Origin of the sequence: Paenibacillus sp. V4I3, assembly GCF_030817215.1 — a bacterium.
In the GTDB taxonomy this organism is placed as follows: Bacteria; Bacillota; Bacilli; order Paenibacillales; family NBRC-103111; genus Paenibacillus_E.
On sequence record NZ_JAUSZA010000001.1, the window covers coordinates 6990986 to 7106328 of the forward strand.

Below are 115343 nucleotides of genomic sequence, written 5' to 3' on the forward strand. Positions count from 1 at the left end.
ATTATCGTGGCTGTAGTTGTACTGGTAAACATTATCGATGCCGTAATAGTCAAAATCGAACGCCATGCCGTCCTGATTGCTCGCCGGCCCCCCGGTTACCTCATTAAACTGGAATACCGTATGATTGGCGTTCCATAACCAAATTCCAGCCACGGCCGTAGTGTATAAAGCTCTTGTTCCAAAACTGTTCAGCAAGTTATGCTCGACTATCGCATCCTTGGTTTCCCGCATGAGAATTCCGTCTCCGCCCATATCACTCATTGTATTGTAAGCAACGTACACGTTCGTGCTCCATTGATTGTTGTTCCGGACGCCATCCCTGAAACATGTATCCGTGCCGGGGCAGGTGAAAATGTTCAACTTCACCGGCTGGGTCGCTAGCCGGTCTACTTTGACGAAAGTGTTATTGACAATGCGAATGTCGTTAAATTTAGCAAGAGAAGCCGTGCTCGGCCCAATAATTTCACCCGATATGCCTGCCCCAGCCGCAGATCCGTTTTCGTTCCCATCCACATCATGGATGTAACAGTTTTGGATATAGATATGGTTAAAAACGTGGTTGTTACCACTAATATTTGCATCGATTTTATAGTAAATGCCCATTCTTACGTCCGTCGTGTTGTTGACGCTAAAGTTATCGTCGTTCGTGATTTCCAGATTGTTGATCTCCCAATACTCCTGATTCACCAGATAAACCGTTCCGGTGGTGTTTAATCCCCCGCCATTGATGACCGGTTTGCTACCGGTGCCGTACATATCTATCACGATTGGACTGCCGCCTACTCCGGATCCCTTTGGAGATAACTGACCGTTCCATATTCCCCCGGTTTTAAACAAGATTATGTCCCCTGGATTAAAAACAGTCGCATTTATTTTGCTAAGTGATTTCCACGCAACCGATGTGCTCGTACCTGAATTTGCATCATTGCCATTCACGGAATCCACATAGTATGTCGTTCCTGCAGCACTGGCTGGTGACGGTAAGCGCAGCGTCGTAATCATGCATAACGCTACAAAAAGAACGAACCATTTTTTCATGAACAATTTCTTCATTAAGATTCCCTCCCGAATAAAATGGTATTGTTAACGCTTACATCATTCTCCTTAAAATGCTCTTTTATTTTCCTGTTGATCCATTCCCGCTTCGATAATAGCCATGAGTCCTCGATCGGATAGCAATGGAATGAAATCGGTCGCTCAAGCCCCTCCTCTAGGGCAGCCAGAACGTACTCTCTGCCGAAAATTTCGTCCAGAAGCTGCAGCGCCCGTAAAAAATAACCGGAGACATTATACTTATAGAGCCGGACTCCCAAAATCCCGCTGAGCGTGGACGGCATATTAAAGAAACGGTTGGATACCGCTTTATACTGTACGCAGCAATAATAAGTCCATAAAGGTGACACCCCATGCTCAAGAAATGGCTCCATATGATCATTTGCCGGAGCCGGATTTTTCACAAGACCTTTCTCGTCATAATCATAATCAGACAAGGCATAAATAATCGGAAAGTCTTCAAAATATTCTCGAACCATTCGGCTTGCATTTCCATAAGATTCAAGATGATCGATATTGGGCTCATCTGAGATGTGAAAGAAGCTTTGTTTCGCGAGGCCATTTTCATGAATCCATTTCGTCAAGGACTGCAGCATTGTGTGAGAAACAATCTGATGCTTCTCCCGATGCATCTGTTTCCCAACCGAAAATTTGTTTCTACTCTCCTTTCTCCATTGCCATTATTGTGATTTCCAATTCAAAGGTCTCTCTCCCTAGCATCCCCCCCCCTCCTCAGATTCCAAGCAAATACCGATTATTTATAGACCTGGTTTCATCTTTCCTTCCAGCTCCACTGTTATCCAAACCGATCACCATTGCCCCGGAGGCACGCTTATCCCCTCCGTTTCAAATAATGGAAATAACGGATCAGGATATAAACCAGGTAAGACACGAAGCACATTATCGTCATGATCATGATAAGTCGGCAACTCCTAACGCATGACTCCGACGCTTCGAACCGAAATAAATGGGTCTATTGTGGATTCAATCTTAACGATTATCCCTTTCAGTATCCGCTCCGAGCGGAACGCTACTTGAAAGGAATAGGTTTCGTTCAGCAGCATGGATCCTTTCACATACGCTGCTTCCACTAATTCTTCATCAGAGAACTGGCTAATGAACTCAGTACAGAGTCTCGAATCTGTTGAGTTAATGTGCCATATCTTACTCTCTCTTTTGTCTTGTCGCGTACCGAAACGCCTCATAAATTCCTGTAAATGGACGATGTTCCCCTCGATTCGAGATTCCTCGGCTGCGAATGCCATGAGATGGCTTTGAACAGAACGGTATTGAACACGCTCCTCCCTTTTTCTATTAACTGTGATAAATCTATTTCTAAGTTAATTATGATATCGGATAAACACGCTTTCAATTTTGAGTTTTTTACATTCCCTTTCACTTTCTTTACTCATTTGTTACTCCGATATTCTTGGGGGGAGATGCCCTTCTTTCTCTTGAATTATGCTGGGAATCAAGTCTTTCAGTACTGGAGAGAACAATTGCCGGGATAGAATTCATGCAAGTTAAGATAAAGAAAGGGCAGGTTGAATGCAATCATTCGTCTGTCCTTTCTACAGTAGAATTAATCAATAAAATGTTTGGTTTGACAGCATAATCAAGCAACAATATGGAGAGCTATTTTTGATATATTAGTCGCACCAAAACTGCGTCCGTGCTGAGTGAACTAAAAAACGGAGCCACATTTGCGTTCAAATGCCGGACTCCGTTTTTTATTATATTAATTAATGAATTGTTCGTACTGCAGCAAACGCTTCAGCATAACCGCCGCTTCGGCACGGCTTGCTTTCGCGCTCGGTACGAAGGTCTGATTGGTCACGCCATTGATGATTCCCGCATTCACAGATTGCGTTACGGCATCCTTAGCCCATTCACTGATGGACCCGGCATCTGTGAATCCGGCTAAGCCCTTCACATCCACTGCTGCTTTCTTGCCAGCAAAGTTCATTGCGCGTGTGATCATCACAGCCATTTGCTCACGAGTAATGTTCGCATCTGGCTGAAATGTGCCGTTCTCAAAGCCATCCACTAACCCGGCTTTGCTTGCAGCTCCGATGGCTCCTGCAAACCAATCATTCGTTTTCACGTCTGTAAAATGCGCTGCGTTCGTTTCAGACAGCCCCAGGGAGCGTACGAGAAGCGTTGCGAATTGTGCACGTGTAATTTCGTTTTGTGGAGCGAAGCTGCTCTCTGTCATTCCATTAATAACAAGCTTAGACGCCAACAATTCAACGTCGGCTTGAGACCAATGACCTTTCAAGTCCTCAAAGGTTTTGACAGACTCTACAACCGTATAGATACTGTTACCCGGACGTTTTATGCTTGCTGTCGTCATTCCATCCGACGTCGAGAAGGTCGCAGGCACGAAGCTCATAGTACCTGTTACCGGGTTATATAGAACCACGGTTGTTTTCTTCGCATCTACCTCTTTTGTTATCTCAATCGTTCTGGAAACATAGGTTTTTCCGAAATCATTCAGTGATACCTTTTTCCCGTTAGCTTCCGCCGTTACGCTAAAGTCTATTGCCGAGGTTAAAGGTTTCAGACCTGCTTGTTTGGCTTTCGTTTCAATATCAACGGAAGTTGTACCACTGACTTTCTCGATAGCAATGCTGACTTTTACATCTTTCGTTGCGGACCCTAACGCTGTCGCAAAGCTAGATATGTCCACTACCTTCAACGGAAGGTCATAGGTTGCCCCGTTATTTTTCAAGGACAACACTGCTGCCGGTGCTTTGGATAATAGTTCCACCAAGGATGCGGCCGGAAGCTCGACCTTGCCAATGGTTTCACTGCCTTTGATTTCGATGTTAATTCGCTGATCTGCCGTTCCTGTCGATGCTTTGAGCAGCTCCATCACTTGAGCTAACGTAGCCTCTTCGACGGTTACTCTTGCGACCGATGTCCCGTCAGCGGTTTTGTCGCTTACCGGCTGGACATTAATTTGCACACCGTCTTTGGTCGGCACTACCGACGGGCCGGCTGTTGTAGTTGTAGAAGTACTGCTGCTACTACTATCATCGTTGTTGCTGCTGGAAAACGGAGTTGCAACAGTTTCCGTCGAATTCGCGCTCTCTCCACCTGCATTCGCAGCTGTCATAACATAGTAGTAAGTAATACCGTTGGTTAATCCGGTATCCATATACAAGGTTGTCGTCACATTCGATGCAATCGTCGTATACGGCCCACCGCTGCTCGTACTGCGCTTCACGTTATAGTACGTTGCGCCAGTGACTGTGCTCCATGTCAAGCTTACTTGAGCGTTGCCCTCTGTTGCATTCAGGTTGGTCGGTGGTGTCGGTGCTTGTACCGGAGTTAAAGGCGCTGCCGGAATCGCACTTGCTGCGTTAGAGTTTGTGCTCTCGCCTCCGGTGTTTGCCGCAGTTACTACATAGTAATAGGTTGTTCCGTTAACTAAGCCCGCATCCGAATAAGTTGCTCCTGTTACGTTGGCGGCAATCGTCGTATACTGCCCACCGCTGCTCATACTGCGCTTCACGTTGTAGTACGTTGCGCCGGTGACTGTGCTCCATGTCAAGCTTACTTGAGCGTTGCCCTCTGTTACTTTCAGGTTGGTTGGTGGTGTCGGTGCTTGTACCGGAGTTAATGGCACTGCCGGAGTCGCACTTGCTGCGATAGAGTTTGAACTCTCACCTCCGCTGTTTACCGCAGTTACTACATAGTAATAGCCTGTTCCGTTAGTTAGGCCCGAATCCGAATAAGTTGCTCCAGTTACGCTGGCGGCAATCGTCGTATACGGTCCGCCACTGGTCGAACTGCGCTTCACATTGTAGTATGTCGCATCCGTTACAGTCGACCACATCAGGTTCACTTGTGAATCAACCGGCGTAGCTGCCAGATGGGTCGGTTGAGCCGGAACCGGCACCGAATTATCTGGGGAATACAGATTTAGTTCTAAAACCGCAGGACTACTGCCTCCTGTTGCAGTCATTTCGAACTTAAACGCTGTCGCTTCTACCGGATCAAAGGTAGCTACCTTCGTGCTTGAATCTGCTGCCCATGTGCCCGGGTTGCCAGTACCGGTTGGGATTGCCGTGAAATTGACACCGTCCGTACTGACGTACAATTTATACGCTGTAACCGCGTATGCCCCTGAATAAGGTTTATAGTCGAATTTTGAAATGGTGCTCTTTTGGGCTAAAGTAAGGATTATATACTGAGGGCTCGCAGTTGTTGGACGACTAGATGGATACCAATAAGTCGAAGTACTTCCATCAATCGCCAATGCTGCAGCATACGAACTACTATAAATACTTGAAGCTGTAGCGGTCATAGATGATTGCGATATTTTCGTATAAAGCCCCGTTCCATTTGTTCCTGTACCGATTCCGACCTGTACTTCCGCAGCGGAAGTATGTCCCGATGAATGCACTGCTATAATTTTAATATAGGAAGCTGAAACGGACGGGAACACCGCTCTTTTCCGATAAGTATTGTTTGCCCACGTGCCGGTAGCAACTTTTGTAAAGCCTACGCCATCGGTACTTGTATACACCTGGTAATTTGTAATGACTCCGGCCGCATCATCTGCTGAAGGAACGTAGATGACACGATCGATGTTGTATGTTCCTCCCAAAGCTATCGTCAAGGTCGGATTCGATCCGTCTTCCGATTGCCAATAGGTTTGATCCTGACCGTCTACTGCACTCATATGGCTATGGCCTGTCGTGCTGCTTGTCGCAACGGCGCTCATCTGCTGCTGCGGTACATAGCGCAATGTCGAATTCGATGCGGAAGGAGTTCCCGTCAATTCCTGACCACCAATATCGGGACTTACGGCATTGATCATATTTCCATAAAAGTCCTTGATTCCTTGAGCATGCGGACTTTCGATACCGGCGTCAATAGCAGGTGAGTCCGTTTGCAACTGATACCCTTGCAGCGTATTAAGACCAATACTTCCCGAACCAGGATTCATAAACTTCGGATCATCCGTCATCCCATAAGGATCGAAAGGCTCCTGCTGTGTATGTTGTCCGCTGGCTTCGTAAAAAATGTTATGGCTGAACGTCAGCTGATCCCAGTTGCCATTTCCCCATTTCGTTGGTGTTGTCGTGCTCGTGTTATAAAAAATATTGTTATAGAAATGATAGCCTAATTTTGTTTCATCCTTGCTGTCTCCGTTAATCTTATGATTAGCGCCATCATAATAAAAGATATTGTTGTAGAGATACGCCGACGTCGTCTCATTATAAGCAAAATGGCGGAAAGCCAAGCCGTCGTTTTGGCTGATGTTGTAACGGAATATATCATTTTCATTCGCTCCCATAAGCAAAACAGTGCCCATCGGATTGTCATGACTATAGTTGTACTGGTATACAGTATCGATGCCGTAATAATCGAAGTCAAATGCGCAGCCGTCTTGGTTCGAAGCAGGGCCTCCGTATACTTCATTAAACTGGAATACGGTATGATTGGCATTCCACAACCATATTCCAGCTACAGCCGTGGTCGTTAACGCTCTTGTTCCAAAGCTAGACAACACGTTATGCTCGACGATCGCATCCTTCGTCTCCCGCATCAGAATCCCGTCTCCGCCTATATCATTCATGGTGTTATAAGCGACATAGACGCCCGTGCTCCATTGGTTGTTGTTGCGGACTCCGTCGCGGAAACAAGTATCGCCGGTACAAGTGAAGATGTTCAGCTTCACGGGCTGGATCGCCGTCCGGTCCACTTTCGTAAAGGTGTTATGTTCAATCCGGATGTCATCGAATCTCGCCGATGAAGCTGTGCTTGGCCCGACAATCTCGCCGGAGATCCCAGCACTGGAGGCAGAGCCGTTCTCGTTGCCATCGACATCGTGGATGTTACAATTTCGAATGTAGATGTGATGAAACACATGGTTGCTTCCCGATATATTGGCATCAATCTTATAATAGATGCCCATTCTAACGTCTGTCGTATCATTGGTGTTCAAGTTATCATCATTCGTAACTTCCAGATTGTTAATCTCCCAATATTCCTGATTTACCAAATAGACCGTCCCGGTGTTGTTCAACCCACCACCGTTAATGACAGGCTTGCTGCCGGTACCATACCTATCGATCACGATTGGACTGCCGTCTACTCCGGATCCCTTTGGAGATAGCTGTCCGTTCCATATTCCTCCGGTTTTAAACAAGATAGTGTCACCCGGATTAAAAACAGTTGCATTGATTTTGGTGAGCGATTTCCACGCAGCCGATGTGTCGGTACCGGAATTAGCATCATTGCCATTCACGGAATCAACATAGTATGTCGTTCCTGCTGCGCTGGCCGGTGACGGAATGCGCATAGTTGCAATCATGCATAGCATTACAAATAGAACGAACCATTTCTTCATAAACAACTTCTTCAGCATGATTCCCTCCCGAATAAAATGGTATTGTTAACGCTTACTTATTCTACTGTAAATGCTCTTTTATTTTCCTGTTGATCCATTCCCGCTTCGATAACAGCCATGTGGCCTCGACCGGATAGCAATGGAATGAAATCGGACGCTCAAGCCCGTCCTCCAAGGCATCCAGCACGTACTTCCTGCCATGAATCTCCTCCAGGAGCTGCAGCGCCCGTAAATCTTGTAACGCTTCTTGCAGTACTTCAAGACGAATCGATTCGATCGGCCCTTGTTCACCGGGATATACCAAGTAGGCATCTCCAGATGCAAAGGCATGATCTGCATCCGTTACGCGATACGGATCGACGGCCCGGCGTGAAAACTGCGAATACCAAAAATTGTAGCCCCAATGCAAAAAACCGGAAACATTGTACTTATAAAGCTGAATACCCAAGATCCTATTGCGCGCGGACGGCATATTATAGAAACGGTTTGAAACCGCTTTATACTGTACGCAGCAATAATAAGTCCATAAAGGAGACACCCCGTTCTCAAGAAACGACTCCATATGATCATTTGCCGGAACTGGATTTTTCACCAGGCCTTTCTCATAAAAATCGTAATCAGACAAGGCGTCAATGATCGGAAAGTCAATAAGGTGTTCTCGAACCATTCGGCTTGCGTTCCCATAAGATTCAAGATGATCGATAGTAGGCTCATCTGAAATGTGAAAGAAGCTTTTTTCCGCGATGCCATTTTCATGGATCCATTTCGTCAAGGACGGCAGCATTTGCGTGAGAAACAATCTGTACGCTTCTCCCGACGCATCTGTTTCCCAACCAAAAATTTGTTTCCACTCCCCTTGCTCCATTGCCATTATTTTCGGCGCATGTTTGGCTCCCCATTGCGTGAAGAGATGAGAAAACTCAAAGTATTCGACACCACGGCTTTGGCACATTTCAACCCATCTCTTCAAACGATCGAAGCCGAATTGATACGAATGCGGCGCGGTCACTTCAATATCGAGAAGTTGAACCGTTGGTCTTTCTCCGCCGACATCGGTATCAAGCGGCGGCGTGAACAAAGGCGTCAATATCATGTTAATACCGTGTTTAACCGCCGTTTGCACATAACAATCCATCAATTCCCAATGCTTCTCCGAGAAAATTTCCGTCTCGTACTGCGTCGCAAGACAGTCTGCATGCAACCATTCCGTATGAATCAGCCGCTGTTTGGGGAGAGAGGTGTTTATGATTTCCAATTCAAAGGACTCCCGCCCTAGCATCATCCCCTCCTCCGATTCCAAACAAATGCAGATGCTATATAGACCTGGCTCCACATTTCCTTCCAACTCCACTGTTATCCAAATCGACCGCCATTGCCCCGGAGGCGCGCTTATCCCCCACGTTTCAAATAATGGAAATAACGGATCAGGATATAAACCGGGTAAGACACGAAGCACTTTATCGTCATGGTCATGATAAGCCGGCAATTCCGAAGGTACGACTCCGACGCTTCGGACCGCAATATATTTCTCTATTGCTGATTCAATCTTAACGTTAATCCCTTTCAGAAGCCGCTCCGAGCGGAACGCTACTTGAAAGGAATAGGTTTCGTTCAGCAGCATGGATCCTTTCCCATACGCTGCTTCCACTAATTCTTCATCAGAGAACACTTTGGCTAATGAACTCAGAACACGAGTCTCAAATCTGTTGAGCGAATGTGTCATATCTCATCCCCTCTTTTGTCTTGTCGCGTACCGAAACGCTGCATAAACTCCTGTAAATGAACGGTATTACCCTCGATTCGGGACTCCTCAGCTGCGAATGCCGTAAGGTGGCTTTGGACAGAACGGTTGACCGAGGTTAACCCTTGAATACTGCCGTTTGTCCGAACCAGTTTCAGAAAATCCTGGATCAGCTTCACATCGCCCCCTCCATGGCCAACATGACCGCTCACATTCTCAAAATCGATCCGTTCGACTTTCCCGCTCCCAAAATGGAGAATCTCAATTTCATTCTTCTCCATGGCACCTCGGATCTCCCCGCGGGTTCCCATTAATTTAATCGTTCGGCTGACATCTCTCGTGAATGCGCTCATCGTGAATGACGCTGTAACCTCATTGGCAAATTCCAAATTAACGACCTGATGGTCTACAACGTCATTATCGCAATGGTAAACACATCTGCCGTAAGGCCCTTCAAGTAAGGCCTTGTAACGGGAACTATAGCTATTGTCATCGCTGATAGCGGAAGTCGGCCAATCGGTATCGTCTGTCAAATATTGCTTCGGCGCATAATAGAGACATTTATCCGAAACCGGGCAACCGTCCAAACAGCGGGCAGGGGCTCCTTTTGGTGCTTGACTAACCGTAAAATGACTAAGTGAACCGAACGAGGATACTCTGACGCAATCCGAGTTTGCCAGCCAGAGAAGAATATCAAGATCGTGGCAAGACTTTGCCAGAATCATCGGACTGGACTCGTCCTTGCGGCGCCAATTCCCACGCACATAGCTGTGCGCTTGGTGCCAGTAGCCCACATTCTCATTATGTTGGATCGACATTAGTTGGCCAATTGTATCCTTATCAAGCAATTCTTTCAGCGCCGTGAAAAACGGAGTATATCGAAGTACGTGGCAGATTGAAAACACCAAACCAGACTGGGAAGCCATTTCCCCCATCAGAATGCATTCTTCAGGGTCCGGCGATATCGGCTTCTCTAAAAGCACATGATAACCCGCCTTCAAAGCCTTCATGGCCGGCTCAAAATGCTGTTTATCCTGAGTGCATATCAAGACAGCATCAGCCAGCTTGGGAACAGCGAATAAATCATCCCAACTCTCAAAGCACTTCGAATCGGCAACACCGTGTCTGGCTTTAAAGCTCTCTCTCCGCTCTCGAACAGGTTCCGCAACCGCAACAACTTCAACTTCATGTGGATGCTGCAAAGCGTATTCCAGATAGTTAACTCCGCGTTGACCTGCACCGATTAATGCAACCTTAATTTTGCTCATCCTATATCTTCTCCAATAAAATTATTCTTTTACGCTTCCTACCGTCATTCCTTTGATAAAATACTTCTGCGAGAAGGGATACACAAGCATGATTGGCAGCGCCCCCATGAAAATTTGGGCTGCCCTAAGCGTTTTCTCGCTCATATTCCCCATCGCCTTGATCTGTTCAACCGAGAGCGATGCCATCTGAGAACTACTCGACATGATGAGTGAGGACAGATAGGTCTGAAGAGGATACTTGTCCGGGGAGTTCAAGTACAGAATGCCGTCGAACCATGAATTCCAGTGTCCCACAATCGTAAACAAACCAATAGTTGCGATCGACGGTAGTGAGACTGGCAAGTAAATTTGAAATAATATTCTCCAATGTCCTGCTCCGTCAATCGTTGCTGCCTCATCCAGTTCCTTCGGAATCGATCTAAAAAAATTCAGCATCAGGACCATGTTCCAAACACTGAGTGCTCCAGGCAAAATCAGAGCCCAAATGGAATTTATCAAGCCGGTGCTCAATACGATCATATAGGTTGGGATTAACCCGCCACCGAAGAACATCGTAATCGCAAAGAACCAAACATATTTGGTTCGGAGCCTAAATGCTTCAGTAGATTTTGATAACGGATAAGCCGTAATAAATACAAGAAACAAATTGATCGCTGTACCCAAAATTACCCTCTCAATGGACACCCATAGCGAACGAAAAAACTCAACCTTTTGAGCCAGATAGCTGTACGCATCCAGATTAAAACCGACCGGCCACAGCTTCACCTCGCCTGCAATTGCCGCTATGTTCGAACTAAGCGAGATCGAGAGCAAATGAAGGAACGGAAAAATGCCCAGTAAAGTGATAACCGTTAGAAGCAGTGAATTGAATAGTACGAAAAGCGTTCTTCCAATTGTTCGATTATGCATCTCTCCACCTCTATGTTAAAAAATTCTGTAATTGTTATATTTATAGGCCGCATAGTAGGTCAAAGACACGAGCACAAGGGAAATCACGGACTTGAACAATCCAACAGCGGCGGCGGGTCCGAATTGTTGACTAAACATCCCGAGCCGGTAAACGAATGTGTCGATTACATCCGCACCTGTGTAGACCGTCGGGTTATACAGAATCAGGATTTGCTCAAAGCCCGCATTGAGAATGCCTCCAAGGCTTAATACGCCCAGCAAAATCAGAATCGGCGCCATGCCCGGAAGCGTAATATGCAGCATTTGTTTCCATCTTCCGGCCCCATCCACTTCTGCTGCCTCATACAGAGTCGCATTGATTCCGGTAATAGCCGCTAGCATCACAATCATATTGTAGCCCATCCCTTTCCAGACATCGGAAGCGACGATAATCCCCCGAAACCACTGGTTGTCCAGCATAAACATGATTGGCTTTATTTGCAAGGCGGCGATCAGGCCGTTTATTGGGCCGTTCAGAGCGAATAATTCAATAATGACGCCGCCAAGTACGGTCCAGGACAAAAAGAACGGCAAAAAAATAGCAGATTGAATGATACGCGAGAACCATCTTTTGGTTACCTCGTTAAGAAGCAATGCCAGAATCAATGGAACAAGCAAGAACAGCATCATTTTAAAAACCGAGATGAGAATGGTGTTCCAGAGTACCTGTTTGAAATCGGGCAGTTCGAATACATACCTGAAATTATCTAATCCGATGAACTTGGAGTGAAAAAAACCGGATAGCGGCTCAAACTGCTGAAATGCCATCACAAGGCCGGCCATCGGGCCGTAGGCATAGATCAGCGTGACGATCAAACCGGGCACCAGCATCAAATGAAGCGGATATTCTGTTTTGAGAGTCCTCACCGACGGACCTCCTTTCGTTTGAAATGGGAGGGATTTGCCAATTGCTCGGGCCAAACCCTCCCGTTATTACTACAAATACAATTATTTTACAGCCAGCTTGCCGTACCAGTCGTTGACCTCATTGGTGATTTGTTCGCCGCCAAGGGATTTCCAACTGGATACAAATTTGTCGAAATCATCGAGAGATCCGCCCATAATAATCTTGGTGAAGCTCTCCGACATTAATTTATCCATCTGAGCTCCCTTTTCCGCTTGGGATTTCGTAGGAAGAGCGTAGAGCTCATTATAGACATAAGCTTTACTCTGTTTGATCTGGCGCGTAATTCCCCAGCCGCCGTCTTTAGCCGCACGGCTGAAATATTGTCCCCAGTTCACGCCTTTGGTCGCTTCCGAAGTATTCCCTGCAAGATATTGGTTTGTTGCTTTGAAGACATCCGCTACGTTCTTGTAATTTTCATCATCCAGCGTAACTTCATTTTGTTTCGCTTCCAGCGCTTTATTGACTTCGGTATAGATCGTTTCGATTTGAGCCGGATTGTAAATCCGGGGATAGAACCAATTGTACACGTAACCGTTCTCAGCTTTATTCTGATCTATATATTTCTTATTGCCCATTTCAATGTAGAAGTTGATCATCTTGATGGCCGCTTCCGGGTTTGCCGCATTTTTGTTCACGGCCATGAGTTTGTTTGCACGAAGCTTCGGAACGAGCGATTTCCCGGGTCCATTCAAGCCCGGAATTTGCAGTGCAATCCAGTCCGCCTTCGGATCCTTGTCCACATTCAGGTTCAAGGGCCAGTTCGGATACCACCATTCCCCATAGGAAATCCCTACTTTTCCTGCAGTAAGATCTTCAACCGCTTTGTTCTCATCCTTCAACGCAAATTCTTTATCCAAAATCCCTTCCTTGTACCAGGACTGCAGCTTCCCGAGCGCCATCTTCACCTCAGGCTGGATGAGCCCGGGAATCAACTTGCCGCTTCCATCCTTAATCCAGGCGGATTGGTTATTGCCGACCGACGGATAAGCGCCAAATCCGTTAAAGAACCCCCGGAGATCAAATCCCCAGTAGAACAGATTTTTTTGGGCTGCGATCCCATAGGTGTCATTTTTCCCATTCTGATCCGGGTCATTTTGTACAAAAGACAGTGCTACTTTTTCCAATTCATCCATTGTTTTAGGCGGCTGCAAATGTTGGGTGTCGAGCCAATCCTTTCGAATCCAGAGCAGTTGTGTGGACAAGAAAGGATCCTCAAAGCCCGGAAGTCCGAATAATTTCCCATCCTCGCTGAATGCCTTCAGCGCAAAGCCGCCATCGGACTCCATATATTTCTTAAGCGCCGGAGAGGCGTATTTATTATAGGCTTCAGTCAGATCGGCAAGCATTCCCGCTTTTTTCAATTTCTCATAATTTGTCTGATCCAGTTCCATAATATCCGGCAAGTCATTGGATGCAATGGCCAGTGAAAATTTTTGGTCGTATTGGTTTGTCGGAACTGTCCATTTATACTTCAGTTCAATATTCAGCATATCTTTGAGACTTTTAATATAAGCGTTCTGTTCCGGAGTGATTCCTTTGGGAATCCGCGGATCTTCCGGAGCAATGTAGCCAAGCACTTCCGTTACCGTTACCGTATTGGGATACTTGCCAAACGGATCATTTGACGCGTTACTCCCCTTATCCCCCCCATTGGTAGAGGTCTGAGGCGTTGAATTAGTTGTCTCTTTTCCTTGATTTGAGCATGCTGATAATACCGAAAGCGTCATCGTCGCAATCAAAATCATCTTCCATGTTGCAATCCGTTTCATATTGAACACGTTCCTCCCTTTTTCTATTAACTGTGATGAATCTATTTCTAAGTTAATTATGATACCAAGTGAACGTGCTTTCAATTTTGAGTTTTTTACATTCCCTTTCACTTTCTTTACTCATTTGTTTTGTTATTCCGATATTCTTGGGGGGAGATGCCCTTCTTTCTCTTGAAGAATGTCGTGAAATAGGAATGCGAATCAAACCCGACTCGTACAGCAATTTCATTTAACTTCAGGTTGGTATGTTCCATGAGGCGAATCGCCTCCTCCAGCCTCATCGTATGGATATATTCAAGTAAATTACTCCCTGTCATTTGTTTATAAAAGCGAGATAAGTACGACGGGTTAAAATGCACTTTCTCCGCAATGGAGGTCAGCGAGATATCTCCGGATAAATGCTCATGTATATACGTATGAATCTGGTCAATGACCAACGATTTTACGTCTTCCTGCCTCATCCCACCTCGCTCATATAAAGATTCCTCATCCATACTGGATCCTTCGAGGTCGATCATGACCATATTTTGGCCTGCTGACACCCTGTTTTTCAGCATGGACCGTAAGGATTCATATTGATCCCGGATTGTGTCCCATATGCATATAGGATTATCGGATATGCCGAATGATACGAAAACACCCAACCTTAGTTCACAATCATTTTGTACTTGTTCCAAAATGCCTTTCATATAGACTTTGACAGCATTCCACTGCGATTCAATCGCCGTTTCAGCGGCCTGAAAACGACTTAGCAGCACTTCTTCAGGCTGCAGAAGCCAGACAAGTAGATCATTACCTAAAATAGCCTGCTCTCTTGCAATTGTCGCGGGCAGGTAATTGTCAAATGTCCTTTGAACAGATTCAAGAATCCCCCTGGAAGTCACATCCTCCAAGCGGTCGATGCTTCCAATCAGAAAAAATGCTGGCTGATCAATCGAAATGCAAAAGTCCACATCTTCATAACGAGACTCGTTTCTCAGTGAACGCATAGGCTCGCCTTCCAGAACCCTTCTCACTAGCTCGTCTTTCAAAAAAGGCTCGACGATTTGAAAATGCATCCTAGCCTTCTCTTCTTGAATTCTACGGCGGTTCTCTTCATCGAGTTTTTTGGAAGCCTGCTTCACGGCTTCGAAAATGGGGCCAACTCCTTCTGTTTTCAGGATATAATCGTCCACATTTTTGCGCAGAGCTTCATGAATGTAATCAAAATCACTGTATCCGCTCAGAAATATGATGCGGCATAACGGCCAATAGAAGGTAATTTCATCAATGAGCTGAAGTCCGTTCTTTTGGGGCATACGTATATCGCTGAGTAGAATATCCAGCTTCTTTTTCTTGGCGATCTCGACAGCCTCTTTGGCGGAATAGGCTTTGCATACATCCAGTTCGAACTGAGTATTCTCCTGAAAAAGCTGAACTAGGCCATTTACGATGCCGGGCTCGTCGTCTACAATCAAAAGTCGGTACATAGTCAAGCCTCCTTATCCAAAGATTATAACTAAATCAACCTTTAATCCCCCATACGGACTGCGCGAGACGATGAGTCCGCTGCCCGATGCATACTTTAGCTGAAGCCGGTTATTCACGTTAATTAATCCCGTTTTTTCAATATGTTTCGAATCCATTGCGAGTTTTTTTCGCAATTGTTCCACATGTTCGTCGGTTAGCATGTTTCCGTTATCCTCAACCGTTACTTGCAATCTTCCTTCGTGATAATCCGTACTAATATAAACGATCCCTTCTTCTGTACCGTCTTCAAAGGCGTGTTCGAATACATTTTCGACAATAGGCTGAATAATGAGCCACGGCACGGGGATAAACTGCGGGATATTCGATATTTCTTGATATTCGTAAGCAATCCGGTTTGAGAAACGAATACATTGAATTTCACAATAATCGAGTGCATGGCGGTATTCTTTATAAAACGGAACCTCATCCGATCCGCTTCTTGTGATGTACTGGTAGTAGCTCCCTAGTTTCTGGGAAAGCGTAGCGGCTCCGTCCGTGTCCCCCACTTGGCACATCACATGAATATTGAAAAAGCAATTGTAAAGAAAATGCGGATTAATTTGAGATTGGAGCTGCTTGAACTGGGAGTGCTGCAACGCGATCTTCTGCTCATAGATTTCTTCAATCGATTTTTTCAGTTTGTGGGCCATGTTATTGAAGCCGTTGAAGACATAATGAAATTCATCATTTGACTTGGACTCGATGATGATATTGAGGCTATCGGCTTCAATCATATGGAAGGCTTTGACCAGCTTGGATATCGGTCTGTGGATCATCAAATGAACAGAAAATGAGTACAGCACCATAACGATAACAGCCATAAAGAATAGAGAATAGAACCATGAACTGAAATGGACTAAAGGACGCGTGATTTCATTCTGGTTTACGTACATCATTAAGGACAAGTGCATGGAACTGACCTCATCCCGGATGATAAAGTAGCTAATACCATTGAGCTTTCTTATCACCGACCCATTCGAGTCTTTAACGCTTGGCTCGCTTGTCAAGTTCAATATCTCGACTGAATCCTTGACTTCTTTCGCAGTCGTCAAGACAACACCAGATTCTTGATTTCCCAGAAAGACATTGGACTCCGGATACAAGTTTGTAATTTCTCTTAAAGCGTTTAGCAGCTTAGGTATCGAGATTTCGATATAGGACCAGATGCCGCCGTAATTTTCAACTTCAATGAAAAAGATCCTTTCCCCGATCTGATAAAACGAGGGCTTTGGCGTAATTGGGATAAGGGACTTAATCAATTCCATTTCCGGATTCGGTGTAACGGTAACGTCGTTTGTCGTGGAAATCGTTTTTCCGATGGCCTCAACATACACGCCGGCGTTCACCACATATTCACTGGATTCGGTAAGAGTCGCTAGTCGATCTATGACCCGATTAATGAGCTCGACCTTTTCATAATCCTCCAGTGTCCTGCCCCGGAAACTCAGCTTCTGCAGATTATCATCGTTTAGCAGTTGAAGCTGTAATTTTCGAATTAAATACAGTTCGTTATCCAACTGCTTTGAATAAAAGTCCGCACCAGCCACAGCGGAATTCAGAATTGTTTGTCTCGTTAGGGACATTCCTTTGTAATTCAACCAAATGTTCATGGAAATAAGAGGGAGAAAAAATAGGATGAAAACGATGATCATTTTCTGATAGACAAACCATTTCGATGTTTTCCTTGCAACCTGTAATTTCAATAATCTTCCTCCTTGAACTGATGTATTATAAGGTAAAGCTATATATCCGAAAAAAGGAACGGTTTCGGTGGATTTGTACCGATTTTCCAATATAACCAATTAATTGCAAATCGTTGGCAGCATTTTGGCTTGAAGCCCCGGGGTGGTATTGCACGCGTCATCATCACCATTTGTTTGAATTGCTATGTTGTTTGGAAGGGGAGGGAAAGCTTGAACTAAACCGTGAATCGGTCACATTGCAGGAAGGAGACTGGGTGCCGATCAAATCCGGTGTTCGACAACGACAGTATCTCTCCTTTAGCCGGGACTGTCAACTGCAGGCCCTGCGGATTCCAACGTTCAACGGTTCCTTGATATATGCCGTCCAGAAACACCTGGGCCCGATCATGAACATCTTGCAGGTATAAATTCTCGCAATCAGGGGACCCGTAACTTTAGTCGAATAGATGATAAATCCATAGCTCTGGCATAAAATCATTGTTACAATTGTCCATGAGTACAGTCCATTCCTACTCCGTACACTTGAGATTTTTTCACCATCTACTTCCTCCAAATATTTCAAGAACTTATGATATGCCTCATTCTGACGTTTGGTAATATCTTAATCCTATCAGATTGAAAATTCTTCTGGAAAAAATACGCTTTCATCTTTGCTGTCTGTATTAACGAATTCTGCCCGTTACTTCAATGAAAAACAGGGAGCAGCTGCCATAGCAGTCCACTCCCTGTTTAATCCACTTTTTTCTTCAATGTAGGTAGGCATGGATGGCCAATATTTCGTCATGTGTAAACAATGCAGGCCGGCCAATAATCGCTTATAAATTCTCCTTTTGGTCGGTAACGATGCGAAGATGGTTGCCTTATGAATGTCATTCAGCACTCCTGAATTTTCGAAACTAAAAATAATTCCCTCTGTATTTCAATATTGGTTTTATGGTGCGTCCGAACGTTCATTTTCTCAAGTCAGCTCATTTTTCGAAATTTTTCATTGAGTAACTCAAAGAAAATAAAACAAACCGGACCCCCTTATTTGGAGTTCCGGTCCTATAAACACTAAACAACTTCATTCAATCGCCCATCCCGAAACCGCACAATCCGTTTCGCCTGTTGCGCAATCAATAAGTCATGCGTAATCAAAATAATCGTCCGACCTTGTGCATTTAATCTCTTTAAAATGTTTAAAATCTCCACACCTGTCTTCGAATCTAACGCTCCCGTAGGTTCATCCGCCAAAATGATTGGAGGATCTCCTGCCAACGTTCGCGCTATAGCAACACGTTGCTGCTGTCCACCAGATAACTCTGATGGAAAGTGCCTCTTACGATCCAGCAAGTCCACCGATTCTAGAGCATGCAAAACGAGAGGCTCTCTTTCCTTTTTACTCATTCCCCGATAGATCAAAGGCAACTCCACATTCTCATAGGCACTTAATCTCGGCAGCAAGTTGAAGCTTTGAAAAACGAAACCAATCTTCTGATTACGAATCTCAGCAAGCCCAGAATCCTTTAGCAATTTTATTGCTTGACCATCCAGGTCATAGATACCTTTATCTACAACATCCAAACACCCGATGATGTTCATCAGTGTGGATTTGCCGGAACCTGATGGTCCCATGATTGCCACGAACTCTCCGTGATCAATATCTAACGAGACATCATCTAATGCTTTAATCGTTTCCTCGCCCATCGTGTAGTATTTACTGGCATTCTCGATATGGATTAACGTCATAACCTTCACCTCCATTACTTGCACAGGGTCCAAATAAATGAAGTATCCAATTCGTAACCTTACCGTTTCGCCTTATAAAACTCATGATAAAGCTTCATGAGCGCCCTTTTCTCTATCCTTGACACATACGACCGCGAAATCCCCAGCTCCTTCGCAATCTCCCGCTGCGTCCGCTCTTCTCCACCTAATTCCAACCCAAACCGTCCAACGACGACTTCCTTCTCGCGATCGTCCAAGATTTCCAAGTTCCGATATATTTTGCTCTTCTCTATCTTGAGCTGAACCTTATCTACGACATCATCGGCTTCTGTACCGAGAATGTCGATGAGCGTAATTTCATTCCCCTCTTTGTCCGTTCCGATGGGATCATGCAAAGACACATCCTTGCGTGTTTTCTTTAGCGAGCGAAGATGCATAAGTATCTCGTTCTCGATACAACGTGCTGCAAAAGTCGCCAGCTTCGTCCCTTTGTTGGGAGAGAACGACTCGATGGCTTTGATCAATCCGATCGTCCCGATCGAAATCAAATCCTCTAAATCTTCTCCTGTATTGTCGAATTTTTTGACTATATGCGCGACAAGTCTTAAATTATGTTCAATCAACTTATTTCTGGAATGGTCATTACCTTCAGCCATGAGCCTAAGATGTTTTTCTTCTTCTTCCTCGGTAAGAGGTTGTGGAAACGCATTGTTTTTGACATAGGATACAAGCAAAGTTAACTGTTTGATTAATAAAGCAATTGCACTAAACAATCCAGGCATTCCAGCCACCCCCTTCAGTGTAGCGGATCATAGCTGTTTAGGAAGCCTCCGCTTATAGATTAGTATTAGTCTATGTGGGTGTAAGCCTAGAAGTGCATGTACGCAAAAGATTACCACTGCTCCGATCGTTTGAATTCACTCAAGATACATGTGTTTATCTTATATCTTATTGAGGATAATCCATCTAAGTTTCTTTATGCTATAAACATAGCATATATATCGTATAATTTAATTAGCCTTTTAAGATTATAGCATTATACATCTATTTCTCGTCATAAAACAAAAAAAGCGCCTCTTTATGACCTTTCGGGTCTAAAAAGAGTTCGCTATATTATGCTTATCACTTTTTTAACGGTCCTGTCGATTTACCCACCACTAACTTCGGTTGAAGGATAATCTTATGATATTTACCATCACCTTCACCATCACTATCCAACAAGCCAATCAATACTTCAGCTGCTTGTCTGCCTATCTCTGCCTCGGATTGAGCCACATGTGTAAAGGCTCTTGTTTCACCTTCCCCCGAGGATGGGTCATCGAAGGTGAGAATAGAAAGCTCATCAGGAACACTAAGCTCTAATCGTTGTGCAATGGCAGCAATATGAAGACCAAGCTTAGCATTTAATGTTATATATGCCGTAGCCAATTTATTACGGATATATCTATACAAAGGATGCTGATCGTCGACGCCTTTATTATAATCAATTCTGAATTCAGTTAAAATGAACGCTGGATTGATCAAAGCATTTTTCTGCTTTAAAGCTTCCATATAACCAGCAATCCGCCCTTCAACTGTAGTTGTAGAAAGCGGAGAATCCGTTACGATGGCGATATCCCGATGACCCAGATCCCAAAGGTGAGAGACCGCTAGTTGGATGCCCATAAAATTATCCGAGCTTACCACATGTGTTTCTACGCCAGGTAAATTTCGATCAATCAATACAAACGGATAATTTCTTATCTTCATTGCGAGGATTTCTTCATTATAGGTTTCCGCATCAATTGGAAAAATAATCAAGCCCTCTGCGCCTTTATGGATGAGCTCCATAATCGCTTCTTTTTCTCTATCCTTGTTATCTTTCGTGAGTACAATAGCTAAATAATAACGGCTCTCATCCAATATCGAATTAATGCCTTGAATCAATCTTAGTGCAAAGTAATCCTCTAACGACGGAATTAAGAAGCCAATCATTCGGCGACGGTTCGTTGATAGTGGTTGATAGCTTTCCCCGGAAACCACATTAGATTCAAGCCCAATCACTTTAGGCTGATCCTGATATTGTACAACAGGTTGAGGCATAGACTTGCTTTGGACGAAGCTTCCTCTTCCTGGTATTCTGTAAATCCAACCATCCTTGGCTAGCTGAGTGAGGGCATTAGCAACCGTGATTCGGCTAACGTGAAACTCCTCCATCAATTCTTTCTCTGTTGGAATTTTGTCATCAGCTGCCAGCTGCCCTGTTGTAATCAAGCGCTTAAAATGCTCCTGAATCACCATATATAATGGTTGTCTTTCATTATTCATTGTTTTTGCCCCTATTTGCTAAATTCTCTTATATCAATTATAGCAAATTGACCTACTTAGTCAATCCCCCTCAACTGGCCGACTCGCTAAACCTAATTCGATCCCATATTCTTACCCTCACGGTATTCTGTAGGGGTTCGATTCGTAAGCGTTTTGAACACGCGATTGAAATGACGAATATTCGTAAAGCCCGTTGAATCCGAGATCACTTGAATTTTTTCATCCGAGTAGAGCAGCATCGTTTTCGCTTTTTCTATTCGCTTTTCCGTAAGAAAATCGATAAAAGACTGACCTTGCTTGCTTTTAAACAAGCTGCTTAAATAAGATGGATTCAGATAAACGATTTCCGCCATCATGTTTAGGGTGATCGATTCAGCATAGTGTTCTTCGACATATCGCACAACCAATTCAACTGGACTGGTTACAAACTTTTTCTTGCGGTTCGAAATGCAAACACTTAAATCACCTAACAGCTTCTGGCAGCGTTCGATCAATTCTTTACTGGACGAAATGGAGTAAATATCCATTAACACCTGCTTCACATCGGTAGCCTTCAGCCACTGTTTAACCACAGCCAAATTGACTGCCAGTTCGTAGAAGTGAAGCAGCATTTTGCAAATTTGCTGTTGAATGATTTCTGGGTCATGCCATTGTTGACAAAGCTTGGTTACAAATTGACTTGCCTGGTATTGTACATTAGTCAAATCGCCTTCTTGGACAAATTGATTGAGCAGGTTCCAATCGGAGGAATGCCATTCGAACTTCTCCATTTTCATCTCGGCTATGGTCTCACTAGAAAGCAAGCGGTCTCCGCCAATAACCAATCGGTACAATAAAGCTAATCCCGCTTCCTTGTAGGATTTAGAAATTGATTCCAAGTCCTTGGCAGGACTGCCTAGTCCAAACGTGATTGTAAAATTGGATTGCCCGCGGATTTCCTTGCGGATTCGGTTTGTTAATTTCTCAATTTCCGAATACGAGGATTCCCCTTCCTCATGATTGATTAAAGCGACAACCTCATTATCATGTAAAATAAAGACATGCCCAAGTAAGGATTTGTCGATGCTCTCCTGAATAAATTGCTGCATGTAGACGGAAAACAAAGATGGATTCAATTGGTAATATCTTTCATCCGTTACTGAATCTCGGTCTAGCTTAGCAACCAAACAGCTAGTATTAGGATGTGGAAATAGAATTCCTACATTCTCAAGCAGCTCTGTCTCCGCATGATGAATGCTCCCCGTTAGTAGACCGGCTAATATATGGTGACGCATTTGATTCTGTACTTGTCTATCTTTGGCATTTACTTTACTTTGCTGCTTTTCTAGCGCCAACTCTTCCTGCAGCTTGCCAAGCAAATCATATAACTCTTCTCTTTCGAATGGTTTCATTAAATAGTCTTTTGCCCCTAATCTTAGGGATTCACGAGCGTATTGGAAATCGTTATACCCGCTCATCACAACACATGCAATCTGCGGGTAGCGTTCCTTCACGATATACTGCAGCTGGATACCATCCATCCGTGGCATTTTGATATCTGTAATAATCAAATCGGGCTGTAGTTCCTCTATTTTTTCTAAGGCTTCCACGCCATCCATGGCTTCCCCAATAACAATCCATTCAGATTGCATCTCTGCAATCATTAGTCGAATGCCTTTACGAAAAATCGCTTCGTCATCTACGATTAGTATATTAGGCATCCCTTATACCCCCTTCAAGATTATCTTCTATGAGCGGTAAAGTAAGGAATATGATTGTTCCTTGTTGAAGGCTGCTCTCTATCTTAATGCCATACTGATTACCATAGCGCAAGGCTATTCTTCGATGTACATTCATTAAACCGTGACCGCCTGTGCCTTCCTCAGATGAGGCCAAATCGAATTTTTTATCAAGTAAATTTTGCAATTGCACCGCGCTCATACCTGCTCCATCATCTTGAATGGTGATCAGCATATTATCTTCCTGTTTCTTTCCTGTAAGGATAATGTTGCCATATCCATTCCCCTTATCAATTCCGTGCACAATACTATTCTCAATGATCGGCTGTAAAATAAACCGAATAACGGAATAGGAAAGCAGTTCAGGCTCAATATTTACATGGAATTGAATTTTTTCCTCAAAACGAATTTGCTGTATTGCCATATAGCCTTTTACATGCTCTAGTTCCATATTAAGCGGCACTTGGCTTTTGTGACTATTGATGCTGTAACGCAGCAGCTTGCTTAAATTATTGGTCATTTTAACCACTTCACGGTTGCCTTGTATTTCTGCGTACATGCTAATTGAACCTAATGTATTATATAAAAAATGAGGGTTAATTTGGCTTTGCAATGCAGATATTTGCGCATTCTTCTCTCTAATTTCCGATTCATAAAGACGATAACCTAAATCACTGAGCTTTGACACCATGATATTAAACGATTGACTAAGCTGCCCAATCTCATCACGGCTGCTGATGGGAATCGATACATGTAAGTCTCCGACAACAACCTTTTTCATTAAATTGCGCAATTCACTAATCGGATTCGTAATACGCAGGGCGAAAATAGTGAAAATGATGAACGCAAGGAGCAAACAAACAGCTCCGATCAGGATAATATAGTTCCTAACATAAACGGTGTCCTGAAGCAGAGTGGCAAGCGGTACCATTTCGATCATCGTCCAGCCCGTGAAGGGTGAAGTATAGTAGGATAAAAGCTCTGTATCATTGTTTTGCTTATAAACAACAGTCCCTGCACCTTTATATGGCAGTAATTTATCAGAATCAATCCCATATTCCATGCTTTTATAGATCATCGATCCCTCGTTATCGACGATCATAATGTTCTTCTTTTCGTTGGAAATAGCTTCAATTTTGTTACGAATCACATTCTTATCCACATCCAGCACTAGATAACCTAGAACCTTACCCGTATCTACACTGCGGATTTTTCTGGCAAAGGAATACACTTGGTTATTTGTGTCTAAGGCAGTTTTGTTGAAGGTACCGATATAAACGATTTTTCCTGTTTTGGATACTTTTTCATACCATGGTTCATCTTCTACACTTTTTATTGAATAATTGGCTTGCTCCTCCAACATGGCTGAGTAAGTACCGCCAGAAACTCGATAAAGGGTTACCCCTGAAATATCCAATCTTCCATTCGCAAATACACGCTTCGTGAAATCCTCAATCGTCACCCTTTCATTAAATGAAAGATTCGAAGCCGACTGCCCGCCCGCCTCCAAATATTTCAATATTTGCTGCGATTGGTAAGGCAACAGAGTTAACAAATTGAGTTCATTCATATAGGTATCAATATTAGCTGTTAATTCCTTCACGACGTCCATTTGATATTTGCCGGTGTTTTTTTGAATGGATGCTGAATAGCTCGTGTAAGTCAAATAGCTGGCAATCCCGAGCGGAACGGCAATAAGTATAAAGCTAATAACAATAAGCTTAACGGCAATAGGCAGGTTTTTAATCCACTGCAGCCTATTTTTGAGCTGTATTCTGCTGAATCTGAAGATTGGTATTAATAATCTTTTGCGCATTATGCAGCACCTCTTGTGGTGTTGACTGACCCACCATCATCTTTTCAAACTCACGCACAAGTTCATCATTAATCGTTCCCTGTCGCGGTTGACTTGGAAAATATTTCACATCATCCGCCGAGCTGGCATAGTCAGGGCGATATTTAAGCTGCTGAAACTCTTTCGATTCTACGGCTTTCTTAACAGCCGGAATATGTCCGGCTTTCGCCCAGCTTGCACCGTGAGCCGCAACCCAATTGGCAAATTTGATGGCTGCAATCTGCTTTTGCTTATCCGGCTTCTCATGATAGGGAAGAGAAAACGTGTGGGAGTCGCCCCAAACCGCTGGATGATCGTAGATCTGAGGTATTTTTGTAACACCAAAATTCAAATCTGCAGCTTTCTCAAAAGTACCTGTTGCCCAAACGCCTGTAATTAATATGGCTGCGTTGCCTTTAGCAAAGTTTTGAACCGTATCGTTAATATTAGGATGGATGAGCTTACTGGTATAAAGAGAGTTCACAAATTTCAAGGATTGCAGCGCAGAAGTATTATCAATGGCTGCCGCTTTTCCATCGTTGGTATAGAAACGTCCCCCATCCATGCTCATCTGATTATAGAAGGAATACCACAACCAGAAGGAGTCAATTCGCACATTAGGCTCAGCCAGAGGAGATATATGTTCCGGTACACTCGCGCGGATTTTTTGTAGAAATTGAATGAATCCTTCTTCACCATTGGATAAAATAGGCTTTTCTTTCTCATCTAGAAGGCCAGCTAGCTTCAGCCAAGTTTTGTTATAGTACATGACTTCTAGATGCGTATCTAGTGGAATTCCCAAATGCTTATCATCGGCAACCGTGCTTTTCAAAATCGTCGGATTAAAATCGTTCCAATTAACGCCGGCCTCGACAGCCAGTTCATTCAAATCTGTCAAGAAGCCCGCAGGCGCATATTGTGAATATTTGGCTGAGTGAACAATCGCGATATCAGGCGCTTCTTCTGTCACGATTGCCGTTGAGAGCTTTGGATAATAATCACTTGAATTATTGTTGATCTGTTCTATTTTAACGTGATCATTATTCTCGTTATTATATTGCTGGATTAATTCGGCCATAAATTGTCCATCGCCTCCACTAAACGGAGACCAAAAGGTGATTCTCAGCTTATTAGAGCTGGCTTCTTCTGTATGGGTATTCAGCTGTGGACTGCAGCTTATTGTGAAAGAACTCATTAGGATAAGGATTAATGTGGCGCTTAATCTTGATCGCTGCTTACCGCTCACTTGAATCCCCCGATTTAAGATATAGTATCTCTTAATTATACAAAGTAGGGCATGTGAATCCAATGACCTAATTACTCCAGTAATGGACATATTTTTAGGTTCGGTATTATTGGCAGATATTCGCACATTTAGCAGAAAACAAAATAAGGCTATCCCAAAAGGTCATAGACCTTGAGGACAACCTTGTTTTATCAAATTCTATTCACCGCTAGGTACAGCAATTGGAATCCCTTCCGCAATCGGAGTCCCAAAATTCGGCGATCCATCTTGATTCCACTTAAATGGCTGCATACGCACGTTGCGATTCCAGCCAGAGCCTTGGGTTTTCGCGCCATGATACAGAATCCAATCCTCTTTCCCATCTGGTGATTTCGCAAAAGAGTTATGACCGGGTCCGAATACTTGATCTGTTTTTGAAAATACGGCTTTATCATGTTTTTACCATGAGGCAGGATTCAACAAGTCACTTTTCATCTGTGCACTCAGCATCCCTAGACAATAGTCATCGGTCCAGCTGCCGCTTGCCGAATAAATAACAAAAATTTGATCCTTATGCATCAATACCTGTGGACCTTCATTAATGGTAGGATTCCCGACCAATTCCCAGTCATAGGTGGGTCTTGAGATTTCTACTGGTTTTCCGCTAATCGTATACGGATTACTCATCCGTGCAATGTACAAATGTTGACTTACATTCACCGTACCTTCCCAGCCCGACCAAATGAAATATAACGATCCATCCTCTTTTTGCAGCGTTGTTCCATCAATAGCCCATCTGCCAGAAGTGTCCATCATTCCCCTGTCTATATATTTCCCTAGAGGATCCTCTGTCTCCGATTCAAGCACAAACATCCGATGGTTCTCATTCTGACCGTCATCTGCTGCATAGTAGATATACCATTTTCCTTTGAGAAAATGTAATTCAGGTGCCCAAATGTTTGAAGTATTAGGTCCTGAAACAGGTGGAAACCAGACGTCCTTATATTCAGCATTTGAAAGCCCTGTTAACGTTTGCGACTTCCAAATTCGAATCGAATTTCCCGTTGTATGTGTATAATAATAGGTCCCATCCTTCGAAGTGACCCATGGATCGGCTCCGTTGTCTAGTATGGGATTCGTAAATGTTTTCGCTTCCTTTGATGGCGATACCGTACTATTGGTTTCCTTCACAGCTTCCTCTACAACCCCTTTCGAACATCCCGCCAATAGCAGGATACAACCTAATAAAGCAATCAACATGCGCATATGAAAAACCACCTTTGACAGCGTTCCTTTTTACTGTTTAACCCCTGTGGCTGTAATGGATTGAATGAATTGCTTCTGACCAATTAAAAATATAATTAATGTTGGGATCGTTGATAATGTAGCTAGAGCCATTAATTTACCATAGGATGCCGTAAAGCTTCCTGTTGCCATAACGGCAACTCCCGCTGTAAGGGTTCGCATTTCCAAATCAGTGACCGTGAAGAACGGCCATACGTAATCATTGAAAACACTCATAAATGTGAAAATAGCGAGTGTTGTAACAATTGAAACAGAAGAAGGCAGCAGTACGGACGTGAACACGTGCCATTTATTAGCCCCGTCGATTCTCGCAGCTTCAATAATTTCATGAGGAAAGGATTGGAAAAATTGTATTAACAAAAATACACCGAGAGCTCCGCCGGAATACGGTAAAATGAGTACATAATACGTATTAATTAAATTCAAATTACTGAAACTCAAATATTGAGGAAGGAATGAAATAATCCCTGGAACCATTAATGAGCCTATGAATAAAGCAAACAATGTTTTTTTGAAAGGAATGTCCAGCTTTGTTAATGCATAAGCGGCCATAGTATCCAGCAATAGAATCAGGACCGTTGCGGCAAAGCCCACAAAAAATGAATTGAATATCCAGCGAAAAATAGGAACCTCTACATCGCCACCCACAAAAATCGTATGGAAATTATCCCATGTAAATTCTTGAGGCAGCAAATGAAACACAGGCGCCATCACTTCAGCATCTGTTTTAAACGAATTTGAAAACATCCATAGCATTGGAAGGATAAAAATGATGCCTAGCAGCGAAGCCAACAGCACATAAAAAATCTTCGAAGGTTTCATCGTCCTCTACTCCTTTCTATTTGTGACTTTAAATTGAATAATAGAAACAATCATAATCATTAATCCCATTAAAATAGCCATGGCAGAAGCAGAACCAATTTCTCTGGCTGTGTAAGCCGTTTGCAGAATACCTATTAATAAAACCTTCGTCTCTTCAACCTTATCCCCCATCATTAAATTGGGCTGGGCGAAGACGTTATAGGATGCAATGGTCGAAGTAATGAGTACAAAGATAATTACAGGTCTAATAAACGGGACTGTGATGCTTTTAAGTCTATCCCAGCCATTCGCTCCATCTATTTTGGCTGCTTCATAAAGATCCTCAGGTACGCCATTAAGTGCATTCACAAAAATGATCATGTTAAAGCCAATAGTCCACCAAAGCGTAGCAATAACCAATGCGAACCATACGAAGGGGCTATCCAGCAGCCATGGAACCGGGTCGAACTCACGAATTCCCAGCTTTGCTATAAACATATTGATAAATCCGCCGGTAACATCGAACATTCGCTTCCAAATCACGGCCATGACCGTTGCTGAAACGGCATAGGGAATAAAATAAATCGACCGAAAAAGTGACCGAAGTTTTGCGGGAAGTGCATTTAGCAGCAAAGCAAAGCCTAAACCTACAATAACTAAAAATGGAACCGAAAAGACGACAAACTTCAAAGTCGCTTTCATCCCAATGAAGAAGAGGTCATTTGGTTGCGTACCCTTCGTAAAAATTTGCTTATAATTGTCTAATCCAACAAACGGATGTACAGGATCCAGTAAATTATATTGCTTTAAACTAATGATAAAGCCATAAATGATTGGAAAGAGCGTAAACAATAAAAAGGCTAGAAAATACGGCAATATGAATAAGCTTGAAGTCAGCTTTGATTTCCAATTTGATGTTGTTGACAACGGATTCCCTCCTATACTTAGAATTGAAGACGGGTAAACGATACCCGTCTTCCTTCCTTTCACTATGACTTACTTTTTCATCGCTTGTGTAGATTTGGCTGCTGCATCATCAAGCGCAGCTTTCGGATCCTTCTTACCTTGCAAAGCATTCGCTAACTCCGTCCAAATACTGTCGGAAATTGGACCCCAATTTAATACTTTAGGTGCAAATTGAACATAATCAAAAGACTTAGCAACTTCTGTTTGTTGCTGTGTCATGGCTTTAAATGCCGCGCTGTCACGTACGACTTTAGAAGCAACTGCTTGACCGGACTCTGCCCAATCAATCGAATTGGCAGATACGAATTTCAAGAAATCTCCGGCACCTGCAAGAACATTGGCATCTGTCGTTGATTTAGGAATGACAAAGTTGTGTGATCCGCCGAAAACAGCCTGTTTGACGGTTCCTAGTTGTGGAACGGGTGCAACACCATAGTTGATCTTGGCTTTATCGAAAGCATCCTTGGACCAAGGACCATTGAAGTGCATGGCACTTTTCCCTTGTTGGAACAAGTTGAAGTCACCATCTTGCGCAACTGTAGGAGGGGATACTTTCATCGTCGTTAAGCTTCTCATAAATGTAACGGCTTCTACACCAGCCGGTGAGTTATAAGCAATATTCCCTTTATCATCTAAAAAGCTTCCGCCATTTTGGAATAGGATGGTCGGGAACAAGAAATTTTGAATCCAGAAAGTTGGCATTGCCGCTCCCCAAACACCTTTGGAAGGATCGGTAAGCTTTTTCGCAGCATCTACAAATTCTTGACGATTGGTTGGAGGCGCTGTAATACCGGCAGCTTTGAACAAATCTTTATTGTAATACATGATTAATGGATGAACATCCAAAGGAATGCTGTACCATTTGCCATCTTTTGTAGAGTAATCTACCGTTGCAGCAGGGAAGTTGCTTTTTTCAACACCAACGGATTTTGCTACTTCGTCCAATGGCTGCAGCAAATCTTTAGCAATATACGTAGGCGTTTGGTCAAGATGCATGATCGCTACATCAGGAACTCCTTTTTTCGTTGCGATCGCTGTATCCAGCAGTTTATAGTAATCGGCATTTGGCTGAATCGTCATTTTCACGGTATATTTTTCTTGTGATTTATTGTAATTGTCGACGATTTTTTTCATAAATGGACCATCATTACCTGAGAATGGCGTCCAGAAGTTTACCGTAACTTTTTCCGCGCTTTTCGCAGGTTCTGGCGCTTTGGTAGCTGCCGCTGAAGCAGCTGGTGTTGCCGCAGCTGGAGACGAAGTCGCCGTTTTAGTTGAAGAACAACCTGATAGCACCATTGCCAAGGATAGCCCGGTTAAACCCAACATTTGAAAACTTTTCATCTTAACCATGTATATAATCTCCCTTCAATTTGAACACAGAATAATGGACTTGCTTCTCTAGCTCGATTTGTGTCAAAATTGTAGTGACGATTGAATTTCGCAAGAATTCAGTCTCACTACCGACGAGCGATCAAAAGGAAAACCCACGCCAATGGAGCCTTTTATCGCTCTTTTATTAACTCCCCGTACCATTAGAACATTTATTAACCTTACAATTCCTTATACCTCATCACCCCGTTGCTCTATTGTTTACCACAACCTAACTATAATGACTTTGAGAAAGCGTTACCATGACGATATTCAAGGACCATTGGACATATTTTCAGATAACATAGAAATTGCAACGCAACCTCAGCTCCGCCTGAGAGCGCCAAAAAGGCGCTTTCGGCACGCTTTTCGGCTCCTCAAACGCACAAAACATCAAAACTTACAGCTTTAAGCGCCGTTTCGGCGTCTCACGAGTATCATAATTCCCTATACAATAGCAAAGAAGCGAAAACCGCTCTTTCGGCTTCCGCTTCTTCTTTATTAATTATCTATATACAGCGCGGCAATTAAGGACCAATCAACACGCCCTGTATGAATTTCTCCAACACGGTAACATCGGTTATATTCTTGTTGCAAGCCTCGCTGTTCACACACATGTAATTGCCGATTGCTCTGTAGTAATCAGGCGTAGCGCTTGCCGGCTTCCATTTGGTCACCGCCATAAATAACGCAACCTCTTCATGCCGATTACACACAAAGCAAATGCCTTTCTTATTCGTCGGCGTATATTTCCCTTCAATTCCAACGAGCTTCCCGTTCAGATGATAAACGAGGAACAATTTATTCGTCGCGATATCGGACCAGCCGAGATACGTCACGTACCGATAGTCGATGGCCGTTAAATCGGGCACCTTTAATTTTTTGATTTTGGGAAAAAGCTTCTTCAGCTGATTTTCCGTCACTTGCGCAAATTCCGCCAAATAAGGCTCCAAAGAACGCAAATAGCGCTGAAACTCTTCTGCTGTTTGCAGCAGCGTTATATTCCCCAGTGCTTGCTTTTGCAGCTCATTTGCTTCCGGAAACACCTCGTTCAGTTTGTCTTGCGCGTTATATCGCACCGACTCTACCACTTTCCGATCGGAAACGGAATTACAGGTACTTTGCAGCAGACCGACCTGCTTCTTGATATCATTATATTGATGGTTTCTAATGAATGGTTGATTCATTGCTTTTCAGCCCCTTATTTTTGATAAAAATAAAATAAGTTGCAAAGCCCCATTATTAGAAACGATTTAAGCTTTCTCGGGCGATCACGACTTCCAAATCACCCCATGCAAAGATCGCCCTAATGAAAGGCTTTGCATGAGTCGTTACTTATTCCGGCAAATTGATTTGCCATATTTACCGCCTCCCTTGTAAGAACTATTATAAGGGAGGTCCTTCAATTGCTGCAAGCTATACACCGCTTGAGGCTTATCGGCGTGACACTCTACATATACCCAAGCAAAGGCTCAGCCAACCGAAACTTATACACCTGATGAAACTTCTCCCGCCGATCCGTCTGCACATAATCATCCACGTAATGCATAAGAATCATCTTCGCTTGAATGGATTCCGGCAGACTCAGCAGTTCATCGAGTGACGTATGCGACGGCAGCTGATCATCCTGCATATGACATTCGTGATAAATGGTTTGCACCTCATCGGCGATACTCCGAATGTAGCTTTCATCCATTCTGGTATCCCCGCTAAAGTAAAAATACGGATTGCATAGAAGACCGTAACTAAGCATGTCCGGCACATGCAAGGTAGGGACAAGTTCGAATTTCACACCCGCTACCGTAAACGCATTGTCCACACATTTGACGTCAAAATAGTCCTCAAGCACGCGCTTGCCCCGCGTTGTCAGCTCCAATCCGTGGCGCAAGATTTGCCACAAATCGTCTTTTAAACCGGTAGGTACATAAAGCTTCGGCTTCATTCTGTTCGGGTACACCCGGTGATACAAAGCCAGTTTCTGCAAGCCATTCACGTGATCCTCATGCAGATGAGTGATAAAAATATGCTCGATCTGATTGAGCTTCATTCCCAATTGATGCAGCCCAAGGTGATTAGACTCAGGGAAATCTATACATAAATTCGTATTTTCAAAGGTAAGAAGAGCACTATTATGCCCTTGCTCGATACTAAAACCGTCCCCGCAACCCAGAAATGTTACTTTCATAAAAACCTCCATTTTTCGTGTGTGATTCTATGTATTTTTATACTATGATAGTTGATAGATATGGCCATATTAGGAGGATAACATGAACAAACTACATAAACCGAAGCCAAAAATCCACCTGCGCTCTTCCATCTTTATCCTAATGATTTCCTTAATTATTGTACTACTTACGGATAGCGTATTCTACTATTATACCAAAAGGATGCTAACTTCCGAACTTGAAACCAAGCTGCAGCTTATCGCAGATAACGTCACCATCTCGATTAAACACTCCAAAACTGGTGAGAAATACGTAGAGAACCTAATCGGCCAAAATCTGCGTACAGCCTCGTTAGCAGCACAATACCGACTCGATCCCGACATTGAGAAAGTGACGAATGAAGAGCTTACTGTTCTAAGTAAGGAGTTAATGATCGATCATATTACACTAATGAAACGAAGCGGTGATGATATTATTGGCTACAAATCCTCCGAGCCCAAGGAGATTAACATGAGCACCAAAACATGGTCCAGAGATTGGTTTCAAGCGTTCAATCAGCTTTTAGACACCAAAGAAACTAATGTACAAAGCGGCCAAGCGCTGCCTCATTATTGGTCAGGACCCATGAATACATCTATGACAAACCCCCAGTTTGTTGACAAATGGGGCTATTACTATGATGGCCGCACGAATTATATTCTCGATCCCTACGTGCATGATACGTTCTTCCGAGATTATCAACGGGAAACGGGTGTGGATGCTGTTATTAATGAAATGATTCATGGCTACACCAACCATGGAGCCAAAGAAATTGCCGTTTACAATCCGCCGATCTTCCTGAAGCAGCAGGAACAGTATAAAAAGGAAGGCTACATCTGGTTCACAGATCGGGAAATATTGTTCGGATCCTATACGATGAAAGATAATCGGGATCAAGAGATGGTTCAAGCCGTCATGCAATCGAAGCAAACAAAGCAGCTTATCACCACGATCGACGGAAAAACCTATCTCAAAATGTTCATTCCGCTTCAACTGGATTCCCCTGTTGTTATCGGTTTGACAGCTGATTATGAAACCGTACAAAAATCAATTCAACAACAGCAAGTGAACCTGCTCATTTTGATCGGATCAACCGCACTTATCGCATTCATCCTAGTTATTCTGAGCATCCGCTTCATCAATCGGAATCGAGAAGCAACCGCGGAAAGCATCCAAGAAGTTTACGTTGATCATATCGGCTCACTGTTCCGTTCCATGAAAGAACAGCGTCATGATTTCAATAATCATGTTGCTACAATACATTCCCTCGTTCATTTGAAAGAATATACGGAATTAGATCGTTACACCACCGAGATTATTGGTGAAACGACAGCTTTGAATGACATTATTCAAATTAACGTGCCTGCTTTATGCGCGATTGTTCAGTCTAAGGCTATACAGGCCGTTGAGCGCAAAATTACATTCTTTCATGAAGTCAGTAATTTAAATCAGATCAACCTTGGTGCTGTCAAAGCGACAGATTTGGTTCGAATCATCAGCAATTTAATCGATAACGCATTTGATGCCGTTACTGTTTCCAAAAAGGCAGAGGACAAAGAAGTCAACTTAATTGGTGTTTTGGAAGGAAATTTACTTACATTCAAGGTGATCAACAACGGTGAACCTATCCCAAGCGATCGTCTAAAAAGTATATTCGATCCTGGCTTTTCTACGAAACAAGAATCCGGACTCCACGCCGGCTTAGGTTTGAGCATTGTCAAAAAACTAGTGGACAAGTATAACGGAACCGTTCATGTCAGCAGCTCAGAAGCCGAAACCAGCTTTACGATTTCCATTGTTGTATAAAGAAGATTACACGAACATTATCTAATTGACATCATTTAATGTTCGTATTATGATAGTCAAGTCGGTAAGTAATAGCCACATACGTATAAATCGTTCGTATATCCTTGAGGATTGGCTTAAGGGTCTCTAGAGGGAGCCATAACTTCCTAGCTACGACGGGTACTTGCTTTCGCATACCCGTGTGGCTGGGTTTTTTTGTGTCCAAAAATGAATAATCCAGAGGAGATTGCAATGAAAACATATGATTTTATCGTTGTTGGTGCAGGACCTGCCGGTATTTTTGCCTGTTATGAAATGACACTGCTTCACCCTAAAGCTAAAGTATTGCTCGTAGACAAAGGCCATGATATATACCATCGCAGTTGTCCGATCCTGGAAAGTAAAATCAAGCTATGTCCTCCCCCGGCAGGCAAAAAGGACTTCTCTGGCTGTCTTCCTGCTTGTTCCATTACGGCTGGCTTCGGAGGTGCGGGCGCTTATAGCGATGGCAAATTCAACATCACTACCGAATTCGGCGGCTGGATGACGGATTATTTGGCACCAACCAAAGTGATCGATCTGATTCGTTATGTGGATGGCATTAATCTACAGCATGGTGCAACCGAGAACATTACGGACCCTACGACTGAGGCCGTAAAAGATATTGAACAGCGCTCCTATGCTGCAGGTTTAAAGCTGCTTCGCGCTCAGGTTAGACATCTGGGAACCGAACAAAACTTAATGATTTTGAAATCCATCTATGAATATTTGAAAACACGTATCGATATGCAGTTCAAAGCTGAAGTTGAAGATATTCTAACTTTCAAACGGGAAGACAAGCATGTTATCCAAGGCATTCGTATGAAGGATGGTACAGATATTCATAGTAAACAAGTAATGTTAGGGCCGGGTAGAGACGGTTCTGCGTGGTTAACGCAAGTGCTCAAAAAGCGCCGACTCAAAATGTATAACAATCAAGTCGACGTAGGCGTCCGCGTAGAAACCTCGGATGTCGTTATGCGCGAAATCAACGAGCATCTTTATGAAGGTAAGTTTATTTATAATACATCAGTGGGGACACGAGTACGTACATTCTGTAGCAATCCATCCGGTCATGTTGTGGTCGAGAATCACAGCGGCGTCATGGCAGCGAACGGCCACTCTTACAAGGATCCAGCACTAGGTTCTAGTAATACGAACTTCGCCCTGCTCGTTTCTCATAAATTTACTGAGCCTTTCGATAAGCCGAATGAATATGCGCGTGAAATATGTAAACATGCGAATGACTTATCCAGCGGCGGTGTGATCGTGCAGAAATTTGGGGACATCATGCGTGGACGCAGGTCAACGGCTGATCGGATTCGCGAAGGCTTCCTTGAGGCGACTTTATCAGAAGCTGTTCCTGGTGATCTAGGACTTGTACTTCCCTACAATACAATGAAAAGTTTAATTGAAATGATTCATGCACTTGAAAAGGTAACGCCAGGTATAGCTTCAGAGCATACTCTTTTCTATGGGGTTGAAGCGAAATTCTATTCCGCTCGACCTAAACTTAGTGAAAGCTTCGAAACCGAGATACAAGGCTTGTTCTGTGGCGGTGACGGGGCTGGAATTACACGAGGCTTGGCTCAAGCTGGGGCTGCTGGTGTCTGGGTGGCGCGCAACGTAGTCGTCTAATTATTTCCGGGGAAATACGATTTCTTTCGTCAAAATCTGCTGTTAACTATTGGATCTAACTCATTATAGTTAGGTCCTTTGGTAATTTTACCTTTAAAACTACTTTAAATCTCTTTTAAAATATGGTAAGATGAAAACGTTCTCAATGTAAGCGTTATCATTTTAAAAGGGGGATTACAAAATGAATGTAGCGCTCGAAACAAGAAACACCTATGAGGAATTCGCACTGGAGAAGGATATTATGTACTTCCGAGTCGGAGAACATGGGCTAGTCTCTTTCCATGGGAAAAACTATCACATTAAAAAACGCATGACCACTGAGCAAATTCAAGAAATTACTACAAATAGCTCCTTTTTCAAGGTCAATACGGATTGCTATGTGAACACAAGAAAAATTCTACAGATTCAGGATGGCAAAGTATTTTTCGAAATCAAGGGTGCTGATTCCAAATTTGCATCGATTACGAAGCTTCGCCAATTCCGACTGAAAGAAATCGTGCAGCAGCACAAAACGGAAGCAGCTGCAGGTGAATCAGCAAAATAAAGAAACATTCCTTGAGGCGCAGTGTTATACCAATACCAAACTACAGCGGCCCACGAGGTTATACAGAAAAGGAGCTAACGAGAATCACGCTAGCTCCTTTTTGGTTGAATCCTATGAAATTTTTGCGAGTGTTTCTTGTTGATGCTCACGGATAAGAAAGCGTATGTAGTCGACTGTTGTATCTTTCACCTTTTTGGCTTCTTCCAAAGTCGCAAAGCTGTACTCAGCATGATCTGTGCTTTCGTACTTCTTCAGCTCTTCATAGTTCATTCCAAGTGTGGAGAAGTTATAAACCAGTTCGTAGGGTGTCTTAATATCCACATTTTTCACGAAAATATCTTTGGAAAAGAATGAGCCTTGTTTCTCCACTTTAAAAATCACACGAAACGGCTTGTCTTTATCCGACACAAAGCACTTGATAACAACGTCGATTTCCATCGTTTTATAATCCACAGCGTTCGTAGGTTCCTGCTTTGGTGTATGCATCCATTTTTTCAAAAAACCCAGCACAAGATTCCCTCCCCAATAACGACATGAATATAACTCATATTGTAGCGGATACACCAACAATTGACAATCCAAAAAATGGTTATTTTTGCAATAAAAAATAACATTCCCTCTCATTTATGATGCAGTTCCTATCTCCCCAAGAGATTTTTTAGCAGATTTCTTCCTATAATTCCAAATAATAATCAGACATAGCACACCAGTTAACACGCCACAACAGACAAAAGCCCCATTCGCACCATATCGATCAGCTACAAAACCAGCAAATATACTTCCTATCGGCGTGGAACCCGCAAATACAAGTGAATACACACTCATTACGCGTGCGCGATACTCCTCTTTAGCATGCATCTGAAGGGAAGAATTACTGTTCGTTGCAAATATGATGTTGAAAAATCCGGTTAAAGCTAACAATCCACCGCACACCCAAACGGAAGTGCTTAGTCCATTTAAAACCAAACAAACCGCAACTACCAAACTGGCTACAATACTTAATTTCATCATTGGCCCTTGCTTACTGCGAAATGACATCGTAAGAGCCCCCGCGAAAGAACCCACACCCAGACATGACATTAACGTGCCATACGTCGTTTCTCCCATATGCAGCACACTTTTAGTAAAAACCGGAATGAGTACATTAAAGTTAAAAGCAAGCGTGCCGATCACCGTTACGAGAAGCACAGTCTGTGCTAGCAAAGGATCTCTCGCAATGTAGACAATTCCATCTTTAATTTCCTTCATTATTCCATCGCGTGAGTTCTTCTTCCGAACATAGGGCGCGGCTTGAATATGAAACAATCCATACAGGACAGCCAGAAAGCTAACCCCATTGAGCAAGAAGCACCAGCCTGCACCTAGCCAAGCCATCATCACTGCACCAATCGCAGGACCAACGATTCTTGCCATGTTAAATGTCGTTGAATTGAGAGCTATGGCATTCATCAGATCTTCTTTTCCCACGATTTCTATATTAAACGATTGTCTCGTTGGCATATCCAGCGTGTTATTAAGCCCCAGCAGCAGCGCTAGCACAATGATATAGCTGTACTTTACCGTATCCGTCAGGACGAGTATAGCCAATGTAAAGGCTAGAATCATCGCGACCGTTTGCGTTACAAGCAGGATGTTCTTCTTTGGAAACTTATCGACGATAATGCCTGCAAACAAGGAAAATAAGAGAATTGGGAGGAACTGACATGCCGCAACAATCCCAAGTTTAAGAGGCGAGCCAGTGATCGTAAGAACGAGCCAAGACTGCCCAATATTTTGCATCCAAGTTCCAATAAGCGATACACACTGACCTAACCAAAGATACCGATAATTACGATGCGTTAATGCATGAAAATGCTTATCGATAAACAGCGAACTTGCAAGCTTCATATTCATGGCTCCACCTGCTCCTCTGCGAAACGGGACGCATTATCCCCCATCTTCTCCAAAATCGTCAAAGCCAGTTGTTTCTCCTCATCCGTTAAACCGAACGTTAGACGTTCTCGCCAGTCCGTCAGCACCTTCCGCACATCACCCTTAATCAGCAGCGCCTTCTCGGTCAGATGAACTTCGTTGCATCTCTTATCTTTTTTACTGACCGTGCGGGTTATGTAGCCTTGCTCTTCTAACTTTTTAAGCGCTTTAGCAGTCGTACCTTTATCAATCTTCAAATAATCCGCCAACTCTTCTTGCGTGAGACCATCTTCTTTATACAGCGCGTTAATGAAAATATGCTGCCCTCTGCCGATGTCGTATTTCTTCAAATGCTCACCAATATACATTTGCCCGTAACGGTAAATGAGTGAGACCCACCTTGGTATCGAATTCCTGTTTTCGATCATAAACATGTCTCCTCTGTTTGAGCAAAATAGTAGTGATCTTCCGAATCGTTGCACTTGCTACTATTTTAGTATATGCCTGATTAGTTGCATGTGCAACTAATTTTTGGTTTGTTACGGCTGCTTACTAAATTTGCTGCTATATCAGTGAGTATTGTTTGAGTAGGAGTTTTCGAGTCATTAAGCATGTTTTTCAGGAATTGGCAGGCTGAGAAGTCGATTTCCGAGCCTATCGTACTCGAAAACCTTAGCAAGTCAGGAATTGGCACTCTGCAAGCAGGACAAAAAAAGAGCGAACACCCAAACAGCTTACGCTGCATGGGTACTCGCTCTCTATGTCCTAAAGAAACTTGATGCAAACCGGTCGCGATACCGCTACCGTTTGCCCTGTTTCAAGCAGCATTCCAGTTTCCCCATCAATGCGGAATACTGTAATGCTGTTCGAGTCCTGGTTCGCCGCTAGGAGGAACTCCCCCTGCGGCGATAGGGCAAAGTTCCGCGGCGTCCGCCCGAGCGTCGACTGCCAACCGACGACCGAAAGCGTGCCGCTTTGTCGGTCAACCCCATAAACCGCGATACTATCGTGTCCGCGGTTGGATGCATACACATAGCGGCCATCCTCGGAGAGATGGATGTCCGCGCATGTGCTCTCGTCGCTGAAGCCTTCCGGCAGCGTCGAAATGCTCTGCAGCGCGGTCAGAACTCCCGCGTTTGCCTCATAGCCCAGCACGGTAACCGTGCTGTCCAGCTCATTGATCGCGTACACGTACCGACTGTCCGCGCTATAAACCAAATGCCGCGGGCCTGCGCCCGGCTTCATCGCCGCATCGCCATGCGGCAGAAGCAAGCCGCTCTCCGCGTCTATCTTGCTAACCACCAGCCGATCGAGGCCCAGATCGGCTGAAATCGCATACCGATTGTTCGGTGCCGGAACAATCGAATGCGCATGCGGAGCCTCTTGGCGATCCGCTCGCGGCCCCAATAGGCCTTCGTGCTTCACCAATTGCGTATGCTCGCCAAGCCGCCCGTCCGCTTCACCCGGATAAACGGTCACGCTGCCGCTTGAGTAATTCGCTACATACACCGTTCGGTTAGTATGGTCCAAGCTAATATAACAAGGAGCAGCTCCGTCCGTAGGCTGCTGATTCAACTTCTCCAGTCTCCCCGTGCCGGCTTCTATCGCATAAGCTGCCGCGGAGCCTCCAAAACGACCGTTGTACGTTTCTGTTTCACTCACCGCATACAAAATCGTCCGCGCATCATTCAGAGCAAGGAACGAAGCATTTGGCAAATCCGTATACGATTCCACCAACCTCATTTCTCCGTTCAAAGGATTGAACGCATACAATGAAATCCCATTTGCATTGCGCTCATCTGTATAGGAACCCACATAGACATACAATTCGTTCTGTTCTCCTACTGACATTGGCAACCAGCCTCCATGATAGCGATTTCTGCTATAAATAGTGTCTCATCAACTGAACTCATTTCCAATTTCATCTCATAAATCCTGTTTTCTCTCTCGTACTTAATCTCATAAACCTGCTCTCACATTTCCCTACTTAATCTCATAATCCTGCTTTCTTTACTTTACTTACTACCCACCCGCACTTTACGCCAAACCGCAGTAACAACCATAGCAATCACCGCTCCATACAGAGCAAGCTCCATATCGTGGTGCGTATCCCAGGGATCACCTTGTGTTCCGAGGAACAACGTTCCAATCTCAGGAGCCACAAGCAGCGCAACCCACATTTCAATAAGCTCATAAAAAGCCCCCATCGCCAAAACGATGACACAGGTAATCACATAAAGCCATTTTCTGCCTAGCCGCGTCCATGCGCTCATCGCTTCCCGAATCGGATAGGCGAGGAGCAATCCAAAGCTAAAATGTACCAAGCGATCATAATGATCACGTTCCGAGTGAAGAATTAGCTTCAACCAAACATCTACCCAATTCTCGTTATACGAATAGTGAGCCCCAAACGTATGCAGCACCAGGAATAAAGCAATCCATGCATAAGACAGATTTGTAAATGAAAAAAACTTATACGTACTTACAAGTCCAATTAGCGCTGCCCATATCAGCAGGTTTTCCAGTACCCAGTCATACCTGCTGTAAGGCTCCACCGCCAGCCAAATCCATATCCCTACGTACAGAATGATCATCATTTGCAAAAACCGATTTTTAGAGAATGAAATGGTCTGCATGGTTTAGTCCCCCTTGTTATTACCTATAAACTCAGGTTACCTCGCCATTATCTTTTCCAAAAGTACTAACTTCAACTAGTACCTTCTTAAGACGTATTGAACAAGTCATACTTCACTTCCGAGAAGTTATGTATCATTTGTTCCTCCGCTGCAGTCTTTCCTGTTCTTTTATCAATCACTTTGCGCCAAATCTCATTTTCACGATACTTCCGGCCATCTTTTTCAAGAAAACGGTGGTTTCTCTCTTCCATATGGTAGGCATGCGGTAAAAGCACGTCACAATGTACAGAGCCTTTCAAATGCTCATCAGTCAGCCACAACCGGAACTGGAAAGCATGCTGGGTAGGATTATAAATGCGCAGGTCTATATAATTGTAAAATACACTCGCTCCGCTCCCAAAAGGCAGAACCCGATGATCATCCGGAAATGGATCAAAGCTATGGTGATGCCGCTCCACGACTTGAAGTGGGGTATGCAAAGCCATCCAAAACAGTAAATTGCCCAACTGGCATATCCCGCCTCCGACACCTCGCTTCACACCGCCTTGCGATAATAGCAGACCTTCAATGTAGCCTTTAGCCGACGTTGTTTTCCCAACTAATTTCCAGAAGGAAAAGGTTTCACCCGGTCGAATCACAATGCCATCCATACGTCCAACGCTAATCCTTAGATTTGTAATTTTGTTTTCTTGTAAAATGGGATCGGAAGAACCGAGCTTTCTTCGCAGTAAGGATTGGTGTTTTTTGCAAGTATAGGGAAACGAATGGTCAACTCTATGCTTAGCATAAGTAATCGATGGATTCAAATTTAAGAAATGCCGTTTAAGTCTTAACTGAGCAATTCGCAAGCGATAAAGCACGGGAAACAAGCTAAGTAACTTTTGCTTCATCCCATTCACCTTCCTTTTTCAACCAAAAATAGGATCATCCTGCAAGCAAATAGATCACTAATTAAGATGTTCCATCCATCGATTTGGTTCAATGACTTTAGGTGTAATTTTTAAGGACGAAGCTCGTAAAAGATCGGCGTTACCCCACTACCCTGATATACACGCAAAATATGGTTCTTATATTCCTTCATATCAGATAACGTCGCGATCAAGAAAGTGTGAGGGGCAGTTCCTGTCTCATCTTCAATCCCCCCATCCCTCACCTGTTCCAAAGTAACATAAGCAAACCGCCCCCAAGGCGCCGCATCCAATCCCACAAGCGGATCAATCCAGTAACGAATCTGAAGACCATGAAACCAAGCCATCTTCAAGGCCTGCTCGGCAAAAGCCCCCGTTCCATAAAGATGAATAGCCACTAAGCCATCCTCTTTCACCCTTTGGATCGTCTCAAACAACATCACCTGGCTGCCGAACCCATCTTGAAGCCGCAAATAGAATTTATATAAATAATAAGGAAATCGTCTAGTCACAAGGCCCTGCGGCCAATTCGCATTCAAGATCGAGGGCCCATAGTTACAGCAATTCAAAAATGCTTCTGGCCCTTGCACGAACCATTCTTCCGCCACATCTTCACAAATCGGTGCAATGTACTCCGTACAGAAATTGTCCTGATGCGTCAAATCTCCCAACAATCTCGCTTCCTCGGGCCTCGGCATATCGAGAACACGGTGCAGCGGCTTGCTCCACTCTACTGGCTGTAAGGATGCGCGCTGCAATCGCCCCTCTTTTTGCTGCAGCAGATAGGCATAATAACTTTGGAACACCATTGCCCCTTCTTGACACGCTCGTTTCATCGCGTACTCTTCGTCAGAACGTTTCAGCTCTGCCGTAAACGGTCTGATTTGACCGAGCTCACCTTCAGCATAACGCAGCGTCGAACCGAAATCGCCCATCATGAGCTCCTCCAGAAAGGCAGGCGTCCTTGCGATACGTTTTCCCTCTTCACTTCCTCCGCTACCCGAGCGCAGCATACCACGTATATCCATACCACGCATGCTCAGCTCATCCAGCCGATTAGCACCAACAGCAAGCAAATGCGTCATTTGCGGCTTATGTCCCGCTAGGCTCACGATTTTTTCCAGTGATTTCTGAATGGTTCCATGAAAGCCAATATCGACCGTTACCAACCGTTCAGGCGAACCGAATTCTTGCTTCAAATAACTTACAAAAAGCTGCCTATGCCGCTGCACAGATGCCAAAATTTTATTTTGTATGGATGCACTTCGTAGAAAAGCCCCCACTTGATCATTGATTGAGCTTCCATTTTCACCTATTATATACTTGCAATTCTCAATTCTTTCCTCCAAAAATGCTTCAAAATGAACGCCTTCCTCGCTGATATCAAGCACCTCGAATAGCTCGCCTAATTTCAAACCGTGAATACCTAGCAAAGACGCTAGCTCTTCATCACCAAAGCTCTCCAATCCTGCCAAAAAAGTAGCTTGTCTGGAAACATAGATCGGCTTAATTTGGAGGTCAATACCTCGAATACGCGCAGCATTTTCAAGCATCGGAGCTAACAAATAGGCTTCTCTCATCAAAGGATGTACTGTCCGGATGCCTTCATCCACGCATTGATCAATGACCCATTCGCACAGGGCTTGCAAGAATGGTCCTATTACACTGGTACCCAAATTATAAAATACCCGGCCCAGCTCGCCCATTCCTACCGTCATATCCGAGGCTTCCGCTAACTTCCGCAAGGATTTCCATTCCGGCAGTACATGTCCATGTCTAACATATTCCCAGTGATGCAAGCTCTCGAAATATTCAGGAACGACATTGTAATGTACGCTCCTTATCCCTTCTTTGGAGGCACCTTCCACATCTGCGGCTATATTGTCACCAATATGCACAATAGCGTGACTCTCGATCTGTGGGTAAAGTTCCTTCAACCGAGCGAATAAATGTCCCGATGACTTCCCTTCATGCTCCTCCGAAGAAACAAGCAGCGTATCCACACTTGATAAATCTAGACCTGCTGATGCAAGAATCCAGCGCAGCTGCTCTGAGGATAAATACATATCCGATAGCAAGGCTATCGGGATCTGTTTGCTTTTACAAGCAGCTAACAATGACGCCACATGCGGGTTTACATAGCAAACTTCCGCTTCGATCTCGACTTCTATTTGAGCCATCTTATCCTTGATACAGATTCCTTCAGGCATCTCAGCATAAATGATTTCCAATGTGACCTCGCCAAAGCCCGTTAAAACAGATTGCCGATCTCGTGCATTGTTCTCAGCACGAATCCGCATCTCTTTGAAAGCAGCTGGCGATAAGGACGCTTTCAGGCAGCCAATACGGTGTGCTTTTTCAGCAACAAGAACAAAAACGTCTGAGGGACTCGCACATGTACGAAATAATAGCGTATCGAAAATATCCAAACTGAGCAGCGCAACGGCGTCGATATCACCAATCAAAGCGCTTAGAAAGCGATCTTTTTTCCATAAATGAAGATCGGTAAAGCTTATAATTGTATACGGTACTTCAAGCATTAGGAACCTCCTTAAAGTTTTCGAAGAAAACTGGCTTCGTAAGCGTAATCTTAATTATTCTTTATCACTTATATTTGAGAAGTACACCGAAATTGAGGTAAGCTTAAAATACCATAATTCGGAGGTGCGCTTTTTCATGTCCTATCAGCCATTAGTGTCCATCATTATCCCTACGTATAATCGCCAAATTGAACTCGCTGAGCTCGCAGAATCATTATACCGCCAAACGTATAAAAACCTGCAAATCATCATCGTTAACGATTGCGGCCCCTCTGTCGATTTCATTCAGGAATTATATCCGGAACTGGCTATTCAGATCGTCAATATGCCGCAAAACTTGAAGCACGTTCATGCGCGCAACCGCGGATTGCAAGAGGTGAAAGGCGATTACATCATGCTCTGTGATGATGATGATCTGCTGCTCCCGATCCATATCGAGCGCATGCTGCAAGAAATTGAAGGCTATGACCTCGTCTATCCAGACGTAGAAATTTTCGATTATGTTTATGAAAATAACGCCCGTTCCATCACAGATCGGTTCGTATTTGCTTATGAATTCGATGTGCCTGCGATGCGCAGGTTTTCCACCTTCTTCTCTTCCGGTTGTATATTTCGTCCCGAGGTTATCAAGGCTTTGGGCGCTTTTGACACGAACGTATTTCATTATTGGGACTGGGATTTCTTCTTACGGGCTGCCGAACAATTCCGCGTGAAACGTGCGCCAATAGCTAGTGTACTCTATGCATTCTCCCAGCAAGGCAGCAGCAATATGTCGGGTCAATTAGACAATATGCGTCCTTACTTGGACATGCTCTCAGCCAAGCATCAACTCGGTGAATTACCTACGAAGAACTTCTTCCTCCTGCTGGAAGAACCGGAAGTGAAAGCGCGCCAAGCGGTTACCGAACTCATTTGGGACGGGAAACCAATTCGTTCTCGCCTATCCAAATAAGCTTTTGGCATAGAAGCTTCGAAACTCGCTTGGCGTCATTCCTTCATGTTCTTGAAACCGCTGGTTGAAATAACTCGCGCTGGCATAACCTGACTCCTTGGCGATGTCTTTGATCGGCCAGTTCTCCTTTTCAATTAAACGCTGCTTAGCGAATTGAATACGGCAAAGAGTAATGAAGGAGAGCGGTGTCATCGACATGGCTTTACGAAACAATTTGCAGAAATAGTATGTGCTTACGCCTGTGAGCTCCGCCCACTCTTCCAAGATGAACGGTTCACAGGCTTTTTGCTGCATCGAGGGAAGTAAGGCGAGAATGCGATCCACAGATTCCATCCCGCGATTTCCCGTTAAAGGCGCCGCATAGCTCATGAATTCGCACAATATCTTATACGTCAGCGTCGAGAGATTCGTTGTCCGAAGAATGCTATTCGTCTCCGCCTCCAGCAGCAGTTCGTGAAACGCTACTTCAAGCTCATTCCATCGCTTTAACGTCCACAAGGTACGCAGAAATCCTCTTTCCAGCATAAACTCCTTGATATGATTTCCATCAAAATGAACCCATAGGACATCCCAAGGATCTTCCTTCGAGCTGTAGTATTTTTGTTCTTGGTACGGAAAATACAGAAAAGCATCCCCTTTTTGAATGGGATACTGTTCCCCCTCAATTTCGACGTACCCTTTACCTGAAACGATGAAATGCAAGCTAAAAGTCTCGCATAACCTTTCGGATCGATAGACAGAATGATTGGGAAGATCCCGATACCAGCCAACTGATTCTGGAAAAATGAAATGAGAAGATTGCTGCAGCCTTGGCAGCATGACATGCCTTTGCATCCTTAACGTCTCCTCTTCTAATGACAATATTCCGATACTAGGTGCAATATATTATCATATTCATTTTAAATAACTCGTTTTATAATAACAATATACCGTTATTATATATTTTATAAAAGGAGAAGTGCTGTAATGACAAAGCTTCGTTGGGGGATTTTAGGTTGCGCCAATATTGCCATTAAGGCTTGTATTCCTGGTATCAAGCAGTCTCAAACTGGTATTGTAAGCGCTATTGCCAGCCGCAATTTGCAGAAGTCACAGGAAACTGCTGCTAAGCTAGATATTCCTAAGGCTTACGGCAGTTATGAAGAATTGATCGAGGATCCGGATATTGATGCCTTATACATACCGCTTCCGAACCATCTGCACAAAGAGTGGACGATTCGTGCTGCCCAGGCTGGTAAGCATGTACTTTGCGAGAAGCCAGCTTCTCTTACGGCAGATGATGTTCAAGAAATGGTCACGGCTTGCGAACAAGCCGGGGTGCTGTTTGCTGAAGCCTTCATGTATAGACACCACCCGCGGTACGAGCGGATCAAAGCCATTATGGACTCGGGTGAAATCGGTGATATTCGCGGAATTCATGGTGTTTTTACCTTCTGTAATCCGGGTGATAGCAAAAATGTTCGCTTCGTACGCGAGTGGGGGGGCGGCGCGGTCTATGACGTAGGCTGTTACCCATTAAGTGCAGCAAGAATGCTGTTAGGCAGAGAACCTGAGGCTGTAACCACCCATGCTTTCTTCTCACCTGAGCATGATGATGTCGATATGATGATGTCCGGCTTAGTTGAATTTAGCGGCAATGTTGCGCTAACCTTTGATTGCGGGATGTGGGCCGCTTTCCGAAATAAAATTGAAGTGTTAGGTACGCTGGGACGCATTGAAATCCCTTCGGCTTTTATAACGCCAACTGAAGAATCTGGTCACTTTAAAGTATTTGTAGGAAATGATCAACGTGAAGAAGAGGTTCCCTTCCTGAACCAATATTCACTGCAAGCGGACGACATGGCTTATGCTGCTTGGGGTGAGAAAGCACCTCGCTTCCCAGCGAGTGATGCTATTAGCAACATGAAAGTGATTGATGCGTGTCTGAAGTCAGCTAGAGAGCGCTCGCGAATTGTGATTAATCAATAATCATTTAAAAAGAAAGCAGGGATGTTTTCATATGAAACACATTCAGATTAAAGGATTAAATAAACCCGTATCTAAACTGATCATGGGATCGGACTTTTTTAGACTGGACAATGGTCAAGAAGTCAGTGATATCCTTGGGCATTATCTGTCTATCGGCGGAAATACGATTGACACTGCGTTCATCTATTGTGGCGGCCAAAGCGAACAAGCTCTTGGGATTTGGCTGGATGAGATGGGCAATCGCGATGACATCAATATCTTTACCAAGGGCGCACATCATGATGCTAACGGGCCCCGAGTGAATCCGGAAGCGATTCGCAGTGACCTGTTCACTAGTCTTGAGAGACTGCGTACTGACTACATTGATCTTTATGCGCTTCATCGCGATGACCCGGCAACACCGGTCGGCGTAATTCTCGAAGCGCTGAATGAACATGTGGAAGCTGGAAGAATCCGCGCGTTTGGCGGGTCTAACTGGACACATGAACGTCTGCAAGAAGCAGCAGATTATGCTGAGCAGCATGGTCTAATTGGTTTCAGCTTTAGCAGCCCTAACCTTAGCCTCGCCAAAGCGAACGAGCCATTCTGGGCCGGCTGCGTCTCAACCGATGAAGGGGCGCTGCGCTGGCATGAAGCCAAGCAGTTTCCACTGCTGTCCTGGTCTTCGCAGGCACGCGGATTTTTCACTGGACGGTTCACACCGGAGAACCGCGAAAACGCCGACCTCGTCCGTGTCTTCTATAGCGACGAGAACTGGACGCGGCTGCGCCGCGCCGAACAGCTGGCGCAGGAAAAAGGCGTCAGCGCGATCCAAATCGCGCTCGCCTATGTACTGAGCCAGCCGTTCCCGGCATGCGCGCTCATTGGCCCGCGCAGCGAAGCCGAAATGCTCTCATGCCGTGACGGCGCGCAGCTTGTGCTGTCTGCGCAGGAGCTGGCATGGCTTGATTTAACCGCAGCGACGGTGTAGCAGCTGCGCAACCTTTGCGGCACCGTTTGTGTGCCGTTTGAAGCCCCCCGGCCGATATTGGGCCGGGGGGCTTTGTGTGTTTGCGGATAATCACCTGCCGGATTTTACTTTTCTAACACTTTCCACTCAAATAAGAGTCTCTGAAGACTCTTATTTGGCAGATTGAGCTTAAATTGGTTTAAATCTGAGCAGATAAGAGCCTCTAGAGACTGCTATTTTTGCTTTTCTGGCACTTTCCACTCAAATAAGAGTCTCTGAAGACTCTTATTTGGCAGATTGAGCTTAAATTGGATAAAATCTGAGCAGATAAGAGCCTCTAGAGACTGCTATTTTTGCTTTTCTGGCACTTTCCACTCAAATAAGAGTCTCTGAAGACTCTTATTTGGCAGATTGAGCTTAAATTGGTTTAAATCTGAGCAGATAAAGAGCCTCTAGAGACTGCTATTTTTGCTTTTCAGGTACTTTCCACTCAAATAGGAGTCTCTAGCAACCCTTATGTGACGGATCACGGCTCCGCACCTCCATTCTTCCGCGCCATCCGATGGACGGCTTATCCATTGAATGATAAGATATACGTAAGCGTTATCTACAGGAAGAATAAGGATCTGCTCTTAGGAGGTACCATGGGAAAGACAGACATTCGCCGCGATGCGATTATGCAAGCCATTAAAGATAAAGGCTCCATTGCCCTAAACGATATCGTTAAGCAGTTTGCTGTATCGGAAGCAACGGCTCGACGTGATCTAGAGATACTCGAACAAGAAAAGCGCTGCATCCGCACCTTCGGAGGCGCTGTGCTTGAAAGCTTGAAGGTCGAAGTCCCTTTTTTCAACAAAATGGACCTCTACACCGATGAGAAGAAAGAAATCGCCGACAAGGCGCTGCGCTACATCGAGGATGGCGATATTATCGGTTTAACCGGTGGTACAACGACGACATTTATCGCTAAAAAGCTTAACCAATTCAAGAACCTTACCGTAATCACGAATGCGGTTAATATCGCCTATGAACTGATCGGAACGCCGGGACTGCAGCTTATCCTTACTGGTGGGGTAATTCGCACCCAAACCTTCGAGCTGTCGGGACCACTCGCCAATGCAACGTTAGAAAATCTCAGCATTCGCAAAACATTCATGGGTGTGGACGGTGTCTCGTTATCTCGTGGCATGATGATTTATAATGAGCTGGAAGCCGAGACCAATCGACGCATGATGAAGCAGTCCATGGAAACTTACCTGGTTGCCGATCATTCTAAGTTCAGCCGAAGCTCCCTGTTTGTGATAGGGGAAGTCCAAGAAACCATCGGTATTATCAGCGATTCAGCCATAACACCGGAAATGAAGCATGCTTTCAAGGAAGCCGGAGCTCCATTTCTATAAAAAAATAAAAACGGAGCATCTCGGGTTCATTCCTCCCGTAATGCTCCGTTTCTCTTTAGCAGCAGCGATTAATTTTACCGCTTTCATAACGTTCATGAAGGGAAAGCATGTAAAACTCCTTTTCAGTCAAAGGTGTATCATTGGAATGATGCTCCTGTTGATGCTTTAAGTATCTTTCATAGTCAGGGATATTGAAAATAACCTTGATTGTCGCACTGACCTTGTTTGTAAAGCTTGTTATTTTTTTCATGGCATCAGGCTCCAAATGTGGATTGTACAAAAGGTGCTTCATTTAATCTAGGTTTTTGTTTTTGAATTATGATCGTATACCATACCCGTAAAGAGATGATAATCATCAGAATGACTACAATGCCGAAGAAGATCGTCAGCCCTGCATCGATATAATTATTCGTCACAATCTGGTGCATAACTTCCATATTTTTAGCAGGCGCGATGACTTGGCCTTTGTCAATTCCTGCTTGGTATTTCTTCGCTGCCGCTAAAAATCCAATAGCTGCATTATCGGAAAATGCTTTTTGGAAGCCGGCGGTCAATGTCGTCACGGAGAGGAACGCAAAGGGAAGGATACCTACCCATGCGTACCGGGCTTTGCCCATTTTTATCATAATCGTTACGGCTACGGCTAAGGCGATGGCAGCTAGCATTTGATTCGCGATTCCGAATAACGCCCATAAGGAATTGATACCTCCGAACGGATCGATCGCCCCTTGATACAAGAAGTATCCCCAAGCCGAGCAAACAAGCAGCGAAGCAATGAAATTGTATTTGAATACTTTCGTTTGGCCAAATGGCTTGTAGAAGTTTCCGATCAAATCCTGCAGCATAAAACGTCCAACGCGCGTCCCGGCATCCACAGCTGTTAAGATAAAGACAGCTTCAAACAATATGGCGAAATGGTACCAGAATGCCTTGGCTCCATTAAGGAACGTTGAAAAAATCTCGGCCATACCTACGGCAAGCGTCGGTGCCCCGCCAGTTCTCGAAAGGATCGTTTTTTCACCGATTGCTTTGGCTGTGCTTGTAATCTGATCAGGAGTCAGCGTGAAGCCCCATGATGAGATTTTGGCTGCGACGGCAGCTGAATCGGTTCCAATCACAGCCGGTGAAGAGTTCATCGCGAAGTAAATGCCGGGCTCTAAGGCGCATGCCGCGATCAATGCCATAACGGCGACGAAGGATTCTGCGGCCATACCGGCAAAGCCGATAAAAGGCGCATGACTTTCTCTATCAATCATTTTCGGAGTCGTACCGGAAGAAATCAAAGAATGAAATCCGGAAACCGCTCCACAAGCTATTGTAATGAATAAAAATGGGAATAAATTGCCGGAAAATACGGGACCTGTTCCATCAATAAATTTGGTCACAGCCGGCATTTTCAGCTCCGGTAAAAGGACCATGATGCCACCAGCAAGTAAGATGATAACACCGATTTTCAGAAAAGAACTCAAATAGTCACGCGGTGCAAGAAGGACCCAAACCGGCAAAATGGAAGCAATCAGGCCATAGACGACCATTAAGATAGCGATTTGCGGAGCGGTGAAGGTGAACATATGGGACAGCATCGGACTTTCCGCTACGTACTGTCCTGACCATAAAGCAATCATCAATAAGACGAAACCAATGATGGAGCCCTCGATCACTTTACCAGGTCGAATATAACGCATATAAAAGCCCATAAATATGGCAATCGGCATGGTCATGGCAATCGTAAACATGCCCCATGGTGATTCAGCTAACGCTTTCACTACGACGAGTCCAAGAACTGCGACGATAATAATGAGGATCGCTAATGTTGCAATGGACGCTAACGTACCGCTGAATCGACCGACTTCGTCTTTGGCCATTTGACCGAGTGACTTTCCATCCCGACGCATGGATCCGACAAGGGTCACAAAGTCTTGTACGCAGCCAGCAAGAACGGCCCCGATAATAATCCAGAGAATACTGGGCAAATACCCCATTTGCGCGGCTAATATCGGACCAACAAGCGGTCCTGCTCCGGCGATAGCCGCGAAATGATGGCCAAAAAGTACATATTTATTGGTCGGGACGTAGTCTTTGGAATCGTTATGCACATGGGCTGGGGTTGCTCGTTTGTCAGTTAACTCGTAAATTTTCTTAGCAATGAACCGACTGTAAAAACGGTAACCAAAAGCATACGTACAGATAGCGGCAATGATTAACCAAACTGCAGAAATTTTCTCGCCATTCGATAGCGCGAGCATAGCGAAACCAGCTGCACCTAACGCTGCAATCGCACCCCAGATCACATACGAAGTAAATTTGTTTTTCATAACTATCACTCCTAGTAAGTGTTTTTTTCTTCAATCGACTTGGTTGATAACGCTTACAAGGAGTATAACTTGTTTGATTTCCGAGCGAAACATCTGGAGCGCATCATGCCATACTGGAGCCTTATGATGTTAAATTTCGAGTTTCAAACGCAGCATCTTCACATAATTTCGGCTAACAGGTATGCTGCTTCGCAGCGCGTCATCCATCCGCAGATTGTAAGCTCCGTTGACCCAGGTCTTCATCTCAACAATGGATGCCAGGTTGACAAGATAGCTTTTGTGGCAGCGAAAAAAACCGAATGGCTCCAACTTTTGTTCCAGCTCTACTAATGTATAGGAAACGTTATAGGCTTTATCGTGAAGATGAACCTGTACATGTTTGACTTCTTTACTAATATACGTGATGTCTTTTGGGGGCACATAGATAATGCCATCATCCAATTCTAGAGCTAGTTTTGCACTGGTCATTCCAGAGGAAGGTTGGAACAAGGCACCCAGTCCGTTCTGCATTCGAATTTTACTCAGCTCTCGGAAGACGATAGCTATATCTTCTTCGTCGTACGGCTTGAGCATATAGTGAAAAGCACGAAGCTTAAATGCATGGACGGCATATTGATCGTACGCAGTGGAGAATACAATCTTCACTTGCGGATTGATCTCCCCTACGATTTCCGCCACTTGAAGCCCGTTAAGATCCGGCATGTCCATATCGAGAAATAAGACATCCGGCGCTTGTTCTTTTACCTTCTTAATTGCATCCATTCCGCTGGTCGCCGGTGTCACTCTGTCTACACATTTGAACTGCTCTAAGAGATATACTAATTCTTCCCTTGCTGGCGCTTCATCATCAGCAATCACGATATTCCAGCCCACCAACCATCACCTCACCCAAAAACTAATTGTTGTACCTTCGCCTGACTTACTCGCAATTTCGAGTGGATGCTCTCTTCCGTAATGGTAAATTAGCCGCTGTTCGATATTCCGCAAAGCCATACCGGCATGTTCCCCTTGACTGTGAAGCCGGGCGATTTCTAGGCCAACTCCATTGTCCTCGACAGTAATACGCGCATGCCGCTTTCCGTTGTCCAGTTCCTCCTTCACCATAAGCTTGATCACACCGATTCCCTTCCTATTTTTGATGCCATGAACAATAGCGTTCTCGACAAGAGGTTGAATCGTAAACGGAGGGATCTGATGATCCAGTAACCCTTCATCGATTTCTGCATAAAATTCCAATTGATCCCCAAGACGTGATTTAATCAAGCTAAGGTAAGACATGACCAATTCATATTCGTCACGTATCGTAATCATCCGCTGGTTACTATGGCTCATGTTTTTGCGCAAAAACTTAGACAAGTGCATCACCATCTGACGAGCCTCTTCCGGTTTAGTACGAATAAATGATTTGACTGTGTTCAGCACATTAAATAGGAAGTGAGGATTCATCTGCGCCTGCAGTGAACGAATCTCCGCATCGGCCAGCAGCTGCGATTGTCTCTCGGACTCGACAAACGCATACTGCTGAGAAAGCAGACCGGCAAGCGAGGACAACATTCGTCTACGAGATGGATTATCATCCTGCTCTCGTTCGAAATACAAGCGAAATTGTCCAATAGGACGCTGATTCGGAATATGAATAAACAGGTCGATCCAATGCTTTGTTTTTCTTCCCTCAGCTACCCATTCCGAGCCGTTCTTGCTGAAAAATGCACCAACGGCCTTCATTTCCTCATTCAAAACTTTCGCGATTTCACGTACCGCCTTCTCGAATTCCATTCGCCAAAGTGGCATCGTCATATCCGCGATTTGCAGTGCTTTATGAGCATGCTCTGCGCCGATGCGATCCTCTTCGCGCTCCATTGTGTTGTACAGCACGAAATAAAGGGCCACCCCGATGCTGTTAGCGAGAGTCTGAGGTAAACCAATGAGCGAAACCAGGTTTACAGCGTCCCCCCAGGGCTTGGCGAGCGCAAGAATGAGTGCCATTTGCAGAGCTTCAGCCATGAAGCCAACAAGAAAGGCGAGTTGAATGGATGACACCTTACGGAAGCGTTTCTTGAACGCTTTGCGGCAAAGTCCAGCCAAGACACCTTGTAGAATAGGCGCAATCATACAGGCTACGGCAACAAATCCACCCAAGCTATAACGATGCAGGCCGGCTGCGACACCAACGATGAGCCCGCTTTTCACACCGCCAAGCAACCCGGCAATGACGACGCCAACAGTTCGTGCATTGGCAATAGCCGCTGTTGGGGAAACTTCGCCGATCCATGGAGCCGGTCGATACGTATAGTCGGAAACCGTCACACCTGAGTAGGTGGCCAGAATCGCATAAGCAGTGAAAAAGAAAAGAAAACGCCATTGATAGGTCCTGTTACCTTGATAACTCATATAACTGCGCATCCAGCGGCTGCGAGAAAAGGCAAATGCAAGCGCTATCAAGAATCCAACCCTTTCAATCATATCGACGAACAAATGAAGCATCGTTCACACACCTTTTAATATCTTTTAGAATAATCCTAGCAGAAATCGAGTGTCCTTGCAGTAAAAAAACCATGGTTTCTACGTTTGTAGAAACCATGTTCTTATGTGCCCTCTCGATAATCGGGAGGGTTCGTACATCACTCACTACTCGGCTGCGGCCACAGTTTGCTTATATTTTAACGAAGGCACCATAATGAAGACCCCAACTAAAAATAAAGCAGCACTCACTAGATAAATGGTTTCAAGCGAGAAGGAAGCCTTGATACTTCCGGCCAAACTCATCGTGATGACCATAGCTCCCATAAACAATGGATTCAGAATACCGTTCACGCGACCCACGAACGATTCTTCCGTGTTGCCAAGTATCATTGTATTGATACCAATTTGGATTGCAGGCATGACGAGCCCTGACAGAAATTGCATCAAAAGTGCTACCCATAAGAGATGTGTCATGCCAATGACTGCAAACGCCACGACACTTACGGACATCCCGAGTATAAGCAGCGCTTGCGACGACATTTTTTTGGAAAAGCCCATCGTCACGCCTCCGCCAATAATCATCGCGACACCATTTGTGGCCATAAACCATTGCAAGTTCTCTTTAGGCAAGCCTAGATTTTCCGTAACAAGAAAGATACCAAGCGGACTGATTAGACCAATCGCAAGACCGGCAACGGCAAAGCAGCCTCCCAAAGTGACCAGCATTTTATTCTTGAGCACATACCGGAAACCTTCGCCCATCTCAGCAAAAATATGCGTGGATGGTCCTTCTGATCCTTTTTCAGCTTTACGGTCAGATGGTAGAAACGTTAGGACAAGAGCTGAAAGCACGAAGCAAATTCCCATGATCGCTATAGCGACTTCGATTCCAAAGGTATAGTACACGAAAGTCCCCATAATTGGTCCCAAAATCATAAAGATAGCCATCATCGATTGAAACAATGACATCCCCATTTGCATTTGGGATTCATGCACATGAACCTTGAACAGCTTCATCCCGGACGGTTGAGAGAATTGAGACAGGATGGACGACACTAATGTGGCAAAAAAGATCGCCTTCCATGAACCATAATACAGGGTAACCATAATGACAAACACTGATGCAGCGCTGAGAATATCGCACCAGACCATCGTGAGCTTAGGTCTCCATCGATCTGCAAAGGCACCGCCAATGAAAGAGAAAATAAATATCGGCGCAAACTCGGCAACGGAAATCAAGGAAACCGAGTAAGGATCGTTATTCGTCATGTCGGTTACGTAGAGGAGAATTGCGAAGTTACGAATCCAAATCCCGATTTGGAGAAAAAGACCCGATAACATAATAGACTGCACGAAACGATTTGCAAAAAAAGAACGCATCGTTGGCGCAGAATTAGATACGGTTTGAGACATAGAAAAAAAACACCCCTTCGACAATAGATTGGTCAATAAAACGTCAACTTCATTCCGACGTAATCGGAACCAAGAAAGTTTCATAAACCTCATTTAATGTATCGAAAAAGGTGCCTAACGTCTAGTGCAATTTGTCATATGACCAGTCATAAACTGAAATGACTCAGTGCCCATCCCTCGACATGAGCAGGGCGGCGCCTACAGCTCCTGCGGAGGATCCAAGAGCAGATGTTACGAACCGGACCGGGCTTAGAATCGAAGGCAGGCAGCGATCCTCGATGATCTCACGCATCGGTCCTAGGAGCGGCTCGCCGATGTGCGAAGCCCCCGCCGCCAAGAATGACCACCTGCGGATTGAGCAGGTGGAGGATGCTCACGAGCCCGATGCCGAGGGCTCGTCCCGCTTCACGCAGGATGCCGCTTGCTTCGGCATCCCCTTCCGCGGCTGCGGCCGCGACCAACCGCGCATCCACGCGGTCAGGGTCGCCTCCCGCGAGCCTCGTGAGGGCGCCGGCAGCGTCGCCGTCGCCTCCCGCAACGCGGCGTACATACTCGGCGCCGCGGCGGCCAATGGCGGTGCCTGACGCGTAGAGCTCCAGGCACCCCACATTCCCGCAGAGGCAGCGCGGCCCATTTCCATCAATGGAAATGTGGCCGAGCTCCCCTGCGTTATGGTTGACTCCGGCGATCAAGCGGCCGCCGGAGATGATGCCCCCGCCGATCCCCGTGGAGATCGTCACGAATATACAGTCCGGCGCGCCCTCGCCCGCGCCGGCCAGCCATTCGCCGACCGCTGCGGCGGTGGCGTCGTTTTCGAGCCGGACCTCGCAAGCGAAGCGGTCCGACAACACCGCGGCGACGGCAACGTCGCGCCAGCCGAGATTCGTGGCGAAGGTGACGACACCGTTCGCCGTATCGAGCGTGCCCGCGGTGGCGACGCCAATACCGCGGAGAGCACTGCGGCTGCCGGGCACAGCCGCGAGAATTCCCTCGATCAGGTTACCCAGCCGATCGAGCACAGCTACCTCCCCCTGCTGCGCAAGGGTGGGGATCTCTTCTCTTGCGATGATGCTGCCATCGTACGCAACCAAGGCGGCCAACATCTTCGTGCCTCCCAGATCTACCCCAACAAAATACTCCCGAACGAAGACATCTTGTTCCATGCTATTACCCTTTACAAAAACATCCTGCTTATTGTCTTGCTCCAATGTCATCTCTTTTTCCCCTTTCCCCATCAATCCAGCCTCCAACCTAGCGGATACTCCTCCGACAATGTCACAGGCAGCCTTCCAACCGCTTTCTCTTTCCCAAGCAGCACATTCGCAAGAGAAACCATCGCAAGCGGACGGTTTTCATAACAAGCATAATAAGTCTTTACCTCAGGAAATTCAAGTAAATCATAAGGATTTCTCCCGGCAGCCACGATAACATACGGCTCTTTCCTTTGAACTAATTCTTTAACCAACCTGGTTTGTCCTGCTGAGAATGTTGCATTATATGTGACAATGACAACTTGCTTGTTACCCTCACAAGCTTCCAGAACCGATGCTATCTCCGTATCCGAAGGATATAGCCCCAAGTAAACCTCCTTAATAGGCTTTCCGGCTATCTCAGATAAGACACTGCCCAGTGTCCCGCTCCGTTCCACAACTTCATCAATCTCAGTTCCCGTTTGTACTTCCGTCCAAATGACCAAGGTCGGCTCGTTCAGATCCAGCACTTTACCTACTTCATCCTTAACCCGTGTAATACTTTTACGGCTCAGTTCTTTGGCAAGCAGTTGATGCTCGGGTGTAGAGATAGGTACGGTCGGGATGGGTTCTAACGTATCATATCGAATCCCTCGCTTATATTTATAGGTCATAATCCGCAGCACGGACTCATCAATTCGCGACTCCGGAATCCGTCCACTTTCCACCGCAGCAATAACCGCTTCAATGGCAGACACTTGGCGATCCAGTGAATGACTAACCAGAATAAGATCCGATCCGGCCTCAATGGCCTGAACAGCACCTTCCGCCACACCAATCCCTTCTGAGATCGCCTTCATCTCCAGGCAGTCTGTTACAATTAACCCTTTGAAACGAAGCTTCTCACGAAGCAACTCCGTTAAAATGCGATACGACAACGTCGATGGAACGCCATTCTCTTCTAGTGCCGCAAATACGACATGCGCAGTCATAATAGCGTCTACACCGCCTTCAATCGCTTTAATGAAAGGGGCTAGCTCAAGCTCCATCAATCGCTCCATACTATGCGGAACAACGGGAAGGTCATGATGAGAATCCTCTGACGTATCACCGTGCCCTGGGAAATGCTTGACTGTGGCTATAACGCCCATATCCTGCAAACCTTTCACCGCATGTGTACCCATATCACCCACTAGCACAGCTGTTTCACCATAAGAGCGTACGCCGATAACAGGGTTTAATCGATTATTATTGATATCTAAACAAGGGGCGAAGTTCATGTTCACGCCCATTTGGCGTAGTTCTTTACCCATCACTTTTGAACTGGCATAAACACCTGCGGGGGCAAAAGCAGCCCCTAAAGCCATGTTCCCTGGCAGCAGAGTTGTTCCTTTTTCAATACGGGAAACCATACCTCCCTCTTGATCTACGGCAATGAATAACGGCTATCCGCCGCTGCGTTGACTCATCGCTTGCAATTCAGCCGACAAATGAGCCAATTGGTGAGCATCTATTACATTTCGACGAAAATAGATGACACCGCCAAGTCCGTAATCCTCAATTAATTGGGTAATGGACGCATTTGGTTCCAAAGATTCAAAGCCGCAAATAAACATTTGACCCACTTTTTGACGCAAAGTTAAAGGATGTTGGTTATTGCGCGATGAAGATGACATGAATACACGCTCCTTGAATGAGTAAGTTAAGATTTAATGCTTTCAATGATACGTTTCTGCAAAATAAAATAGATCAGCACGACTGGAATAACACTAAACATGATTGCCGCACATAGCGAACCGTAGTTCATATTCAATTGGTCGTAAAAGGCTACCATACTTACAGGAAGCGTCCTAAACTTTTCCTTCGTTAGAAACAGATTCGCCATCATAAACTCATTCCAATTACTGAGGAAATTAAGCATAAAAACTGTGACGAGCGAAGGTATCGTTATTGGAAGAATGACTCGCCACAAAAGTCCATAGATAGATAATCCATCCATGATTCCCGCTTCTTCTAACTCACTTGGTATAGATTTCAAAAAAGCACTAAAAATAAACACAGTCAAAGGTAAACCCATCGTTACATAGGGCAGGATCAAGGCTAGCGGCGTGTTGTATACGTGCATGCTGCGAAGCAGCATATATAAAGGAACAAGCAAGGAACCTGCGGGAACAAGCAATGCGAGCATCAATATACGCTTCAAGAACTTGCTTAATCGTGGAAATTCCATTCGTGTTAGTGCGTACGCCGTTGCCGTACCAAGAAACAGCGTTGCTATGGCAGATATCACAGAAATCACCAAACTGTTCGTAAAATAATGACTTACATGTGCTCCAGTCCAGGCATTCCAATAATTCGAAAACGAGAGTTGCTCCGGAAGGGACCATGGCGAGGCAATGATTTCTTTATTTGTTTTAAAAGAGGAGTTCAACACCCAAAGAAGAGGAAACAAAATCATGCCTATGTACAACATGAGTACAACATGCAGGAAGACACGGCGATAGGGAAATCCCTTCAATATCGCACCTCCTCCTGCTTCCTTGTGAACCAGCCAAACAAGGATGTTAACATACCGGTTAAAAGGAGAATAAGTACGGCAATTCCATTTGCATAGCCATATTCACCAATGCGATAAGCTTTTTTATACATATACGTGGCCATCACTTCTGTAATCCCATACGGATTGCCGCCAGTCATCACATAGACGATGTCTAAGGCCTTCATAGCTCCTGTAATCGATAGCAAAATCATGACCATGATGACGGGACGCAGCAGCGGAAGCGTAATCGACCAAGCCTCTCGCAGGCTTGTCGCCCCGTCTAACTCAGCCGCTTCCAAGATATTTTTGGGGATAGCATAGATCGCCGATAAAACCAGCACGACATAGAATCCAATCCATTGCCATGCGTTGGTAACAAGCACAGAGACCATCGCTGTCGCTTCCTCTGCTAACCAAACATGCTGCCAAGTCATTAACCCTACAGCTTCTAATGCTTGATTGAGCAGCCCCGCCTGCGGGTGATAGATGAACCCCCATAGTACACCAACCACAGCTGTAGAAAGAATAGTCGGGAGGAAAATCATCGTTTTGTAGAAGCTAGTCCATCGCCTAACTTTGCTTACCAAAAGCGCTAAACCGAGTATAAAGGGGATTTGCAATCCAACAGAAAAACTAATGAAATACAGGTTATTCCGCACAGCCATCCAGAAATATTTGTCCTGAAAAGCAGTAACGAAATTATCCAAACCATTAAATCTCGCCGTCGACACTCCGTTCCATTCCGTGAATCCGTAGCGCAGCGACATGATCATGGGATATAAGAAAAAGATCACGAATAGCAGTAGTGTCGGTAACGTAAAAAGCGCATAAGCAAATGGGTTTCTTCCTATCTTTTTCATGTCTCATCCTACTATTTGGTATGGGTTTCTTCCTCATTCGAAGCCTCTTGCTGCTTCTGTATGTCTGCCATTAAGGAGGCCGGATCTGTTCTTCCGCCTATTAATTCTTGCATACCGCGCTCCAATTTTTCTCGAACTTTCGTTTGAATGCGTGAGTCGAATGCGGGGAAAGCACCTTTACTCCTAGCAAATACATTCAAAATTTCCGTAATCAGCGGGTTTACATTGCTCGTATCCTGCAGCTTCATGGCAGGTGGCATACCTTCTTCGACGAGCTGTCTTTTTTGCATGGATTCGTTATACATTTGCCTGATAAACTCCTTAATAGCCACCAGCTGATTTGGCGTCACTTTTTTAGAGAATCCATAGGCATTAGACCATCCTCCATTGATATAACCATCTCCTAGCCCTCCCATAGCTGGGAAACTCATGAAGCCTACATCCTTTACGATGGATGACTTCTCAGGGTCAAGCAACGGCGTATTCGCCCAACTGCCATCGAACATGAAAGCCGCTTCGCCGCTGCTAAATTTATTTTGCTGCTCGGCATATGCCAGTGCTAAGCTGCCCTCCTGGAGATACCCCTTTTGAATCAACGTATGATATTTCTCAAAAGCATCCACAACATCCGGATCCGTCCATCGCTTGCTTCCATCCAAAAAGCCCATAACAGAATTTGGACCGGCCGTACGCACCCACATAGTATTGATCATCATGTTAATGACCCAGGAATCTTTAGCCGCCAATGCAAATGGCGTTATTTTCTGAGCCTTTAGTATCGCGGCAGCTGCGAGCAGTTCCTCCCACGTTTGAGGTGGTTTTATTTGATGATCCGCCAAAATCCTTTTGTTATAGTACAAGCCCTCGACGTACCCTGCCATTGGAATGCCATAAATGTTACCGTTAACCGTAAACTCCTCGAAGCTATAAAACTTATTGATTAATCCAAGCTCATTCAGTATGGGCGTAAGATCAAGCAGCCTACCCGCTTTGACGTAATCCTTCGTATCCGTTCCGCCAAACAAGTCGAATATTTCTGGTGGATTCCCAGCCGCCATCTCCGCTCTCAGCTTCTCGAAGCGATTGACCTTATCCTCCACCCCATCTAATGTAATCGATAAGCCAGGCACCTTCAACTCCGTTGCTTTCACTACATCCTGCAGCATCGCGAAGCGCTTCTTCTGCGTATCTTTCACTTGCGTATGACGAAGTGTCAGTAAGATCGGCTCTCCTTTTGTCCCCGCGGGGTCGGGAGTTTGTTCATTGTTCGAAGTTAAGCCGTTGCAAGCAGACACGATGAACGTCATAGCCGCTACCGCTGCTACCGAAATCAACGTTCCTTTTCTCATCTTGATTGATCTCCTTTATGCTTGCCATCTAAGTATAAAATAACGGTAGTTTGTCCTAAAGACCCACAAATTCCTTATAAAGGGGCAAAATCCTCTACTTCGCTTCTTTGCGCTTTTCGCGAAACTCTGATGGAATCTCGCCAGTAAACTTTTGAAATACTTTGGTAAAATATCGCCGTTCGATGTATCCCACTGATTTTCCGATGTCCGTAATACTTTTATCACTATGGAGCAGCATCGACTTCGCCAATTCCATCCGATGTTTCGTGACATATTCTACGAAGGTTTCTCCAAAATACTGCTTAAATAATAAACTAAAATAGCTGGAGCTTATGCCTAAAGAGCTCGATATATCCTCGATCCCGAAATCATTCGAATAGTGAGTTCTTATATATTCTTTCGCCGCTGTCATGAGGAGTTCGCTGTTTTTCTTCTTATTCGTCCCCTCCAGCCCAAGTGCTACAAGCTGTACCATAACCTGAAGCAAATGTTGAATGCTCTCGCTCTTATCCAGTTGACACCATATCTGTTCTTCCTCCTGAAAATCAAGGGAATTCATTTCTCGCAATTCGCGGAGCAAATGAAGAATGAGGAAATGCAGCATCTGATAGGCCCTGGCAAAGGAGCTGTCAGACAGACCTTCAAGCAATAATTTTAAGCGCTTTAAGGCATCCTCCGTTTTGAGACGGTTTAGCTGTTTAAGTCCTGTTACAATCTCCTCCACCAAATACCATAAGGAGCTGTTCGCATCAGCTGGCTCTTTGGACTCTTTATACAACAGCACGGATTCCTGCTTCCCCAGATTAAGCTGCATGAATCGCTGAAGCTTCCGATAGGCCTCAGAGAGCTGACGAAGTCCAACAGCTGCCGGAAAGATGCCTACACTAATGCCTAATTTAACCGATTGGGAAACGTTATGCTGAAGTTGAGCAGCTATTTCATTTAACTTCACCAATGCGGCGCTTTCGCCGGTTTCATCCCATTGTATGATTACACACCACTCGCCTTCGCGGATCTGGAGTACGGTGAACTTCAATTTCTCATCCGTTAACGAATCTTGAAATACATTTCGTACTGCGAAATTCCATAGTTTCCGCTCCTGCTCGGTCCAAGGCAGTGATTTCTGTGAGTAATCATCCACATCGATCATCGCAAATAAATAGGTCAACGTTTCAAGGTCCATTTCATCAATCGGAAGCAGCGTATTCGGCGTAATTTCCGTATAATTCATCAAAACGTCCTGCAAGATCTTCTCATAGGCCAAATTTCTCATTTTGCCCCACTTTTGCTGCTCTTCTTGCTCACTTCGCTTCTTAACCCTAATTTCTTTCGACAATTTGCTTATCGAATTCTCTAACTCTTCATAGTTAATAGGCTTCAATATGTAATCGCTCACGCCAACTCGCATCAACGAACGTACATATTCAAAATCCTGATAACCTGTCACCATAAGCACTGTGCAATCTTCATTAATATCACGCAGCTTCTGAACGAACGTAATGCCATCCATTAGCGGCATACGAATATCACTCATGACCAGATCCGGCACATGCTGGCAGCTAAGTTCCAGCGCCTCCACTCCGTTTTTGGCCGTTCCAACAATATCAATCCCCAGTTCATCCCAAGGAATAACCGCCTGCAAATTACGCAGAATGTTAGGCTCATCATCTGCCAATATCGCTTTTAGCCTCATAAGCCTTCCCCCTTATTTTTTGGGATTACGATCTTCATCGTCGTACCTTGACCTTCTTGACTGCAGATGAACATGCCATAGTGTGCGCCATATTGGATCCGTATCCGGTCAGCTACATTGCTGACACCAAGTCCTCTTCGTTCTTCATTCGCGCCCAATATTTCGTGAAATGGCGTCTCTAGCTCTGTTTTATAATGGAATTTAGCTAATTTCTCCGTACTTATACCGATGCCGTTATCCGTCACATAAAGAGCAATCCGTTCTCCTTCATCCACAACCTTTATGGCGATCATGCCCATATAATCAATGGGTTCAAAACCATGCTGCAAACTATTCTCTACCAATGGTTGGAGAGTAAGCTTGAGAATGCAATAATCCAAAAGCTCAGGCGGAGCTTGAATGTCATATTGAAATTGATCTTCAAATCGGAATTCCTGAATTTCGAGGTAGCTTTTCAGATGCTCGAGCTCTTGCTTTAGTGAAATCTCTTCTCTGTTTTCCATTCCAATGCGCAGCAGATTCCCAAGCCGATACACCATTTGGCTGACTTTCTTCCCTTGGTTTTGGATCGCTAGCACATTGATGGATTCTAGTGTATTAAAAAGAAAATGCGGCTTGATCTGGGCTTGCAGCAGCATTAGCTCGGCCTTATTTTTACGGTCCTGCTGACGTTTGACTTCTTCCAGAAGATCCTCTACACGCACAACCAAACTGTTGAATCCTCTAGCGAGAGCAGACGTTTCATCCTTACCGCTTTCCTCCATACGAGTCGTCAGATCACCGCGTTCAACCTTTTTCATTGAGGAAAGCATACGCAGAATCAACTGAACAATTCGTCTTACGAAAACCAGATTGTACACAAGGGCAAAAAATAAACAGACGAACGTAATCCCAGCGACCAGCTTCATAATCGTCTCAATTTCCCCGGCCACATACTTCCATGAGGTGATCGACACGACGCTCCAATCCTGAACCCCCATCTGATTAATATTTAAATGGTAGAGTGAAATTAAGCTTTTTTCATTCTGAAAATTCGCCTGGAAACTGTTATTGTTTAGCTGCAGATCCAATTTACCAGGCAACAGCTGCAGCACATTGGCACCTTCTAAATTTTGCTTATTATCATAAAAAATAAGTCCGCTTTTGTTGACGAGCAAATAACGCTTAGAGCTTTCCTCATTCGTATTGAATGATTTGAAAATTTGATCAAGCTCATTGAATTTGAACTTCAGCAGCATGAACCCCAAGTTGTCCATCGTCCAGAAGTCTTTGACCAATCTCGCTTGATAAAATTCCCCGCGCCCCGTCCCGAACTCCTTATATTCGGAAGGTCCAATCCAGAGTGGACTTCCGTTCAATTCCTGTATGTGCTGGAATGCGGTGCTTTGTGTCAGCGCTGTCCACGGCAAAGCGCTTCCACCCCCGCGCCCCGCACTAAACGATTTGCCGGTATTATTATAAATCGCGACGGATTGCACAGGTGAATAGGTCAATATGGAGCCGCGCAGCAAGGTATCAAAGGTATTCAAGTCATAAGACGAGAGCGTGTTTTCATTCGGCTTCACCTCATCGATCGTTCGATAGATACCCTGAATGCTCTCTTTTACCATCCAAAAGTCCGAAAAGTAATTGGCTTCCTTGAACATGTAATAAATATTACGGGAAATCGCCTGCAAAGTGACCTCGGTCAAATCGCCGTACTTCTTCTCAATTAGCTGCTGAGATACTGTATAAACAGCGGAGCCTAGTACGAACAAAGGAATAATAATGAACATTAAAAAACCGATAAACACTTTTTTGTTCAAATTCATCGACGATGGCAGACTCCTTCCAAACTGAATCACGCACCATCCTAGTGTTGGCGCCTTTGCACTGCTTACTTTTGATTATAAATGACCCACATTTTGTGATCCTAGGGATAGGTTTGGATGCTATAGGGATAAAATCGTCTACTCCTTCAATAGAAGGATGTCAGGTTCCACGATGACCTCAACATTCCCTTTTAATGCTTTACTGATCATACAAGTCTGTTCAGCACGATAGGCGGCTTTGCTTATTTTATCCGTTATCTCTTGTGAAGTATGAGCTGGGATACAGATTCGCGGCCGGTGAATGATTTTATCCACCTTCATCGCCGGACTGCTATGGACGAATATCTCTGAGTTCAGCTCGATCGATGCAATACCTAGACGCTTCAGCAGCATGCTGAGTGTGATTAAATAGCAGGTCGCTGCCGCGCCAAGCAGCATCTCCTCCGGATTCGTCCCTATGCCAGGACCATCTAATTGGCTTGGCACTGAAATCCCCGAGACTAGGTTACCTGCTCGGATATGACCTGTGCCGTCCAAGCCTCCGGACCACTCCGCTTTTAGTTCAAAACGATGCTCGCTCATAGGTTTTTCCGCCTCACTTTCATCTAATCCTTCGTGTCTGAGTTTATTGCCTTTGAAGAATTTTGCGCTTGCAAGACCTTCGATTGACCTTCGTCCCCACTGCTGCTTATATGTAGACCAATAACCCCTAAGATGATGAGAACAATGGAAACCACCTTCAGTGTGGAAACCGATTCATTGAACCACCATATGCCGATGATCGTGATGAGTGCTGTCCCTACTCCAGACCATATGGCGTAGGCCAAACTGACATCGAGCTGCTTTAAAGCCAGCGTCAGTAAGGTGAAGCATAGAATATAGCAGATACCCATAACAATAGCCGGACCTAATCTTGTAAAGCCTGACGACATCTTCATAGCCGTCGTTCCCACGGTTTCAAATATGATTGCCAGCAGTAAAAATGTCCAATTCATATTCCAAATCATAGCTACCATCCTTTACGTGTAAACTGTTAATTATAATTGTAAAGGAATGCGCTGGGTTTCACCAGTAAGCAAAAAATCGTTCTCACTCCTGGTGTCAGGGCGGGAACGATTTTGTTTTTTTGCAATAGAAAAAGGCCATCCTTATCCCTAAAATAGATAAAAACAGCCTTATACTTGCTATCATTGATATCTATGAAAATGCATAATTAATGTGTTGGAATCAAAACAATGAAAGCCCTACCTCTCTTCCATCCTTGCGGCTCCAATGACCGCGCCAGTACGAATTGCTTAACAAACACCTGCTGCCGAAACACTTGACGTTGCCTCGGGTTTACCATAAATGAGCTGATTTTTACTGCACATTGGGAGAAAAACAAACAAGGAGAGGGGGTTACTTTCTTCTCGCTAATCGTTCGTGTGGGGTAAATGAGGTTTGGTTTTAAGTGTTTATATGGTTCATTTCAATCAATTCATAAATTATATATGAAAATCAGTGAAATGTCAACATGTAAATATACTTGTTTTTCAACACTTTTTTCTTTTAGCATTCGTACACGTCTATCTATAACCCTACGCTTTTGATTAGCCCATACAAAACGTATAAACCTAACATCATCATTCATAATTTTCAAACCAACACACCCTTCAAAAAGCCAAACCTCACCATTCAGTATTTTCAAACCAAACACAATCTTTCAAAAACGTAAAAAGCCGAACATCAACATTCAAAAATTTTCAAACCAAACATACCTTTCAAAACGTTAAAGCAAACCTCACCATTCAGTTACGAGCCATCGTCAACGTGAATTCAAAGTTAGGGCTGCTATTATCTCTTTAAAGGTTCTTATGATATTATCTGTTAAAGACAGTAGACATTGAGCACATAGAACAAATGGCTGCACAAGACACATACTCTTACAAATAAACACTAAAATACGGCCGTGAAGCACACGCCGCTTTTCTGGTTCAGCAATTGCTGAACTAGAAAAGCGGCTTATTTATTTCTATGGGGAGGTCACGTAAATGAACAAACTTATGCACACTGAACATGATAATTACCTGTCTCAACATCTAGCTATTAGAAAAGGGGAACGATTACGAAGGCTGAAAGAAGGCCATGGCCATGCCGAAAAAACATTTCTTTATCAGGTTTGGTGGCCAGCATTCGGTAACTTTAACGACCTGCACCCTGAGTATGAAGTGAAAGACTTTCGCGACGGTACCCGCTTCCTAGACTTCGCTTTTCTACGTCATTCCCTCAAACTCGCCATCGAAATTGATGGTTACGGTACACATTCTTCCCAAGTAAGCCGCACTCAATTTGCCGATCAATGCAATCGCCAAAATCACCTCGTTATTGATGGATGGAAGATTTTACGCTTTTCCTATGATGATGTCAAAGATCGCCCTCGCATGTGTGAACAAACCCTGCAGCAGTTTATGGGGCGTTACCTTGGCGGGATGTATTTATCAGAATTTAAAATCGATTACATAGAGAAGGAAATAATTCGTTTGGCTTTGACGATTGGAAGAGCTCTTAAGCCAAGTAACGTAAGCCAGTTGCTTCATTTCAACTCAAGAAAAGCCAGCCGAATTCTTAAATCGATGTCTGAAAGATCACTCCTTAAGCCAGCTGGTGAGGGTATAAAATGCGTTAGAGGTTACAATATTCACAAGAATACACAGGCGATTTGGGAAGCTAATAACCAAGTTAAATATTAACTCTTAAACATTGTAATACTGTTCAAATCAAAAATCCTGCTGCTTTGCCTGCTCTCAGCAGCTGAGAAGTCTTTTTCAGACGTCTCGAACCACTTTCGCTCTATTTGGGCCTACGAGACAGCCTTTTCTGCCTTCTCAGGCCGCAAACCCGCTAACTTGCCTGATCTCAGCTGCTGAGAGGTCCTCTTCAGACGTCTCGCGCTACCTTCGCTCCATTCGAGCCTTCGAGACGCCCCTTTATGCCTTCTCAGGTCGTAAACCCGCTAACTCGCCTGCTCTCAGCAGCTGAGAGGTCTTCTTCAGACGTCTCGCGCCACTTTCGCTCCATTTGGGCCTCCGAGACAGCCTTTTCTGCCTTCTCAGGCCGCAAACCCGCTAACTTTCCTGCTCTCAGCAGCTGAGAAGTCTTTTTCAGACGTCTCGAATCACTTTCGCTCCATTCGAGCCTTCGAGACGCCCCTTTATGCCTTCTCAGGACGCAAACCTGCTAACTTGCCTGCTCTCAGCAGCTGAGAAGTCTTTCTCAGACGTCACGCACCACTTTCGCTCCATTCGAGCCTCCGAGACAGCCGGAGTTTCCGGACGGATACTCCGATTTTAAGCGTGTTTTTCTCACTATCAAGTCACTTCCCTGCGCTCCCGCACTTTAGCGATGAATACATCCGTTTCCGCGGCGGCCCAAACAAAAAAAACCGCAGGCAAACCGCCCGCGGTCATCACTCTACACTGTAAATTTCTGCAAAGAAATTTGTAATTCCTCAGCCAGTCCGGCCAAGGACTTGGCCGAATTCTCAATTTCCTCGGTCGTCGACATTTGCTGTTGACTGGCCGCCGATGTCTCTTGACTGACGCAAATCCCTGTTTCCGAAACAGCACTCACGATACCCATCACTTGTTCTATGCGTAAATTAGCATCAACAAGTTGGTGAATATTCAGGTTCACACTTTCCACTTTCGCATTTACTTTTTCAACGGATGATTCAATATGGACGAAGGATTCTTGCGCCTTCCCCGAAATCGATAATCCAACTTCCACTTTGCCTGCTCCCGCATGCATGGAGCTTACAGCGTGATTGATCTGTCTTTGAATCGTGGAAACAAGCTCCGTAATGTTGCGTGCCGACGAAGATGATTGCTCAGCAAGCTTACGCACTTCTCCTGCTACAACAGCAAATCCGCGACCCGCTTCTCCAGCACGAGCTGCTTCAATAGCAGCATTCAAAGAGAGAAGATTCGTTTGTGTGGAAATTTCATTGATGACATTGACAATCTCGCCAATTTTGTAAGCATTTTTACCTAATGCTTCAATCACATCGTTGACTTCACGAACAGCATCGGAGATTTCCGTCATTTGACCGGCAATCGACACCACGGATTGTTTGCCGTTTTGTGCTGCTTGGGTTGCTTGTTCTGCAAGTTCAGCAACCTCTTGGGCTGACACATCAATGAGCTTCGTACTTGTAAGCATTTGCTGAACAGCCTCGTTCGCTTGATTCACGCCAGCAAACTGCTTCTCGAAATCCTCGGATAGCTGCTGACTAGATGTCGCTACCTGTTTCGCAGCCATGGAACTTTGCTCCGAACTCGCCAGAAGTTCTTCCGAGCTCGCCGAGAGTGTCAACGCATTGTCTGCAATCTGTTTGACTAAGCTGCGCAAGCTTTCGGTCATGACATTAAAGGAGCCTGTCAATTTACCGACCTCATCCTCATAAGGATAGTCCCCTTTAACTGAGAGATCACCGCTAGCCGCTTTCTCCATATGCTCCTGCAATCTGCGAATTGGCGTCGTAATAATCATATTTAATGCTAGTGCATTTGCCGTCATTACGATGATTGCGATAACAATGGTAAGGATAATAACCCAGTGTGACGTTTTAGAATCTGCGCTGCTCGAACGCTCAAATTGTTCAGCAGCAAACTCTTTGAGCAGTACCAATTTATCAAGTGCTTCAATCGTTTTATCACCTTGAGGTGAAACCTCATTGTTATACACTTGGTAGGCTACTTGATTATTTTGGGTAGCATGGTCTATTGTTCTGACTATAACATCGCGGTACTTCAGATTCAGTTCCTCAAAGCTTTTAAAAGCGACAGTTTCCTCTTGATTTAAGGCAATTCCCTCTATTTTAGTAACCAGCTCTTTATTCTTGGCACTGTTTTCATCTAATTTAACTTTTAATTTGACCTTGTATTTCACATCAGTCGAAAGCATCATCTCTAGCAGATTGGCTTCAGTTTCATTAAAATTTGATTTCAATTGATTAATCCATTTGACAGATAGCAGACTTTCCTCGTACATTCTAGTAGAATTACTAGACATCTTATCCATATAATAATAACCCGTAATACCTACAATTAGTAGGAACAAAATAGCGATAGCGTTCATAAGCAGCAGTTTAAAACGTAGTTTAAGGTTTCGAAGGATGGACAGGTTAGCTCTCATATTTCTTACGTTCTTCAAGTTACTCACATTCAATTTCGTTTTGAATTTCAAAGTCTCCCGTTCTCCTCCCGAGTGATAGATCTTGTAGTCTTACTTTCTTGTCCAGTACACTACTAAAACCATTTCATTTGCTGATGTGATAAAACCTTACATGAAAGATTACTAATTAACCTACGGTTTATTCTACAAAACAGCGTTCACGATGTAAAGACAAAATTAGGTAAAAAGTAGACATAAATCAAGAAATTTTGTATACAATTTATTCCATTTTCATGATAGTTAGGAGGTAATAGAAATGAAGTTGATTGGAATTATCGTGAATCCTCTTTCGGGGGATGGTAGAGGAGCTAGCATTTGGAAAGAAATAGAGACTTATCTACAGTTAAACCATATCTCTTATATGGCAAAAATAACGACAAAGGCAGGAGAAGCCACTAAGTACGCCATCAGACTTGTTCAAGAGCACCGTATCGATAAGCTGATCGTGATCGGTGGGGATGGAACGATTCATGAGACTGCCGGAGGGTTATGGCAATTACAAAATACCGGATTAAACTGTCCACTTGCGGTCATTCCTGCAGGAACAGGTAACGATTTTGCCAAGGCCTATGGCATTCCAACCCATTCTATACAAGCCCTAGAAGCCGCGATATCGGAGACTAAGAAAGTCCAAATTGATCTTCTGTGTACAAGGAACGGAATTATTGCGGTGAATAGCATTGGGGCAGGTTTCGATGGTATGGTGGCCAAATTGACAAATGAGGCTAGTTACAAAAAATTACTCAATCGCATTGGACTCGGTAAGCTGTCCTACTTTATCTCGATCCTAAGAGTGTTCGCCACTTACCAACCGTGTACAGCATGGTTAGAAGTTGACGGCACGGTTCATGAATTGCCTAACATGTGGCTTACAGCTGTTGCCAATATCCCCTTTTACGGTGGCTCCATACAAATATGCCCTGCTGCCTCTCCTCACGACGGCGCAGCCGATGTTATCGTGATTCAAAGCAGAGGGCGATACCGATTGCTGCCCATTCTTTTCACCGTTTATCAAGGCAAGCATATTCATCATCCCGCTGTTTCTTTCTATAAAGGGACGTCGATTTCACTTCGTACACAAATTCCTTTACTCATCCAAGCGGACGGAGAATTTGCCGGATCAACACCGCTCCAAATCGAGATTGTACCTTCTGCGTTAACCGTTATCGGGTCATCTCTGAATGAAGGTTAACTTATACGACGATTTTCAAGCGTTGACGCTGTATAATCAGATATCCTACGAAGCCAGCGAGTATAACAGCAATTCCCGTGATCGAGATATCAGGTGATAATCCATCCTTGGATATTTGTGTATATATGCCTACACCTGCGAGCATCATTGAATTTTCAAGGAAATTTTGTACAGCAATTGTTTTGCCAGCCCCCACCATTCCCTGGCCTTTATCTTGAAGCACGGTATTCATCGGTACGATAAATACGCCGCCGCTGAAGCCAACTAGAAGCAGAAGACCTATGGTGACATATAAGTTAGTAATAAGAGGGAACAGTAATATACTGATAATCATTACAATCCCAAATACATAGGAATTATAATATTTGCGTGCCGGAACCAATTTGGGCGTCATGAGCGCTCCGACCATAATACCTATGCCCGTGACGGCAACAAGCATCGAAATCTGATCGACAGACTGTATGCCTAGATGCGCCGGCACCCATGCAATAATCGCAAGACGGACGACGGAGGAAGTCATCCAGAATGAGCCCGTACCTACTAGAGAAAAGCGAGTCGTACGATCTTTTAACAAGAGCTTCATATCCGTTAGGAATGCCTTGGCCTCTTTGACGTAGCGTATGCTCGAATTGCCTGAAATTCTAGGAATTTGCAGCGTTAAAAGTAATGAAATCAAGTATAGCGCGAAGCAAGCAACAATAGACCCGGTAAGCGAGATTTTCGCCAAAACACCGCCACACACAGAGCCAATGAGAATAGCCATAATCGTGTAGCCCTCAATACGTGCATTAGCTCTCAGCAGCTCGCTTTCCGAATGCGTAAGCGAAGGCAGGATGCCATATTTGGCCGGTGAATATACCGCGGCTCCTATCCCGACAATTCCGTAGCTGACAGCAGGATCAAGATGCAGGAACAGAGCTATAATACCAAAGGCTTTGATGGCGTTTCCGACGAGAAGGACCTGGGATTTCGCATTTTTATCTGCAAAGGCCCCAACGAATGGTGCGAAAATGACGAAGGCAATAAGAAAGCAGGCTTGCACAACGCCAATATAATAATCAGGGAATGCATTTTGTTTAATGATCGCCAAGGTAATGAAGAGAATCATATTATCGGCAAAAGCGGAAAGAAATTGCGTCACATACAGCGTCTGAAGTGGATTCATTTTCATAACATTTCGCTCCTTAGGTTTCATGATCATCCTTTAGCGCCGATCGTTTGAGCGTCACATAGTCTACTTTCCCGCTTCCTAGAAGCGGCAATTTTTCGGCATAACGAAGCTCCGAAGGCATATAGAAGGAGGGATGACCCTGCTGTTTCATCGACTCCCTGATTTGCTGAAGCTGGACACCGGGGATATTATGATAGACAACAATCCGCTCCCCTTTACGCATATCCGGCGCACTAACCGCTGCGCATATCGCCTGAGGCGGCAAGCTTGCAGTTACAAGCTCCTCCACCATCGGCAGTGACACTTTCTCCCCACCAATTTTGGCAAAAGACTGCAACCTTGCTTGAATCGAGATATACCCTTGATCATCCATCAGAACAACATCTCCGCAGCTATACCACTCCGGGCAAGGGACGAAGCCTTGACCATGAATGAGATAACCTTTCATCACATTCGGCCCCTTCACCAACAAGTTACCGCCAAGCTCAATTCCTTCCACCTTTTCCAAACGGTAATCCATACCTGGCAGCAATCGCCCCACAGTACCCTTCTTTGCATACATCGGTGTGTTAAGCGAAATGACGGGCGCTGTCTCCGTTGTGCCATACCCCTCCAGAATACGAATCCCGAATTTATCGGACCAGGTTTGCCGGACTTCCTCCTTCAACTTCTCAGCACCAGCCACGACATATTTGAGGGAGTGGGCAAAATCATACGGATGCGCTGTTCTCGCATAGGCCGAAAGAAAAGTTGAAGTCCCAAACAGAATCGTAATATTTCGATCGTAGACTAGCTCCGGAATGACTTTATAATGTAAGGGATTAGGGTAGAGCACCAGTTTCATACCGGAAAGTATGGGCAGCATCGTTCCCGCGGTCAATCCAAAGGAATGAAACATCGGCATCGTGCCCAGCACAATGTCCGATCCGTTAAAGGCAATTACAGCCTTTGCCTGCTGTATATTAGCAAATATATTACGGTGTGTAAGGACGACACCCTTCGGTTTACTCTCACTGCCTGATGTAAAAAGAACAACCTCGTTCTTTCCTGAGCCAACCGGTCCGTGAACTTTCCGTATATAGTGATAAATACCGGCACATTTATGTTTAAAAGTGATACTTTGTTTAACATCTTCTAGATAAACAATCTTGAAAGCGCCGCTAGCGGTATCGATAAAATCGGCAAGTCCTGCTTTATCGATGAACGCTTTGGACGTAATTACCGTCTTTACAGCGGCTGTTTCGCAAGCATCCAACATCGTCTGCTTTCCAGCAGAATAATTCAATACCGCCGGTGTTACTCCTAATCGGAATAATGAAAACAAGGTAACTACATGTGCCGCAGCATTAGGCAATAACACTGCAGTACGGTTCTGTTCCTTAAGAAGCTGCTTTAGAAGCCCCGCCATCGTATACGTTGTGAGCAGTAATTTGCGGTATGTTAATGCGGAATCACTTATGATATCTTCACAAATTAACGTAGATTTGCCATGAAGTTTGGCAGCTATTAGCAACTCGTTGAATAAATTAAACTCAGGCTTCATTCGGCTTTCCAGCAAATGATTCTGCATGCGGCTGCGAATGATATCCGTTGCCCGCTCCTTCTGAATTCGCCTCGAGATATGTTCACTCATGGGTACTTGAAAAGCTTCGCCAAACGTAATGCTTACTGCCGGAAACCAGATCTGCTTCAATTTGCCGCGAAGATATGATAATTTCGAATGCTCAAGTCCATTTATCGCAATTGGCAGCATGCGTGCCTGTGATCTCAGAGCAATGTAACCAATCCCGCCATACACCTTCATCATGCCCCCAGTTGTTGTGATTCGTCCTTCTGGAAAAACAACAAGCGGTGTTCCATTTTGCACGGTTTTCAGCATCTTTCGTACGGAGTAGGGGTTCAACGGATCTACCGAGATATGCGTCCGAAAAAGGAGCAGCCAAGCAAAACGCTTTGCAATCCTTGTGTTTACAACAAATGCTACTTCCTTCGGCAGTATCAGAGCTAAAAGCACTGCATCCAGCAAAGATACGTGATTAGGAATAAGCACCGTTTTCTCCGTCAAATCGAGCCGCTCCATCCCCCTGACTTTAACCTTAAAGCTTATCATCAAAACTGGACGCAATAGGGGAAGCAACAGCTTTAACAGAGCAACAAACAACCATTTGAACATTGGGACTCCTCCTAAGAGCTTTGCTTTAGCAAAGCTATCTTCGTAAGCAACGGCTGAGCTGAGCTTTGGCTAAACTGGATTCGTACACATAAGCTTTTGGGCTTCTCTTAATACCTGATCATAATTCCATTGTATGCATTTGCCTGGAATCTGATAGTACTAACTTTGCGTAGTACCCGCTCTTGGAGGAATTTTTTCTTTGACGCTAACGCCTTGAAAATAAGACGTTATTTGCTTATTTCCATGCAAACTTCTCTCTTGGAAGGAACGAAGGTTTTTCGTCCTTCATTCACCGCCGCTCCCGCATACTTTAAGCGCGGATTCCGCGCTTATCTTTACCACCTCAAGCCGAAAGCGCGAAATCCGAGCCTATTCGCCCACTCAGCTTCTCCCTCTTCAGCTGAGACCTCACAAATCGACCTCTCAGCTCACTTTCTCCAACTTCACCGCCGCTCCCGCATACTTTAAGCGCGGATTCCGCGCTTATCTTTACCACCTCTAGCCGAAAGCGCGAAATCTGAGCCTATTCGCCCACTCAGCTTCTCCCTCTTCAGCTGAGACCTCGAAAATCGGCTTCTCAGCTCACTTCCTCCAACCTCACCGCCGTTCCCGCATACTTTAAGCGCGGATTCCGCGCTTATCTTTATCACCTCTAGCCGAAAGCGCGAAATCTGAGCCTATTCGCCCACTCAGCTTCTCCTTCTTCAGCTGAGACCTCGAAAATCGACTTCTCAGCTCACTTTCTCCAACTTTACCGCCGCTCCCGCATACTTTAAGCGCGGATTCCGCCCTTATCTTTACCACCTCAAGCCGAAAGCGCGAAACCCGAGCCTATTCGCCCACTCAGCTTCTCCCTCTTCAGCTGAGACCTCGAAAATCGACCTCACAGCTCACTTTCTCCAACCTCACCGCCGCTCCCGCATACTTTAAGCGCGGATTCCGCCCTCATCGTCAAAAGGCATCGAAATAGCGAACACCAGTTCACTGACGGACGATCTTTATAAAAAAAGACCCATGCATCCAACTGCAAAGGTCTCTCTCTATTAACATTTTAATTTCCATTAGGGACTTCACTGGTAATCGCCAAGGTATTTCCCTCTGTATCCTGAAAGAAAGCCATCCAAATATCGAAGCTGCCCATATTGGCTACCACATGCGGCTCACTAATAAAAGACACTCCTCGTTCTAGAAAAGCCTCATAGACCTGCCTAATGTCCCCAACCTTATAATAAATGACAGAGCCAGGATGATTAAATTCAGGTTTTTCAGGAAGGCTTAGCATCAATCGAATGCCATTGCAATCAAAAAAAGCCATTTGAGGAGCTTGAAACAAAAACTTCATGCCTAATGTGTCGCGGTAAAAAGCAACGGCTCTAGGAATGTCAGCTGCATTTACTGAGATTTGCCCAATTTGAGTTAAACTGTTTTCGCTCATACGTCTCCCCTTCCAAACTGTGATACCCATATTCTACCATACTATAGGTTTATTAGCTCCCTTAGCCTAGCTGGGTAATCAGTAATTATTCCTGAAACACCGGAAGCAATCATCCTATGATAATCGGCCAAGTCATTTACCGTATAAGGATAAACAGCAAGCCCAGAGGATACTGCCGCTGCAACATCTCCTTGTTCAATGCATTGGTGATGAGGATGCAACGAAAACACATCTACACCCATTTGGCCTGTATAAGCAGTATGATCAATAAGGTTTGCAGCGTATAACAACCCTACCTTCGCCCCAGGCTCAGCCTGCTTAATTCGGCGAATCACCTTGTGATCGAAAGAAGAAATGACCACATCCTCCATTCGGCTGCTTTCACGTAAAAATGCTAGAAGCGCCTTCTCCATTCGTCCTTCATAAGCATGCTTCACTTCCACATTGATGAAGAACCCTCGCGGCAATAAATCGAATACTTCACGCAAAAGTGGTAACCGTTCCCCAGTGAACGCCTCTGAGAACCAAGACCCAGCATCCAACGACTTCAACTCACTCCATTTGTGTTCGCAAATAAATCCGGAACCATTCGTCGTTCGATCGAGCGTAGCATCATGACAGACGACAATCTCTCCGTCCTTCGTTATATGTACATCTAGTTCGATACCTTCTGCCCCTTGCTCCATAGCTAATGAAAAAGAAGCCAGCGTATTTTCCGGCGCTTCCCCAGCCGCTCCGCGATGTCCAATTACAATCGGTTGATGTTTGTTCATTGTTTGTCACTCCCAACTTGTAAGCTTCTACTATGCTCAAATTATAGATGAAACGGCTCGCTCTTGCCCAGTATTTATTCGTAAAGGTTACGTAAATAAGTTGGATAAATACACAATAAATTAATCTGTATTTAACATGGGTCAAATAAAGCATCGTTAAGCTAATAGCATAGTACTAGTCTAATAACGTTCGTGAAGGAGCAACGCATGAATACGATGGATAGAGATTTACCACTATCAACAACAACCAAAACAAACGTAAAAGCCGGGCAACCTCCCCGTGCGCTTATCAATCAGAAATTAGCGGAAACGCTGCTTGGTTATGTTTTCTTACTCCCTTCGCTTTTGCTGTTTGCTATCTTTCTTTTTTACCCCCTGCTTCAAACTTTTTATTTGAGCTTTCACGAGACTGATCCGCGAGGAAGGGTTGCTTCTTACGTTGGTTTCGATAACTTCATTGCTATCTTTACTTCCGAGCGATTTTATAAAAGTTTGGAAGTCACAGGTCTTTTTACACTTCTTACCGTGCCAACCGGCATTGCTCTTGCGCTTTTGCTCGCCGCACTTACACACAATCATTTGAAGGGCATGAGGATCTTCCAATTCATCTTCTCGCTGCCTGTTGTTCTGTCCGTAGGAACCTCTGCGGTGATCTGGATCATGCTATTTCACCCAAGTGTCGGAATGTTGAATTACTTGCTGAGCATTGTTGGCTTAGAGCCAGTGGCTTGGTTAACAGATCCAAGTTGGGCACTGTTTTCCGTTTCTATGATGACGGTCTGGATGAATCTTGGCTTTACTTACATCGTTCTTCTAAGTGGCCTACAAGGAATTCCAGAAGAGATCTATGATAGCGCCAAAATCGACGGATCAGGTCCATTCCGTACCTTTATCCAAATCATATTCCCCTTGCTTTCACCGACGGTGTTCTTCGTCACCATTGTGTCGATTATAGGTGCATTTCAGTCCTTCGGACAGATTCACATTTTGACCAAAGGCGGTCCTGTTAATTCCACAGATGTCCTTGTATACAGCTTGTATCAGGATGCTTTCATTAACTTCCGATTCGGGACGGGTAGTGCTCAAGCACTTGTCCTGTTCACTATCATCCTAATTTTCACCGTTGTGCAATTTAAAGTTTTTGAAAGGAATGTGCACTATCAATGACCCATCGATTACAAAATACCTTCGTTTATGTTCTGCTGATCATATCCGCTGCACTCGTGCTGTACCCTATTTTTTATACGTTTACTGCAGCATTCATGACACCTGAGGAAGCTTCTGCCTATCCGCCCCGCTTCTGGCCGAGCAGCTTTTATATCGGCAGTATAGTCGCCGTGTTCCAATTAGTCCCCATCGGCAAATTTATAGCCAACAGTTTGGTCGTCTCGATCATCATTACGGCTGGACAGCTCATTACTTCCAGTATGGCCGCTTACGCCTTTGCTAACATTCGATTCAAGGGTAAAGCCGCCATCTTCGCGATATTCATGGCCACCATGATGATTCCATGGGAAGTCACCATCATTCCCAACTATTTGACAGTCAAAAAATGGGACTGGCTCGATAGCATTCAGGGCTTAACCGTTCCATTCCTGGCGACTGCTTTCGGCACCTTCCTGTTGCGCCAATTTTTCTTACAGCTGCCTAAGGAGCTGTTTGAAGCAGCGCGGATTGATGGCTGTGGACACTTTCGCTGCTTTTTCCGAATTGTACTGCCCTTAGGTCGCCCAGCACTTGCAACGCTTGCCGTCTATGCGTTCCTTAGCTCGTGGAACATGTACTTATGGCCACTTCTCATCACGAACAGCGAGGCAATGCGAACGGTTCAAATTGGTATCGCCATGCTTCAATTCGAAGAATTAACTGTTTGGAACTTGGTCTTAGCAGGTGTAACTATCGTCTTGCTGCCTTCTCTATTGCTTTTAGTACTCGGATTGAAGCAGCTCGTTCGAGGACTTACGGCTGGTGCTGTAAAAGGTTAGTCCCATGCGAGATGGCTGCTCTGCTCAGCAATAAGCTGACCCAGATTTCCATAAATATAGAAATGATAAGGGAGAGAAACAAAAAAAATGAAGACATTGAAAATGAGAAGTTCTGCTATCGCAATAACAGCACTCATGGTGCTATTGACTAGCGCATGCGGCAAGGCTGAAACGACTACATCTGGCAGTACAGCAGATGTCAAATCATCCGCTTCTCCTGCTGCCGCAGAAACAAAAAAATCGGCTGAACCGGTTAAAGTTATCTGGTGGCACTCGATGAGCGGTGAGCTCGGCAAAGCTGTAGATAAACTTGTAACAGACTTCAACTCTTCCCAGAAAGATGTTCAAGTTGAAGCTGTTTTTCAAGGCACATACGATGAAAGCTTAAATAAAATGAAAGCTTCTATGGATAGCAAAAGCGGTCCTTCTCTTATTCAAGTATACGAAATCGGCTCCCGTTTCATGATCGACTCCAAAGCCATTACGCCAGTTCAAAAGTATGTCGATGCTGATCAATTCGATCTCTCCCAACTTGAAGATAATATTCTGAATTACTATAAATTCGATGGTAAACTGTATTCCATGCCTTTCAACACATCGAATCCAATCCTCTATTACAACAAAGACATGTTTAAAGCTGCCGGTCTTGATCCCGAAAAGCCGCCAACGACCTTTGAAGATGTCACCAAAGCTTCTCAAGCATTAAGCAAAGACGGTAAAGCAGGCGCATCCTTCGCTATCTATGGTTGGTTCATGGAGCAGTTCTTTGCTGGACAAGGTGCCGAATACCTTAACAATGGTAACGGTCGTACAGCCGCAGCTACGGAATCCATGGTCAATAGTGAATCAGGCGTGAAGACTTTGACGTGGTGGAAGCAAATGGTTGACAGCAAAACAGCTACTAACCTTGGTCGCAAAACGGATGATACGAAGAAAGCATTCTTGGCTGGCCAAGTCGCTATGACTTTAGATTCCACAGCCTCACTACGCGGGATCGTGAGCGGTGCTGACGGTAAATTCCAAGTCGGAACCAGCACCCTGCCTAAACCAGCTGATGCAAAAGATGGCGGTGTTGTTGTCGGTGGTGCAAGTCTCTACATCTTAAATAACAAATCCGAAGCTGAGCAAAAAGGCGCATGGGAGTTCATTAAATTCCTGGTAAAACCACAAACACAAGCTTGGTGGCACGTCAACACTGGCTACTTCCCAATTACGAAGAAAGCTTACGACGAGCAGTTGGTGAAGGATAACCTTGCTAAATACCCGCAATTCCAAACCGCAATTGATCAACTGCACAATACAAAAGCTAATAAAGCCACACAAGGTGCAGTAATGGGTGTATTCCCAGAAGCGCGTCAGCTTGTAGAAACCGCGATCGAAGAAGCTCTTACAGGTAAGAAGGCGCCGAAAGAAGCCCTGGACGCTGCTGCGAAGAACATCTCGGAGAAAATTGCCGCTTATAATAAGACAGTGAAGTAATTTGCAAACAACCAGCAGAAATAGCAATTAGGGAGATAACTGGCGTCGGTACTACCGACGCCAGTTTTCGCACAAAAAAAAGACCTAACTATTAACAGTTAGATCTTAGACACTTTTAGCACAAGTAATCACAGCTTGAACTTGAGGATCAAGTGCTTCAAACTTTCAGCCATACCAGACAAATGTGAGGCGGATGAGGAAATACCTTCCATGGAAACCAACTGCAGATCAGATGCGCTGGCTACTGACTGGGTATTATCATTAGCATTTCTGGCAATCGATGCAGTTGAGATAATAGATGCAGTGATTTGCTCGGATGAGGCGGCCATTTGCTCTGAGATCGCTGAAACCTCTTGAATTTCGTTGTTGATATGCTGAATAGAATCGAGTATGGAACCGAACTTTTCACTAGTCGTTTCAGCCACAGAGATACCTATCGTAACTTCACGAGTAACGGATTGTATCGCTTCTACAGCGTGCCTTGTTTCTGTTTGAATTTCATGGATTAACGCAGCAATTTCGTTAGCGGATGAACTGGATTGTGCAGATAATTTTTTCACTTCATTCGCGACAACCGCAAACCCTCTTCCTCCTGCACCCGCTCTTGCTGCTTCGATGGAGGCATTCAGTGCCAATAAGTTTGTCTGGGTTGCAATGTCAGATATCATCGATACAATCGCACCAATTTCCTCCGATCGCCGCCCCAGTCGCCCAACAAAGTCTGCCGTTGTAGTTGCTGAATCTTGGATTAATCCCATCTGAGCAACGACTTGACGGATAGCTTCATTTCCTTGCTCGGCCTGCGTTGAGGTTTCAACGGACTTTTCCGAAACGACGGATGACGTTTCTGCAATTCGTCCGATTCCTGTCGCCATTTCTTCCATCGCCTTCGCTGCTTCTTCCGTACTGATGAGCTGATCAGCAGCCCCTCCAGCAACTTCTTGTACGGCAGTAGCAACTTGTCTCGAAGAGGCGGCTGTTAGATTAGCACTTGCTGCAAGCTCTTCGGATAAAACAGCGACCTGAGCAGAAGTTGCTGCCGTTTGCTGCAGAGTTTCCCTCAAATGAACAACCATGTCGTTGGCTGCCTTGGCCAATTGCCCCAACTCGTCCTTGCTTCTTACTTTTAAAGGCTGGACATCTAGTTCCCCTTTGGCTACTTGAACGATATGGGAAGTAACCTTATGTAAGGTTTTGGAAACTAGAAGATGAACACTCACAATGACTGCTGCCGCTGTAAGCAAGCTAAAGATCAACAATAAGGTCAGACCCGTCTTGGCGGAAGAAAAAGCACCGATGGCTTCATTAGTCGCATGAACGGCCTCGCCTTTATTATATATTTTCATTTTGTCAAAAATGGCCTGGACGCTCACATTTAGCCCTTCTGCTTCTGCAAGCAATTGTGCAGCTTTGGCGCCATTCTTATTTTGACTTACTTCTAAAATCTGTTTGTTGATGTCTTTATATTCGTTCCATTTAAGTTTAAAATCATCGATATTTTTTCGATCTTCTTCCAAGACGGCCTTTTTATCATACTCGGTCATGGTTAGATCAATTTTTCGGTATACTTGAGCAATACTGCTTTCCTGTCTGTCTTTACCGGTCTTGAGCGTTTCTTCTAGATGCATCATTGTCAACCGCATGACATGCTCCACCTCGAAATTCAACTCATTGATTAACTCTACGCCGGGCAAAGAGACAGCCGTTATGGAATCAATTCGTTCCTTCATGATATTCATTCGATTGATTGAAAATAGAGCCATGATAAGCATTAACACAAAAATGATGGCAATCCCAAGCATGATTTTTTTTCCGACAGATAATCTCATATATCAACTACTTTCTATTAATAAAATGGCTGCTTACTCTATTCAAATTGAATCCATATCCCTGTCTTATCATCCGATACCTTGAAACGAGGGTAACGCAGGCAATCCTTATCATCTGATTCAAGATTGAACAACCAATCCGCATAACCGGCCAATGTGCTATTTGTAATAGAAGTGGTCAACTCCTGAATGACGTCAATCGGTTCGCCTCCGCGTTCCGTATGCGGGAAAAGACCGTCGGTAACAAGCAGCAATGACTTCAATTGAATGCGGTTGATTCTACCGTATTCGATGAATTCAGCCAGATGCGGTTCACCGCTCATAACAGAGTAGCCGGCCATCGTATTCATCTTCGATTTATTTTGTAAAATGATCGGTTTAACGAGTTCCCAAAGGTCCTCTCGCTTCACAATGCCATTCTCGATGCCTTGCTCCCAAATGTGTTTGGATTCAAGATCAATATGCGCGACCTGATCACGCGAAATCGTCCGAAGCGACCCGTCCTGATAAACTGCCACGATCATACAATCTCCAACCTGTGCATAATCGATATAGTTATCCTCAATTCGGATGAGAGCGAGCGAACTCGTCCATAAAGCAGCTTTATCCGATGTATGGATGCCGGCTGCTTCCATTTTCTCCCTTAATCGGATATTCGCCTGGACAACCAGTTGCTTGAGATCCAAATCAGCGACATCCTCCGCTTGAAGCGACTCCAAATACTGTCTGATCACTTGTGAGGCCAAGTACCCCCCCGTTTCTTTGTTAGGACCACGAAAGGGATGCAGAGAAGTTGCACCGTCCAGTACCCCAAATAAATGTAACTGTTCATTGTCAACGAGTGCATCTTCATTCCATTCACCGCTACCCGGTAAGGATATTTTTTCTACATGCATAGTTGTACGCCACCTTCATCTCATGTCTGTATATTCTTCGTCTATTTGCGAAGCCAAGTCTCGTATTCTTCCTCAAAATACTTTTCCTTCGCATGGTTTGTATCTTGCTCTAATTGCTCCAGCATGGATTGCGTGTAGCTCCACCGTTCGAAGTCCATCTTTGCGGGTTTCTTGGCCGAGAACATACGCACCGAATCAAGAATCATCTTTTGACTCGCATTCCACTGCCCTTCTTCTTGCAGCTTCAGTAGGACATCGGAACGCGAAGGAATTAAACCATTGCTGCGCCATAAAGCATTTTGCGTGGTATCACTGATCATATAGGAAATAAAGCTGTTAGCCGCTTTCACTTTGGTTGGTGTTGGATTTAAAACAATCATCCCATCGATACTCGGCACAATTCCCTGTTGTTCCAGGCCCGGTAACAACTGGGCATTATATTGGAACTTACCTCCAATATATCGTTCTACCGTCATCAGCTGTTCAGAAGTACTTAGGAATAAACCGATTTTTCCATTAATAAAATCACTCGCAGCCCGACGGTGAGTGATTGGCTTCATAATGTTCAAGTTATGAACCCACTCTCCCCACATCGATATCGCAGAGTTGAACTTACCATATTCCTCAGTTTCGCCATGGTTTTCCTTTACATTTAAGCTATCTAGATACCAAGGCAATTCCTTGTCGATGGCAATCCCCCAATGCCCCTTAATACCTCCGTCGTTCCCAACCAAGTTTGTTTCCATTGCAGCATTCGACACTTCACCCCATCCGGTAAACGAACCCTTTTGAGAGTTCTTGGGCAGTTCCTCCCGGTAATAAAGCATAGGTATGCTTCCACCGATCGGCACCGCCCAATCTAGGTCCGAATAATGGAAAGGCTCGGTAAACGTTGGCTGCAGCTTCTTCCATTCCGGTATGGATAAATTATCTACGGGAAGCACCGCTCCGGCATCCACTAGCTGGGCAATCCCATAAAAGCTTTTAATTTCAGCAAGCTGCGGCGCTGCATTAGCGGATATTGCCGCCATTAACTCCGTAAATAAATGATCACTCGAGCGGAAGTATCTCACATCCACATCAATATTCGGATACGTTTGATGAAACTCATTAATAGAGGTTTCCAAGCCTTCACTATATACCCAGATGGATAGAGCCGTTCCACGAACAGATTCTTCACTTGTAGTCGTCGATTTCTTATTATTAAACATAAATGAGGTAGCAATTATAAGGATCAGTTGTAACGCTATGGCCCAAATTATCCATCTATTTAGCTTCATGGTTCCTCCTGGTAAGCTCATCATGACAATCATTTTCATTGTAGCACGACAGGTTCCCGAAATCATGAGCCTTCATGAAAGACGCTTTTCACTCAAGCCGTTACAACTGCAGCCCCTTCTTGCTAAGCTTATTAGCTATGATCAAGGAAATTAACGTGGTGAGGGACAGGATTGATGCCAGCGCTGCACCTGTACCGTAGTTAGCGGTAAATACCTCACTGTAAATCGTCACGGTAATGGTTGCTGTCGCCCCGTAATAAAGAACAATCGTTGAACTTAATTCATTAATGGTCGTGACCCAGCTCAGAATCGCTCCGGACAAAACACCGGGTGCCATCAAACGTCCCGTTGTCTTGAAGAATGTCTTCATCGGTGGAACGCCAAGGCTGATCGAAGCTTCTTCTACGCTGCGATCCAATTGATACAAGATCGCCGTACTGGAACGAATCGTGTATGGCAGCTTGCGTACCACATAAGCAATGACCAGAATGACCCATGTCCCCGTTAGCACTACAGGAGGTTTATTAAAAGCAATGATCATGCTGATCCCCAGAACAGTTCCCGGCATGACATAAGGTATCATGATTAAGGAATCGAGCATCGCCGTTAACTTCGATTTCCTGCGCACCAACACGTAGGCTACGAGCATCCCCATCACGACCATGATCACGATGGATATTAAGGAGTAGGTGTACGTATTCAAAATCGCCTTTGGTACGCGGAATAAAATTTCTTTATAACTATCTAGACTAAATCCAGTTTGAAATACCGGTCCTTTTGTTTTGATGAAGGAGGTCACAATGACCGTCGCCTGAGGAATAATCGATACACATGCGACCAACAAAGCAAAGCCAGTAAACAGCCATTTCTTCAGCGGCGCCAGTATTTCTACTTTCGGTGTACGCATACCCGTCATCGTATAATTTTTGCGGGAGACAAAGTATCGTTGAAGAAACAAAATACTCGTAGAACAAATGATAAGGATCACGCTTAACGTACTAGCCATGGCGGGGTTTCCACCCATCTCACTGATGAACTGCTCATAGGCTAAGATTGGCAATACCTTGAAACCTTGGCCCAGCAGCATCGGCGTACCAAAATCTGCGAACGACGCCATGAACACCATTAATGCGCCAGCTGACAGTGTAGGAAAAATCAACGGAATTGTAACGGTACGAAGCCTGTGGAAGCTTGAACGTCCCAAGCTTTCTGCCGCTTCTTCGAGCGAAGTATCAATCGTTTTTAGTGCACCAGAAACATATAAATAAATATGCGGATAGAACTGAAGTGTAAAGACGAATACAATGCCCTTCCATCCATATATAGAGGAAAATGGAATCCCAATATCATGCAGGAAGCGTGTTAGAAAGCCGTTATTCCCTAACATCAAAATCCAAGAATACGCTCCGATAAAAGGAGGGGAAAGTAGGGACATAATTACAAGAATTTGAATAATGCCTTTAAATTTCACATTGTAGCGAGTCGTGATATACGCGAGAGGAACACCTATTAGGATAGAGAACACCGTTGTAAGTACGGATACCTTCAAACTGTTCCATAGCGCACTGTAATAATACTTCAGCTTGATGAAATTCGCGTAATTGGCTAATGAGAACATCCCTTGGTCATTAAAAAAGCTGTTGAACAGCAAGGAGAATAAAGGGTATACGATAAAAGCGAGTAGAAAGAGATACACAAACAATGTCACCCAAGACCAGAAGTCCCATTGTTTGAAGGAGAACCACCGGCTTCTCTTAACGGCTTGCACGGTAGACCGCCTCCTTGCCGCTTTCATCAAACATCGTTGCTTTATCTAGCTGTAAATTCACATATACAACCTGTTTCACTTTACGCAGCTGATGCGGTTCTACAGCATGCTCTTGAACGTCGATCACAAAGCCATTTGGAAGTTCAATTAAATAGCTTACTTTTTCACCAAGGAAAGTAACAGATTCGACAGTACCTCGAATCAAATTCTCGCCTGTGTTCTCGGATTCTAGCCGAATACGCTCGGGACGCAGCGAAAACAGCGATTTCCCTTCGTATGGCTTCAAGAGAGGCAGTAGGAAGGACGTTCCAAGCAGTTGAATCTCCGCTTCGCCTTGATCGCTTTTACTGCCGCGGCACTCAGCCTCGATAAAGTTCGATGTACCAATAAAGTTAGCTACAAATTGGTTAGCTGGATAGGCATAAATGTCCTCTGGAGGCGCAATTTGTTGAATGATACCTTCACTCATTACGGCAATGCGGTCGGAAACAGCCAAAGCTTCTTCCTGATCATGCGTTACATAAATCGTTGTAATGTTCAGTTCCTTTTGCAGCCTCCGGATGTCCGATCTCATCTTGATGCGTAATTTGGCGTCAAGGTTGGATAAAGGTTCGTCCATTAACAGCAAGCCTGGACGAATAACGATAGCTCGTGCCAAAGCAATCCGCTGCTGCTGACCGCCGCTCATATTAGAAGGAACACGATCTCGCAAGTGCTGCAGCTGAACCATCTCCAACGCTTCCATTACGCGCTGTTCCATTTCTTTCTTATTCACATTCCGAGCCTTTAATCCATAAGCCACATTTTCAAACACGGTCATATGTGGAAAAATCGCATAGTTTTGAAAAACCATCCCAATGTTTCTTTCATGTGTCGGCACATCATTAATCTTACGATCACCGAAGTAAATATCGCCTTCTTCTTGGCGGTAGAAGCCGGCAATTGTCCGCAGCAGCGTTGTTTTTCCGCATCCACTTGGTCCAAGTAAGGTGAAGAATTCCCCTTCTTGGATTGTTAAGTGAGCATCATTGACCGCCTTGGCGGTTCCGAAATATTTAGTCACGTGGTCAAAGACGATTTTTTGCATGTTATTTACCTCCGATGTCTAAAAAAAGGTGCCTAGACCGTTACAGTAAGGCACCGCTCATTTGATCAACTCTTTATTCTTGTCCAGATACAATTTTACCAAAACGTTTAATATTTTCGTCTTTCTTGCTGGAAGCCCAATCAAAATCATAGTCGACGAGCTTGATATCCTTGGCTTGTGCGATCCCTTGAATCACTTCCGCATCCTTACGAACGGAACGGCGTTTGAATTCCTTTTGAATGAGAGACTGCACGTCTTTACTTACTAGGAAATCGATAAATTTCTTCGCATCTTCCATATTTTTAGCACCTTTGATGATTGCAGCTCCATCAGGTACAGCCGAAGTTCCTTCGGATGGATAAATAATGCCAACTTTGGCGCCGCCTTCCACATAACGATAAGCTGCTTCCTCGAGCGTAACTCCAAGTGCAAACTCTTTGTCAGCTACTCCTTTATATACCTGGCCGGAGCCTGACAATACTTTACCATCCAGGTTGGTTACAAACTTCTTAATAAAACCCCAACCTTGGTCTTTCCCGTTTGCTGTCAGCATCGTGATTAATTGCGTATAGGAAGAACCGGACTTTGCAGGATCCGCATAGGCAATCTTCCCTTTCCATTTCGGATCCAGCAGATCCGTCCAGCCCTTAGGCTCTTCGCCTGCTTTAACCAGTTCTTTGTTGTACATGATAATCATTGGCAGTGCGGCAAATGGTGTCCACACATTGTTTTTGTCTACATATTGCGGAGAAATATTGTCGTATTCCTTTGTTTTATAAGGTTCAAAATATTTTTTATAGGCTTCAAGAGAATCAGCACCGCCAGCCCAAAATACATCGCCCAGCGGGTTGGTAGCCTCGGCTTGTACACGTTTCAAGAGATCACCTGTACCGCCGGAAATCAACTGTACCTCAATGCCTGTACGATCCTGAAACTCCTTAATTATCGGGTTATTAAGCTCAGCTGCATTCGGGGAATACAAGGTAAGCTTACCGCCTGTTTTTGGTGAGGGTTGACTAGTCGCAGGTTGTCCAGAAGATTCGGCCGGTTTCGCCGTTGGGGTCTCTTTTGCACCGCATCCGATCAGAGAACCGACAAGCAGTAGGGATAAAAGACTGGTTAGTGATTTTTTCATTTTGTTAACCCTCCATATGATTTGTGTCTTTATCTTTCTAGTTTTACTATACGTTCAGATGAAAGCACTCTCAATGTGACGAATTTTCGTATTTGTTGAAATTTTTGCTCAAAATAAAAACTCCACCAAGTCATGAAGTGGAGAATTCAATATTATGCCTATAGCGGAAGGCTCTCAATCCCGAGCCGTTTGCGAAACTCTGTAGGAGTTTCCCCCGTATATTTGCGAAATAGTTGGCTGAAATATCGCGGATCCTGGTAACCGACTTGTACGGAGACCTCATAAATTTTAAGACGGGGATTCGTCAGAAGCTCCTTTGCTTGTCGTACGCGAATCAAAGTCATGTATTCGAGAAAGCTGGTTCCAACCTGCTTTTTAAACAGTCTACTGAAGTAGCTTTCACTCATATGATAGCGCTCCGCGATACCTTGAAGTGAGATATCCTCAGCGTAATGCTCTCGGATAAACAGCTCGATCTCCTCGAACCCGCTCTTCTTTTGAGGATCGGACTGCTCCGCATATTGCCGATTCCACTCAAATAACGTATCGTTCAAGCGAATCAGCCATTGTTCAAGCGAGTCATCCACTCGTTCAGCTGAAGTTAGGAGAAACCCGCTATCGATGACGATGTTATGCAATTCGTTATCTCGCAGCAGGAGGGAATTTAACGTAACGATAAATTCGAAAAAGCTTCTTCTTGCCGTAAGTCCATCTGCATGGAGGTGTATGAGATGTGAATACCACAACCGAGTTTGGGCTTCGATGGACGAAGGACCTCCCCATTTGACCAATTCGATTAGTTCCCTCAGCACGGTATGATTTACACTTACCGTTTCTTGCTGCCGTTCGATATCTTCAAACCAAATCATTTGCTCGCCACCTAAAAAGACAGTTTGATACAAGGCACGCGTGGCTTGAATATAGGCAGCCGGAATCAAATCGATCGTTGAAAACGAATGGCTGACCGTTAGAACGCATCTTTGCGCAAAGGAAGATAATAACAGCATTAGGTTATCAAAAAAGATCGCCAGATCGCCTCGTTCGACTTGACGATTGGCCAAAAGCGCATATCGCGTCTCGTTTATTCGTACTAAAGTAAGGGTGGACAGCTCTTTGATTCGTTCCTTGATCCGATCCCGAAACTGGCTGCTATCCGCCCCCATGTCCTTAAGACCGTCCATTTGCAGCAATAAAACGCGATATGGAGGGATAACAACTCCGCCTTCTGTGTTTTCTATCCCCGTGCCAAACTCTACAAACCATTCTTTTTCAAGCGTCCCCGCATAATCCAGCATAAGATCATAGAGAACCTTTTCTTCAATCAGCGGCTGCTCCCATCCATACTTAAGCTTCAATCGCTCCTGCTGTGACTGCAATCGGCGTTCCTCATCAAGCTTTGATATAATACGTCCAATAACTTGGATAAGCTCATCTGGATTGGTAGGCTTCAGCACAAAATCAGCAGCCCCTAGCTTAACTGCCTTCTGGGCATATATAAAATCATCGAAACCGGTAAGAAATACTATTTTCACTTGTGGCAGCAGCTCCGCCACTTTCTCAGCAAGCTGAATACCGTCCATCGCAGGCATCCGAATATCCGTCAGTAGGATGTCTGGCGGGTTAGCTATAATTCCTTCTAAACCTGCTTGTCCATCTCTTGCTTCGCCTATCACGGTGCAGCGCATTTCTTCCCAAGGAATTGTCAGTTTCAGCCCCTGCAAGACGAGCCACTCATCCTCCACTATGAATAGTTTATACACGATGATCCTCTCCTGAGCGCATAATGGGAATTTCGATAAGAATAGTCGTTCCTTGCATGATCTCACTCTCGATTTCAAAGCGATAGTTCGAGCCGAAGTATAGCTGAAGCCGTTTGATCGAGTTTTCCAGTCCAATACCCGTATTCTGCTCACTATCCGATACGTATTTACCGCTAAGGATACGCTCCACCATATCTGATGTCATGCCTACACCGTTGTCTCGGATTTCGAAGCGTACACATTCCTGGGCCCGACATCCCCTAATGGAAAGCAGCCCTTTTCCCGGTTTGATCTCTAATCCATGTGTGATAGCATTTTCCACGATCGGCTGAATCAACAGCTTAAGCGTGTATAAGGATTCGATTTCTTCATCGATATGAATCTCGACTTCCAACTTATCCCCATAACGCATCTGTTGAATGAATAGAAAATTGCGGATTTGATGCATGTCTTCCTTCACTTTGATGAAGGGTTGTCCTTTGCGGATACTAAACCGCAGCAGCTCTCCGAGCGAAATAACCGTTTGACTAATATCCGTCATTTTATTAATACGTGCCATCCAATTGATCGAATCTAGTGCATTATAGAGGAAATGTGGGTTGAATTGGGCATGAATCGCCTTAATCTCCGCCTCTTTCAACATTAACTGCTTCTTGTAAACTTCATCAATCAACTGCTTGATCCGCTGTACCATTTTATTAAAACTGAGACCTAGCTGCCCGACTTCATCCCTATATTTGGAAGAAAATGCTACGTCCATGTTGCCGTTTTCTACCAGATACATCAGTGATTTCAGCTTCCGCAGCGGATTCGTAATCGTCACCGATAACACATAGGCGACCCAGCAGGACACAACACCGAACAAGATCATAATAAATAACATCAAATTACGGATGCTGCTGCTCTCCTTTGTCAAAACAGCAACCGGCACAATACTAACCAGCTTGAATCCCGTAATCTCAGAAGTATCGTAAACGACCATAACAGGCGCAGAATCTTTGCTGGCTGGTTCGAAAAACCCTTTGCTACCTGATAATACTTTATCTAAATAAGGTTCGTTTAACTTCGTGCCTACGATATGCTTGGATGGCGTACTCGAAATAACATACCCATTGCGATCCAACAGCAGCATTTGTCCACCAGGCAGTAAATGGGCCTTGTTATACTTGTCAGCCAAAGCGTTTTCCGTAATATCCACAATCATGAAACCAAGCGGTTTGTTCGTTTCAATCTTCTTCAGCAGCCTGCCACTGCTTAAAACAATGCCAAAATCCTCTGTCTTCTTCATGCTGTAATGCGTATCCCAGATGATATTGCCGCCTGCTATCCGCATTTTACGAAACAATCCCCAATTCAAGTTATAATCGTCGTACTGATTAGGAAGAAGGTTCCCTGTAAAATAACGATCCCCATTCTCCCCAAGCAGGTAAATGGCGATATTCCAGTTTTTGAATCCCAGGAAAGTATCGAGAATATCATTGACCCTTTTCTCATCCTGCTGCTTCTCCGCTAACGTTCTGCCCTGATCTTTAGACAGTACATCTTGTATTTCTCTGTTACTATAAATGTACATGGTCAACTGTTCGATATCTTTAACGAAATAATTCAAGCTGTAATTCACCTGAGACAAGCTTTCAAGAATCGTCTTGCTCACTTGCGTTTGTACGACCTGTGACGATTTGTAATAGGAGAAGGTTCCAAGAATGGATAAGGGGATTATAGCCAACGGAAGGAATAGGATAATGAGCTTTTTCTGAAGGCTTGTTCCAAGTAAATAGTTCTGTAGGCGATTTCGTAAATTGGACATAACCTCACTCCTTCCGTTTATGTCATTATCTTTATCCAATGAATTCTCTTCAATGACAAGAGTACAGGACAATAGTATGAACTTCAACCCCTGCATGAAAAACGGAACGTAAGGAAACTCTCCAAAAGGATTGACCTTTTCTGCGAATAGGCTTATACTTCTACTCAATATACATACCTGACCGTGCCTATGATGAGATTCCAACTCGGAGGCGTTTTCGCCAAGAACAACCCTTTGCGCTCAGCAAAGTCAGTCATTCTAAGTTAACCGGCACCGCCCGTTACCGCGGAACCAAGTGGAGAAGCATTCACCAGAATGTTTCTTAAATTGGGTGGCACCGCGAGCAAACGCTCCTCGTCCCAATCGGATGAGGGCGTTTTTTGTTATTTTCGGGGCCCCCGCAAAGTAATGTCTAAACCTCTTTCGATGTAATTCTAGGATGAATGACCGCTTTTATTGGAAGGTTTAGACGCCGATCGAGCCTCGCTCGAAGCGGAAGGAATAAACTTCGAAGGGTACACATCACTTTGTGGGGTAATTTTGTTCGTTTAACCACTTACATTCGGGAGGTAACTAAAATGACGAAACGACGGTACAATTTTAACCCAGGACCCGCTGCACTGCCTTTGGAGGTACTTGATGAGGCACAAGAGCAATTTGTGGATTATCAAGGGACAGGTATTTCACTGCTTGAAATGTCTCATCGAAGTCACACGGTTGAGGATCTGAATCAAGAAACCCAGCAGCTTCTTCTGAACTTGCTTAGCCTGCCTAGCGGGTATGAGGTGCTTTTTATGGGTGGAGGGGCAAGTACACAGTTCGCTCTCCTTCCATTAAACTTTTTAAATACGAATCAGACGGCCAACTATGCATTGACGGGGAGCTTTTCGGAAAAAGCTTATAAAGAAGCTTCTTATGTTGGGCGCACACATGTCGCGGCAAGCTCCAAAGATCAGCACTGGCGCAGTATCCCTGTGTTATCTGCAAACCAACTAGCACCTGATCCGGCATACATTCACATCACCATGAACAATACGATTGAAGGCTCACGTTACAATGGCATTCCAGAGGTAGGAAGCACGCCCCTAGTTGCCGATTTAACGAGTGAAATCCTAAGCAGAAAGCTGGATCTAGAGAGGTTTTCGATGATTTATGCCGGCGCTCAGAAAAATCTGGGACCAGCAGGTGTCACAGTTGCCATCATCCGCGAAGACTGGCTGGAGAAAGCATCCAAGAAGATCCCTGAGATCATGCGCTATGAAACATTCGCCAAAAACAAGTCACTGTTCAATACGCCGCCTGTTCACGCTATTTACATGATGAATTTAGTGCTAAAATGGGCAGTGAACAAAGGCGGCGTAGAGCAATTAGAACAACTTAATCGCATAAAGTCTGGCCTAATTTATGATGTTATTGATAATAGCGGCGGATTTTACAAGGGAATCATCGAAGTTAGCGATCGCTCGCATATGAATATCACTTGGCGTATGGCCAATGAAGAAATCGAGCGTCAGTTTATCAAAGAATCAGAGGCTAACGGCTTTGAAGGTTTGGCCGGCCATCGAAGCGTAGGCGGTCTGCGTGCGTCAGCATACAATGCAGTTCCATTAGAAGCCTGTCAGGCTTTAGCCGATTACATGGTAGATTTTGCTCGAAGAAATGGTTAGATCATTAATCGCGACTCTGGCTGGCAAACGGTCACCGATTTGCAGTTTGAAGGCGTGAGTCTGGTGTCCATTGATGAGACGTGGTCAGCTATGCGTTTCCGCCTGCAGGGTATCAATAATCCCAGATTCAAAGAATAAAAATGAGAAAACCCCTATCGAGGTCATTCAAAGATGAGCGACCGCGTTTAGAGGTAGGTTTTATCGCCAATAAGAAAGCTTTTTTTCGAGAACCGAAAACTTATACTTTCTTATGTGGAAAAAGAGTCCCGTAGAGCGGCTAATGCCAAACTCTCGGGACTTTTTATCTAAAGGTAAGGGAAACTAAAGGAATAAAGCTACTTATTTACCAAGTTGGTGAATCGGGTGACCAAGCGCACCTTCTGCGGCATCCATGATCATTTCTGTCAATGTTGGATGAGCATGAATGGTAAGTGCGATGTCCTCCAAGTTAGCGCCCATCTCAACCGCAAGAGCAAGCTCCCCAATCAAGTTGGATGCTTCTGGACCTACGATTTGACCACCAAGCAATTGGCCTGTTTCTTTGTCGCCGACTAGCTTCACAAAGCCTTGGCCAGCATTCAAAGAATTAGCGCGACCGTTAGCGGCATAAGGGAATTTACCAATCGTTACATTGATGCCTTGTGCTTTGGCTTCTGTTTCACTTAGACCTACTCCAGCAATTTCCGGATCAGAGAATACAACAGCAGGCATTGCTTTGTAATCTACGATGCTGGAGTGACCCGCGATCGCTTCAGCAGCCACTTTAGCTTCATAGGAAGCTTTGTGTGCCAATGAAAGACCAGGTACAACATCACCAATCGCGAAAATATGCGGAATGCTCGTTCTACCTTGGTTATCCACTTCGATCAAACCGCGGTCTGTCAGTTTCAAGTTGATGAGATCAAGACCAAGCTCGCCATCTGTGTTGGGACGACGACCAACGGTTACTAATACATAATCCGCTGTTACTTGCTTCTCTTCGCCTTTTACTGTGAACGTTACAGTAACGTCATTTTCTGTCTTTGTGCAGGATTGTGCAAGTGCTTCGGTATGAACCTCTACGCCGACTTTCTCCAGATTGCGCGCTACAAGCTTCGTCAATTCTTTCTCGAAGCCTGGAAGTACGTGATCGGAGCCTTCAAGCACAGTTACTTTTGTACCGAATTTCGCGTACGTTTGACCTAGCTCGATTCCGATGTAGCCGCCGCCGATAACGACCATGCTTTTCGGAATTTCAGGCAAGTTCAACGCTTCCGTGGAAGAAATGATTCTTCCGCCGTAAGGGAATGCTTTCAGCTCGATCGGACGGGAACCCGTCGCGATAATGCAGTGTTTGAAGCGGTAGCGAGGAGCTTCTGCATCATTGAACACACGTGCTTCATGCTCATTGATGAACATCACTTCGCCTTGGAACGTTTGGATCTTGTTGCCTTTGAGCAGCGCGCTAACGCCGCCCGTTTGTTTGGCAACAATGCTATTTTTCCATGCTTGTACTTTTGCAAAGTCCACTTTCACGTTCTGGGCAGAGATACCCATGCTGTCAGCGTGCTGTGCATGCTCATACGTGTGAGCTGCAGAAATCAAAGCTTTGGATGGGATACAGCCGCGGTTTAAGCACACGCCGCCCCATTCCGCTTTATCAACAATCAGAACGCTTTGCCCAAGCTGAGCAGCACGGATGGCAGCTACGTAACCGCCGGGACCTGCACCAATGACCAACAAATCAATATCTAAAGAAGCATCTCCTACTACCATGCTGTTACACCTCCAAGACGAGAAGCTCTGGATCAGCCAGAAGCTGTTTGATGTAGTTCAGGAAGCTTTGTGCTGTCGCTCCATCCACGATACGGTGGTCGAAGCTCAAGGAAAGCGCCATAACCGATGCTGCAACGATTTGTCCGTTTTTCACAACTGGTTTTTCTGTGATACGGCCTGCACCTAGGATTGCAACTTCAGGGAAGTTGATAACCGGTGTGAAGAACATACCGCCTACGGAACCAATGTTCGTAATGGAGATCGTGCCGCCTTTCATTTCGTTCGGAGCCAATTTGCCTTCGCGTCCGCGAACGGCAAGATCTTTAATCGAAGAAGCGATCGACCATATGTTTTTGCGGTCTGCATCATGGATAACAGGAACGAGCAATCCGTTGTCTGTATCTGTTGCAATCCCGATGTTGTAGTACTTTTTGTAGACGATTTCTTGTTTCTCTTCGTCGATCATCGCATTCAACGCTGGGAATTGACGGCAAGCCGCAACCAATGCTTTCACGATGAATGGCAGGTAAGTCAGCTTCACGCCTTTTTTCTCGGCGAGTGGCTTCGTGCGCTCACGCAGTGCGACTAGTGCCGATACGTCGATTTCGTCCATCAGTGTCACGTGCGGAGCCGTGTACACGGATTTCACCATAGCGTTCGCGATAATTTTACGGATTCCTTTGAACGGAACCCGCTCCTCAACGCGATCGCCCATGACAACCTGCTGCGCAGCAGCCGCAGGTGCTGCTGCACCAGCTGCTGCATCTGTAGCTGGTTCTGCTGCTTCCGGAGCCGCGGCAGCGCCCGCTCCGTTAAAGCCGAGCACGTCCTCGCGTGTTACGCGGCCGTGCTTACCTGTAGGCGTCACCTCTGCGAGTGTGATGCCTTGCTCTCTTGCCAGCTTCCGTACGCTAGGCGTCGCAAGCACTTCGCGGCCCGCGCCAGCGCTTGGCGCGGCTGCTACAGGAACTGATGACGCGGCAGGCGCTGCTGTAGGTACCGGTGCTGCCGCCGCTGGGGCCGCGGCAGCTGCAGGCGCAGCTTGGCTGTCGGTCTTGTGATGCATCGATTCAGCAGGCAGCTCGCCTGTCACTTCAATCGTCATAACAAGCTCGCCAATATTACAAACTTGTCCTTCTTTAACGGCAACAGCAACAACCTTACCTTCAACTGGACAAGGAACTTCAACGACCGCTTTATCGTTCTGTACTTCCATAAGAATCGTTTCGTCTGTCACGGTGTCACCCGCTTTAACCAACAGCTTTACGATCTCGCCTTCATGAATGCCTTCACCAAGCTCTGGGAACTTGTATTCAAACAAAGCCACGTGCACAACCTCCTATTACCTTCGACTGTGATTAGAATTCGAGTACTTGATTAATGCCTGCAATGACACTTGCTGGACTAGGCAACCAAGCGTCTTCGATTTGTGCGAACGGATAGATTGTATCTGGCGGAGCAATACGCAAAACAGGAGCTTCCAGATGCAGAATCGCTTTTTCATTAATCTGTGCTATTACTTCTGCGGCTACACCGGATGTTTTTTGCGCTTCTTGTACGATAATCGCACGGTTTGTTTTCTTAATTGAAGTTACAATAGTTTCGATATCAAGCGGAATTAAAGTACGAAGATCAATAACTTCAACTTTCACGCCTTGTGTTTTCTCGATCTCTTCAGCGGCTTTCACGGATGTGTGAACCATAGCCCCGTAAGTAATAATCGTCACATCGGAGCCTTCGCGAACAACGTTCGCTTTACCAAGCTCAATGGTGTATTCGCCTTCCGGTACTTCTGCACGGAATGCGCGGTATAAGTTCAGATGCTCCATGAAGAAGACAGGGTCATTATCGCGAATCGCGGAAATGAGCAGTCCCTTCGCATCATAAGGGTTGGAAGGAACAACAACTTTAATACCTGGCGTTTGAACAAGTAAACCTTCGAGGGCATCCGTGTGAAGCTCAGCTGCTTTTACACCGCCGCCAAATGGTGTACGGAATACGATTGGTGAGTTGTAACGGCCGCCGGAACGGTAACGCATACGAGCTGCTTGCACGCAAATTTGGTCAAGCGCTTCATAAATAAAGCCTACGAATTGAATTTCAGCGATCGGACGAAAGCCTTGAATACCAAGACCAACAGCAAGTCCGCCAATTGCAGATTCAGCAAGAGGCGTATCAAATACGCGATCTTCGCCGAATTCTTTTTGTAAACCTTCCGTAGCACGGAATACGCCACCAACATGGCCAACGTCTTCGCCGAACAAAATTACATTAGGATCTCTTTCCAGTTCAACGCGCATTGCGTCTTTTATCGCTTGAATCATCGTCATTTGTGCCATGACTTCTCCGTGCCTCCTAATTGTTTTCGTGAGAAAACTTGCTTCGTAAGCTTAAGCCTAATTTATTTAAACGCTTGCTTCTGTTCTTCGAGATGTGCCGGTGTTACTTCGAACATAGAGTCAATTAGGCCTGGAACCGTCATTTTCTCTGTTTCTTCCGCTTTTTTGATATGCTCAGCAACAGTTGCTTTCGCTTCTTCTTTCACTTGAGCTTCTTCTTCTTCACTCCAAAGACCTTTTTTAGTCAAGAACAGACGCATACGCGTAAGCGGATCCTTAGGCTCCCAGTCGCTCTCTTCATCTTTGGTCCGATATTTCGTCGTATCATCCGCCAAGGAATGCGGACGGTAACGATAGGTTAATGCTTCAATCAACGTAGCGCCTTCGCCTCTGCGTCCTCTTTCAGCAGCTTCGGTAACAGCTTGAACAACAGCTAATACGTCCATTCCATCAACTTGCACACCCTTGATACCTGCAGCAAGTGCTTTATGCGCAACAGAAAGTGCACCAGTTTGCTTCGAATAAGGAGTCGTAATTGCGTAACCGTTGTTTTGTACAAAATAAATGACAGGCAGCTTGAATGCTCCTGCAAAGTTCATGCCTTCGTAGAAATCGCCCTCAGAGCTTCCTCCGTCGCCTGTGTACGTAATCGCTACACGCGGTTGGTTGCGTTTCTTGAATGCCATAGCCACACCGGTAGCATGTAAAATTTGAGCCCCGATGATGATTTGCGGCATAAGTACGTGTACATCCTGCGGAATTTGTCCGCCATGCTGATGACCACGGGAATACAAAAATGCTTGATAGAGCGGAAGTCCGTGCCAAACGAGCTGCGGCATATCGCGGTAACCCGGGCAAATGAAATCGTCTTTATTTAATGCAAATTCACTACCGATCATCGAAGCTTCTTGTCCGGATACCGGAGCATAGAAACCAAGACGTCCTTGGCGACCGAGATTAACTGCTCTTTCGTCCCATACGCGGGTGAATACCATTCTTCTCATTAATTCTTTTAATTGGTCGTCACTAAGTTTAGGCATTTTGTCGGAATTAACAATTGTGCCGTCTGGAGCTAGAACCTGTAAAGGCTCAACCTTCTCTGTGGTCACTTCATAATTCGCTTGGCTGACAAGTGGCTTACTCATACCATTTCACCTCTTATATGATTTTGATGCCTGCTAGCTTCACTTCTGTTATAGTATTATTATAAACCTGTTTTTGTGAATTGTACACCAGCATCCCTGTGTTATATGACCTTTTTTCGCCAGAGTGAATAGTACAGTTACCGAAAATATATAATACAGTTAACACAAAATTCACAACTGCTATAATACACATTACCCTCTAAACGACAAGCTTACACTTGCTACACCAAATTAGGTCTAAAGAGAAAGTTAAAGGAGCACAACCATGTCGGATGACTCTCGCTTTTATAAAAGAACGATTGTGAAAGATGAACTCACCTCTGTCCTTCTCGGAGAAAATCGCTCCCTGCGAATTTATCTCCCTCCCGGTTACAATGAACTGCTCTCCTATCCGGTCATTTATTGCCAAGATGGTGAACAATTCTTTAATTTCGGCCGAATTGCGACGACGATCACTCGCTGTATTCTGGATGAAGGCTTAGAGCCCGCCATTGTTGTCGGTGTCGATGTGAATAACAGTAACCGCACTTCGGAATATGCGCCTGAGGGTGAACGCCATGATACGTACTGCCGTTTCTTTGCAGAGGAACTCCTCCCTTATGTAGAAAGCCGATATCCGATTCGATCCGAACGGAACGAACGCATTGTGGCGGGTGATTCCCTTGGTGGGACCGTGTCCTTGCATCTCGCCTTAGATTATCCTAGCCTTTTTTGCCGTGTTATATCCTTATCGGGCGCATTTTTCGACATTACCAGAGAACGTATCAAAGCGGAGGACGACTTGTCGTGGCTGGAGCTGTATATGTTAATTGGCTTGGATGAAACGGATGTAAAAACGGAACGAGGGACTTTTGATTTCGTAAGAGAAAACCGACTGGCCAAAGCTGAGATGGAAAATAAGAATGTTACCCTTCACTATATCGAGAAGCCCGGGAAACATTTATGGGGATTTTGGCAAGGAGAATTGGACGCGGCTCTGCATTATTTTCTAGCATGATGACGATGAGAAAAGCGGTCCACTTTCCGTCTTCTGACGCGAAGTTGGGCCGCTTTTATTCATTGTTTAATCGCATAACGCTGCTTCAAAAGCTCCATCATACCCTGTATCTCTTCTTCACTCGGATAGCCTGGGATATTCCTGGGACTCTGCACTTTCACACCTTTGGCGGCCATCACCTGAACGAAACTGTCTGTGAAACGCTTCGCACTTAACTCAATATGTAAGCATTCCGATAAACTCGCCATACTCCCTGGCGCCACTAACGGATAGTCGTTTGGCGATGCTGAACCCGCCGCGCGCTCGTAAAAGCCTCTGGCCAAAGATGCTTTTGCTTCACCTAGACCTTCCACGATAATGAACGCTTGAACCGATAAGGCAAGCTGTTGTCTTCGCTGTGCAATGCCGCAAAACTTACGCCCACCGACACTTAAATCGAATTCCCCTGGACAAAATGAACCCATCACCTCACCCTGATCGATACGGTTAGTAATTGTGCTCATAACATCTCTTATCAAGGCTACCATTAGATCGAAATCCTTGCGATGCTCCATGTCACCCGCGCTTTTTGGTAACAACAGGGATACATTTACGACACCCAAATCGAGAGGTACCGCTGCACCTCCAGAGTTTCTTACAGCCGTATCATAGCCTTGACTTAGCAACCATTCGTTAGCTTCGGCCGCTTTGGGGAGGCGACTATCTCTGAGTCCCATCACAAAGGCTCGTGGATGCCTCCATATGTGCAGAATCGGTGGTGCTGCTTTACCTATTGCTCGGCATAAAAGCTCTTCCAGAGCAAAAGCATATAAGATCGGTTGCATTGCGGTTTCACCGGATCGATCATGAATGACCATTGAAGAGGGTAGTTCTAAAGTCGTCATTTGCTTAATCTCCTGGGCCTACGATTTGTATCCATGTACAGAATTGTAAGCGATACAAGCCTAAGCTGCAATAAAGAGCATGCACAGGAGAGGAGTATTTCGCCTGAAAAATGGATATGCAGTAAGTTTCCGTCAGAACTTGTCAAAAAACATCAAAATTTTGGAAAGAAATCAAAGGAATTTCAAGTTTTCTGTCGAAATAAAAATAAACCCAAATTTTTAATTAAGTAGGCGAGATCCTTGAATGTAATTGACGACTTACTACTCAATATATTAGCTTTAACACTCCCCATCTTGCTTTGTCATATTTTAGTGCTGGATCGACCCGGTCCCTTCCGCTTTAATGTTTCAAACCAAGCATTTATTGGGCTCATTTGTTCACTAGCAGCCATATTCAGCATGTCTCATCCCTTTTTCACGACAACAGGCAACAATTTTGATCTGCGCACGATCCCTTTACTGATTGCTTTCCTTTATAGCGGCATACGTTCAGGACTTGTAGTCTCCGCAATTATTCTAGCGTATAGCTACTATGTCGACGGTTCCGATTTTTTATGGATTGTTACCTTGTCCGCTCTACTTGTGCCCTTCATCTTGGCTTTCATTGCGCTTAGCAATTGGAAGCACCTAACCCCCAAAGTGATGTTTCCAAGTCTTCTGGCTTTTATTAGCGCTCTAGCAACCTTCTGTATGACGATGCTTTATCGCATTGTTTCGAATGTCCCCGTGGATAGAAGCTTACTACTATATGGCTTATTGTTCTGTATGGTTCAAATGCTGACAATGTGGATGTTAACCTATTTAATTGTTCGTATCAGTGAAAATGTAGCGATGCGCCAAGAAGTCCAGCGTTCAGAGAAGCTTAATGTACTAAGCGAATTAGCTGCTTCTGTCGCCCATGAAATTCGCAACCCAATGACAGTTGCCCGCGGCTTTATGCAAATACTTAGCCAGTCTGAAGTGACAGAAGAGAAGAAACGCATCTATACGACCATGGTTATTGAAGAAATCGACCGAGCACAAAGCATTATTACGGATTACTTATCCTTCGCAAAACCGCAAGCCGAGAAGCTTGAAGAGGTGGATGTGTCCACCTTATCTCTCAAATTAAGCAATCTCATAAATCCTTATGCGTCAATGCGCGGTGTAGAAATTCTTATCGATATGGAGTCTTCTCTTCTGGTAAAAGCCAACAGCGAGAAAATGATTCAATGCTTAGTTAATTTAACGAAAAACGGCATCGAGGCTATGCCCAGCGGAGGCACTCTGCAAATAACTGGCTTCAAGAAAAGCGCTAAGGTTATTTTACAAATTAAAGATAACGGTATTGGCATGACTCCAGAGCAGGTTAACCGTCTCGGAACACCCTTTTACTCTACGAAAAATAAAGGCACCGGTCTTGGCATGATGGTCTCCTATAGAATCATCAAAACATTTGGCGGACTCATTGAAGTAACAAGCCAGCCAGACCAGGGAACTTGCTTCACGATTTCATTACCTACCGTCTGAATCACTTGCTAAAATATCCATAATCCCTTTGAACAACGGAATGGACTTATTGCTCTCGGTTGGATCCATGTTCTTAATAACAACAGAAACGGCATATTTCGGTGAATCAACAGGTCCATAACCAATAAACCACTGATTCACCTTTTCTTGCTTACCGGTCTCGATTTGTGCCGTACCGGATTTCCCAGCCAGCTTCCACTTGGCATCCTTTAAGCCTTGTCCCGTTCCATCGGTTACCACTTCTCTCATCCAGTTTACTAATGTGTGACTGGTCGCCGCAGAAACCCTCCCCGCCTCAGAATCTAATAATTGAACAGGAAACTTCTCCATCACACGATCCGTCTGATACCGAATTTCTTGAACAACTCTTGGTGAATAACCCTTTCCATTATGCAGCAAGGTAACAATCATATTAGACGCCTGCAAAGGGGTCATCCTGACATCTCTTTGACCAATGGCCGTTTGCATAAGCACTCCTTCATCATTATGCGGGGTATGGGCTCCAAATAGCTGTCCGGTCTCTTCTGCATCCAGTTGACGGAGCATTTGCTCACTGTCCGTCTTCCCCCTCCAACCCACTTCATCCAATACACCAAGCTTATGTGCATAGCTTTCCAACTCAGCAGGTGTCAACCGCTGCATTACTCTGGCAAACACAATATTACAGGATTGCGCATAGCCCTGTTCTAAAGTTAATGGCCCGTGTCCATCTCTTCTCCAGCACGTAAAGCCATATTTCCCAAGGGCACCTTCACAATTGAAAGTTTCTTTGGGATCAACGATCCCTTTATCCAATGCGGCTGCAGCTACGATTGTTTTGAAAATCGAGCCAGGCGCCGTCGCCTTGAGCGCATAATTGCTCCAGTTATTACTAGCTAGATCGACTTCTGTCTGATCAAAGTTGGGTCTGCTCGCCATCGCAACGATATCGCCTTGTGCCACTTCCTGAACAACAGCCGCACCTTCGCGAATATTTAGCTTATCCATAAGGATTTCAATTCGCTGCTGCACGCTTAAATCCAGAGTCGTCACTAGTTTGACTGGATAGAAGGTATTGTCTGGTGCAATCATTCGGGCATCTAAGCCAGCTAACGGTCTTTTTCCTGCGTCTGTAAAATAAGAGATTGACGTCTCACCAACACCCCGAAGCCACAGATCGAAGGTTTTCTCCAGTCCAGCACCTCCAATTCTCGAAGTTAGCGTAACCTTTCCTTTCTCTAAATCAGCACCATAGATACTCATCACTCTATCCGGATTTTGCCCAATAAACCCGATCAATTGACGCGCTGTCATGCCTGACGGATAGCGATCCTCCATCTTCACAACTTTCAAAAAGGGTAAACCGAGGGCATTAATTTGCTCCTCCTGTTGATCGCTTAACATTACCGGTTTCCCACCCTCAGCAGTGCGCCAAACTTGCGGCTCTTTCAAATCCCGATAGAAAGCAAGCCACTGATCTTTATTCGTCAACAAAATGCGAGCCAACTGATTCACTTGTTGAGGCTCACCTTGGTATTCGCTATTAATCGGAAATGCTACTAAGGCTTTAATGATTTTTCCCGTCATCGGCTTTAGATCACGATCTAAGATTTCCCCACGTCCGCTTTCCAGCACAAGGGCACGCTGCCTCTGTACGACTGAATTTTTGACCAAATTAACTCCTCGTGATGAGTAGCTTTCCGTTGTCGCAATTTGTATCCAAAAAAGCTTACCAACGATCCCTATAAACAAAAGTAAGATCGTGAGGAGAACAAGAAAGATTCGACGTTTTTCAAAAGACGATAATTGTTTAATCCTCATGACTACTGACTCCTTTTAACTAACAATGACTGCTGTTGCTTTCAGTATCGTCATTCCTGATCTTGTACAAACTTTCAGATCACGTTAAAGCTCAATAAAACAAAAAAATCCACCCTCCAAAATGGAGAGTGGACAGCGTATTCTATGATACTAAACTTCGAATTTGGATAAAGTGTCGTTAAGCGATTTGGACAGCTGATCCAGCTTGTCCGACAGTTTAACTAAACCATCGCTAATGCTAAGCTGTTCTGAGCTCAACGAAGCAACTTCCTCCGATGTAGCTAGGGATTCCTCAGCTACCGCGCTGACATTCGTCATTGCATCGGAAAGTACAACTTGTGATTGCTCCAGTGTAGAGATCGAATCACTTACCGTGCTTAGCTGTGTAATGAATCCACCCATATGATTCGTTACTTGTTTGAAGATGGTGTCGGCTTCTTTAACAGCTAATATTTGTTCTTGGAAAATTGGTGTTGCCGTCGAAAGCACTTTCACCGTCTCATCGATTTCTTTCGTAATGGTTTCTGTAATTTGACCTACAACATCAATGGATTGTCTGGATTGATCCGCTAGTTTACGAATCTCATCTGCAACCACCATAAAGCCTTTGCCGGCTGCGCCAGCACGTGCGGCTTCAATTGTCGCATTCAAAGACAAAATGTTCGTTTGCTTCGTCATATTATTAAGAACATCCAGGATCTTACGGATAGAACGGGTACTGTCTTTCAAATTATCGACTTTATCAACCATCGAGCGGATCATTTCCTCTGTCAGGTTCGTTTTCGAAATAAGTTCAGTCATATACTTCGTACCTTGTTCACTGGAACTTTGAACATCCGCAGCAGCCGTCCCCATCTCGAGGTTGGCTACAATTACCTGCTTCATTTGCTCGCCAATATGATAAGTCAACTCATTGCCTCTCTCAGACTCCGTCGCCAATCCTCCGGCACCATTGGAAATCTCATCCGTCGCCACAGCAATTTCTCTTGCAGCTGTTGCCGTTACCTTCGAGGAATTCGTTAACTCTTGTGCTGTTTCAAAAACGGCTTGAGCAGAAGTGCTTGTTTGTTGTACCAAGGTTGTAATCTGCTGCATCATCACATCAAAGCTGGCGCCTAGCTGTCCTATTTCATCTTGCGTTTTGTAGTTCGCACGCACGGTAAGTTTCCCTTTAGCACCTTGCTGCATCAAATTACGTAGATTAATCAGGGGACGTCCGATCATTCTAGCTACGAATAATCCGATTAGTACGGCAGCAATAGCCGCGAACAAGGCAATTAGAAGCGTATAATTAAAGATTTTCTTAGCATCCTTCACAAGGGCGCTAACAGGTATATCACCAACGAGATTCCAACCGGATATGGACGACTTATAATAGGCTACCAAATGATCATCGCTCGTTATAAAAGAACCGTGTTCTTCTTCTAATTGTTCTTTCGTCAATTTGACGGCAGAATCTTTTTCTAATTCCGAGATTTCTTTATTAGCTATGTATTTGTTCTCTGTATTCGTAATGACAACCTTACTATCATCACCTAATGACATCCCAGTAATCTCTTTAGTGAGTAAATCTGTATTAAGCTCTATCAGCAGAATGGCTGATGTGGTATTCGTAAGTGTATTTCTCATCACTCGACCAATGGCAAATGTATTGGACGAGCCGCTGGAATACCCTTTGACTTTACTATCTAACCAAGCCACTTTTCCACCGTTCTCAACTGTCTTCTTAAACCAATCATTCTCGCTTGAATTTTCGCTAAATGATGTACCACCCGAACCTGTAATGACAATCAGTTTACCATCCGGTCTGTAAAGATGAAGCGTTTTAATTGCTTTGTTCGAGAAAGTCACGACATTCAATTTGTCTGTCAATTGGCGAGTAACATCAAGAGCTTCATAAGAGGATGGATCTAATGTGGGGATTGACGCAAGCAAATCCTGCAGATCCTTGTTAAGCATAATTTGTAGAGATACTTCATCAAAAGTTTGATAAAGGAAATCTAGTTTTTGTCCGGCCTGTGTTACGGTTTGAAGACTGGATTCAGACACTTTGTTCTTAATCACATTTTTCGATACCGTGTAAGAAATCAGACCCACAGTGAGGACGAAAAAAAGAATACTTACAAAAAACATTAAAAACAGCTTCATGCCTACCGATTTTACTGGGTTTTCTACCTTGACTTGCTTCATTTCTTTAAAAGCGGTCGAACCCATTTGCTTAGATTTCTTGCTGGCCACGCCTACTATACGCCCCCATGGAACATTACGAATTGCTTGAACTGCTTTGTCTAAAATACTTTGAAGTTTCTCTTTCATTTTGTTCACCGCCATTAGTTTCTACTTCCTACAAATACCATACTTTTGAACTAGAATGTAAAGGGTTCACTTTACGTTTTTTAATAATTTCGACATAGTTTACCATTATCCTTCAAAATCCGATCTAAAATAATAAAAAAAGAAACTTTCTCCAATATACTCGAGTTTGGAGAAAGTTTCCATGGTTTTATTTTCCTGTTTTCTTACGCATCATATCCCATTTTTTTACAGGTTTGTCCGTTTGTAATTTGATCATTTGAAGTGGATGTCTGGCTGCATCTAATTCTAGGCCATCTTCATTTCGTATAGTACCAACCTTTTGCTTAAAATGCGTACCATCCGGCCCGAAAAATTCAATTTCTTGGCCAGGCTTGAAATGATTTCTTTGCTGTATGAGTGCTGTTCCCGATTCAGCATCATACCCCATAACCAGACCAACAAAATCAAATCCAACGACTTTATCTTCTGGCTCAAAAATATGATCCTCATGCCCAGGCGCTTCATAGAAGAAACCGGAGTTCAAAGGTCGGTTTGCCGCTTTATATATTTCATCTTGCCACACAGGGTTGACTTCAAAATGCTCAGGATCAGCAAAGTAGGAATCAATAGCTTGGCGGTAAGCATTAACAACCGTAGCTACATAATGAATGCTCTTCATCCTGCCCTCAATCTTGAAGCTGTCTACGCCAGATTCGATCATCTCCGCAATATGTTCAATCATGCTCAGATCCTTCGAACCCATCGTGAAAGCATCGTCTTCCTCGCCAAACATAGGCAAATCCGTGGCCAATGGAGCAGAAAGAGGTTGATCCTTGGCAAATAAATCGTACTTCCAACGGCATGATTGCGAGCAGCCGCCACGATTGGAATCTCGATCAGTGAAATGATTAGAAAGCACGCATCGGCCAGAGTACGAGCTGCACATTGCCCCATGTATAAAGGCTTCAATTTCTACATCGACATGAGCTTTAATCTCATCGATTTCTTCCATGCTGACTTCACGGGCAAGAACAACTCGCTCAATACCCTGGTCTTTCCAAAACTTCACGGTTTGCCAGTTCATAACGGATTGCTGAGTACTCACATGAACTTCCAGCTTAGGGGCTACTCTTCTGCACGTCTCCATAATAATTGGATCAGCTGCAATAATAGCAGAAATCCCAACCTCTTGAAGTCCTCTCAAATAATCATCAAGACCTTCTATATCTTCATTATGAGCATAAATATTCGTTGCAACGAATACTTTAGCCCCATATTGATTGGCAAACTCTACGGCTTCGCGCATTTCCTCCAGCGAAAAGTTATCCGCGTTGGATCGGAGACCATACTTCTGACCACCGATGTAAACCGCATCCGCTCCGTAATGGATCGCAAATTTCAGCTTCTCTAAACTACCTGCCGGAGCTAGTAATTCCGGCTTGTTAAGCCTAACACGCTTTCCCCTTGCTCGGGCTTCTATGGCTGTCGTCGTCACGATAACGCACCTTCTTTCATCTATCAATATACCTGTTCTTTGTAGAAAAACCCATATGACAATTCACGTTCAGGATCTTGCAGCTTAACTATCGCATCCAACCACTCCTGTTGAAAGCTATATCCTTCAGGATCAGCTGCATAAGCATCGATTACAGCCCGATAGCTTCTCACAACCGTCTCGTTATACAGAGAAGATTTCAAAAGACCTTCGATTTTCAAGCTATCTATTTGACCGTCCATAAGCTCTGGTAAATTTTCCAACATACATATATCTTCGGAACTCATAATGTGCGTGCCATTACTATCTTCATATACAGGGTATCGCTGATCACGGCGTTCATGTTCAATGAGGAATAGCCCTCGCTCAATGGAACGATCCTGGTCTGCTGCATCTTTCCCTTGGTGCTCAATATAATTCTTCACTAGCTCACGCTTAGAGTGATAAATATTGGTGATGCCATGTACTTGTACTTCAACAGCCAACTCCGCGTGCTCTTTAAAAGCCAAAACCTGCTCCATATTCAGTTCTCTAGCCAGGACCACACGGGTAGCTCCTTGTTTAGCCCAATAGTTCGCAGTCGCATAATTGGTTGAGGTCATCTCTGCATTCCAGTGCAGCGCTAGCGGCTTAGGTAAACTACGTGCATTCATGAGTACAGCTGGATCACCGAAAATGATTGCATCTACACCGTATTCCTGTAATTTAGCTAAATAATCAAACAGCCCTTCAAGGGCATTATTGTCAAAAATATTGTTTACTGCAACATATACACTGGCCTTCTGTTCATGTGCCCAGGACACAGCTTCCTGCATCTCATCCAGTTTCACTTCTCCCGGCAGACGCATGCCGTAGCGCGCTTCACCAATAATAACCGCATCTGCGCCTGCTTCGATCAACCTTTTCAGTTCTGCCACAGTGCTGCAGCTTACTACTAACTCTGGTTTTTTCAATTGCTTACCCTACCTTCTGTCAGCTTCCTATCATAAGTTCGTATTACTAATTCGCAGCCTTCTTGCTTTCTGTAATATTCTTCTTATGCTCTTCAAAAGTTTCTGCGAATAAATGCCCTTTGGTCCCATCCTTCTTAGTTACGTAGAATAAATACTTCGTCTCTTCCGGATAAATAGCTGCTTTCATCGAAGCAAGGCTCGGACTCGCGATCGGTCCCGGAGGTAAACCTGTGTTTAAATACGTATTATAAGGACTTTGTATTTGAAGATCCTTCTCCAGCAATCTCTCTTTGGACTTATCAAATAAATATTGCACGGTTGCATCAATTTGCAGGGGCATATTCTTCTTCAACCGGTTCTGGATAACGCCGGATACAAGTGCACGCTCTTCATTTACAACCACTTCACGTTCAATTAAAGAGGCAATCGTCAACATCTGGTGAACGTTAAGTCCGCGATCCTTGAGCTTGTCCTTCCAGTCTGGGGGAAGTGTCGCCAGCTTCTTATCCAGCTGCTGCAGGGTTCGCTCAATGAAATCTTGTTCCGTGGAGTCCTTCTTAAACTCATACGTTTCTGGGAACAGATACCCTTCGAGACGGTGTTTGATGCTTTTATTATCAGGAATCGTTGCGATCGTTTCCCCCTTGAACCCAGCAGGCGTATCCGCCATCTGTAGAAAAACTTCCTTTTTCCAAGGAGTCTGCTCACTTAATTTGGCTGCAATCTGATCAATGGTATAGCCCTCAGGGATCGTAATACGGATGACTTCTTCCTTCACGGTCTCCCCTTTATTCAGCTTATTAATCATTTCTTCGAAAGTCATGCCCGGCTTCATACTGTACTCGCCTGCTTGAAGTCTGGAGCCCTGTTTCTTCATCTTTAAATAATACGTAAAAATCGAAGAATTTTTAATAAGTCCCTTCGTTTCAAGCTCCTTGGCGATTTGCAAAGACCCGGCGCCTTGTGGAATTGAAACTCTTACTTCTTGATCTGAAGCCTCTACAGGCTGGAGCGCATTCGCGATATACAATCCGATGCCGCCTGCAGTTCCAATGATAATGAGCAGCAATAGTCCAACAATAAGAAGGATGAGCTTAAGCTTACTTCTTCTAGGCTTATTCTGTTCATTCTCTTGTCCAAGCATGTTGTTCACAATAATCCTCCTAAAAGTTTTGCTTTAGCAAAACTGACTTCGTAAGCATTGGCTTTAGAGTTTTCGTAAGAAAACTGGCTTCGTAAGCATTTGTATACCCCAAAGCAAACAAAAAAGAGCGGATGTGCTCCGCTCGGTTGTATGCTTCTTACGATTCATCCTGTTCTGGAAATACCATCTCGTCGTAGAGCTCTGAAACGGTTTCCCATTCCTCGTCATCCTCGATGGTTTCCAATTCATACTGTCCGTCGCTATCTGTCGTCACTCGGAAAACAGCAACCTCGTCTTCCTTCTTGAGTTCATCGGATTGCAGAACAGCATACGTATAACTTCCATAAACGAATTCTTTAAGAAGATGATACACCGTTGATTCATTTTGCTCATCAAACAAAATAATATCATCCCCGTAAGTTTTGCGCAATACGTCAGAAGGCGTCGTACTCATGCTTCTTCTTCCTCATCGAATTCTGCCATTAATGTATTGAATGTTTCTTCAACAATATTCCATTCTTCTTCATCCTCGATGGTGAACAGCTTCAAATCCTCGCCGTCATCATCCTCTTCATAGCGAAATGCGTACACTTCATCGGATTCTTCATCTCCGCCGTCTGTAGGAACTACCATCATGTACTTCTTGTCTGAACCGTCCACTTCGAATTTCATGATAACCTCGAACTCTTCTTCGTTGCCTTCATCGTCCGGGATGTAAATGATTTCTGGTTGTTCTTCATGCAATTCTTCTTTGGACATATTCGTTCACCTCTTCATATTAGCATCCATGTACCCTTGCAGAATGAGTTGTGCGGCCATTTTATCAATAACCAACTTGCGTTTCTTCCGACTCACATCAGCTTCTAGCAGTGTGCGTGTCGCAGCTACGGTCGTTAACCGCTCATCCCACAGGTTTACAGGTACACTTAGTTTTTGCTCTAATTCTTGCGAAAATGCGATTGCAAGCTCGCCGCGCGGCCCTATTGTATTGTTCATATTCTTGGGTAAGCCTACAACGATTTGAGTAACACCATACTCTTTGACAATGGCCTCCAGCCGAGCGATGTCTTCCCCAGGCTTACGACGATGTATGACTTCAAGCCCTTGAGCCGTCCAACCAAGCTCATCGCTCATCGCTACACCAATCGTTTTGTCCCCATAATCCAAGCCTATCCATCTCATGCCGGTTCTCTTTTCCTTCTATTTGTGTTGACCCAGATAAGCACGAACTAATTCTTCAATGAGTTCGTCCCGTTCCCGTTTACGAATGAGGCTCCGAGCATTATTATGCCGTGGAATATAGGCAGGATCTCCGGAAAGCAAGTACCCGACAATCTGGTTGATCGGATTATACCCTTTTTCCTGAAGAGCATCATACACCGCTAATAACACATCTTTGGGCGATGTCTCTATTTCTTCTGCCTTTACGTTGAACTTCATCGTTTTATCCATGGAACTCATCAGGAGCACCTCACTTTCCTTGTGATACCTTTGTAAAATATTTGAAAATCAATCCATGTATACTGGTTATATTCTCTATGGGTTTAAAAATTCCTGTCCCACAGAAAAATAATTATGCAAATTGGGAAAGAAGTCCTTCAACTCCGTACAAAGCAGCTTGTAATTTGGATGCATCCTTGCCGCCTGCTTGCGCCATATCCGGGCGACCGCCTCCGCTACCGCCAACAGCCTGAGCCACTTCTTTAATGATTTTACCTGCATGGAAGCCTTTAGCCACAAGATCTGGCGTGACAGCAGCAACCAAATTGACTTTGTCATCTGCAACTGCGCCGAGTACGATAACTGCGGAACCTAGCTTTGTCTTCATCTCATCCACAATATTGCGAAGTGAATCCATATCCGCTGCATTGACTTGTGCAGCCAGCACTGAAACCCCCGCTATTTGCTTCACTTGGTCTGTAAGAGAACCCGCTTCGATTCGCCCAAGCTTGCTGCGCAGCGACTCGTTTTCACGTGTCAGTTCCTTCACTTGCTGAAGCGCAGCTTCAACACGTTTGGGTACATCTTGAACATTTGATTTGAGCAAGCCCGCGGATTCTTTCAGTAATTGTAACTGCTGATCAAGGTATTCATACGCACTGCGGCCAGACACCGCTTCGATCCGACGAACACCTGAACCGATACCGGACTCGCTGACAATTTTGAATAAGCCAATTTGACCCGTATTCTGAACATGGCAACCGCCGCACAGCTCTAAGCTGTAATCGCCAACTTGCACAACGCGCACGATATCACCGTACTTCTCGCCGAACAAAGCCATAGCTCCCATTGCTTTCGCGTCAGCGATTGCTTTGAGTGAAATATCCACATTCGTGTTATTCCAGATTTGACGGTTCACACGCTGTTCTACGTCCTGCAGCTCTTCGCTGCTAATGCTTCCGAAATGCGAGAAGTCAAACCGTAAACGGTCAGGTTCAACCAAAGAACCCGCTTGGTTAACATGTGTTCCTAGTACTTCTTTAAGCGCCTTGTGCAGCAAATGTGTAGCTGTATGGTTCTTAATGATATCCCCACGCTCTGCAGCAGCAACAATAGCTTCTACCGAATCACCATTGCGAAGAACACCCGACACAACAAGTACTTTGTGAACGTGCTGGCCATGAGGCGCTTTGATAACATCTTCAACCTTCAATGACACTTGGTTACTTCGAATTATACCATAGTCACTTACCTGACCGCCGCTTTCAGCGTAGAAAGGAGTTCGATCCAATACGACCTGACAGGTCTCACCAACTCCGACGAGGTCAACGAGTTCATTCTCATGAACGATCGCCACGATACTTGCAGTAACTACCAATTCATTATATCCAACAAATTCGCTTTTAATCGTTAATTCAGACAGCGGTCCACCTTGTACCTTCATACCGCCTTCTTTATGACTGGCCGCTCTAGCACGGTCGCGCTGTTCCTGCATGGAAGTATCAAATCCTTCACGGTCAACCGTTAAGCCCTTCTCAGAAGCGAAATCTTCGGTCAAATCGAAAGGGAAGCCATACGTATCATACAGCTTAAAAGCATCCGGTCCGCTAATCTGCTTCGTCCCCGCTTGACGTGTCTTTTCTACCATTTCGGCTAAAATGATCAAGCCATCGCTTAACGTTTCATGGAAACGTTCCTCTTCGGTTCGGATGACCTTCTCGATAAATTCTCGTTTATCTACAACTTCCGTGTAGTAAACGCCCATTATCTCACCAACTGTTGGTACGAGCTTATGAAGGAATGGCTTATCAAGTCCAAGTACTTTGCCGTATCGTACAGCGCGGCGCAGCAATCGCCGGATAACATAACCGCGTCCTTCATTAGAAGGCAGAACGCCATCACCAACGGAGAAAGCAACGGTGCGTATGTGGTCAGCGATGACTTTGAGTGCAACATCATGCTCTCCGTTCACGTGATATTTCACACCCGTAAGCTCACATGTTTTATCAATAATCGGCTTAAACAAATCCGTGTCAAAGTTTGAGTCCACATCTTGCAGAATCGAAGCAAAACGTTCTAATCCTGCCCCGGTATCAATATTTTTGTTAGGGAGCGGTGTATAGCTGCCGTCTTTATTATGGTTGAATTGCGTAAACACGAGGTTCCAAACTTCTAGGAAACGCTCATTTTCCCCACCTGGCCAGCATTCTGGATCAGACAAATCACCGTATTTATCGCCGCGATCATAGAAAATCTCTGTACAAGGACCACATGGACCCTCGCCAATATCCCAGAAATTATCTTCTTTGAGCTTATAAATACGCTCTTCGGGTATACCAATTTGTTTGTTCCAAATTTCAAAAGCTTCCTCATCATCTTCATGCACAGTGACAGAAATACGATTCGGATCAAAGCCGATCCATTGCGGATCAGTCAAAAACTCCCAAGCCCAAGGAATGACTTCTTTTTTAAAGTAGTCTCCGATGGAGAAATTCCCCAGCATCTCAAAGAACGTATGATGTCGGCGTGTTTTACCCACATTTTCAATATCATTCGTACGAATACATTTCTGGGCATTCGTAATCCGCGGATTCTCAGGAATTTCGCGTCCATCCAAATACGGCTTTAAAGGAGCAATTCCCGCATTTATCCACAAGAGTGAAGGGTCATTATGTGGGACGAGTGATGAGCTTGGCTCTACCTTATGCCCTTTACTTGCAAAGAACTGCAACCACTTGGAACGTATTTCACTTGCTTTCATCTTTTTCAAGCCTCCATATTTATCAATTGTTCGAAAAACAAACAAAAAACGCCCCTGTAACATACAGGGACGAATAATCGCGGTACCACCCTGGTTATTGTGTTCGGCTCACCCTTGTATATAGCAAGAGGAAACAAACGCAATCTCCTTGTGCGGATCTGTAACGGGTCCAACCGGTGGAGTTCATCCACACTCCGAAACGAGCTTTGGGCCATCCTAGCACCGAAAGGTTCTCACAGCCGCTACTGGCAGTAATACTGCTCTAGCGGAACCTTCTCTCTGACGATGGACTATGGCTTACTAAAGTTTCATCAACGCTTTCAATTCAGATATAGATAAGGCAAATTATAACTATATGCTAGTACCCTGTCAATATTCATGTAAAGCTTTGGGCTCTACTTCCATTCAATGTAACAAATGTTAATGAAACCAAACCTTTAAGGGGATCGTATGCAAACTCGGATCCAATTTCAAGAACAAAAAGAGCAAAAAGAAGAAAAGGACGACAAAGGGGACGACATAGATAAAAATTTAAAAAATCACGGTTGACAATCATTCTCAATGAACGTATACTA

At 44.7% G+C, this 115343-nt stretch carries 88 protein-coding genes, 1 pseudogene and 1 riboswitch (1 of these 90 cut by a window edge); of the genes and pseudogenes, 16 read left to right on the forward strand and 73 right to left on the reverse strand.

Annotated features, from left to right (window positions below; genetic code table 11):
- From QFZ77_RS32085 to QFZ77_RS32130, 10 genes are all read right to left on the reverse strand, one after another.
- Positions 1-1053, reverse strand: the 5' portion of a protein-coding gene (locus QFZ77_RS32085) for a right-handed parallel beta-helix repeat-containing protein (RefSeq protein WP_307446225.1). The gene continues 540 nt to the left of window position 1, outside the view; the window shows 1053 of its 1593 coding nt (coding positions 1-1053); the start codon lies at positions 1051-1053; the stop codon falls past the left edge of the window.
- Entirely contained in the window at positions 1053-1685 is a 633-nt protein-coding gene (locus tag QFZ77_RS32090) for a glycoside hydrolase domain-containing protein (RefSeq protein ID WP_307446228.1), read from the reverse strand. Before QFZ77_RS32090 ends, QFZ77_RS32085 begins: the two co-directional genes overlap by 1 nt.
- A gap of 1106 nt (positions 1686-2791) precedes the next feature.
- A complete protein-coding gene (locus QFZ77_RS32095) occupies positions 2792-7435 on the reverse strand; it encodes a discoidin domain-containing protein (protein ID WP_307446231.1) in 4644 nt (1547 codons plus the stop codon).
- Positions 7436-7478: 43 nt separating this feature from the next.
- The gene (locus QFZ77_RS32100) at positions 7479-9140 is read right to left on the reverse strand and encodes a DUF4091 domain-containing protein (protein ID WP_307446234.1); all 1662 of its coding nucleotides are present in this window, start codon (positions 9138-9140) and stop codon (positions 7479-7481) included.
- Positions 9137-10426, reverse strand: a complete 1290-nt coding sequence (locus tag QFZ77_RS32105; protein WP_307446236.1) for a Gfo/Idh/MocA family protein — start codon at positions 10424-10426, stop codon at positions 9137-9139. Before QFZ77_RS32105 ends, QFZ77_RS32100 begins: the two co-directional genes overlap by 4 nt.
- A 21-nt stretch (positions 10427-10447) precedes the next feature.
- The gene (locus QFZ77_RS32110) at positions 10448-11335 is read right to left on the reverse strand and encodes a carbohydrate ABC transporter permease (RefSeq protein WP_307446239.1); all 888 of its coding nucleotides are present in this window, start codon (positions 11333-11335) and stop codon (positions 10448-10450) included.
- Positions 11336-11350: 15 nt separating this feature from the next.
- Positions 11351-12241: an ABC transporter permease gene (locus QFZ77_RS32115; RefSeq protein WP_307446242.1), complete on the reverse strand. Its 891-nt coding sequence runs from the start codon at positions 12239-12241 to the stop codon at positions 11351-11353.
- Between the two features lie 81 nt (positions 12242-12322).
- A complete protein-coding gene (locus QFZ77_RS32120) occupies positions 12323-14050 on the reverse strand; it encodes an extracellular solute-binding protein (protein WP_307446248.1) in 1728 nt (575 codons plus the stop codon).
- 116 nt (positions 14051-14166) lie between these two features.
- Complete coding sequence (locus QFZ77_RS32125; RefSeq protein WP_307446251.1) at positions 14167-15519, reverse strand: response regulator transcription factor; 1353 nt, start codon at positions 15517-15519, stop codon at positions 14167-14169.
- Between the two features lie 12 nt (positions 15520-15531).
- On the reverse strand, positions 15532-17262 hold the full coding sequence (locus QFZ77_RS32130; RefSeq protein WP_307446254.1) for a sensor histidine kinase: 1731 nt from the start codon (positions 17260-17262) through the stop codon (positions 15532-15534).
- 113 nt (positions 17263-17375) lie between these two features.
- Here QFZ77_RS32130 and QFZ77_RS38065 point away from each other — a divergent pair, with 113 nt between their 5' ends.
- A complete protein-coding gene (locus QFZ77_RS38065) occupies positions 17376-17669 on the forward strand; it encodes a cupin domain-containing protein (RefSeq protein WP_373462695.1) in 294 nt (97 codons plus the stop codon).
- Between the two features lie 646 nt (positions 17670-18315).
- Here the strand turns inward: QFZ77_RS38065 and QFZ77_RS32135 are convergent.
- From QFZ77_RS32135 to QFZ77_RS32190, 12 genes and pseudogenes are all read right to left on the reverse strand, one after another.
- Positions 18316-18990 (reverse strand): ABC transporter ATP-binding protein, encoded by a 675-nt coding sequence (locus QFZ77_RS32135; protein ID WP_307446257.1) that lies wholly within the window; start codon positions 18988-18990, stop codon positions 18316-18318.
- Positions 18991-19049: 59 nt separating this feature from the next.
- Entirely contained in the window at positions 19050-19751 is a 702-nt protein-coding gene (gene sigK, locus QFZ77_RS32140; RefSeq protein WP_047676202.1) for an RNA polymerase sporulation sigma factor SigK, read from the reverse strand.
- A 340-nt stretch (positions 19752-20091) separates the two neighbouring features.
- A complete protein-coding gene (locus tag QFZ77_RS32145; protein WP_307446260.1) occupies positions 20092-21276 on the reverse strand; it encodes a GntR family transcriptional regulator in 1185 nt (394 codons plus the stop codon).
- 92 nt (positions 21277-21368) lie between these two features.
- Entirely contained in the window at positions 21369-22976 is a 1608-nt protein-coding gene (locus QFZ77_RS32150) for a response regulator (protein WP_307446263.1), read from the reverse strand.
- Positions 22969-24810, reverse strand: coding sequence for a cache domain-containing sensor histidine kinase (locus QFZ77_RS32155; protein ID WP_307446266.1), 1842 nt, complete (start codon positions 24808-24810; stop codon positions 22969-22971). Before QFZ77_RS32155 ends, QFZ77_RS32150 begins: the two co-directional genes overlap by 8 nt.
- On the reverse strand, positions 24752-26074 hold the full coding sequence (locus QFZ77_RS32160) for an ABC transporter substrate-binding protein (RefSeq protein WP_307446269.1): 1323 nt from the start codon (positions 26072-26074) through the stop codon (positions 24752-24754). Before QFZ77_RS32160 ends, QFZ77_RS32155 begins: the two co-directional genes overlap by 59 nt.
- Before the next feature lie 198 nt (positions 26075-26272).
- Positions 26273-27319: pseudogene (locus tag QFZ77_RS32165) on the reverse strand (glycoside hydrolase family 43 protein).
- Between the two features lie 30 nt (positions 27320-27349).
- On the reverse strand, positions 27350-28180 hold the full coding sequence (locus QFZ77_RS32170; RefSeq protein WP_307446271.1) for a carbohydrate ABC transporter permease: 831 nt from the start codon (positions 28178-28180) through the stop codon (positions 27350-27352).
- A 6-nt stretch (positions 28181-28186) separates the two neighbouring features.
- A complete protein-coding gene (locus QFZ77_RS32175; protein WP_307446275.1) occupies positions 28187-29086 on the reverse strand; it encodes a carbohydrate ABC transporter permease in 900 nt (299 codons plus the stop codon).
- A gap of 69 nt (positions 29087-29155) precedes the next feature.
- Positions 29156-30478 (reverse strand): ABC transporter substrate-binding protein, encoded by a 1323-nt coding sequence (locus QFZ77_RS32180; RefSeq protein ID WP_307446279.1) that lies wholly within the window; start codon positions 30476-30478, stop codon positions 29156-29158.
- Positions 30479-31023: 545 nt separating this feature from the next.
- Positions 31024-31683 carry a FusB/FusC family EF-G-binding protein gene (locus QFZ77_RS32185; RefSeq protein ID WP_307446282.1) on the reverse strand — a complete coding sequence of 220 codons (660 nt, stop codon included), beginning with the start codon at positions 31681-31683 and terminating at the stop codon, positions 31024-31026.
- Positions 31684-31946: 263 nt separating this feature from the next.
- The gene (locus tag QFZ77_RS32190) at positions 31947-32681 is read right to left on the reverse strand and encodes an MBL fold metallo-hydrolase (protein ID WP_307446285.1); all 735 of its coding nucleotides are present in this window, start codon (positions 32679-32681) and stop codon (positions 31947-31949) included.
- A gap of 82 nt (positions 32682-32763) precedes the next feature.
- On the opposite strand from QFZ77_RS32190, the gene QFZ77_RS32195 reads away from it, so the two are divergent.
- The 3 genes from QFZ77_RS32195 to QFZ77_RS32205 all read left to right on the forward strand — a co-directional run bounded on the left by QFZ77_RS32195 (position 32764) and on the right by QFZ77_RS32205 (position 36706).
- Positions 32764-34506 carry a sensor histidine kinase gene (locus tag QFZ77_RS32195; protein WP_307446287.1) on the forward strand — a complete coding sequence of 581 codons (1743 nt, stop codon included), beginning with the start codon at positions 32764-32766 and terminating at the stop codon, positions 34504-34506.
- Between the two features lie 74 nt (positions 34507-34580).
- Positions 34581-34679, forward strand: a riboswitch (purine riboswitch).
- 58 nt (positions 34680-34737) lie between these two features.
- Entirely contained in the window at positions 34738-36162 is a 1425-nt protein-coding gene (locus tag QFZ77_RS32200; protein WP_307446290.1) for an NAD(P)/FAD-dependent oxidoreductase, read from the forward strand.
- A 181-nt stretch (positions 36163-36343) separates the two neighbouring features.
- The gene (locus QFZ77_RS32205; RefSeq protein ID WP_307446293.1) at positions 36344-36706 is read left to right on the forward strand and encodes a LytTR family transcriptional regulator DNA-binding domain-containing protein; all 363 of its coding nucleotides are present in this window, start codon (positions 36344-36346) and stop codon (positions 36704-36706) included.
- A 111-nt stretch (positions 36707-36817) separates the two neighbouring features.
- Here the strand turns inward: QFZ77_RS32205 and QFZ77_RS32210 are convergent, their stop codons facing one another.
- The 7 genes from QFZ77_RS32210 to QFZ77_RS32240 form a co-directional block, all read right to left on the reverse strand.
- Entirely contained in the window at positions 36818-37216 is a 399-nt protein-coding gene (locus tag QFZ77_RS32210; RefSeq protein ID WP_056836124.1) for a hypothetical protein, read from the reverse strand.
- A gap of 114 nt (positions 37217-37330) precedes the next feature.
- Positions 37331-38599, reverse strand: a complete 1269-nt coding sequence (locus tag QFZ77_RS32215) for an MFS transporter (RefSeq protein WP_307446298.1) — start codon at positions 38597-38599, stop codon at positions 37331-37333.
- Entirely contained in the window at positions 38596-39045 is a 450-nt protein-coding gene (locus QFZ77_RS32220) for a MarR family winged helix-turn-helix transcriptional regulator (RefSeq protein ID WP_307446301.1), read from the reverse strand. The genes QFZ77_RS32215 and QFZ77_RS32220 overlap by 4 nt, the downstream gene beginning before the upstream one ends.
- A 337-nt stretch (positions 39046-39382) precedes the next feature.
- Complete coding sequence (locus tag QFZ77_RS32225; protein ID WP_307446303.1) at positions 39383-40468, reverse strand: lactonase family protein; 1086 nt, start codon at positions 40466-40468, stop codon at positions 39383-39385.
- A gap of 164 nt (positions 40469-40632) precedes the next feature.
- Positions 40633-41253: a DUF2238 domain-containing protein gene (locus tag QFZ77_RS32230; RefSeq protein WP_307446305.1), complete on the reverse strand. Its 621-nt coding sequence runs from the start codon at positions 41251-41253 to the stop codon at positions 40633-40635.
- An 86-nt stretch (positions 41254-41339) separates the two neighbouring features.
- A complete protein-coding gene (locus QFZ77_RS32235; RefSeq protein ID WP_307446307.1) occupies positions 41340-42143 on the reverse strand; it encodes a VanW family protein in 804 nt (267 codons plus the stop codon).
- Between the two features lie 110 nt (positions 42144-42253).
- Positions 42254-44701 (reverse strand): HAD family hydrolase, encoded by a 2448-nt coding sequence (locus QFZ77_RS32240; RefSeq protein ID WP_307446310.1) that lies wholly within the window; start codon positions 44699-44701, stop codon positions 42254-42256.
- Positions 44702-44837: 136 nt separating this feature from the next.
- On the opposite strand from QFZ77_RS32240, the gene QFZ77_RS32245 reads away from it, so the two are divergent.
- Complete coding sequence (locus QFZ77_RS32245) at positions 44838-45653, forward strand: glycosyltransferase family 2 protein (RefSeq protein WP_307446313.1); 816 nt, start codon at positions 44838-44840, stop codon at positions 45651-45653.
- On the opposite strand, the gene QFZ77_RS32250 is transcribed toward QFZ77_RS32245, so the two are convergent.
- Complete coding sequence (locus tag QFZ77_RS32250) at positions 45642-46487, reverse strand: AraC family transcriptional regulator (RefSeq protein WP_307446317.1); 846 nt, start codon at positions 46485-46487, stop codon at positions 45642-45644. The two genes, QFZ77_RS32245 and QFZ77_RS32250, sit on opposite strands and share 12 nt — an antisense overlap.
- Positions 46488-46619: 132 nt before the next feature.
- Here QFZ77_RS32250 and QFZ77_RS32255 point away from each other — a divergent pair, with 132 nt between their 5' ends.
- The 3 genes from QFZ77_RS32255 to QFZ77_RS32265 all read left to right on the forward strand — a co-directional run bounded on the left by QFZ77_RS32255 (position 46620) and on the right by QFZ77_RS32265 (position 49970).
- A complete protein-coding gene (locus tag QFZ77_RS32255) occupies positions 46620-47621 on the forward strand; it encodes a Gfo/Idh/MocA family protein (protein WP_307446320.1) in 1002 nt (333 codons plus the stop codon).
- 31 nt (positions 47622-47652) lie between these two features.
- Positions 47653-48591 (forward strand): aldo/keto reductase, encoded by a 939-nt coding sequence (locus QFZ77_RS32260; protein ID WP_307446323.1) that lies wholly within the window; start codon positions 47653-47655, stop codon positions 48589-48591.
- 623 nt (positions 48592-49214) lie between these two features.
- On the forward strand, positions 49215-49970 hold the full coding sequence (locus QFZ77_RS32265; RefSeq protein ID WP_307446328.1) for a DeoR/GlpR family DNA-binding transcription regulator: 756 nt from the start codon (positions 49215-49217) through the stop codon (positions 49968-49970).
- A gap of 55 nt (positions 49971-50025) precedes the next feature.
- Here QFZ77_RS32265 and QFZ77_RS32270 read toward each other — a convergent pair whose 3' ends face one another.
- The 15 genes from QFZ77_RS32270 to QFZ77_RS32340 form a co-directional block, all read right to left on the reverse strand.
- On the reverse strand, positions 50026-50220 hold the full coding sequence (locus QFZ77_RS32270; RefSeq protein WP_307446331.1) for a CstA-like transporter-associated (seleno)protein: 195 nt from the start codon (positions 50218-50220) through the stop codon (positions 50026-50028).
- Positions 50221-50224: 4 nt separating this feature from the next.
- Positions 50225-52285, reverse strand: a complete 2061-nt coding sequence (locus QFZ77_RS32275; protein WP_307446335.1) for a carbon starvation CstA family protein — start codon at positions 52283-52285, stop codon at positions 50225-50227.
- A gap of 129 nt (positions 52286-52414) precedes the next feature.
- Positions 52415-53158, reverse strand: a complete 744-nt coding sequence (locus QFZ77_RS32280; protein ID WP_307450018.1) for a LytR/AlgR family response regulator transcription factor — start codon at positions 53156-53158, stop codon at positions 52415-52417.
- A gap of 6 nt (positions 53159-53164) precedes the next feature.
- The gene (locus QFZ77_RS32285; protein WP_307446338.1) at positions 53165-54769 is read right to left on the reverse strand and encodes a LytS/YhcK type 5TM receptor domain-containing protein; all 1605 of its coding nucleotides are present in this window, start codon (positions 54767-54769) and stop codon (positions 53165-53167) included.
- A gap of 144 nt (positions 54770-54913) precedes the next feature.
- Positions 54914-56161 carry an MFS transporter gene (locus tag QFZ77_RS32290; RefSeq protein WP_307446341.1) on the reverse strand — a complete coding sequence of 416 codons (1248 nt, stop codon included), beginning with the start codon at positions 56159-56161 and terminating at the stop codon, positions 54914-54916.
- A 284-nt stretch (positions 56162-56445) separates the two neighbouring features.
- Positions 56446-57396: an ROK family protein gene (locus QFZ77_RS32295; RefSeq protein WP_307446344.1), complete on the reverse strand. Its 951-nt coding sequence runs from the start codon at positions 57394-57396 to the stop codon at positions 56446-56448.
- On the reverse strand, positions 57396-58787 hold the full coding sequence (locus tag QFZ77_RS32300; RefSeq protein WP_307450021.1) for a glycoside hydrolase family 3 protein: 1392 nt from the start codon (positions 58785-58787) through the stop codon (positions 57396-57398). The genes QFZ77_RS32295 and QFZ77_RS32300 overlap by 1 nt, the downstream gene beginning before the upstream one ends.
- A gap of 9 nt (positions 58788-58796) precedes the next feature.
- A complete protein-coding gene (locus QFZ77_RS32305; protein WP_307446347.1) occupies positions 58797-59027 on the reverse strand; it encodes a hypothetical protein in 231 nt (76 codons plus the stop codon).
- Positions 59028-59053: 26 nt separating this feature from the next.
- Complete coding sequence (locus QFZ77_RS32310) at positions 59054-59869, reverse strand: carbohydrate ABC transporter permease (protein WP_307446351.1); 816 nt, start codon at positions 59867-59869, stop codon at positions 59054-59056.
- Positions 59866-60750: a carbohydrate ABC transporter permease gene (locus tag QFZ77_RS32315; RefSeq protein ID WP_307446353.1), complete on the reverse strand. Its 885-nt coding sequence runs from the start codon at positions 60748-60750 to the stop codon at positions 59866-59868. Before QFZ77_RS32315 ends, QFZ77_RS32310 begins: the two co-directional genes overlap by 4 nt.
- Before the next feature lie 11 nt (positions 60751-60761).
- Positions 60762-62099: an extracellular solute-binding protein gene (locus QFZ77_RS32320; RefSeq protein ID WP_307446355.1), complete on the reverse strand. Its 1338-nt coding sequence runs from the start codon at positions 62097-62099 to the stop codon at positions 60762-60764.
- A 94-nt stretch (positions 62100-62193) separates the two neighbouring features.
- Complete coding sequence (locus tag QFZ77_RS32325; protein ID WP_307446358.1) at positions 62194-63792, reverse strand: response regulator; 1599 nt, start codon at positions 63790-63792, stop codon at positions 62194-62196.
- Positions 63789-65603, reverse strand: coding sequence for a sensor histidine kinase (locus QFZ77_RS32330; protein ID WP_307446361.1), 1815 nt, complete (start codon positions 65601-65603; stop codon positions 63789-63791). The genes QFZ77_RS32325 and QFZ77_RS32330 overlap by 4 nt, the downstream gene beginning before the upstream one ends.
- Before the next feature lie 138 nt (positions 65604-65741).
- On the reverse strand, positions 65742-66185 hold the full coding sequence (locus QFZ77_RS32335) for an OsmC family protein (protein ID WP_307446364.1): 444 nt from the start codon (positions 66183-66185) through the stop codon (positions 65742-65744).
- A 23-nt stretch (positions 66186-66208) separates the two neighbouring features.
- Positions 66209-66610, reverse strand: coding sequence for a DMT family transporter (locus tag QFZ77_RS32340; protein WP_307446366.1), 402 nt, complete (start codon positions 66608-66610; stop codon positions 66209-66211).
- Positions 66611-67633: 1023 nt separating this feature from the next.
- On the opposite strand from QFZ77_RS32340, the gene QFZ77_RS32345 reads away from it, so the two are divergent.
- A complete protein-coding gene (locus tag QFZ77_RS32345; RefSeq protein ID WP_307446369.1) occupies positions 67634-68332 on the forward strand; it encodes a DUF559 domain-containing protein in 699 nt (232 codons plus the stop codon).
- A 721-nt stretch (positions 68333-69053) separates the two neighbouring features.
- On the opposite strand, the gene QFZ77_RS32350 is transcribed toward QFZ77_RS32345, so the two are convergent.
- On the reverse strand, positions 69054-70826 hold the full coding sequence (locus QFZ77_RS32350; RefSeq protein WP_307446372.1) for a methyl-accepting chemotaxis protein: 1773 nt from the start codon (positions 70824-70826) through the stop codon (positions 69054-69056).
- A 244-nt stretch (positions 70827-71070) separates the two neighbouring features.
- On the opposite strand from QFZ77_RS32350, the gene QFZ77_RS32355 reads away from it, so the two are divergent.
- Entirely contained in the window at positions 71071-72006 is a 936-nt protein-coding gene (locus QFZ77_RS32355; RefSeq protein WP_307446374.1) for a diacylglycerol/lipid kinase family protein, read from the forward strand.
- 1 nt (position 72007) lies between these two features.
- Here the strand turns inward: QFZ77_RS32355 and lplT are convergent, their stop codons facing one another.
- From lplT to QFZ77_RS32375, 4 genes are all read right to left on the reverse strand, one after another.
- On the reverse strand, positions 72008-73177 hold the full coding sequence (lplT, locus tag QFZ77_RS32360; protein ID WP_307446377.1) for a lysophospholipid transporter LplT: 1170 nt from the start codon (positions 73175-73177) through the stop codon (positions 72008-72010).
- A gap of 13 nt (positions 73178-73190) precedes the next feature.
- Positions 73191-75350 carry an AMP-binding protein gene (locus QFZ77_RS32365; RefSeq protein WP_307446379.1) on the reverse strand — a complete coding sequence of 720 codons (2160 nt, stop codon included), beginning with the start codon at positions 75348-75350 and terminating at the stop codon, positions 73191-73193.
- A gap of 1051 nt (positions 75351-76401) precedes the next feature.
- Positions 76402-76785: a VOC family protein gene (locus tag QFZ77_RS32370; protein ID WP_307446381.1), complete on the reverse strand. Its 384-nt coding sequence runs from the start codon at positions 76783-76785 to the stop codon at positions 76402-76404.
- 41 nt (positions 76786-76826) lie between these two features.
- Positions 76827-77558, reverse strand: a complete 732-nt coding sequence (locus tag QFZ77_RS32375) for a glycerophosphodiester phosphodiesterase (protein WP_307446384.1) — start codon at positions 77556-77558, stop codon at positions 76827-76829.
- 207 nt (positions 77559-77765) lie between these two features.
- On the opposite strand from QFZ77_RS32375, the gene QFZ77_RS32380 reads away from it, so the two are divergent.
- The 3 genes from QFZ77_RS32380 (at position 77766) to QFZ77_RS32390 (ending at position 81022) form a co-directional block, all read left to right on the forward strand.
- The gene (locus QFZ77_RS32380) at positions 77766-78725 is read left to right on the forward strand and encodes a carbohydrate ABC transporter permease (RefSeq protein ID WP_307446387.1); all 960 of its coding nucleotides are present in this window, start codon (positions 77766-77768) and stop codon (positions 78723-78725) included.
- Positions 78722-79543 carry a carbohydrate ABC transporter permease gene (locus QFZ77_RS32385; RefSeq protein ID WP_307446390.1) on the forward strand — a complete coding sequence of 274 codons (822 nt, stop codon included), beginning with the start codon at positions 78722-78724 and terminating at the stop codon, positions 79541-79543. The genes QFZ77_RS32380 and QFZ77_RS32385 overlap by 4 nt, the downstream gene beginning before the upstream one ends.
- A gap of 87 nt (positions 79544-79630) precedes the next feature.
- Positions 79631-81022: an ABC transporter substrate-binding protein gene (locus QFZ77_RS32390; protein WP_307446392.1), complete on the forward strand. Its 1392-nt coding sequence runs from the start codon at positions 79631-79633 to the stop codon at positions 81020-81022.
- Between the two features lie 128 nt (positions 81023-81150).
- On the opposite strand, the gene QFZ77_RS32395 is transcribed toward QFZ77_RS32390, so the two are convergent.
- The 8 genes from QFZ77_RS32395 to QFZ77_RS32430 form a co-directional block, all read right to left on the reverse strand.
- A complete protein-coding gene (locus tag QFZ77_RS32395; protein WP_307446395.1) occupies positions 81151-82851 on the reverse strand; it encodes a methyl-accepting chemotaxis protein in 1701 nt (566 codons plus the stop codon).
- 38 nt (positions 82852-82889) lie between these two features.
- Entirely contained in the window at positions 82890-83747 is an 858-nt protein-coding gene (locus QFZ77_RS32400; protein WP_307446398.1) for a protein phosphatase 2C domain-containing protein, read from the reverse strand.
- A 41-nt stretch (positions 83748-83788) separates the two neighbouring features.
- Entirely contained in the window at positions 83789-85027 is a 1239-nt protein-coding gene (locus tag QFZ77_RS32405) for an extracellular solute-binding protein (RefSeq protein WP_307446400.1), read from the reverse strand.
- A 100-nt stretch (positions 85028-85127) separates the two neighbouring features.
- A complete protein-coding gene (locus tag QFZ77_RS32410) occupies positions 85128-86795 on the reverse strand; it encodes an ABC transporter permease (protein ID WP_307446403.1) in 1668 nt (555 codons plus the stop codon).
- Positions 86782-87882 carry an ABC transporter ATP-binding protein gene (locus tag QFZ77_RS32415; RefSeq protein WP_307446406.1) on the reverse strand — a complete coding sequence of 367 codons (1101 nt, stop codon included), beginning with the start codon at positions 87880-87882 and terminating at the stop codon, positions 86782-86784. The genes QFZ77_RS32410 and QFZ77_RS32415 overlap by 14 nt, the downstream gene beginning before the upstream one ends.
- Positions 87883-87955: 73 nt before the next feature.
- Entirely contained in the window at positions 87956-89017 is a 1062-nt protein-coding gene (locus QFZ77_RS32420; RefSeq protein WP_307446409.1) for an ABC transporter substrate-binding protein, read from the reverse strand.
- A 158-nt stretch (positions 89018-89175) separates the two neighbouring features.
- Positions 89176-90777: a response regulator gene (locus QFZ77_RS32425; protein ID WP_307446411.1), complete on the reverse strand. Its 1602-nt coding sequence runs from the start codon at positions 90775-90777 to the stop codon at positions 89176-89178.
- On the reverse strand, positions 90770-92584 hold the full coding sequence (locus tag QFZ77_RS32430; protein ID WP_307446414.1) for a sensor histidine kinase: 1815 nt from the start codon (positions 92582-92584) through the stop codon (positions 90770-90772). Before QFZ77_RS32430 ends, QFZ77_RS32425 begins: the two co-directional genes overlap by 8 nt.
- A 578-nt stretch (positions 92585-93162) precedes the next feature.
- On the opposite strand from QFZ77_RS32430, the gene serC reads away from it, so the two are divergent.
- Positions 93163-94251, forward strand: coding sequence for a 3-phosphoserine/phosphohydroxythreonine transaminase (gene serC / locus QFZ77_RS32435; RefSeq protein WP_307446417.1), 1089 nt, complete (start codon positions 93163-93165; stop codon positions 94249-94251).
- A 339-nt stretch (positions 94252-94590) separates the two neighbouring features.
- On the opposite strand, the gene lpdA is transcribed toward serC, so the two are convergent.
- The 4 genes from lpdA to pdhA form a co-directional block, all read right to left on the reverse strand.
- On the reverse strand, positions 94591-96006 hold the full coding sequence (gene lpdA, locus QFZ77_RS32440; RefSeq protein ID WP_307446420.1) for a dihydrolipoyl dehydrogenase: 1416 nt from the start codon (positions 96004-96006) through the stop codon (positions 94591-94593).
- A 4-nt stretch (positions 96007-96010) separates the two neighbouring features.
- Positions 96011-97333 (reverse strand): dihydrolipoamide acetyltransferase family protein, encoded by a 1323-nt coding sequence (locus QFZ77_RS32445; protein ID WP_307446422.1) that lies wholly within the window; start codon positions 97331-97333, stop codon positions 96011-96013.
- Positions 97334-97364: 31 nt separating this feature from the next.
- Positions 97365-98345, reverse strand: coding sequence for an alpha-ketoacid dehydrogenase subunit beta (locus tag QFZ77_RS32450; protein ID WP_171644669.1), 981 nt, complete (start codon positions 98343-98345; stop codon positions 97365-97367).
- A gap of 62 nt (positions 98346-98407) precedes the next feature.
- Entirely contained in the window at positions 98408-99490 is a 1083-nt protein-coding gene (pdhA, locus tag QFZ77_RS32455; protein WP_057306093.1) for a pyruvate dehydrogenase (acetyl-transferring) E1 component subunit alpha, read from the reverse strand.
- A 265-nt stretch (positions 99491-99755) separates the two neighbouring features.
- On the opposite strand from pdhA, the gene QFZ77_RS32460 reads away from it, so the two are divergent.
- A complete protein-coding gene (locus tag QFZ77_RS32460; RefSeq protein ID WP_307446427.1) occupies positions 99756-100487 on the forward strand; it encodes an alpha/beta hydrolase in 732 nt (243 codons plus the stop codon).
- Between the two features lie 59 nt (positions 100488-100546).
- On the opposite strand, the gene QFZ77_RS32465 is transcribed toward QFZ77_RS32460, so the two are convergent.
- The gene (locus QFZ77_RS32465) at positions 100547-101371 is read right to left on the reverse strand and encodes a lipoate--protein ligase family protein (protein WP_307446429.1); all 825 of its coding nucleotides are present in this window, start codon (positions 101369-101371) and stop codon (positions 100547-100549) included.
- A 240-nt stretch (positions 101372-101611) separates the two neighbouring features.
- On the opposite strand from QFZ77_RS32465, the gene QFZ77_RS32470 reads away from it, so the two are divergent.
- Complete coding sequence (locus QFZ77_RS32470; protein WP_307446432.1) at positions 101612-102880, forward strand: ATP-binding protein; 1269 nt, start codon at positions 101612-101614, stop codon at positions 102878-102880.
- On the opposite strand, the gene QFZ77_RS32475 is transcribed toward QFZ77_RS32470, so the two are convergent.
- From QFZ77_RS32475 to alaS, 10 genes are all read right to left on the reverse strand, one after another.
- Positions 102866-104680, reverse strand: coding sequence for a peptidoglycan D,D-transpeptidase FtsI family protein (locus tag QFZ77_RS32475; RefSeq protein WP_307446435.1), 1815 nt, complete (start codon positions 104678-104680; stop codon positions 102866-102868). The two genes, QFZ77_RS32470 and QFZ77_RS32475, sit on opposite strands and share 15 nt — an antisense overlap.
- A 150-nt stretch (positions 104681-104830) precedes the next feature.
- Complete coding sequence (locus tag QFZ77_RS32480; RefSeq protein ID WP_307446438.1) at positions 104831-107011, reverse strand: methyl-accepting chemotaxis protein; 2181 nt, start codon at positions 107009-107011, stop codon at positions 104831-104833.
- Between the two features lie 172 nt (positions 107012-107183).
- Complete coding sequence (locus QFZ77_RS32485) at positions 107184-108455, reverse strand: peptidase U32 family protein (protein ID WP_373462786.1); 1272 nt, start codon at positions 108453-108455, stop codon at positions 107184-107186.
- 38 nt (positions 108456-108493) lie between these two features.
- Positions 108494-109423 (reverse strand): peptidase U32 family protein, encoded by a 930-nt coding sequence (locus tag QFZ77_RS32490; protein WP_307446443.1) that lies wholly within the window; start codon positions 109421-109423, stop codon positions 108494-108496.
- Positions 109424-109469: 46 nt separating this feature from the next.
- Positions 109470-110567, reverse strand: a complete 1098-nt coding sequence (gene mltG, locus QFZ77_RS32495) for an endolytic transglycosylase MltG (protein WP_307450024.1) — start codon at positions 110565-110567, stop codon at positions 109470-109472.
- Positions 110568-110724: 157 nt separating this feature from the next.
- Positions 110725-111021 (reverse strand): DUF1292 domain-containing protein, encoded by a 297-nt coding sequence (locus QFZ77_RS32500; RefSeq protein WP_307446446.1) that lies wholly within the window; start codon positions 111019-111021, stop codon positions 110725-110727.
- The gene (locus QFZ77_RS32505; RefSeq protein WP_307446449.1) at positions 111018-111326 is read right to left on the reverse strand and encodes a DUF1292 domain-containing protein; all 309 of its coding nucleotides are present in this window, start codon (positions 111324-111326) and stop codon (positions 111018-111020) included. The genes QFZ77_RS32500 and QFZ77_RS32505 overlap by 4 nt, the downstream gene beginning before the upstream one ends.
- Before the next feature lie 6 nt (positions 111327-111332).
- Positions 111333-111749, reverse strand: a complete 417-nt coding sequence (gene ruvX, locus QFZ77_RS32510) for a Holliday junction resolvase RuvX (RefSeq protein ID WP_307446452.1) — start codon at positions 111747-111749, stop codon at positions 111333-111335.
- Positions 111750-111767: 18 nt separating this feature from the next.
- Complete coding sequence (locus QFZ77_RS32515; RefSeq protein WP_028555746.1) at positions 111768-112028, reverse strand: IreB family regulatory phosphoprotein; 261 nt, start codon at positions 112026-112028, stop codon at positions 111768-111770.
- A 112-nt stretch (positions 112029-112140) separates the two neighbouring features.
- Positions 112141-114768 (reverse strand): alanine--tRNA ligase, encoded by a 2628-nt coding sequence (gene alaS, locus QFZ77_RS32520; RefSeq protein WP_307446461.1) that lies wholly within the window; start codon positions 114766-114768, stop codon positions 112141-112143.
- Positions 114769-115343 lie beyond the last annotated feature (575 nt).

Excerpts from the sequence above, each read along its gene's own strand:
- QFZ77_RS32335 (WP_307446364.1), bottom strand. The coding sequence starts at position 66,185 with ATGAGCGAGCATCGTTTTGAACTAAAAGCGGAGTGGTCCGGAGGCTTG.
- QFZ77_RS32205 (WP_307446293.1), top strand. The coding sequence starts at position 36,344 with ATGAATGTAGCGCTCGAAACAAGAAACACCTATGAGGAATTCGCACTG.
- QFZ77_RS32110 (WP_307446239.1), bottom strand. The coding sequence starts at position 11,335 with ATGCATAATCGAACAATTGGAAGAACGCTTTTCGTACTATTCAATTCA.
- QFZ77_RS32270 (WP_307446331.1), bottom strand. The coding sequence starts at position 50,220 with ATGAAAAAAATAACAAGCTTTACAAACAAGGTCAGTGCGACAATCAAG.
- QFZ77_RS32375 (WP_307446384.1), bottom strand. The coding sequence starts at position 77,558 with ATGAACAAACATCAACCGATTGTAATTGGACATCGCGGAGCGGCTGGG.
- QFZ77_RS32355 (WP_307446374.1), top strand. The coding sequence starts at position 71,071 with ATGAAGTTGATTGGAATTATCGTGAATCCTCTTTCGGGGGATGGTAGA.
- QFZ77_RS32515 (WP_028555746.1), bottom strand. The coding sequence starts at position 112,028 with ATGAGTTCCATGGATAAAACGATGAAGTTCAACGTAAAGGCAGAAGAA.
- QFZ77_RS32365 (WP_307446379.1), bottom strand. The coding sequence starts at position 75,350 with ATGTTCAAATGGTTGTTTGTTGCTCTGTTAAAGCTGTTGCTTCCCCTA.
- QFZ77_RS32285 (WP_307446338.1), bottom strand. The coding sequence starts at position 54,769 with ATGCTTCATTTGTTCGTCGATATGATTGAAAGGGTTGGATTCTTGATA.
- QFZ77_RS32340 (WP_307446366.1), bottom strand. The coding sequence starts at position 66,610 with ATGATTTGGAATATGAATTGGACATTTTTACTGCTGGCAATCATATTT.
- mltG (WP_307450024.1), bottom strand. The coding sequence starts at position 110,567 with ATGCTTGGACAAGAGAATGAACAGAATAAGCCTAGAAGAAGTAAGCTT.
- QFZ77_RS32225 (WP_307446303.1), bottom strand. The coding sequence starts at position 40,468 with ATGTCAGTAGGAGAACAGAACGAATTGTATGTCTATGTGGGTTCCTAT.
- QFZ77_RS32100 (WP_307446234.1), bottom strand. The coding sequence starts at position 9,140 with ATGACACATTCGCTCAACAGATTTGAGACTCGTGTTCTGAGTTCATTA.
- QFZ77_RS32190 (WP_307446285.1), bottom strand. The coding sequence starts at position 32,681 with ATGAAAGTAACATTTCTGGGTTGCGGGGACGGTTTTAGTATCGAGCAA.
- QFZ77_RS32405 (WP_307446400.1), bottom strand. The coding sequence starts at position 85,027 with ATGAAGCTAAATAGATGGATAATTTGGGCCATAGCGTTACAACTGATC.
- QFZ77_RS32370 (WP_307446381.1), bottom strand. The coding sequence starts at position 76,785 with ATGAGCGAAAACAGTTTAACTCAAATTGGGCAAATCTCAGTAAATGCA.
- lpdA (WP_307446420.1), bottom strand. The coding sequence starts at position 96,006 with ATGGTAGTAGGAGATGCTTCTTTAGATATTGATTTGTTGGTCATTGGT.
- QFZ77_RS32385 (WP_307446390.1), top strand. The coding sequence starts at position 78,722 with ATGACCCATCGATTACAAAATACCTTCGTTTATGTTCTGCTGATCATA.
- QFZ77_RS32145 (WP_307446260.1), bottom strand. The coding sequence starts at position 21,276 with ATGAATAATGAAAGACAACCATTATATATGGTGATTCAGGAGCATTTT.
- sigK (WP_047676202.1), bottom strand. The coding sequence starts at position 19,751 with ATGCCTGGATTGTTTAGTGCAATTGCTTTATTAATCAAACAGTTAACT.
- QFZ77_RS32090 (WP_307446228.1), bottom strand. The coding sequence starts at position 1,685 with ATGCATCGGGAGAAGCATCAGATTGTTTCTCACACAATGCTGCAGTCC.
- QFZ77_RS32125 (WP_307446251.1), bottom strand. The coding sequence starts at position 15,519 with ATGTACCGACTTTTGATTGTAGACGACGAGCCCGGCATCGTAAATGGC.
- QFZ77_RS32235 (WP_307446307.1), bottom strand. The coding sequence starts at position 42,143 with ATGAAGCAAAAGTTACTTAGCTTGTTTCCCGTGCTTTATCGCTTGCGA.
- QFZ77_RS32505 (WP_307446449.1), bottom strand. The coding sequence starts at position 111,326 with ATGTCCAAAGAAGAATTGCATGAAGAACAACCAGAAATCATTTACATC.
- QFZ77_RS32395 (WP_307446395.1), bottom strand. The coding sequence starts at position 82,851 with ATGAGATTATCTGTCGGAAAAAAAATCATGCTTGGGATTGCCATCATT.
- QFZ77_RS32230 (WP_307446305.1), bottom strand. The coding sequence starts at position 41,253 with ATGCAGACCATTTCATTCTCTAAAAATCGGTTTTTGCAAATGATGATC.
- QFZ77_RS32250 (WP_307446317.1), bottom strand. The coding sequence starts at position 46,487 with ATGCAAAGGCATGTCATGCTGCCAAGGCTGCAGCAATCTTCTCATTTC.
- QFZ77_RS32330 (WP_307446361.1), bottom strand. The coding sequence starts at position 65,603 with ATGAATTTGAACAAAAAAGTGTTTATCGGTTTTTTAATGTTCATTATT.
- QFZ77_RS32120 (WP_307446248.1), bottom strand. The coding sequence starts at position 14,050 with ATGAAACGGATTGCAACATGGAAGATGATTTTGATTGCGACGATGACG.
- QFZ77_RS32380 (WP_307446387.1), top strand. The coding sequence starts at position 77,766 with ATGAATACGATGGATAGAGATTTACCACTATCAACAACAACCAAAACA.
- QFZ77_RS32215 (WP_307446298.1), bottom strand. The coding sequence starts at position 38,599 with ATGAATATGAAGCTTGCAAGTTCGCTGTTTATCGATAAGCATTTTCAT.
- QFZ77_RS32185 (WP_307446282.1), bottom strand. The coding sequence starts at position 31,683 with ATGAATCAACCATTCATTAGAAACCATCAATATAATGATATCAAGAAG.
- QFZ77_RS32295 (WP_307446344.1), bottom strand. The coding sequence starts at position 57,396 with ATGGGGAAAGGGGAAAAAGAGATGACATTGGAGCAAGACAATAAGCAG.
- serC (WP_307446417.1), top strand. The coding sequence starts at position 93,163 with ATGACGAAACGACGGTACAATTTTAACCCAGGACCCGCTGCACTGCCT.
- QFZ77_RS32290 (WP_307446341.1), bottom strand. The coding sequence starts at position 56,161 with ATGTCTCAAACCGTATCTAATTCTGCGCCAACGATGCGTTCTTTTTTT.
- ruvX (WP_307446452.1), bottom strand. The coding sequence starts at position 111,749 with ATGAGATGGATAGGCTTGGATTATGGGGACAAAACGATTGGTGTAGCG.
- QFZ77_RS32320 (WP_307446355.1), bottom strand. The coding sequence starts at position 62,099 with ATGAGAAAAGGAACGTTGATTTCGGTAGCAGCGGTAGCGGCTATGACG.
- QFZ77_RS32500 (WP_307446446.1), bottom strand. The coding sequence starts at position 111,021 with ATGAGTACGACGCCTTCTGACGTATTGCGCAAAACTTACGGGGATGAT.
- QFZ77_RS32275 (WP_307446335.1), bottom strand. The coding sequence starts at position 52,285 with ATGAAAAACAAATTTACTTCGTATGTGATCTGGGGTGCGATTGCAGCG.
- QFZ77_RS32475 (WP_307446435.1), bottom strand. The coding sequence starts at position 104,680 with ATGAGGATTAAACAATTATCGTCTTTTGAAAAACGTCGAATCTTTCTT.
- QFZ77_RS32155 (WP_307446266.1), bottom strand. The coding sequence starts at position 24,810 with ATGCGCAAAAGATTATTAATACCAATCTTCAGATTCAGCAGAATACAG.
- QFZ77_RS32260 (WP_307446323.1), top strand. The coding sequence starts at position 47,653 with ATGAAACACATTCAGATTAAAGGATTAAATAAACCCGTATCTAAACTG.
- QFZ77_RS32315 (WP_307446353.1), bottom strand. The coding sequence starts at position 60,750 with ATGAAAAAGATAGGAAGAAACCCATTTGCTTATGCGCTTTTTACGTTA.
- QFZ77_RS32460 (WP_307446427.1), top strand. The coding sequence starts at position 99,756 with ATGTCGGATGACTCTCGCTTTTATAAAAGAACGATTGTGAAAGATGAA.
- QFZ77_RS32400 (WP_307446398.1), bottom strand. The coding sequence starts at position 83,747 with ATGCATGTAGAAAAAATATCCTTACCGGGTAGCGGTGAATGGAATGAA.
- QFZ77_RS32095 (WP_307446231.1), bottom strand. The coding sequence starts at position 7,435 with ATGCTGAAGAAGTTGTTTATGAAGAAATGGTTCGTTCTATTTGTAATG.
- QFZ77_RS32195 (WP_307446287.1), top strand. The coding sequence starts at position 32,764 with ATGAACAAACTACATAAACCGAAGCCAAAAATCCACCTGCGCTCTTCC.
- pdhA (WP_057306093.1), bottom strand. The coding sequence starts at position 99,490 with ATGAGTAAGCCACTTGTCAGCCAAGCGAATTATGAAGTGACCACAGAG.
- alaS (WP_307446461.1), bottom strand. The coding sequence starts at position 114,768 with ATGAAAGCAAGTGAAATACGTTCCAAGTGGTTGCAGTTCTTTGCAAGT.
- QFZ77_RS32390 (WP_307446392.1), top strand. The coding sequence starts at position 79,631 with ATGAAGACATTGAAAATGAGAAGTTCTGCTATCGCAATAACAGCACTC.
- QFZ77_RS32255 (WP_307446320.1), top strand. The coding sequence starts at position 46,620 with ATGACAAAGCTTCGTTGGGGGATTTTAGGTTGCGCCAATATTGCCATT.
- QFZ77_RS32430 (WP_307446414.1), bottom strand. The coding sequence starts at position 92,584 with ATGTCCAATTTACGAAATCGCCTACAGAACTATTTACTTGGAACAAGC.
- QFZ77_RS32265 (WP_307446328.1), top strand. The coding sequence starts at position 49,215 with ATGGGAAAGACAGACATTCGCCGCGATGCGATTATGCAAGCCATTAAA.
- QFZ77_RS32220 (WP_307446301.1), bottom strand. The coding sequence starts at position 39,045 with ATGATCGAAAACAGGAATTCGATACCAAGGTGGGTCTCACTCATTTAC.
- lplT (WP_307446377.1), bottom strand. The coding sequence starts at position 73,177 with ATGAAAATGAATCCACTTCAGACGCTGTATGTGACGCAATTTCTTTCC.
- QFZ77_RS32345 (WP_307446369.1), top strand. The coding sequence starts at position 67,634 with ATGAACAAACTTATGCACACTGAACATGATAATTACCTGTCTCAACAT.
- QFZ77_RS32420 (WP_307446409.1), bottom strand. The coding sequence starts at position 89,017 with ATGAAAAAATCACTAACCAGTCTTTTATCCCTACTGCTTGTCGGTTCT.
- QFZ77_RS32135 (WP_307446257.1), bottom strand. The coding sequence starts at position 18,990 with ATGACGTTAATCCATATCGAGAATGCCAGTAAATACTACACGATGGGC.
- QFZ77_RS32150 (WP_307446263.1), bottom strand. The coding sequence starts at position 22,976 with ATGCCTAATATACTAATCGTAGATGACGAAGCGATTTTTCGTAAAGGC.
- QFZ77_RS32180 (WP_307446279.1), bottom strand. The coding sequence starts at position 30,478 with ATGGTTAAGATGAAAAGTTTTCAAATGTTGGGTTTAACCGGGCTATCC.
- QFZ77_RS32170 (WP_307446271.1), bottom strand. The coding sequence starts at position 28,180 with ATGAAACCTTCGAAGATTTTTTATGTGCTGTTGGCTTCGCTGCTAGGC.
- QFZ77_RS32465 (WP_307446429.1), bottom strand. The coding sequence starts at position 101,371 with ATGACGACTTTAGAACTACCCTCTTCAATGGTCATTCATGATCGATCC.
- QFZ77_RS32450 (WP_171644669.1), bottom strand. The coding sequence starts at position 98,345 with ATGGCACAAATGACGATGATTCAAGCGATAAAAGACGCAATGCGCGTT.
- QFZ77_RS32240 (WP_307446310.1), bottom strand. The coding sequence starts at position 44,701 with ATGCTTGAAGTACCGTATACAATTATAAGCTTTACCGATCTTCATTTA.
- QFZ77_RS32105 (WP_307446236.1), bottom strand. The coding sequence starts at position 10,426 with ATGAGCAAAATTAAGGTTGCATTAATCGGTGCAGGTCAACGCGGAGTT.
- QFZ77_RS32305 (WP_307446347.1), bottom strand. The coding sequence starts at position 59,027 with ATGTCATCTTCATCGCGCAATAACCAACATCCTTTAACTTTGCGTCAA.
- QFZ77_RS32200 (WP_307446290.1), top strand. The coding sequence starts at position 34,738 with ATGAAAACATATGATTTTATCGTTGTTGGTGCAGGACCTGCCGGTATT.
- QFZ77_RS32245 (WP_307446313.1), top strand. The coding sequence starts at position 44,838 with ATGTCCTATCAGCCATTAGTGTCCATCATTATCCCTACGTATAATCGC.
- QFZ77_RS32325 (WP_307446358.1), bottom strand. The coding sequence starts at position 63,792 with ATGAGGCTAAAAGCGATATTGGCAGATGATGAGCCTAACATTCTGCGT.
- QFZ77_RS32480 (WP_307446438.1), bottom strand. The coding sequence starts at position 107,011 with ATGGCGGTGAACAAAATGAAAGAGAAACTTCAAAGTATTTTAGACAAA.
- QFZ77_RS32415 (WP_307446406.1), bottom strand. The coding sequence starts at position 87,882 with ATGCAAAAAATCGTCTTTGACCACGTGACTAAATATTTCGGAACCGCC.